Here is a 115343-nt window from a genome sequence, read left to right as displayed (position 1 = left end):
CCCGCCGCGGTCGTGTCCGATTCGGGTGTCGACACGACCGCCCCGCTTGCGGCAGATGCCGCGAGCACCGCGGATCCGGCCGGCTGGGCTCCGGCCGGATCCGCGACGGTGAGCACCGAGACGGATGCCGCGGCCGCCGCCTCCTCGCCGGTCGACCCCGGCGCGGGGGCCTCGACGGGCGAGGCTGCCGAGGTCGCCGAGTGGCGAGCTCGGCAAGAGGCCTGGCGGGTCCAGAATGACGCCTGGCGACGCAGCCGGCAGGACGCCGACCGCGCTGCTCGTGAGCAGGCCCGGCGGGAGCGCCACGCCCATGGCGCCGCGTTCGCCCTCGAGGCCGAGGAGCGCCGGCGCCTCTCCCGCGCCACGCGGCCCCGTACCAGCTTCGCGTTCGTGCTCACGGCGCTCGGTGCGGCGATCGTCGCGGGTGCCGTCGCGGTGCTCATCGCGGTGACGGATGCCGTGACCACCCCGTTCGCCGGAGCCATCGGCGTGTTCACCGCAGCCCTGGTGAGTGCGCTGGCGATGATCGTGGCCGGTGTGGCCCGCCGACGCAGCGGATTCCTGACCGCCGTGACGATCGTGCTGCTCGTGATCGGCGGATCGGTGGCTGCGGCATCCGGTCCGGACCGCCTCACCATCGGCAACGCGGTGCTGGGCACGAGCACCGGGGAGCAGCGCATCGTGCAGCCTTTCGGCAGCACGACGATCTCGGTCTCGCCGCTGTCGCACGGGGACGTGGACGCGGGCGAGGTCGACGTGACGAAGGGGTACGGCTACACCTACGTCGAGCTGCACCCCGGCACCGTCCTCGAGCTCGACGCGACCCTCGCCGACGGGTCCGTCACCTACGAGCGGCTGCCCGGCTCGGGGATCGGCGACGTCGAGTCGGGCACCATCCGGACCGGCAGCGACGGGACAGTCAGCTGGAGAATCGCGAACCCGGACGATGAGGCGAACTCCCTCACGACGCAGCATGTCACCCTCGACCAGCGATCCGGCTCGGTCCACGTCACGATCTACGAGAAATGAGCGCCGCCATGAGCACTCCCGACCTTCCGGATGCCGCCCCCGCGGCAGACGCGCCGGCTCCGATCGATGCGGTCACCAGCATCCAGCCTCCTGCGTGGGAGCCCCCGGCGCCGCACTTCGAGCTCGCGGACGCGCAGACATCGGCCGGGCCCGAGAGCGCGTCGGCTCTCGCGCTCACCGGCCCGCGCGTGCGCTGGGCGGGGATCGTCTGGGGCCTCGTGTTCGCGCTGATCGCCGCCGGCGCACTGTGGCTCCTCGTCGATCCCGCACGCCAGGCCGCGCTTTCGACCTGGCTGATCGGTCTCACCCCGGCCTCGGCGCTTGCCGTCGTCGCCCTGGTCGTCGGCGGGTTCGCGCTCATCGCCGGCCTGGTCGGCATCGCCCGACGCGCTCAACGTGGCCTCGAGCGGCGGCGCGCGGCATCCGTTCCCCCTTCCGCCTGACGCCCCCAACAGGTCAACCGCGCCTCCACAGGAGATTGGACCGATCAAACCTCCTGCGGACGCGCGGTTGACCTGTTGACGTGACGCGCAAGCCGTCCCGGCCCCTGAACCCACAGAGGCGCATCAGCCCACAGAAGCGCGTCGCGCCGTGCGCCCGAAGGCACACGGCGCGAACGCGGAGGATGCGGCGCCGGTCGGCGCCACGGGTCACTCGGCGACGAGGCTGCTGCAGCCTTCGTCGCCCGAACCGACGCAGAGCACGAGCGCCTGCGGGTCGACGAGGTCCTCCGGCACCTGGAAGCTCCACGTGAACGTGTAGGACTTCTCCGGGGTCATGGGCACCTCGACCGAGCGCTGCGAGACGGCCTCGGCCGAGAAGGACTCGTCGTCCGTCGAGCGCAGGACGGGAGCCACATCGACGTCCTTCTGGCCCTCGTCGGTCACCCACTGGGCGACGTTGACGGTCACCCACTGGTTGCCCGCGTCGGGGTCGCCGAGCGCGCCCGCGGCGCTCTCGTCGGGAACGGTGCTGCTCCACACCTCGAGCTCGTTGCCGTTGGCGCCGACGCGCTCGCCGGCGGCCGCCGGGTCGGTGACCGACGACTCGACGACCTTCGAGGCGGCCGACGAGGCGGTGGGCTCAGGATCGGCCGTGGACGCGCAGCCCGCGAGGAGCAGGCCTGCGGCGGCGGCGATGGACAGGAGTGCTGTGCTTCGTGAGCGCATGGCGAATACCTCTTCGAATCGTTTCGGGGATGTTTCTACGGTACTCCTCCGACATCGGTGCTCATCACCGGCTCATCCGCGAAGCGCGGCGACACGCGACGCAGCGGTGGTTCAGGAGGATGCCGCGGCCCGCCGCCGGCGCCACGGCACCGCGAGCAGCACGCCGGCGCCGAGCAGGACGGCGCCGCCGCCGGCGGCCGCCCAGGGTGTGGCATCCGGGATCTCGAGGTACGTCGTGATGCCGAGGATGCGCGCGAGACCCCACGGAAGGAGCCCCATCTCGTCGTTCCACAGCGACAGCGCAGCCTCCAGACCGACCGCGCCGATCGCGACAGCCGGTACCAGCAGCCCCGCGCCCACCGCCGCCAGCACGAATCCCGTGGCGCGGCGGGCGCCGACCTGAGCCGAGAGGCCCCATCCGGCAGCGACGAAGACCCAGACGAAGAGCGCGAAGGCGACGGCGATGTACGCCGTGCGCAGCACCGGCTCGGTCCAGAACGCGAACCAGTAGCCGCCGGGTCCGGTGAACGACAGGGCCAACAACGTGAGGATGCAGCGCAGCATGACGACGCCGCCGACTGCCGCGATCACCGGCCACGGCGAGCGCCGCCAGACGAAGAGCCGCAGCACGAGCGCGAACACCGCCCAGGCGCTGATGATGACGGCGAGGTGTGTCCAGGAGAGGAAGGAGGTCTGCACGGCGCGGGTGGCCACGAGCAGGGCGGCCGGCACGACGAGCAGCAGCCAGCGGTCCAGCTCCAGCATGCCGAGTGTCGACTCGCGAGCGCGCCACGGGCGCGTCGAGGCGATCCAGGTGGCGCGTGCGGCCGCAGCGCCGGGGCGGCGCACGAGCCGCGTGCGCGCGGCGAGCATGCCGATGACCACCCACGCGATCGCGAGCACCAGCAGACCTCGGGCGAGCCATGCCATCGTGAGGTCGCGCTCGGCTCGATCGATCCCGAGCTGCGCGGCGGTGAGGTTGAAAGCCGGGTAGTCGAGATCGCCCTCGTAGCGCTCGAGGTGGGCGGCGGCGAGCTTCTGGTACGCCGCGCGGTCGGCATCCCACTGCGCGTAGGCATCGGCCGACAGCGTGTCGTGCCACTGACCCTGATGCAGGATCATGGCGCGGTACGCCCCGAGCAGGCGCAGGGTGTCGAGCTCGTAGTCCAGCGTCCCGAGGAAGGCATCGCGCAGGTCGGGCGAGTGCCAGGTGGCGGCATCCGTCCCCGCGACGAGCGCCCGCATCTGCTCGACGGCGGTCACCGCCTGCTCACCGCCCGTGATCGCGGCCCGCACGCCGGCACCGTCGACATCGGAGCTGTCGCGCACGATGGCGTAGAGCACGTCGAGCACCGCCGAGTCACCGGTGAGGATGTCCCACTCGAAGATCCACATCATGGGCGGCGGTTCGAGGCCGATCGCGAAGACACGTTCGTCGGCGAACTGCTCGATGTACATGCCCTGGGCGATCGCCTCGCGCGAGTGCGTCATGGCCTCGGCGATCGCGTTCACGGTGTCGGGGTCGTCCGAGAACCACTCGCGCGCCCAGGCGGCGGTGATCGCGGCGACATCCGCGTCGGGATCCTGCGCGAGGGCGGCGGCCAGCTGCGTGTTCAGCTCGTACAGCTGCCAGAAGCCGGACTTCAGATACAGCGACATGGGCCCGGCGCGCCACGGGCCGCCGTCCTGCGTCCACACCCACACGCCCTCGATGCGGTCGTTCTCGGCGAGCAGCTGCTGCAGGGCACCCTGGTACTGCGGCCCGAGGTCGTTGGGGAACGCGCCGAAGTTCTCGAACTCGCGCCGGCTCTGGAACTCCACGATCCGTCGTTGCGCGCCCTGCTCGAGCGTGTGGTTCAGCGGCAGCCACGTGTAGAAGTCGCCGAGCGTGTACTTGGTCGAGACGATGAGCGCGGGTGAGTCGATGCCATCGAGCACGGCCTCGTACGAGGCGTCGTTCGTGTGCATGTCGCCGACGGCGCCGACGCCGACGCTCCACGTGCGGAAGATGACCTCGCGATCGGATGCCTCCGCCTGCCCGGCGAACGCCCCGAGCATCGCGCGCACGGCGTCGACGGTCGTCACCTTCAGCGCGGAGTAGTAATCCCAGCCCCCCACGTCGTAGACCGGGCCCGCCTCCCCGATGCGGAGGAGCACGCCGTCGAGGGCAGGCACCGCCTCGTACAGCTCGTCGAGGCCCGCGGTGTAGACGTCCCAGAAGTGAGGGTCCTCGGTGTCGAGCGAGCCGAATCGATCGGTGAGGTACCGCTCCAGGGGCCCGGTGAGCGCGAGCATGTCGGTGCGCAGGAACACCTTGACTCCCAGCTCGTCCGCGCGCTCCCAGAACGGGGCGAACGCGTCGCGCAGCGCCAGGGCCTTGTCGCGATGGTCGTCGCCGTCGGGGTACACCTGGCCGTCGGGCGCCTCGTCGAACGTCACATACTCGACGAACCCGGGGAACGCGACAGCGTTGAAACCGTTGGCCAGCGAGTGCCGCAGGAACCCGTCGAAGTCCTCGTACGCCGCGGCGAGCGCGGCCCGGTCGATGTACGGCGGCTCGGGCTGCACGACCGCGGCGAACGCATCCGACGCGTGCGAGTAGTTGTCGCCGCGCTCCCACTGGGCCGGGTCCGGGATCACGCCTACCGCTCCGAGGTCGGTCATCCGCAGCGGGAGGCGGGATGCCTCGTGATCGCCCAGCAGTTCGGTGAGGGCGCCGCCGGCGCGCACCTGGGCGGCGAGGTCGTACAGGGCCCTGACCGCCCCGGCCTCGGTGCTCGCGCCGATGCGCAACGCCGCGGCATCCCCCGTGAGCGTGTAGGCGTCGTCGGCGCCGGCCCCGTCGGTGAACGCCGCGACAGCGACGGATGCCGTTCCCTCGCGTGCCGGCGCGTCCTCGACGGCGTCGAGCAGTTCATCGAGCGCCGTCTGGACGCGGACCGTGTCGGGGGGATCGAGCGCACTGATCGCGGGCGGGGCGACCGCCTCCCCGACCTCGACGGCGGTCGGTGCGACGGGTATCATCTGCTCGGACGGCTCGGTGCGGATGCCGAGAGCGTCCCCGACGGCGAGCGCGACGCCCGCGCCGGTCGCGACGAGCACGAGGGCGATGACGGCAGCGAGGATGCCTCGCCATCGCGCCGTCGTCATCCTCCGATCCTAGGACCGCCGCCCCGTGCCCCCGCGCCATCGCTCCTCCGCCGGTCGGGGGCACGGAACCGGTCAGTTGCTCCTGCGCATCGCGCGGATGCCGACGGCGAGGCCGAGGAGCGCGAGCACGAGCGCCGCGACCCAGCCCCACAGCACCTCGATCGCGCCGAGGTCGCCGGCGAACAGCGCACGCTCGGCCTGCACCACCCAGTTGATCGGGTTCACGGTGGCGACCGCGCGCATCCAGGCGGGCCCGTCATCCAGCGGCAGCAGCATGCCCGACAGGATCAGCAGCGGGAAGATCAGCGTCTGCTGCACGCCCCAGAACAACCACTCGCGATCCTTCGTCTTGAGCGCCAGCGTGTACGACAGCGCGCCGAGTCCGATGCCGAACACCGCCAGCAGCGCGAGACCGATGACGAGTCCCGGCACGTTGATCGTGAACCCGAACGGCCAGGCGATGAGCACGATGATGAGAGCCTGCACCACGATCGGCGCGATCTCCTTCAGCGCACGGCCCACCAGCAGCGACGAGCGGGCAAGCGGGGCGACCAGCGTGCGCTCGTGCGAGCCGGTCATCATCTCGTACTGCAGGTTCGATCCGGTCGCGCCGGTGCCGAACAGCACGATCATGACCAGCACGCCCGGCACGAACCACTGCAGCGTCTCCCCCACCGGCTGCCCCGACGAGCCGACGAGCAGCGGCGCGAACAGCCCGAGGAACACCAGCGGCTGCACGAGGCTGAAGATCAGTGTGAACGGGTCGCGCACGACCGGCTTCAGCTCGCGCGTCAGCACATTCCACGTGTCGCGCGCCGGGTTCGCGCGCACCACGGTGTCGGGGCGGGTCTGGGTCGGGGTTTGAGTGCTCATCGGCCTGCTCCTGTCTTCTCGGTCTCAGGCTGCTCGGCAGCCTCTGCGTTTCGTCTCGTCGCCGGCGTTCCTCGCTCAACGACGGAATCTTCACCCTCCGACGCTTCTTCGACCGGCTCGCCCTCGCCGGCCTCACGCAGCGTGCGCCCCGTGAGCGCAAGGAAGACGTCGTCGAGCGTCGGCGGAACACCGGTCGCGGTGCGCACGGTCAGGCCGGCTGCGTCGAGCTCCCGCACGGCGGCGGGCAGCAGCGCGTCGCCCTCGGGGACCGTGAGGGTGACTTCGCGCTCCTCGCGGCGCACTTCGCGATCGGTCAGGCGCTGGATCACGGCGACGGCGGACGCGGCATCCTGTTCCGTCGCGAAGCCGAAGGTGAGCAGGTCGCCCGCGAGGTTCGCCTTCAGGCGCGTGGCGGTGTCGTCGGCGATCACGCGACCACGGTCCATGACCATGACGCGCTCGGCGTAGCGGTCGGCCTCTTCCAGGTAATGCGTGGTGAGGAAGACCGTGGTGCCGTACTGGGTGCGCAGGTCGATGATGTGCTGCCACAGGTTGGCGCGGCTCTGCGGGTCTAGCCCTGTCGACGGCTCGTCGAGGAAGATGAGCGGCGGCGCGTGCATGAGCCCGAGCGCGATGTCGAGCCGGCGCTTCTGCCCGCCCGACAGCTGCTGCACCGGCCGGTTCGCGAAGTTCGCGAGATCGAGCGACTGGATCAGCTCGTCGGCGCGGGCACGGGATGCCGCCTTCGACATGCCGTAGAAGGCGCCCTGGCTCAGCAGCTCATCGCGAGCCCGCTGCGAGAAGCTGCCGCTCGTGAGCTGGCCGACGTACCCGATGCGCGCGCGCACGTCGGCGGGCTGTTTCAGGATGTCGTGGCCGACGACACGCGCCGTGCCCGATGTGGGCGGGATCAGGGTGGTGAGCATGCGCAGGCTCGTCGACTTGCCGGCTCCATTGGGTCCCAGGAACGCCACGAGCTCGCCGCGCGCGACCTGGAACGTGAGGTCGGTGACGGCCTCCACGGACTTCTTCTTGACGGTGAAGCGCTTGGTCAATCCCTGCGCTTCGATGATCGGTTCGTTCGCCATGGCCACAAGCTAGGAGCCAATGCGGACACATTCCGTCCGCAACGTGAGGCAATCTTGAACCATGTCCGATACGACCTCGCGAGCGCTCTCTCTGCTCAATCTGCTGCAGACGCACCGGCATTGGCCGGGCTCGGAGCTGGCGGAGCGCCTGGGGGTGACCGAGCGCACCGTGCGGCGCGACGTCGAGCGCCTGCGCGACCTCGGCTATCGCATCGAGTCCACGCCGGGGGCGGCAGGCGGCTACCGGCTGGAGGCCGGCAGCGCCGTGCCCCCGCTGCTGCTGACCGACGAGGAGGCCGTGGCCATGGCGATCGGCCTGCGGCTGGCGGCATCCCAGCGGCTCGTCAGCGGCGCCGAGACGACCATCACCGCTCTCGCGAAGCTCGAGCAGGTGCTGCCCGCTCCGCTGCGGCGCCGGGTCAATGCGCTGGCCGAGACGGTGCAGCCCGCCGGCATCCGGTCGGGGGCCGCGGTATCCAGCGAGGTGCTGGGCGAGCTCGCGCTGGCCACGCGCGATCACGAGCGCGTGCGCTTCTCCTATACGTCGGCCTCGGGAGAGGTCACCCGCCGTCGCGTCGAGCCGCACGCGCTCGCCCCGGCCGACCGCCACTGGTACCTGCTGTGCCGAGACCTCGACCGTGACGACTGGCGCACCTTCCGGGTCGACCGCCTGACCGACGTCGAGCACACGCGCGTGCTCTTCACCCCGCATCCGCTCACGCCTGAAGAGATCGAGGAGTTCATCCTGGTCGCGCGGTCGTGGGTGCGGCAGGCCGTCGAGGCGGATGCCGTGATGGACCTGCCGTTCGACCAGATGCGCGACTACTTCGGGCAGTGGGGCCAGGGCGCCCAAGCCGAGGGGCCCGACCGCACGCGCTGGCCGGTCGGCGGCAGCGACTTCCGCGAGACGATGTACGGCTTCTCGTGGATCCCTGCCGGCGTCGAGTACACCACCGACCTCGCCTCGCCGGCGCGTGAAGAGCTGCGCGAGACGCTGGAGCGGATGCTGCGGGCGCTCGACGCGCCGCCTCCTCCACGTTGACCGGAAAGAAACCACCGACGACGTTTCGTCTCGCTTCGCTCGCTCAACGACCGGAGCGAAGACTCTGGACGACGTTTCGTCTCTCTCAGGCCGGATCGGTGGGGCGCAGTCGCAGGGTGCGCGCCGCCGGCTCCTCCGGAAGGTCGAGCACCAGCTCGCCGGCGGCCGCGTCCCACTGCACCGTCGTGGGCAGACGCGTGGGGAACACCGCGTCCACACTCAGGTCCGTTCCAGCGTGGACGGCGAGCGGCACCCGCACGCGCGTGGGGCCCGACCGGCGCCAGACGGTCAGCAGCTCCCCTTCGGCGTCGCGCAGCCCCAGCGCGACCACGGGATCATGCCAGCCGGGCAGGCCCAGCGGCCAGAACGGGGATGCCCCGCCGATCCGGTGGCGCGTGGCGCGATAGGCCGAGACCGCCTCCTGCACGAGCCGCATCTGCGCGGGCGCCAACCGGTCGATCCGGCCCGCGAGGTGGACGCGACCGAGCATCGGGTTCGCGAGCGAGAAGGCGATCCGCTCGTCCGACCAGGACGGATCGGGGTACGCCCACACCGCTCCCTGCTCGGGCGTGACGGTCGTGGGAGCAGCCGCGGCGATGGCCGCCGTCATCAGCGGGTCCTGGTTGTCACTCGTGGACTGCACGGGGTGCACGCGCAGCGTCGCACCGTCCATCCGCTGCCCGCCGCTTGCACAGCTCTCGATCACGAGACCCGGGTGGCGGTCCATCAACTCGCTCACCCACGCGAGCAGGGCCTGCTGGTGCCCGAGGGCGCCGTCGCCGGGGCTGTCGGCGTTCACGTCGGTGCCCTGGGTGACGTCCATGTTGTAGTCGAACTTCAGGTACCCGAGCCCGAGGTCCTCGATCAGCCGTTCGACGGCCTCGTCGAGGTGCGCCCGCGCGGCGGGATGCCGCAGGTCCAGCTGCAGCCGCCCGGATTCGACGACTCTGCGTCCGTCGCGCTGGAAGAACGCCTCGGCCGGCAGGATGTCGGCGACCGGGCTGCTGACCGAGACGACCTCCGGTTCGAGCCACAGCCCGGGGACCATCCCCTTCTCCCGGATGCGCTGCGTCATCGCCTCCAGACCGTCGGGGAACCGCCGGGACGACGGGCGCCACGAGCCCAGCTCGTTCCACCACGCGGCGCCCTCCGCGTACCACCCGGAGTCGATGCAGTACACCTCGGCGCCGGCCTCTGCGGCGGCGTCGATGTAGGGCGGCAGGTTCTCGTCGGTCGGATCGCCCATCAGCGCGTTCATGAAGTCGTTGACGATGACCGGCAGCCGGTCGTGATCCGGGTGCGGCCGCCGCAGTCGCCGGCGCGCCTCGGTCAGCGCCGCGAAGATCTCGTCGTCGTCTTCGCCGAGCACGAGCATCGCCGAGACGGACCGGAACCGCTGCCCGGGTGAGAGTCTGCGCATCCACGCCGCGCTCTGATCCGTGGGGCCGCCGGCCACCAGGTACAGCGCATCCGCGTGGTCGCCGATCTCCCAGCGCCACGGCCCGTTGTGCTCGACCTGCCACAGCAGGCTGCGGTGCTCGGTGCGGGAGCGGAGCATCCCCATGGGGAGGTGACCGCCGGTGGACCAGCTGCCCCGCTGCGCCACCGCGAAACTGGCACGCGAGGTGGGGATGCCCCAGGTGCGCAGTCCCGTGTCGTCGAGTCCGAGCTCGGCGGGCGTGCGCCGCTGCCACATCATCTCGCGGAACCAGGTGTTGTGCGCGAAGCCGACCTCGTGGTCATGCCACCACTGCGAGCCGGGCGCGGAGATGCCGCCGAGCGCGAGCGATGACACGGCGCGCAGATCGATCGCGTGATCCCCGGCGATGACCTCGGTCTCGGCGCGGACGACCGGCAGATCCGGCCAGGTGCACCAGCGGGCGATGATGAGGGCATCCGAGAGCGGGTCCCGCGCGCTCACCTCCAGGTGTGCCACGCCGCCGTCCACCCACGACCGATGCTCCTCCACGCGCAGGCGCAACCCGACGGCACTGCCCATGAGACGCTCGGACGATGACACGCCCGATCCCTCGCCGTTCAGGTGGATCTCGGCGATCGGCAGCGCCGCTGCCCCCACCGAGGTCATGGCGTCACCGTCGCGGGCGAGCCGGGTCACCTTCGGTGGGCCGTCCGGTCCCAGTTCCACATCCAGCTCGATGGCCCCGGGGCGCCATTGGACGCTGTGCGGTCGCATCGCCTTCCTCTCCTCGTGCGCCGAGCGGCATCGGGGGTGGAACGCACGCGCGCCCCACCCCCGACGGTCCCTCGCTCAGCTCGCGTCGTACGCGGCCTGCCAGATCTCGACGTAGCGGTCCACACCGAGCCCCTGCAGACCCTGCAGGTAGGCGTCCCAGTCCGCGTCGCTGTTCGGATCGCGCACCCCGGTGATGAACTCCGCGGTCGACGTCGCCACGTTGCTCTCGATGTTGGTGGTCAGCGTCGACAGCTCGTTCGCCTCCTCGACGGGAACCCACAGGTTCCAGTACGGGAAGATCGCATCGGACTCCTTGCCCTCGTAGAGCTCGGTCGCCTGGAACAGACGGCGCTCGAAGCCCTCCTGGGTGTAGATGTCCTCAGGCTGCACCTGGGCGTTGCGGAACTCCTCGGTGTCGAACACCTGCGCCATCGGCCCCCAGTTGCCGTTGTAGTCGGCCTCGTTCTCCTCGTCCAGCGGAAGGTCGACGAAGCTCGGCTCCAGCTCGGGGTCCAGCGCGATCTCGCCCTCCTCGGGCGCGCGCCATCCGATGCCCTCCTCGCCGTGCTGGGCCCTGACGTGGCCCTCGGGCGTGAAGATGTAGTCCATCATCTCCATGATCACCTTCTGCTCCACCTCGTCGGCGGCCTTGGTGATGACGAACGTCGCGCCCGGCACACTCGGCAGCTGGTACGTCGTGATGGGTCCTTCGGCGCCGTTGAGCGGGGGTACCGGGTTGTACTGGTTGTCGCGGCCGTCCTCCTGGCCGATGCTCACGCCGATGCCCGGGTGGATCGCCGTGAAGCCGCCCACCACGACCGCCTCGGCCGAGTTGCCGGTGGCCTGCATCGTGTCGCCGCCCTGTGAGAACGCGGCCGGATCGATGAGCCCGGCTGCCCACAGCTTGTTGAGGAACTTCAGACCCTCGCGCCACCCGTCCTGCATGGTCTGCATCTGCACCGTGTCGCCGTCCAGGCCGAGCGAGATGGGCTGGCTGTTGGCCCCGGCCCCGGTGTTGAACGAGTTCGAGATGAACGCGTTCATGATGTAGGGCACGATCGACCACTGGGCGCTGCCGGTGATCGGGATCTCGTCGGCCACGCCGTTCCCGTTCGGGTCCTGCGTCTTGAAGGCCATCATGACGTCGAAGAACTCATCCGGAGTCGTCGGCATCGCCAGGCCCAGGTTGTCGAGCCATTCGGTGTTGATCCAGAACTTGTACGGGTACGAGCAGTGGTAGCAGTCGTTCCACTGCGGGAGGCCCCAGATCTTGCCGTCCGGCGCGGTGGCCAACGTCTTGAACCCCGGCTCGGCATCCAGCGCATCGGCGATGTTGGGCGCGTACTCGTCGATGAGGTCGTTGAGCGGCAGGATCAGCCCCTGCTCGCCGTACCGCTGCAGTTCTGCCTGTGTGAACTGCGACGCCCACGGCACGAGCATGTAGGCCTCGGGGAGTTCACCGCCGGCCAGCGAGATCTGGCGGGCTTCGGTGGCCGCCGCGGAGTCATAGCCCGTCGTCTGGAAATCGATGTCGACGTCGAACTTGTCTTCCAGCAGCTTGGTGAACGAGTTGGTGTTGAGGTCCATCTGGCCGCCCTGCTCGCCGAAGATGGTGATGACCTTCTGGTCGTCGGCGGCGCTGGCGGTGCAGCCGACGAGCGCGAGACCCATCGTCGCGATGACCGCGGTGGCGGTCATCGCGCGACGACGATTCCGGATGCGGTCGGACAACCGTTGTCTGAACACGATCTTGCCTTTCTGTAGGACGGATTTCTCCGGCATTTCCGGGTGCGGCCGAGGCCACGGGGTCTGGCCGTCAGCCCTTGACGGCACCGACGAGGATTCCCTTGTTGAAGAAGCGCGCCACGAACGGGTAGACGAGCATGACGGGCACGGTCGAGATGACGATCAGCGAGTACTTGAGCAGGTCGGCGAGCTGCTGCCGTTCGAGGGCGGCGGCGGCATCCATCCCCGGCGCCGACTCGTTGAGGATGAGGACGTTCCGCAGCACGAGCTGCAGGGGGTACAGGCTCGGATCTCGCAGATAGAGCAGGGCGTCGAAGTACGAGTTCCACTGGAAGATCGCGTACATCAGCGCGATCACGGCCAGCAGAGGCTTGGAAAGAGGAAGCACCGTCGAGAAGAGGAAGCGGAGGTCGCTGGCCCCGTCCAGCTGCGCCGCCTCGTACAGCTCCTCGGGGATCGACGTGCGGAAGAACGCCACCGCGATGATGACCTGCCACACCCCGATCGCCTGGGGGAGGATGAGCGCCCACCGCGTGTCGAGCATGCCGAGGTTCTGCACCACCAGGTAGGTGGGGATGATGCCACCGGCGAACAGCATCGTGAAGATCACGAAGAGCGTGATCCCGCGTCGCCCCCAGAAGTCGCGGCGGGAGAGCGGATACGCGATGGCGACGGTGAGGGTCAGGCTGATCGCGGTGCCGGCCACCGTGTAGATGAGCGAGTTCGTGAAGCCGGTGAGGATCGAGTTGTCGCTCAGCGCCCGCTGATAGCCCTCGAGCGTGAAGTCGATCGGCCAGAAGGTCACGCGACCCGACGACACCGCGAGCGGATCGCTGAAGGAGCTGGCGACGATGTACAGCAGCGGCAGGAGCACGCACAGCAGGAACGTCGTGAGCAGGATGTAGACGCCCACCATGAACACCCGGTCGGTGGCGGACTCCTTGATCCGCTTGGGGCGCTTGGGCTCGCTCGGCATTCGGCCGCGCGTGGCGGCGGCGTCGCTGTCGCGTTCGGTCAGAGTCGAGGTCACCACAGTCCGTTTCCCGTCAGTCGCTTGACACTGGCGTTGACCACGAGGAGAAGCACGAGGTTGATGGCACCGTTGAAGAGGCCGATCGCCGCCGCCTGGCTGAAGTCGGCGCTCAGCAGGCCGACCTTGTAGGTGTAGGTGGGGATGATCTCGGATTGCGAGATGTTGAGGCTGTTCTGGAACAGGAACGCCTTCTCGAAACCGATCGCCATCACGTTCCCGACGCCCAGGACGAGGATGATCATCGCGGTCGGCATGATGCCGGGGATGTCGACATGGCGGATCTTCTGCCAGCGGCTCGCGCCGTCGACCTTCGCCGCTTCGTACAGCGTCGGGTCGATCCCGGCGAGCGCCGCGAGATAGATCACCGCCGAGTAGCCCATCGTCTGCCAGATGTCGCTGAGCACATAGATGTGCCGGAAGTAGTCGGGATCGCTCAGGAAGTCGATCGTGCCCAGTCCGAAGAAGTTCGTGATGTCCCCGGCGAGCCCGACGCGCGGCGAGAGGAACAGGATCGTCATGGACACCACGACGACCGTCGAGATGAAGTACGGCGCGTAGGTGACCATCTGCACGGTGTTCTTGAAGAACTTCAGCCGCACTTCGTTGAGCGCCAGCGCCAGGATGATCGGAACCGGGAAGCTCGCCAGCACCACGTAGGCCGACAGCAGGAAGGTGTTGCTCAGCACCGGCCAGAAGATCGGGTTCGAGAAGAAGCGCTCGAAGTGCTTGAAGCCGACCCAGTCGCTGCCCCAGACGCCGTCTACGACGTTGTAATCTTTGAACGCGATGACGGTGTTCGCCATCGGGATGTACTTGAAGATGACGAAGTATGCGAGCGGGATCAGGATCAGCAGATACAGCTGCCAGTGCCGGCGCAGGCTCCGCCTGAGCCCTCGCAGCCCTCTCCCGCTTCCCCGGTCACGCACGGTGCGGGTGACGCCGCCGACATCCAGGCCGACGCCCCCGGGCGGCGTCACCACGTTCGCTCACCCCGATCGGCGAGGGCTGCGGGCGCGTACGCAGCGCACGTGCTCGACAGCCACTCCCAGCGCATCATCCGGCCGTTCCCATCCGCAGCATTGCAGGCATTGCTTCACGATAATCGTCTGATCATTGACTGTCAATCCTCGGCTCACGCAACACATCTCGACCCGCGCGGGGCGCCCGCCACCACGACGCCACGAGGATGCATTTGCGGCCTTTAGCCGCGAAACGACAAGGGTTATGAGCCGACTCGACGCTCGTCGTCGCGTCGACGACAGGCGCATGTGGGCAGACGAGCCCTGTATGGGCGTGCGCGAATTGATTCAATCTTTAGACGCGACACGGAGCGCGTCACAGCCTCGGTTCGAGGGGTCGGCCGGGATGCCGCGGCATAGACTGTGCGCGTGGCGAACGGCGGCAACGACACCCCAGCGAGCACCGGCTCGCGCTCCGATCACGTCATCGGCATCGTCAAGCGCATGATCGCCTCCGGTGAGCTGCGGGCCGGCGACCGGCTGCCCGTCGAGAAGGAGCTCGCCGCACGCTGGGGCGTATCTCGCGGATCGCTGCGCGAGGCGGTGCGCTCGCTCGCCGCGCTGGGGGTCCTGGAGACCCGGCAGGGAGACGGCACCTACGTCACCCAGCTGGACCCCGGCTCTCTCCTGCGGCCCCTCGAGTTCTGGGCCGGCCTGCAGGAGGCCACCCAGGCGGTCGATCTCCTCGCCGTGCGCCGTGTGCTCGAGACGGAGTCCGCGGGCCTGGCTGCGGTCCGGCTCTCCGACGACGACTTCGCCGAGCTCGACCGCATCCTCTCGAACATCGAAGAGGGCTTGCGCACCGGCGAGCTCGAGCCCGAGGCGTTCATCGATGCGGATGCCGCCTTCCATCGCCGCATCGCAGCCGCCAGCGGCAACCCCGCCCTGGCGGCGCTCATCGACAGCCTGATGACCCGCACGCTTCGCGGCCGGCTGTGGCGCGCGATCACCGAGAGCGACTCCGTGGGCGAAGCGCACGCCGACCACCGGGCGATCCTCGCCGCGCTGCGCACGCGCGACGCCGAGCGCGCGCGGATACGGATGGCGGCGCACCTGCTGGGCGTCGAGCTGTTCGCCGCCGAGCATCCCGTGACGGTGGATGCCGTCACCGCGGACGACGCGACGCCCCGCGCCGACGCCGCGGACGCGGTCAGCCCGTAGCAGCCACCAGATCCTGCGCCTGGCGCTCGAGCCAGTAGTCGCCGTCCGGGAACCGGTAGCGCTGGACCGACTCCTCGTGCAGTTCGGCGCTGTAGCCGGGCGCGGACGGAAGCCGGTAATGACCGCGGGTCACCACGACCGGGTCGACGAAGTGCTCGTGCAGGTGGTCGACGTACTCCGTCACCCGGTTGTCGAGGGAACCGGAGACGGCGACGTAGTCGAAGATCGACAGGTGCTGCACCAGTTCGCACAGCCCGACCCCACCCGCGTGGGGGCACACCGGCACGCCGAACTTGTGCGCCATGAAGTAGACCGGAAGGATCTCGTTCACGCTCGCCAGGCGTGCGGAGTCGAGCTGGCAGAAGTCGATGGCTTCGGCCTGGAACATCTGCTTGAACAGCACGCGGTTCATCCCGTGCTCGCCCGTGGCCACGCCGATCGGCGCGATCGCCTTGCGGATCGCCGCGTGGCCGAGGACATCATCGGGGCTCGTGGGCTCTTCGATCCACAACGGCCGGAACTCCGCGAGGGCCGAGACCCATTCGATCGCCTGCGGGACGTCCCACACCTGGTTGGCGTCGATCATGAGCTGGGCATCCCAGCCGATGACCTCGCGGGCGATGCGCAGGCGACGGCGGTCGCCCTCGAGGTCAGCCCCCACCTTCAGCTTGAAGTGACGGTGTCCCTCATCGATCGCCGCCTGCAGCAGTGACCTGAGCCGCTCATCCGAATAGCCGAGCCACCCGGCACTGGTGGTGTAGCAGGGGTACCCGCCGCGATCGCGCAGGTCCTCCAGACGCCGGCGCCGCCCCGGAGCGGCCTCGCGCAGCATGGCGATCGCCTCGTCGCGGGTCAGCACATCCGACAGGTACCGCAGGTCGGCGGCGTCGACGAGCTCTTCCGGGCTCATGTCGGCCAGAAGCCGCCACAGCGGAACGCCGGCCCGGCGGGCGGCCATGTCCCACAGCGCGTTCATCACGGCCGCCATCGCCAGGTGCACCACCCCCTTCTCCGGCCCGAGCCATCGCAGCTGCGTGTCGGACGCGAGCTCCCGGTAGGTCGCGCCGAGGTCGTCCAGCAGCTCGTCGACGTCGCGCCCGACCAGCGGCAACGCGCGCTGCCGCGCGGCTTCCGCACAGAGATCGTTTCCCCGCCCGATCGTGAACGTGAACCCGAACCCCCGCAGCGCCGAGTCGGTCTCGAGGACGACGTATGCCGCCGAGTAGTCGCCGTCCTTGTTCATGGCGTCGGATCCGTCAGCATCCAGCGACGTCGGGAAGCGCACGTCATGGACGCGGAAGCCGGTGATGGTGGGCATCGATGATTCCTTCAGGTAGATGGCGAGCCGCGAGTTCATTAGATCTATCCCGGCTCGTCGGCGACGCAATCGCGCGTCTTCGCGGCATACTGCCACAACATACGGCAATCTGAGGTCTAAAGATCAGACGTTTACACATGCTAGTCGCGATGCTAGCGTGACGGCGAACCGAGAGGCGGCAGTTCCGATGCAGCGACAGCTCTTCGATCGAGCGTGGGGGTTCCGTGAGCGGTTCGGGGCGGGCCCCGCCGCCTTCGTTCCGGTGACACTCCCCCATGACGCCGTCGCGACGGCGCGTCGCAGCGACGACCCCTCGCTCCAGGCGACCGGGTACTTCCCCGGTGGTGCGTGGGAGTACCGGACGCGCCTGGCGGCTCCCGTCGAATGGCGGGACAGGCACGTCGTGCTGGAATTCGAGGCGGTCTATCGCTCGGCGGCGGTGTTCGTCAACGGCGAGCTCGCCGCGCGGCATCCTTCCGGCACATCCGCGATCGTCGTGGACCTCGATCCTCACCTGCGCTACGGAGCCGACAACGAGATCCTCGTACAGGCGCGCGCACACCGGGACGCCCGCTGGTACACCGGCGGCGGAATCATCCGGCCGGTGCACCTGAGCGTCGGGCCGCGCGTGCACGTGCCGCTGGACGGGATCGCCGTCACCACCCCGGAGCACGACGCCGAGGCCTCGGTCGTGCAGGTGGTGACCACCGTTCGCAACCTCGAGCGGATCCCGGCGGTGCGACGGCTCGAGACGACCGTCGTCGACCCTTCGGGGACGACAGTAGGCGTCGACCGCACCCGCGTCACAGTTCCGCCCGGGGGAACGGTCGAGGTGAGCCAGCGCATCCTCGTGATGTCTCCACGCCGATGGTCGCCCGAGGCTCCCGACCTCTACCGCGTGGATTCCACACTCGGCTCCACGGATGACGAGCGCGATCACAGTCGCGCGCAGTTCGGCATCCGCACCCTGCATCTCGACGTCGCCCGCGGTCTGCGCATCAACGGCGTCGCGGTGGATCTGCGCGGTGCCTGCGTGCACGCCGACAACGGCGTGATCGGCGCCGCGACGTTCGACCGCGCAGAGGAGCGTCGTGTCGAGCTGCTCAGGTCGGCGGGCTTCAACGCCATCCGCAGTGCGCATCAGCCGATGAGCCGCGCCATGCTCGAGGCCTGCGACCGGCTCGGGATGCTGGTCATGGACGAGCTCACGGACTTCTGGACGAGGTCCAAGTCGCCCGAGGACGGCGCCGACCGCTTCGCGGAGTCGTGGGAAGGCGACCTCGAGGCGATGATCGCCAAGGACCGCAACCACCCGAGTGTCATCATCTACTCGCTCGGCAACGAGATCCCCGAGGCGGCCACGCGCACCGGCGCCGAGCTGGCCAGGAGCATGGCGGCCGCAGCCCGGCGGCGGGACCCGTCCCGATATGTCACCGCCGCCGTCAACGGCGCGCTGTTCGTGATGGACGACGCGATCGACGTGGACCCCACCCTCCTGGGCGGCGCATCGATGGCGCCGGTCACGGAGATCAACGAGCGCACCATGAGTCTCGAGGAGCGGATGAGCGCCCTGGGCGTCACCGACGCCGTCACAGCGCTCAGCGAGGAGGCGTACGACGCGCCGGACATCGCCGGGATGAACTACCAGGACTGCCGGTACGAGCTGGACCGCACGCTCTTCCCCCACCGCGTGATCGTCGGTTCCGAGACCTTCCCGACGCAGATCGATCGCCTCTGGGCGCTGGTGCGCGCCAACCCTCACGTGATCGGCGATTTCACCTGGACCGGCTGGGACTACCTCGGGGAGCCCGGTCTGGGCCGCATGCACTACGCCGACGACGCGCCCGGCAGCGGCGCGCTGGGCGGATACCCGTTCCTGGTCGCGGGTTCCGGCGACATCGACATCACCGGCGAACGCCGTCCCGCCTCCTACTATCGCGAGATCGTCTTCGGGCTCCGCCCGGAACCCTACGTCGCGGTGCGGCGCCCCCAGACGAGGGGCCGGACGATGAGGTCGGCGCCCTGGTCGTGGACGGACTGCGTGCCGTCTTGGACGTGGACCGATGTGGGCAGCGAACCGCTGGAGGTCGAGGTGTACAGCGACGCCCCGGAGGTCGAACTCGTCCTCAACGGTCGATCGCTCGGGCGTCGGCCCGCTGGAGCGGATCACCGGTTCCGGGCCCTCTTCGAGGTGGAGTACGCGCCGGGCCGGCTGGAAGCGGTCGCGGTCCGGGACGGCGCGGAGGCCGAGCGTGTGGTGCTGCAGACAGCGGGGACCGATCGCCGGCTGCGCCTCACCGTCGAGCAGCCGGAGGTCGGCCGAGACGGCCGCGACCTGGCGTACATCGTGGTGGAGCTGGTCGACGGCACCGGGGTCAGGGCAGCCGATTCCGATGCGGAGGTCGAGCTGCAGATCGACGGGCCGGCCGTCCTCCAGGGGTTCGGGAGCGCCGTGATGGCGACCGAGGAGTCGTTCGTCGACGCCCGGCACCGACTGCACGACGGTCGTGCCCTCGCGGTGATCCGGCCCACCGCCATCGACCCCATCACGGTGAGCGCAACGGCCGCGGGGCTGGCGCCCACCTCGGTCCTTCTGGCCGCGGGCTGAGACCGCGGCATCCACTGGTCAGCGCGGGATGTGAACCGTCGCCGCGCCGCCTGACAGGTCCACGTCGGCCGAGAACCCCGCCGGCCCGGCCACCGCGACGACGTCGCCGTCGCGGGCCGCGCCGGAGCCCTCGGCGAGAGCGAGCGTGGCCGTCGCGCCGTCGGCATCCCACGTCAGCTCTTCGACGATGACGCCGCCTCGCGCTCGCACACCCCGGATGGAGCCGGCCTGCCACGACGGCGGGAGCGCGGGAAGCAGCGCCAGCCGCCCGGGCTGGGATTGCACGAGCATCTCGATCACGACGGCGGGCAGCCCGCCGCTGGCGTCCACGTTGAAGATCGCGTCGCCGTCGTGGGTCGACACGGCGTTGGAGCGCCAGAAGTCCCGAGCCAGCGACTCCACGCACTGCCGCGCGGCTTCGGCGTCGCCGAGCCGTGCCGCTGCGAGGCCCAGGCCGACCAGCCCGAATGCCATCTCCATGTGCCCATCGGGCGCGGCCCACGGCTTCTCGTCGCGCCAGGCGAGCTTCTGCCGGATGGTCTCGCGCGCGGCGGCGCGCAGTTCCGGAGTGTCGGCGGCCTCGTCGTCCTCGTACCAGAACGGGTACAGCTGCGACACGTGACGGTGTCCGATCTGCTCGTCGACGGTGGGGTCGAGCCATTCCGCGAACGTGCCGCCCTCGGCCACCCGGTAGGGCGGCAGCCGGTCGGCGAACGCCAGCCAGGCGTCACGGTCGGTGTCCTCGCCGAGGACGTCGGCGATCCGGGTCGCCAGCCGGGCGGCGTCGCGGAAGGCGGCGACGTCCATCGTCGCGTCGGCCGCGATGGGCAGGGCCCGGTTGCCCGGCGTGTTCTCCGGCGAGTACGACGGCGCCAGCCGCAGCCGGCCGTCGTCGCCCGGCACCGCGACGGCGAGCGCGAAGGCCATGACGTTCCGGGCCAGCGGCCACGCGTACTCCCGCAGCAGGTCGACGTCGCCGGTCGCGCTGAACTGATCCCACGCCAGGCGCAGCACCCATGCTCCGCCGGCCATCCAGTACAGGTGAGGGAAGGCGTCGGCGAAGTGGTTGCTGTTGCCGTGCGAGTCGAAGCGGGCGGGCAGCAGCCATCCCGGAGCGCCGAAGATGCGCTCGGCGTTGGCCGCATAGTCGTCGGTGTGCCGGAAGAGCGCCCGAAGGTACGAGGTGAACAGCTGCGGCGTGCCCGAAGCGACGAGGGATGCCACGCCCCCGTGCTGCACATTGCCGTTCTGTGTCCAGTCCCCCGACCATGCGGGGCGCCGGGTTCCCTGCCAGATCCCCACGAGCGTCGGCGGCAGCACCCCGGTCGACGAGATGATGGTGTGCCGGCCGGCCGCGAAGGCGAGCTCCACCGCGGCGAGCACGGCCCGCGGATCACCGTCCTTCGCGCGGCGCAGCACCTCGTCGTACGAGATGGCCTCGTCGATGCCGCTGCGCAGGTCGAGGGCGGAGGCGCCGAACAGGGCGGCGTGCGGTTCGGCCTCGGTGGCCCCCGCTTGCACCAGCCCGCCGAAGAGCTCGATGCGGATCGGCAGTCGCACCGGCTGCCCGTCCGGCAACCGCAGACGCACGCCGCCGTCTGTCGGCTGTGTGTCGATGCCGTCCGGCACCTCGACCGTCAGCCGGGCGCGCCGCGGAGGCCATGGGCTGGGAGGGTTCTGCTGCACGAACGGTCGCAGGCTCTCCTCGGCGACGGCGACGTCGAGCACCAGGCTCGATCCATCCAGGACGGGCGCCGCAGCTTGCAGCAAGACGCCGTAGTTGGTCGACGGGTACTCGCCGGCGGCACGCGTGTCTTCGCCGAAGGTCAGGGAGAGCACGCCGCTCGCGCCGCGGTCCGAGCGAAGCTCCACCGCCATCTCGCCGGACGCGCGATCGGGGACGAGCGCGACGCCACTGCGTCGGCCCGATGCCTCGGTCCATTCGACCGCCACCTGACCGGTGGTGAAGTCGCCGGTCCTCCGGTAGTCCACGTGATCCGATGAATCATCGGGGGCCCACGAGATCTCGGCGATCGGCACGAAGGGATCGGTCCAGATCATCGAGCCGTCGTAACCGTCTTCCCAAGCGGCGCGCCCGGTGAGCTCGGCGACCGCCTGGGAGTCGCCCGCGAGCGCCGCAGCGCGCACCTCGGCGATGAAAGGCGCAACCCGGGGCGCCGGCTTGGCGGAATTGACAGGAAGGAAGAACTCCTCGTGGCACACGTGGATCGCGTGGCGCGCCGGCGTGCCCGACAGCACGGCGCCGATCGCGCCCGTGCCGGCGATGACCCCGTGCTCCCAGTCGTGCCCGATCGATGAACTCCAGAATCCGGTCCTGATGGTCACGCGGCTCTCCTCATCGACGGTTCGCGCAGATTGCTCTCCAGCCTAGCGCGAAATCATCAGATGAATCTGGCCGCACGCACGCGCCGGCGCTCCCCCGCACTCGGGCGGAGGAGCGCCGGCGGTCACCTCAGTTCAGGACGAAGCTGTAGGTGGCTGTGTTGCCCGTGACGTCGCGGACGATCATCTCGTTGGAGCCCGAGACGGCGCCGAAGACGCCGGGTCGGATGCCGTTGACATCCGACCACTTGTTGTCGGTGAGGTCCTTCTCCTTGCCGTTGATGACCACCTTGTCGACCCCCACGGCGTCGTACAGCTTGTAGCTGACCACGTCGTAGCTCTCGCCGGTCGCGACGGTGAACTCGGCACCGTCCTTCACCGTCGCCGTGGGCGCGTCGACGTCCACGGTGAAGGCGAAGGTGCCGGTCTGCGAGATGTTCCCGGCCCGATCCTGCGCGTTGTACCGCACGGTGTAGTCACCCGAGGGCAGATTCACCGTCGACGCGTGCGTGCCCGTCTCCGCGCCGTTCATCGCGGTCTGCGTGCTGCGGACCAGCGTGCTGCCCTGGTAGACGTTCGCGACGATGCGCTCCAACCCACCGAGGTCGGACGCGTCGACGCGGAGCTCGACGGCGCCGAACGGACCCGCGGTCGTCGGCGACGCGAGCGTCGCCTGCGGACGGACCGTGTCAGCCGGCAGGTTCTGGAACAGGCGGGGCGCGAAGTCGATGAGGTTCTTCTGCCACGTGTCCCATCCGTGAGGTCCGACGGTCACCCCGTTGAACTCGTACTCGATGCCGAGCTGGTCGAGCACCGGCAGCGAGCTCATCACCGATCCGTACGTGAAGTCGGTGATGTCGCCGGTGTAGAGGCGGTACAGCTCCGTGCCGGCGTTGATCGCCGCCGCGTCGACGCCCGCCGTCCCGCCGAAGCCGGCGGCGAAGGTGCCGATCCAGGCGAACTCGCCCGGGTGCGCCTTGAGCACCGACACCGTGCGCGCGCCGCCGGCCGACAGACCGGCCAGCGCCCGCTTGGCGGGGTTGGCGCTGACGTTGTAGCTCGCCTCGGTCGCCGGGACGACGTTCTCGAGCAGCTCGCGCGGGTAGTCGCTGACGTTGCCGTTGGGCATCACCACGACCATCGGCACCAGGTCGCCGTCACGGTACAGGTTGTCGAGGATCTGACGGGCACGCCCGACCTCGACCCAGTCCGTCCAGCTCTGGCCGCCACCGTGGTTCAGCACGAACAGCGGATACGGCTCGGCCCGGTCGGCGTCGTAGCCCGGCGGCGTCCATACGTAGGCGCTGCGCTGCTGGTTCGCGACGGTGCTCTGGTACGTCAGCACGCCGAGATCGCCACCCTCGCCGGCCGGCACATCGGTGAGCAGACGCGAGCCTTCGCCCTCCACGAGGAACGTGCTCCACGCCGGCTCAGAGGTCACCTTCGTGGGGTTGGAGGTGTCCTTGACGGCCTGCCGGTCGACGATGAGGCGGTAGTGGTAGAACTTCTCCTCGAGCGGACCGACGGTGGCGCGCCAGCGGTCGCCCACCTTGTTCATCTCCACACGCAGCCAGCTGCCCCCGGGCGCCCAGTTGGCCCATACCGAGACGTACTCGGCGTCGGCGAAGTCGGTCGTGGTCTCGAAGGTGACGAACCCGTCGTCGCTGATGAAGGGCGTGGGCGTCGTGCCGGGAGCCGGCGGCTCGAACCGCTCGGTCAAGGCGGTGTGCCCCTCGCTCATGCCCGGATCGGACGCCGGGCCGCCGAACAGGCGAGGAGCGAAGTCGATCAGGTTCTCCTGCCACGCATTCCAGTTGTGTCCGGCGTCGGGGTTGACGCCGTCGAACTGGTAGTTCAGTCCGAGCGCGTCGAACTTCTGGAACGAGTCGTAGACGTCGTTGTAGGCGATGTCGGTCTTGTTGCCCACGTAGACGCGGAACAGATCGGTGCGGTTGTTCATCTTCTTGACCGGGATGCTGTCGAGATCACCGAACCGGCCGGCTCCGAACGTGCCGATCGCCCCGAATTCGCCCGGGTGCTCGCTGAAGACCTCGAACGCCTGGCCGCCGCCCATCGACAGACCCGCCAGCGCCCGCTTCTTCTTGCCCGGCGCGACGTTGTAGGTGTCCTCCACCGCGGGAACGATGTTGTCGAGCAGCTCGGCCGAGAAGTCCGAGACGTTGCCGTTGCCCATCACGACGAGCATGTCGGCGAGCCGGCCCGACAGCCACAGGTTGTCGAGGATCTGCTCAGCGCGGCCGACTTCGACCCAGTCGCGATAGCTCTGGCCGCCGCCGTGCTGCAGATACAGCACCGGGAACTTCTTGCCCTTCGGCTTGTAGGTCGGCGGCACCCACACCAGTGCTTCGCGCTCCTCGCCGGCGACGGTGCTGTCGTAGGAGAGGGTTTGGATCGTGCCCGCCTCCTCCGGTGCATCGGCCAGCAGGGCGGCCGACTCACCCGGAATGAAGAAGGCGCTCCATTCCGGCTCCGACGCGACGCTCGTGGGGTTGCTGGCGTCCTTCAGGACCTTGCTGTCGTCGCCGGTCACCTGGTAGTAGTACAGGCCCGGCTCGAACGGGCCGTACGTGGCCGTCCAGTTCGCTCCACTGCGCGACAGGCCGATCTGCGCCCAGTTGTGCGACGGGCCGAAGTTCCCCTCGACCACGACCTGCGACACCGGGCCGACGGCCTCCTCGACGGCCGCGTTGGGCACGGCGATGCGAAGGTATCCGTCGTCCTGAACGGCGATCCATGGATCGGCGGCCGCGGCTGGGGTGGCCACGGCCAATCCGGAAAGGGCGAGAAGCGCGGCTGTCAGCACCGCCACCGTCCCGCGTGCTCGTCTGAGCCGGTTGGGGACCCGGCTCTCCGATGTGAACTGCATCGATTCCTCATCTCGTGGTTTCGACCGCGCCGCCGAAGGGCGGACGAGCGCACACCGGCGGCGCGAACTGGGGAAGTGGATTCACGACGCTGAAACCCGATTTACAACGTCGTAAACCCCGTTCGCCGCCACTCTTCCAGCCCGGCCATGTGCTGGTCAAGAGGCAATTACATCGTTGTGAATGGAGTTGCGTCGACGCATCCGACCGCTACGTGTCCTAGGCGGAGCGGGCACGTCTGAGTTCGTTGAGCAGGAGCTTGTTGGGTCCACGCCATCGTCGTTGCGGGTCGAGCCAGCCGGGTGGCCGCACCTGCGGCATGCCGTCCACCATGCGGACCTCCCATCCGCTGGTCTCGATGCCGCGGTGATGGTGCCAGCACAGGAGCACGCCGTTGTCGACAGAGGTCGGGCCACCTTTGGCCCAGTCCACGACATGGTGGACTTCGCACCACGCCGCGGGGACGGTGCAGCCGGGAATGATGCACCCGCCGTCGCGCGCGCCGATCGCCTTGCGCTGCCAGCGGTTGAACACGCGGTCCTCGATCCGCAGCGACGTGATCGCACAGTTCGGAGCGAGGGTGAGGCGATGGACGGTGCCGTGACAGCCGACGTGGCGGGCCAACGCGGCCGGGACGGGCACCGGTCCCGTTGCGCTCTCGAGGAAGGCGACACCGTCCGCCGCGGCGAGATCACCATCGGTCGTCGTGACGATCAACGTGGGCGCCGCACCGCCGAGGGTCGGCGTCTCTGCCGCGCCCGCTGCCGCCGACAGGATCGAAGCGAACGCATCGTGCCGCTTCTGGTCGACGGTGCGCGGATCCGGCACACGCTCATCGGAGTGCTCTGCGTCCGCCGCGTCGACGAATCGCGGACCGCGGCCGTGCACACGAGGGTTCAGGTGCGCGTCCATGAGCCGGTCGAACTGTGCGGCGACGTCGTCGGTGACATCCCCCGAGATCCGGCGCAGACCGCGACGGGAGCGCCGGCTGACCCGGATCCCACGCATCCGCTCCGCGTACTCCTCGTCGGGCAGAGTGCCGTCGGGATCGAGGAACAGCGCCCAGGTTGTCGCCATGACCTTCAACTCATGGATGCCGCACGCCGGCGCCTCCGCCCCACCGACGGCGGCGCCGACCAGCTCGACCTCTGCGGCCTCCAGCTCATCGGCCGTGCACCGGCCGAGCAGCGGTCGCAGGGCGTCGACGATCGTGGCGAGCGCGTCGGCGCCGAACCGCCCGGAAGCCAGCGCGATCCGTGCGTGCTCGAGGGGCGCCGGCCGCGTCTGCCCGGTGAGCGTGACCCGGGTTGTGATCGCCTTCGCATCCCGGAGCCGGGACCGGGCCGTCGCCGACGCCACCAACGCGGCCCGCTCCACCAGCTCCTGCGCGGACCCGCAGCCGAACCGCCCGGTGATGCTGTCTTCGCCGGACTCGGAGTCGGCACGGAGCCCGACCTCTCCGGCGAGCGTCAGGCGCGCAGCATCCACGATCCGCCCCAACCGTTCCACGACACCCAGCGCTTCGACCAGCTCGCGGTGCGGGAGACCCCGCTGCGCCGCGCCGGCGATCGCCGGCTCGAGGGTGTCGCCGAGCAGATCGGCGATGCCCTCAAGGTCGGCGAGCGGGAAGTTCATGCTCCTATCGTGCCGAAGGGCTCCGACATTCGAGTCGCCAAGAATCCCAGGTCACACGCGGTTCTGTGGACAACATCGAGTCCACACATTCATGCCGCATCTGGGGAGGAACCGCCGCCCCCGACCCCGACACACTGCCGAGGCCGCCGCCTGCACGCCGGTCAGCCCTTGACGGCTCCCGCCATCACACCCGCCACCAGCTGCTTGCCGGCGAGGACGAGGACGAGCAGCAGCGGCACGGCGACGAGGAAGACGCCCGCCATCACGAGCCCGGTGTCGGAGGTGAAGGCGCCACGAAGCTGCGGCACGACCAGCGGCATCGTCAGCTGCGAGCGCATGACGACCGACGGCCAGAAGAAGCTGTTCCACGAGCCGATGAAGGTGAACAGGGCCAGGGTCGCGGCCGCGGGCCGAGCGGCCGGCAGCGCGATGGACCAGAACGTGCGGAACATCGAGGCGCCGTCGACGCGCGCCGCCTCGATCAGCTCGTAGGGCAGCGCCTCCTGCAGGTACTGGGTCATCCAGAAGACGCCGAAGGCGCCCACCAGCCCGGGCACGATGAGCGCGAGCAGGGAGTCGATCCACCCGAAGTCGTTCATCATCACGAACAGCGGGATGGTGCCCACCTGCGCCGGAATGATGAGGGTGGCCAGCACCGCGACGTATAGTGCCTGGCGGCCCGGGAACCGCAGCTTCGAGAAGCTGAACCCCGCCAGCGTCGAGAAGAAGACGACGGACGCGCTCACGGCTGCCGCGACCAGGAGCGAGTTGCCGAAGGCGAGCCAGATGCTGAACTGCTCGGACGAGAACACCTCGCCGAAGTTCTGCCACAGCGTGAGCGTGGGAAGCCACCGCGGCAGCGTGCCGACGGCCCGCGTGATCTCTGTCGTCGTCGAGGAGCCGTACATCGCCGCGGCGTAGAGCGGGAACACCGACAGCAGGAAGACGATCACGAGGATCGCGTACGTGATGAAGCCGGGACGACGGCCCGCCGGGTTGTGCGAGGCGATCGGCCGTCCGCGCGCCGCGCGCTTGGCGGCGTATCGTGCCGCTCCCCGGCCGGCGGTGTTCTCGATGAGTGCCGTGTTCACAGCGTGGTTCCTTCCATCGCGTCGCCGGCGACCTCGCGGGCGACGGGCGACTGCGTGTCGACGTCGGCGGCCGTCCCCGATCGGCGGCGACGGCGACCACGCGGGCGCGGGGCATCCGACGAGGAGATCCGCCGGGTGAGGGCGAAGTTGACGAGCGAGATCAGCAGGATGATGAACGCGAAGATCCAGCCCACGGCCGCCGCCTGACCGAGGCGGTCCTGCCACTGGCCGAAGCCGAGGTTGAAGAGGTAGAGCATCACGGTGGTCCACTGGTTGTCGGTACCGCCCTGACCACCACCGGTGCCGCCGCCGTCGAACAGTCGCGCCTCGTCGAAGATCTCCAGGCCTCCGATCGTCATCGTGAGGATGACGAAGATCAGCGTGGGGCGAATGTTCGGGATCGTGACCGAGAAGAACTGGCGCGCACGTCCCGCGCCGTCGACGGTGGCCGCCTCGTACAGCTCCCGCGGCACCGCCTGCATGGCAGCGAGGAGGATGAGGGCGTTGTAGCCGGTCCAGCGGAACACCACCATCGACCCGATCGCGATGTGCGAGAGGAAGCGGTCCTGGAAGAAGGGCGAACTGCTGTCGGTGAAGAGGCCGAGGGCGTGGAGGTTCGGGACGAGGATGCCGAACTGGCCGAAGACCTGGCCGAAGATCATGGAGGTCGCGACCGGCATGACGACGAACGGGATCAGCACGCTCATGCGCCAGAAGGTGCGGGCACGGAGGTTCTGGTCGAGGATCGCCGCGATGAGGAGGGCGAGCACGAGCTGCGGGATGCCGCCCAGCAGGAAGATCGAGATGGTGTTCTCCAGCGACCGCCAGAACAGCGGCTGCTGCAGCACCCACGCGAAGTTGTCGAGGCCGACGAAGTCGCCCATCCCGGCACGGCGGTGCCAGTCGTGCAGGGCGACCACGACGTTGAAGAGCAGCGGGAAGACGCCGAAGATCGCGAACAGCACGAAGAACGGCGAGATGTACAGGTACGGCGAGAGCTTGACGTCCCAGCGCGAGAGCCGCTGCCCCCAGCCGATGCGCCGGACGGTGCGTGGCGCGGCGGAAGTGAGAGCCATCGTTGGAGCCTTCCGTGATGTCGGTGCGATGTCGGGCGATCGCGGCCCGGCCGCAGCGGGCCGGGCCGCGATCGGAGTGATCAGTTCGCGGTGTCGAAGCCGAGGGCGTCGAACTCGCTCACGACCGAGTCCCACGCCTCTTCCGGGGTGGCGCTGCCGGACTCGACGAGGCGGATGCCGTCGGTGACGAGCGTCTGGATGCCCGCGAAGTTCTCACCGCGGTAGCCGCCGGCTGCCGCGTCGCCCGCCGCTGCGGCGAGGTCGCCGTAGATCTGGCCGAGGCGCTGGCCGCCGAAGAACTCGTTCTCGGTCTCGGCGATGTCGGGGCTCTCGATGGCCTCCAGCTGCGAGGGGAACTGGCCGGTGGTGTGGAACCACTGCACGGCCGCCTCGGGAGAGGTGAGGTAGTCGGCGAGCTTGACGGCCCACTCGGTGTTCTTGCCGGTGGCCGGCACCGCGAAGAACGAGCCGCCCCAGTTGCCTCCGCCGTCGGGGAAGGTGCTCGAGACGCGCCAGCCCGGCACGCCGTCGGCGTTCTCGGCGATGATGCCTGCCATCCAGGCGGGGGTCACCACGGTGGCCCACTGCTTGTTCTGGAAGCCTGCGCCCCAGTCGGCGTGGCCGATCGGGATGCCGGCGGAGATGCCGTCGGCGGCCGCGTCGGCGAACATCATGAAGAGCTCTTTGACCTCTTCGTTGTCGGCCATGTTGTACGGCTGGCCCGAGTCGGGGTCTTCGAAGGCGGCGGGCAGCAGGTTGATGGCCGCCTGGAAGGCGCTGGAGAGCGAGTCGATGTAGTAGTTGTCGGAGTTCGCCACGTACTCGCGGCCGGCGTCGAGGAACGACTGCCACGACGCGGTGTCGCCGCCGATGAACTGGCCGAAGGAGTCGGCGTCGGTCGCGACGCCGGCCGCGGCCATCATCTCCTCGTTGTAGGCGATGCCGAGCGGACCGATGTCGGTGCCGTAGCCGGTGATGACGCCGTCGACGGAGCCCTGCTTGACCTTCCAGTCGACCCAGCGGCCGGGGATCTCGGGCAGCTCCACCCAGTCCTCGGGAACGGCCATCATCTCGGTCCACCAGTCCAGCTCGATGAGGTGCACGTCCGAGAGGCCGGCGCCGTTGGAGGACAGGCCGTTGCGCAGGACCGTCTGCGCGGAGGCGCCGTCGGGGAACGAGTTCACGACGACCTCGATGCCGTACTCGTCCTCGAAGGACTTCAGAAGCTCCGGCGGGAAGTCCATCCACGCCGCGACGGTGAGCTTGTCGGGCTTGTTGCCGTCGGTGGCTTCACCGGCGGCGCCTCCTCCCCCGCCTCCGCTGCAGGAGGTGAGGACGAGAGCGGTGAGGGCGGCGGTGGCGGCCACCGCCCCGGCACGTGTGCTGATTCTCATGGGTGGGTCCTTTCGTGACGTCGTTGTACGGGGGATGAGATGAGTCAGGTGGTGTGGCGCGAGACCGACACGACGGCCCACGGCGCCAGCGTGATGTCGATCTCGAGCACGCCGTCGGCGCGCACGGTGACCGTCCGGCGGTCGAGATCGTCGGCGACCGCCGCGAGATCCGCGACCTGCTGGGGGCTGAGGTTCAACGGCTCCCCCAGCCGGTGCCACGCTTCCGCGACGTCGCCGTGCTCGCGGTCGAGGATCTCGACGGTGTAGACATCGCCGGGTGTGAGCCCGGCCACCGAGTGCGCGATGCGACGCGCCGGGCCTTCGCCGGCGAGCCGGTGCGTCTGCGCGTACCGGGTGGCGCCGCCGACCGACTGCGAGCCCATCGAGTCGGGGTAGTTGAAGAACACGGCGGCCACGGCATCCTCTGCGGTGCGGGTGACGATGCCGTGCTCGGTCTGCAGGGCGATCCGGTCGCCGAGCCGGTTCAGCATCCTCATCGCGTGGAAGGTCGGCTTGTGGATGCCGTTCTCGTTGACGAAGCCGAAGCCGCCGTGGAACGGCCCGATGCCGCCGCCGCCCTCCTCGAAGACGTCGGTGAACGTCCAGTATGAGATGGAGTCGGCCAGGGCGTGGCTCTGCAGGAACGCGCGCGTGATGTACGTCGCCGCGTACACGGTGTCGTGCATGTGGTCGCGGCTCGACGGCGACGTCGACCACTCGGTGATGTGCAGCTCGGCGTCCGGGTACGGGGATTCCGCGATCACGCGCCGCATGACCTCGAGATCCTTCTTCGTGGCATCGCGGTCGCGGCTGATGGATCGGCCGACCCCCTGCGTGTCGAACGCGTAGTCGGTCGGGTACAGGTGCGTGGACAGGAAGTCCAGCGGCAGGTCCCGCTCGGCGCAATACGCGATGAGCTCGTGGATCCACACCGGCTTCCACGGCAGCGCGTCAGGGTCCGTGGCCTCGGCGGTTGCCGCCTCGACGGACTTGTCGTGGTACTCGCCGTCGTAGCGGGAGTCGGGCACGAACACGGATGACGAGGGCCCGCCCACCTTCAGCTGCGGGTCGATCGCCTTGAGGGCCCTGGCCGTCGCCTCGTAGAGCTGGAAGTACTCGGTGCGCGTGCCGGTCCAGAAGTGCGGCACGAGGTTGGGCTCGTTCCACACCTCGAACGGCCACGTGCGCACCTCGTCGATGCCGTAGCGGTCGATCCAATGCTGGACGGTCGCCGTGACGAGGTCGACCCATGCGCCCATATCGGTGGGCGGGCTGCAGTGGGCCTTCCACCAGAACAGCGTCTCGGTCTGCGTCGCGAGCTCGCGGGGCATGAACCCCAGCTCGACGAACGGCCGCGCACCGGTGGCGAGGATCGTGTCGAACACCTTGTCGACGTAGGCGAACGTGTACACCGGCTTCTCGAGCGGCGTCGGGGGTCCGAAGCCGCCCCCGTTCGACGCGCGGTACACGAACATGTCGTCGTGGAAGAGCCCGTGGAATCGCACGTACCGGGCGCCGAGGGTCTGAACGGCCTCGCGGAAGTGGCTCTGCCAGTCCGCACGCAGCGCCTCGTTGGCGCGACCCGCACCGACGCACACGCTCCACACGTGGTGCAGCGGCTCGTCGGCGGCGGATCGGCCGTCGATGGTGAGAGCGGGCGTGGTGTCGACGGACAAAGACGACCTCCGTTGGTCTGGAGTGAGTGAGAGGAATCGATTCTTGCGAAAATGTTTCGCAACATGTATCGTTCGATCAGAGTAGGCATTCGGTGCGCCGCTGTCAAACTTTGTACAACGTTCGAAACGCGCGGGGGGCTGCAATGAGGTTCGACCTCGAAACATGTTCGAGGGGCTGGGCGCTGTGGTGACGCGCCCCGGCCGGCACCGCGCCACGCTCGCCGACGTGGCTGCAACGGTCGGGGTGTCGCGCGCGACCGTCTCCAAAGCCCTCAACGGCCGGGGCGACATCTCCGACGAGACGCGCGAACGGGTGCTCGCCGCGGTCGCCGAGCTGGGCTACCGGCCGACGACCGGCCTCACGCAGGGCGAGGGTCGCCGCGCGCTGGCCGTGGTGTTCGACATCCCCGCGTCGCCGTACATCGTCGGCGTGCTCCAGGGCGTGCTCGCGGCAGCCACCGAAGCGGGGGTCGACCTGCTCACTCGCCTGGCACCCGATCGCTCGTCGCGCACGCAGCGAGCCGTCGCGCGCGAGTGGGTGGCCGCGCAGCAGGCGGCGGGCGTCGTCGGGATCATCGGGCTGACGGTGTCGCGCCCCGGCGCGATCCTCCAGGCGGCGGGGAACGCGAACCTTCCGTTCGTGATGGTGGACCCCGTCGACGCTCAGGACGGCCACATGGTGAGCGTGGGCTCGAGCAACTGGGCGGGAGCGCGCACCGGCGCCGAGTACCTCCTCGAGCTCGGCCACCGGCGCATCGCGTGGGTCGGCGGTCCCGAGGCATCCGATGCCGCGCGCGATCGTCTGTACGGCTATCAGGCCGCGCTCGACGCGGCCGGGGTGGCGATCGATCCGGATCTCATCCGGTCGGGGCAGTTCGCCATCGAGAACGGCGCCGAGCACGCCCGCGACCTGCTGATGTCGGCCGATCCGCCGACCGCGATCATGGCCGGCGACGACGAGATCGCCGTCGGTGTGCTGGCGACGGCGCACGAGCTCGGCATCCGGGTGCCGGAGGAGCTCAGCGTCATGGGCTTCGACGACACGCCTCAGGCCGCGTGGACCACTCCGCCGCTGACGACCGTGCACCAGCACCTCGAGGGCATGGGCGCGATGGCGGTGCAGACCGCTCTCAGCATGGCCGAAGGTCACCCGCCCTCCTCCCGCCACGTCGAGCTCGCGACGTCGCTGATGGTGCGCGACAGTACCGCGCCGGCGTCTTCGGGCCGCTGAGCCGCGAGGCGGTGCCCGCGCCCGCGGCATCCTCTCGCCTCCTGCTCCGCGTCCGACGCGCACCGCGCTAGCGTCGAGCCATGACCGACGACATCGCCGCCCTGCTCGCCCGCGTCGAGGAGGAGGAGGCCGAGCTGGTACTCCCCCGCTTCGATCTCACGGATGCCTGGGCGCTCGGTTCCCGCATGCGCGACGCCGCGCTGGCCCAGGGCCTGCCCATCGTGATCGGCATCACGCTCGGCGAGGCGCGGGCGTTCCACACCGCGCTGCCCGGTTCGAGCGCCGACAACGACGGCTGGCTCGAGCGCAAGACCCGCGTCGCGCGCCGCTACGGGCGTTCGTCGTTCGGCGTCGGCCTGTCGTTCCGCGTCACCGGTAAGAGCTTCGACACCGAGGCGCGGCTCGACACCACGCAGTACGCCGCGCACGGCGGTGTCTTCCCGATCACCATCGCCGGCGTAGGAGCCGTCGGCACCGTCGGCGTCTCGGGTCTTCCGCAGGCCGACGACCACGCGTTCGTGGTGGAGCAGCTGCGCGCGTGGCGGGCGGACGCGTGAGGCGAAGCGGCTGAACGCAGCGCGATCGCGCTCCTGACACGGGTTGCTCGGAGCACGTGCCCCTCGGGCCGCTCATAGGCTGGGGGGATGGAGCTGGGGATCTACGCGGTCATCGCCGTGGCGGTCATCGTGGCGGTCGCCGCGTTCTCCAAGAAGCTCGGCGTGGCGGCGCCGATCATCCTCGTCGTGGTGGGCGTCGGACTGTCGTACCTCCCGGGCGTGCCCGATGTCGAGGTCCCGCACGAGATCATCCTCGACGGCGTCCTGCCGCCGATCCTCTACGCCGCGGCCATCAGCGTGCCGATCACGGATTTCCGCCGCAATCTCGGGTCGATCGCGAGTCTCTCTGTCGTCTTGGTGATCGTCACCGCGTTCGTCGCCGGTTTCCTGCTGTACTCGCTGCTTCCCGACCTGAATCTGGCGGCGGCCATCGCGCTCGGCGCGATCATCAGTCCGCCCGACGCTGTCGCCGCGACATCGATCGGCCGGCGGTTGGGGCTGCCCCCGCGGCTGCTCACGGTGCTGGAGGGGGAAGGGCTGCTCAACGACGCGACGGCCCTGGTGCTGCTGCGCTCCGCCGTCGCTGCCGCCGCCGTCGGCCTGAGCTCACCGTGGGCCGGGGTCGTGGACTTCGCGTACGCCGTGGTCGTCGCCGTCGCGATCGGCCTCGTCGCCGGTTTCGTCACCGTATGGGTGCGCTCCAAGCTGAGCGACCCGGTGCTCGACACGGCACTTTCGCTGGCGGTACCGTTCGTGGCTTTCATGCCGGCCGAGACGCTGCACGCATCGGGGGTGTTGGCCGTCGTCGTCGCCGGCCTGTACACGGGGCATGCCGCTCCCACCAAGTTCACCGCGCAATCGCGGATCAGCGACCGCATCAATTGGCGCACGATCCAGTTCCTGCTCGAGAACGGCGTCTTCCTTCTCATCGGCCTCGAGATCCGTACCCTCATCGACCACGTGGACCCGACTGTGCTCAGCGCGGGCGAGGCGGTTGCGATCGGACTACTGGCGACGCTCACCCTGATCGTCATCCGGTTCCTCTGGATCGGCCCGCTCGTCTACTCACTGGGCAAGCGGGAGGAGCGCACCGAGAAGCGCACGTACCGAGCCCTCCTGGCGCTGTACTACTACCGCAACAATCCGGTCGCGACCACGCGAGAGGCCCGCACGCGCGACCGGCTGGAGCGTGACTACGAGCGCCGGCGCGCCGACCTCGAGCAGCAGCGGCAGGAGCACATCGACTGGCGAGGCGGCATCGTGCTCGGCTGGTCCGGCATGCGCGGAGTGGTGACTCTGGCCGCCGCCCAGTCGCTGCCCGAGAACACCCCGTACCGCCCGCAGCTGATCCTCATCGCCTTCACGGTGGCCGTCGTGAGCATCGTGGTGCAGGGCGGCACACTCCCCTGGCTCATCCGCGCGCTGAAGGTGCAGGGAATCGACGCGCACGCTGACAGCAAGGAACTCGCGAGCCTGCTCGAAGACATCAGCAGCGCGGGGCTGAAGACGCTCGACGAGATCGAGACGGATGCCGCGGCCACCGCACCGATCGACCCCGACGTCATCGAGCGAGTGCGTCAGACGTCGTTCCTCAGCACCGAGGCGGCCTGGGAACGGGCCCGGACCGCGCGCCGGCCGGGCGAGATGCCGCACCAGCGGTACCGCGAGCTGCGGCTGGCGGTCGTCGACTCCGAGCGGGAGCGGCTGCTGGAACTGCGCGCGCAGGGCGTCTACTCGTCCCGCGTGCTGGCCGAGGCGCAAGCCATGCTCGACCTCGAAGAGACCCGGCTGTCGCGGCGCAACGGCGAGCATTGATCACGCCGGCGTGCCACCGGGGTCGCTCGAGAGCACGTCATCGGCCGACTCATGGCGAAACGCTCGTTCACTCTTGACCGAACGAGAGCGCCACCCGCTACGGTGGACTCGTTCCCGCAGGGCGGGACATCGCGGCGATCCGGGCGGTCCCGGGCACCGGCTCATATCCGGTTGCGTTGCGGGTTCGACTCCCGCCGTCGCGTCCACTTCGGCAGACACCTTCACCCGCGCTCTCATCGCCTCCGTGCCGCGCCAACGGTTCAGGCCCGGCAGCAGCGGTTCGCGCCCCGCGCCGGCCGTGGCTCGCTTCAGCGGTTCGCGCGGCGAGATGAAAGGCGGGCATCCCCGCGGGTCGCGGCATCCGTCCTCTTCCGACGATCTCGGACCGCGCCCACGACCGACGCGGCCGCATAGAGGAACAGTCCCCCGGCGACGACCGCGAGCACGATGGGGCGGCTCGAGCCGGTGAGCACGTTGTTCACCCAGCCGAGCAGCGGCAGGCTGTACCAGAGCACGCCGCGGATCTGCACGGGCTTCACCGGTTCGGGGTCCGGTGCGTCGTTGTTGTCGCCCTGGGTGACGAAAGTGAGCTCCCCGTCGGCGTAGGTCTTGGAGATCACCCGGTGGCTCACGACGGCAGCCTCGCCCGAGCTGATCTGGTAGGTGATGACATCCCCGACTCGGATGTCGTCGACCGGCATCGGGCGGATGACGACGAGCGTTCCCGGCGGCAGCCCCGGCTCCATCGACTGCGTGAGCACCGTCATCGCGCTGCCGCCGACCGCGAACGGCAGACCCACCACCGCGACAGCCACGCCGAGAAGCAGCACGAGAATCGACGCGCTCATTGAGACGGCGAGGTAGTGCAGAAGGCTCTGACCCTCGTCACGACGACGGCTCGCGGCGCGACGACGACTCTCGACGCGACGGAGTCTGCGCGTCGGCGCCGACCCGGTCAGGGTGGGAAGGGAGGCGGTCTGCGGCGAGACAACGGTGGTCGTCATGGGAATCGAACTCGCAAGGGTCGTGGCGGTCATGAGCAGCTGTAGCGGGGGAAGAGCTGCAGGATGTCGAGCGGGTCGATCGACCGAGAGACGGTGACCGGCGCACTGGCCGGCGCGGTCGTGCCCGAGACGACGGTCTCTTTCGCCTCGACGGCGAGCGAGTAGGTCCCCGAGCGGCTGATGTCGCCCCCGGTGAGCACGACGGAGACCGTCGCGGCGGCGCTGGTCACCGTCGCCACGGTTGCTCCCGACGCGACGTTGAAGACGCGGTACGAGAGCGCGGCGGTGTCGGCGCGGTTCGCGGGAGCGTTCCAGGTCAGGCGCACATCCCGCGTGAAGTCGACCGGCGCGCATGCGGGCGCGCCGGCGCTCGCCAGCCGGTAGGCCGACTGGGTGAACGACGCCGCGGCGGCCGACGTCGTCCAGTTCGTGCCGACGGAGCCCGAGACGCTGAACGTCGTCGTCGCGCTCTGCCCCTGCAGCGCGGCGTTCGTGCCGCCCTGCACCTGCGTCGAGAGGCATACCGTCACCGAGGCTCCGGCGGCGAGCGCCCGTGCCGCGGTCGGCAGCGTGGGCGCCGTGTCGGCCATGGTCGTCACGATCGCGTCGGACGGCGCAGTCGTTCCGCAGGTGCCGGTCCACAGCCGAAGGGTGGTTTGCTGCCCCAGGGCGGCACTGCCGGTCAGCTGCGAGCGAAGCGTGTAGCTCAACGGCGCGCCGCCGTTGTTCGCGATGGTGAGCTGCCCCGCGGCCACCGGCGAGGTGGTGCCGGCGTAGCGATACGTCGTCGTGAGCGCGCCTGTCTGAGTGACAGTCGTGCCGATGGTCGCGGACGAGACGGAAGCCGACACCGATGCGCTCGCGATCCAGGCAGCAGTCGCTCCGCCCGCGCTCCCGAGCACCGCAAGGGTGACGAGCGCAGCGATGGGGGCGAGCAGACGGCGTTTCATCGGCGCACCTGCGTGGCGGAGAGGGTGATCGTGAGGACGGATGCCGCTCCGCCGGCCGCTGCGGCCGGTGCATCCTGCGGCAGCCCGGCGCCGACGCAGAGGATCTGGGAGGCGCCGGGGGCGAGAGTGACCTGGAGGTCGGATGCGGCGCCGCCCACGCGCGTGCTCACCGTGGCAGGCACGCGACCGGCGGTGCAGTCCGCGGCGGAGACGGCCTTGCCGATGGTGACGGCAACGGCCGCGGTGAACGCGGTGGCGCCGGTGGAGCTCGTCACCGGATCGACCGTGAGCGCGAGCGGCGTGGTGCCGGTGTTGCGCACCGTGGTCGGAGCGAAGGCGGCACGGCCCGGGTAGAGGTTCGCGGCCGACAGCTGAAGGGAGGTCGCGGTCAGGCTCGCCGATCCGGCCCGCAGCGTGACAGCGGATGCCGCCGGCGCCGCGGCGGTCCAGATCGCGAACGTGCCGCCACCGGCGAGGACACCGAGCATGATCGCACCCACGGCGCCCAGCGCACCGAGCAGCAGGCGGCGAGGGGCGGCGGCACGGCGAGCGTCGCGTCGTGCGGCGAGGCGGCGGGTGCGGCGGCTCATTGCGGGATCCCTCGGTCGGTTACTGGGCGGTCGGACGACGGCCCGCCTCCGCGGAGGCGGGCCGGTCGATCACTTGACGTTCTGCGTGAGGCTGACGGTGAGCGCGTCGAGCGTGACGGCCCCGTTCATCGCGCTGTTGTTGCCGCCGACGACGTCGCCGTACGGGAAGGTGATGGTCACGGTGACCGTGACGTCCTGGCTCACGACGCCCGTGCCCGGGGTGACGGTGAACGTCGGCCCGGTCCCGCTGATCCCGGTGCCCGAGGCGCTGAGAACGGCCGAGTCGGTCAGGTAGCTGGCAAGGGCCGCGTCGGCCGGCTTGGCCGGGTCGGCAGGAGCGATCGACGAGTCGGTGAGCGCCAGCGTCGCGCTGAGGCTGTCGCCCTCGGCGCCGACCTTCATCTTCTTGGTGTAGGTCAGGACGTCGCCCGGGGCGACCGCGTAGTCGGTGATGGTGATGGGCGCGCCGTTGGCGGTCCATGTGCCTGCCGCCTGCGACGGCTCCACGACCAGGTTTCCCGACACGATCGAAGCGCCCTGAGCGCTCGCCGACGAGTTCCACGTGGCGAAGGTGCCTGCACCACCCAGGAGGAGGACGACGCCGGCGGTGGTGGCGATGGAGGCCTTGACGATCTTCTTCATGAGAGTGTCCTTCCGGGGTGTGCCCCGCTTGTTCGAGAGTGGAAGGTGCTGGCCGGCGTTCGGTTTTCCTACCGCTCCTTGAGCACGTCCCCAGTCTTGAAGCCGTACCGCAACGTTCCGAGGACTCGACGCGAGCATCACCGCAAGATCGCAACAAGGATCGCGAGGACCGCTCTCAGACGAACCGCAAGATCAGCGCAAGACGCGTGCGTGCGGCGCGCACTACGCTGTGTGGGAACGATTGCAGCCGGGTTTCGGAGGAGAGTATGTCAACTGCCGTGCGGACCGGATCACACGTGTTACCGCCGGCCGTCGGCGACTTTCTCCGCAACGAAGGCGGTCACGTCATCGACTTCACGCGCCTGACGGGGGGAGAGATCAGCAGCACGTACCGTCTCAGGACCACGAAGGGATTCAGCGCCGTCCTCAAGACCTCGAATGCCGCACCCGCGGACATGTACCTGCGTGAGGCGGCCGGCCTCGCCGCTCTGCGAGGCGTCGGCGCGCTCCGCGCGCCGGATGTCTACCTCGTGGGTCACGACCACCTGTTGCTCGAAGACCTCGGCGTCTCGGAGAAGACCGAGGAGAACTGGGAGGCGTACGGCCGGGCGCTGGCAGCTCAGCACCAGACCGTCGGCCCATGGTTCGGCTGGGCCGAAGACAACTACCTCGGCACGCTGCCGCAGCTCAACACCCCGACCGCGGACGGGCACGAGTTCTTCGCCCGCCTGCGCATCCTCCGTTATCTCGACACCCCGCGCTGCGCGGAGGCGTTCGACGGCGACGACCGCCGCGCCATCGAGGGCCTGGCCGAGCGTCTCCCCCAGCTCGTGCGCGCGCATGATCCGGTTCTCCTTCACGGCGACCTGTGGCGCGAAAACATGATCGCGCAGCAGCGTCCCGCCGCCATCGACCCGGCCGTCCACTACGGGTGGGCGACCGCAGAACTCGCGATGGTGCAGCAGTGCGGCGGCGTGCCCGACGTCTTCTTCGCGGCCTATCGGGAAGCGGCGGGAATGAAGGACGACCGCGAGTGGGCGCAGGAGCTGGATGTTCTCAGCATCCGCGAGCACCTCAGTGCCGTCGCGCACCAGGGCGACCGTGATGCCGCCGACCGGGCGCGACAGATCTCGCGCCGCTTTGGTTGAGTGCCGTTCGATACCCTCGCCGACAGCGGATGCCGCCGCCGTGGCGACCGCCCGGACTTCACGGCCGACGACCGTCGGAGCCTGTTCGTAGGATCGCAAGGTGACCACGACGACGTCCCCGATCTCCACTCGGATCGGTCAGGTGTTCATCCCCGTCCGGGATGTCCCGGTCGCGGCCGACTGGTATGCGGCGCTGCTCGGCATCCAGCCGGGCGACATCACCCACCACGGCACGATCTGCGATCTGCCCGCCGAGGGGGACGTCCGCCTCGCGCTGGATGGCAACCGCCCGGACTTCACGGCCGACGGACCACCGCGGTTCTTCTGGTGGGCCGACGACCTCGACGAAGTCCGCCGTCACCTCGAGTCGATCGGTGCAGCCGCCATCACCGAGATCACCGACATCGGCTCCGTGGCCTTCCTCCAGTTCGAGGACCCCGACGGCAACCCGCTGATGGTGTGCTCGAGCGCGCGTCACTGACTATCCGGCTGGCGGAAGAGGATGCCGCCGTCGTCGCCCCAGCGACCGCGGCACCACCGTGGGCCTCCTCCCCCGTGACGTCAAGGCCCACCCGCTCGCCGTCCGCTATGACGCGGGAACGAGCACCCGGTCGATCGTGTGGATCACGCCGTTGCTGGCCGGGATGTTGATCGCCCAGACCACCAGCCGCGGGTCGCGGAGGGCCGGCGTCTCATCGCGCAGGGTGACCCCGCGCGGCTGAACGGTGCCCCCGTTGGCCATCGTGAGAGAGCCTGCGGTGATGACCTTCACCGGGTTGAGTTTCGCGCCGGCGACCACGTGGTACAGCAGGATGTTCGAGATCTGCGCCGACGTGAACGTCGAGGTGACGGCCGCGAGCGCGTCGGCCTCGCTGGCCGGCGCGGTACCGGTGAGGTCGGTCACGAGCCGCAGGAACGCGCGGTCGTTCGGGGCGAACACGGTGTACGTCTTGCCGGCGTCCGCGAGCGCACCGTTCAGCCCGGTCGCCAGCACCGCCTGGACGAGGATGTCGTAATCCCAGGGGTTGCTGTCCGGGATTCCCCCTCCGGACGCCGCGACCGCGACGTCCACGATGGTGCCCGCGGGCGCGTTGCCGCCGTGCGCGTGCGCGGGCGCGGCCGTGAACACGAGTGCCAGTGCGGCGACCGCCGCGACGGCCAGGCGTGTCTTCTTCATGGTTCCGATCTCCTTCGATGCGATGCCGACACGGTCCGGCTGGAGGGTGTCGTGAGGGTATTCGCCCAAAACCACCGCCGCGGATGCACCCGCGCGCCACATCGGCCCGCACCGGGGCGCTCGCGGCACGCCGAACGGCCCACAGCCTGGCGACTCGCCCCGACACTGGTCAGCTGAAGTTGAGCTGCCCACGCACGATCGAGTCGCCGGAGTGTGCGGGATTGCCGTCCATCGGCTCCTGTGAGACGTCGACGAGCACGTAGTCGCGCAGGTCGACGTCTGCCGGCACGACGAACGTCCCCTTCTTGCCGTCGAGCTCCCCGAGACTCACCAGGTCCGAGGCATCCGCGGTGATCAGCCAGACCTCGCGGAAGCCGTCGCCCACCTCCGAGTCGTCGAGGGTGACCGTCAGCGTGCGTTCTCCGTCCGCCAGTTCTGTCACCTGCGCGGTCCCGCCGGCATCAGGGTGCGCGGGAAAGGCGTCCAGGATGGCGCTCGCGATCTCGACGGCCTGCGGTGGACGCACGATGTTCCACACACCGACCACCGCGAGGACGACCGCGACGCTCGCGGCCAGGGCCAGCAGCATCCGTCCGCCTCGTCGCATGCGTCGCCGCTTCGGCTGATGCCCGACGTTCACGCGCCCGCTCGTCGCGGTCGGAGAGACGTTCTCCGCATCGGAGGCGTCGACCTCCTGCGGCTGCCCCTCTGCGGACGGATGCAGTCCGGCCTCCGCCGCCGGCTGCGAGCGGACGTCCTCGACAATGCGATCCCACACCCGCTCGGGAGGCGTCTCAAGCTCGCCGAGCGTCACGGTGGAGCGGCCGACGGCGACGGTGTGCTCGAGCTCGGCGAGCTCGATCGTGCAGGCATCGCAGGTCGCGAGGTGCTCCTGCTCGGCATCCGTCAGTTCTTCTCCGATGGCGATCAGAGCGAGGCGCTCGGGGTCAAGATGCGGCATGAGACACCTCCAATCGGTCGCGCAGGCGAGTGAGACTTCGGCGGATGTGGCTCTTCACGGTACCCAGCGGCATGCCCAGGCGCGTGGCGATCTGCTGGTGGGTGAGGTCGTCGTAGAACGCGAGCCGTACGACGCGCTGCGCATCGGGCTCGAGGCGGTCGATCTCGTCGGCGAGCAGCAGGCGGTCGCCGAGGTCGAGCTCCGATGACGACGGCTCTTCGGTGACGGCGAAGCGCTGCAGCTTCTCCTGCAGCTCGCGCACGCGCCGGCGCGCGTCGAGGCTGTCGGCGATGCGGCGGCGGGTGATCGTGACGAGCCACGTCGAGAGCCGGCCCTTGGCCGGGTCGTACGACGCGCGCGAGGTCCACGCCGCGACGAACGTCTTCTGCGTCACGTCCTCCGCGTCCCCTCTGTCCCCCAACACCCGCAGCGCGAGGGTGAACACGATCGGCGACCACCGCCGGTAGATCTGCTCGAGGGCGCGCTCGTCACCGGCGGCGAACCTGCCGCACAGCTCGCGCTCTTCCTCGTCGTCCACGCGGGTTCCGCTCTGCTCGTCCGACGCCATCGCCGGCTCACCCGATCGGGGTCGCGATGGCGACCAGGTTATCCGCGTACCGGCCCGTGCGGGAGTCGAACTGTCCACCGCATGTGATCAGCACGAGATTCCTGGTGCCGGAGCGGGCGAACAGCTCCTCGACCGGCAGGTCCGCCTTCGGGTAGTACGTGACGCTCTGCACCGCGTATGAGTGCACGTCGCCCGCGGCATCCGTCACATCGACCGTCTCCCCTGCGGTCAGGTCGCGCAGCCGGCTCAGGGGACCGATCGGGTACTGCGGCGCGTCCACGTGAGCCGAGATCACGACATTGCCGTCGGATGCCACGGGGTCGGCACCGAAGCGGTACCACCCGCCGATCGCGGGGTCAGCCGGCAGCTCCATAAAGCCACCGGCTTCCACTCCGACCGGCACCACCGGCATGTCGACGTCGATGGAGACGGCGACCACCCGGACCGGCGGCACGGGTTGCCGCGCGGAGGGAGGGGTGGCCGCCGCGATCGGCACCTCGACGGCGGGCGTCGGGTGCGCCGTGGCCGTCTGCGAAGGTGCCGGCGCCGACGGGGCGGCCCCTGGGGACGGGTCGCATGCCGTCAGCGCGAGGGCGATCGCAAGAGATGCTCCGGCTCCTGCGATCGCCCTGCCCATGTCGCGGTACCTCAGCGCTGTGCCCGGCTTCGGACGGCGACGAGAGCGGATGCCGCGACCGCCGCCGCAACAGCGACTCCGCCGATCGTCCACATCCACTGCTGCGCCGCGTCGCGCTGGGCGAGCTGGCCCCCGGTACCGGAGTTCACGCCGCCGGGCGCCGAGTGCAGCCCGCCGATCGTCTGCACCGCGAGCGCGAGGTTGTCGTCTTCCAGGCTTCCCCAGGCGTACGCGATAGTGAGCACGCCCTCCTGCACGTCCACAGACGCCGGGCCGAGCACGGGATCGGTCGTCCCGGTGGCGGCGACGGATGCCTCGACCGTGCCGGCCGGCAGGTTCAGCGTCGCCTCCTGGGGGTTGGCGAGATTCTGGATCACCGCCGTTCCGCCTGCGAGCACATCGACCGCCGGCGCCGCCGCGTCATGCCGGACGGTCAGGCGCCCCTGTCCCGCCGCTGTGGGCGAGGTGACGTTGACGTACGGGGTGACGGTCGGCGAGCCGGAGGCGTTCAGGTGTGCGACCGCCGTGTAGTTCTTGCCTGCCTCGAGCGTGAGGCTCACCGGCCCGAGCACCGGTGAGCTGTCGTCGGCCGCGTCGGTCGCGGTGAGCGCTACCTCGTACGAGCCTGCCGGCAGATCCAGCGGCCCCGCCAGATCTCCCGGCTGGAAGTCGTCGAGCGTCAGCGCCCCGTTGACGTAGACGTCGACCGGCGTGTCGGGTATTCCGTGCAGCACCGAGAGCACGGCGTTGCCGCTGGTGGCCGCGGTTGCGGGGACGCCCACACTGAGGGCGGCGACGATGCCGGCGGCGATGCCCGCGAAGAGCTTCTTTCGCACAGTGTTTCTCCTTCTTCGAGCGGCCTCTCGCCGCCGTGTGAAGAGTTGTTCCGGAGGAGACTGCGTCTTGGATGCAGAGGTGAGGAGATTCTTGAGGCGCCGCGGTCGAGATGGCTGGAGCGTCGACCGGGGCCGGCGGAGCGCGGCGACAGTCGCCTCCGCACCCACGTGCGCACTCTCCGGCTCGCGCGCAGAATGGCGGCATGACAGCAGAGCAGGTCATCGTCCGCATGTGGCGAGGCACGGTGCGCAGTGAGGATGCCGACGAGTACATCGCGTACATCGAGCGCACCGGTATGAGGGAGTATCGCGAGACGCCCGGCAACCTCGACGCGTGGATGCTGACACGCGATCTCGGCGACGGGACGACCGAGATCATCACGGTGTCGCGCTGGCAGAGCCTCGATGCGATCAGAGGTTTCGCCGGCGCGGACATCGAGACCGCCGTGTACTACCCCGAGGACGACCGTTTCCTCGTCGAGCGTGACGAGACGGTCCGCCATTGGACGCAGGTGTCGTAAGTCCCGTCGATCCGCTCGACAGCGGATGGGCCAGGATGGGAGGCGTGCGCACACCTCTCAGCCGCCGACTCCTCGCGTCGAGCGCAATCGCGGCCGCACTCTGGGTTCTGTTCGCCGTTGTCCGCTGGGTCCTCTCGCAGGTTCAGGGGCCGGCTGCTCAACTCGCCGCTCTGGTGCCGGCCGTGGTGCCGTCGGGACTGATGTGGGCCGAGATCGGTGTCTGGGTGATCCTCGTTCTGGTCATCGGCGGGTTCGCCGTCGCGCTCGCGCACGTCGCGTTCACCGCGGCCGCGTCGCGGGCCGGTTCCCTCCTGGTTTCGGCCTGGTTCGCGACCATCGCTGCCGGAGCGCTCGTCGGGCTCGCCCTTGACCTCGCCGCCGTATGGGAATCCCTCGCCGACTTCGGACCGCGCGGGCTGCTGGTCGGCGAGTTCGGTGCTGCGGCAGCATCCGGGGCGCTGTGGGGGCTGGTGGTCGGGTGGATACCGAGCCTTGTCGCTCGCGCACCGGCCTCCGTGGCGGCCGGTGCAGATCAGCCGCCGTCGCCGGTGCTGCGACCGGCGTGGCCCGTGCCCGCCACAGCGGTGGCCGTGATCGCGGTGGTCATCACCGGCGTGCTCGCCGACAACGCACGCACTGCCGCCATCGAGGCTGAGGTCGCCGCGCGACAGGAGGCCGAAGCAGCTGCGACCTTCGGCGCTGTTCCCGATCCCGACGCCACAGGTGTGCCGGTGCCCGACAAGGCGAACGTCCCGTCCACCGATCTGACTCCGGAATGGTGCACGCCCGAAAAGGCGATGCTGCTGAAGGGCGAACCCGATGCCGCGACGGGACACCGCGGCCTGCCGATCCGGCTCATGAACTTCTCCGACGAGCCGTGCGTGATCGAGGGCTACCCCGATGTGGCGTTCGAAGACCAGAATCAGCACCTGCTCGCGGTGACGATCGAGCACGGCGGATCCTTCATGGCGCAGGACCCGGGACCGCAGTACATTGAGGTGCCTGCGGGCGGCTACGCGGTATCTGTCCTCGGGTGGGACGCCGCGTCGCCGCACGGAGCACTCGTCACGAAAGCCGTCTACGCGGCTCCGACCGCCGGAATGACGCGGGGCTCATGGCCGATCGAACTCGACGTCGTCGAAGGCTCGACCGTCGCCGTCACAGCCTGGGCGATCGACACCCACCCCGTACCCGCTGAGTGACATGGCCCCTGGCGGTGCCCGCGACGTTCTGCGAGCATCACGACAGGAGCGGTGACCACGCAACGAGGAGGCGCGCGATGCCCAGGGAGATCATCACCACGCCGGATGCTCCGAGCTCCGCGCTGTACAGTCAGGCGGTGCGCGCGGGGACGCATGTGTACGTCTCGGGCACGGTGGGCATGGACATGGCGACGGGAGCGCTTGCGGGCGACACCATCCAGGAGCAGACCCGCCAAGCATTCGTGAACTGCGAGGCCATCCTGAAGGCGGCCGGGGCCGGGCTCGAGGACGTCGTCGAGATCGGCGTCCTCCTCACCCGCCCGGAGGACTTCGCCGGCCTCAACGAGGAGTACGCGCGCTGGTTCCCGTCAGCCTCACCCGCACGATACGTCGCGAAGCTCGGCGTCGAACTTCCCGGCATCCTCGTGTCCATTCGTATGACCGCCGTCACCGCGTAGTTCGCGACTCCGGGGCCGTGATCGCGGCCCCGCAACCAGAGGCGGCCGATTCGATCGAACGGTTACCGGGCTGGCCACGTTGACGGAATCCGGCCGTCTGGTGCCAGCTCAACGAGGCCTTGAACCGGGCTGATGGTTCTCCAGCCAGCCTCGTCTCCGACCAAGAACAGCGCTGATGCGCCGTGCCGAACGGCGGCCCCGAGCGGATCCTCGTCGCCGAGGTAGGGGTCCGCGCTCGAGCCGCACGCCGACGGCGGCGAAAGAACCTCGACGTGATCGGGCCCATCGCCCTTGCGCCATTCGGTGACAGCGACGGACCAGACGTTCGCGCGTGCGCCATTGAAGTCCGTCGTCGAGACCTTCTCGACGACGCGGCCGATGACGACAGCCTCCGCGCTCTCGGCTGCATCGTTCGGGGTCTCGTACCCCGCCCAGCCCGGACACCCCTGTGCGTAGACGCAGCCGGCCAGAGCCGGCACCATACACAGCAGCGCAACAGTGGCGGCCAGCACTCGCGTCGGTCTCATGCGCCAATGGTGGCGCACAGCCGGCTCGGAGGTGAAGCGAGCACGAGGATGAGGACGATCAAGGCGCATGTCGGCTCGCCGTGAGTGTTACCTTCGCCTCCATGCGCGCTGAAGACGATCAGACACGGGCTTCCCGCGCACGGTCTCAACGACCTGACCTCGAGCTCTTCCTGTGGGTGTTGCTGCCTGTGATCCTCGTCGTCGTCCATATCGGGCAGATCTTCGAGCAGTTCAGCACCGTCGGCTGCGAGGGAATCTGCGACCTGGACTTCAGCCTGGGCGCCCGTGCCGCTTACCCCTGGGAAGTCGCCGCTTCTGTCGGCATTGCGCTCCTATTGGCTGTGGTTCTGCGTCTGACCGGCAAGGTCACCTACGTAGCTCCGCTCGCCGGAGTCGTTCTCGTCTTGTCATCCGCGATCATCACCAGTCTTCTGTTCCACGCAGGGTTGGCCCCGATGTACGAGCGCAACGCACGGATCGCGCAGGGATATGCTCCCCCGGCGCCCGCACCGCCCATCCCGGATCCGACCGGCAGCTGGGGGACGGGTGCAGAGGGGGCGCCCTATCTGGTGTTCTCCTCGGATGGGACGTTCGCCGGAAACGACGGCTGCAATGACGTGAACGGCCAGTGGACGCAGAATCCTGACGGGAGGGTCATGTTCAGCACGCTCACGGCCACCGCGAACGTCTGCGACGGCGTCGACACCTGGCTGAGCGAGGGACGCTCGGCGACGGTTGCGGACGACTTCCTCTATATCAACGGCAGCGCCGGCTCACCCATCGGCGGCCTGCCGCCCGCTCCGTGAACACGGACGCTCGCTCACGTCGAAGCCGATTACGAACGTTGGTTTGTATCGGGTAGCGGCCCCTCTGGACAACGACGGGGACACCGCCGAGATCTACCCGGATAGGCTCGCCGAATGACCTTCGAAGCCGACGGCGCGGGCACCGGTACAAACGGCATCCACCGCACGGTCCTCCCCTCCGGGCTAATCGGCAATGCGGCACGATCGCTTGTCCTCGCAGCTGGGACCGGCGCCCTGTGAGCGTGCACCTCGTCGGCGGCGGTGCGACCACGGCAGCCGATGCCCCGCTTCACGCACCGTTCGTGGCAGAAGCGAAGTCGCGCGCAAATCTCGCGGGCCGCGCGCGGCCGCGCATCGCCGTGATCTCACTGCATCCTGAGGCCGAGGAGAAGGCGACGGCGCTGGGCGAGCTTCTCAGCGAGGCCGCAACCGACGCCGGCATCGACGTTCATTTGACCGCGGGGCGCGCGGGCGAGCCGATCAGATTCGACGCGATCGCCGAGGTCGACGGCATCGCGGTGGGCGGCGGCGTCGTCGAGGACGTTCGCGCCGGCCTCGAGCCGTTGTTCGGCGAGCTGCGCAGGCTGGTAGCCGACGGGGTGCCCTACCTCGGCGTCTCCGCCGGAGCGATGATCGCGGCGGAGGGCTCCCTCGGAGGCGGCTCGCGCATCGGCGGCGTGGTCGTCTCGCCGGAGGACCCAGACGAACCGGGTGATGAGCTGCAGATCCAGGCCGGCATCGGGCTCGTCGACGTGACCATCGAGGTGCACGTGGCCCAGCGCGGCATGCTGTCGCGGCTCGTGGCGGCCATCGAGGCCGGGCTGATCACGGGCGGGCTCGGCATCGACGAGCGCACCGTTCTGATCGTGGGTGATGGTGAGCTTCGGGTCGAGGGCGAAGGCAGTGTCTGGCGGGCGCTGCCGACGGATGGCGGCGTGCTGGTCTCCACGATAGGCAGGTGAGAAGCCGCGACTCCCCCGGTTCTGTTCCCCTCCTCACTCCGCCGAGCACATCTAGCGCGCTGCGGACGCGGCATCATACGATCCGGTCAGATCGATCCCGTCGGAGGAGGCCGTCAGTGACGCAACACACACTCGAGCTGCCCGAAGTCGACCTGGTCTACGACATCCACGGACCGGTGCCAACCGCGGACGGTCGTCGACCCCTGATGATGATCGGCCAGCCGATGGACGCGAGTGGGTTCCAGGCACAGGTGCGGCTCTTCGGGGATCGCACGGTCGTGACCTACGACCCGCGGGGCCTGGGCAGAAGCACGCGCAAGGACGGCCGGGTCACGAACGACCCGGAGACGCAGGCGGAAGACGTCCACGCGATCATCGAAGAAATCGGCGTCGGCCCGGTGGACATGTTCGCCAGCAGCGGCGGGGCGGTGACTGCGCTTGCGTTGGTCACGGCGCACCCGGATGACGTGTCCATCCTGGTCGCGCATGAGCCACCGATCGACGCCGTGCTGCCCGACGCGGAGGCGGTTCACCGTGCGCGTGAGGCGTACACCCAGGTGTATCAGGACAAGGGCTGGGGCGCCGGGATGGCCGCCTTCATCGCGATGACCTCGTGGGAGGGTGAGATCACCGAGGACTACCTGGCGCAGCCGGTGCCGGACCCGGCGGCATTCGGGATGCCGACAGAGGACGACGGCAACCGGGATGACCCGCTGTTGTCGGACCGATCGTGGGCGGTGCCCCTCTACCAGCCGGATCTCGAGGCGTTGAAGGCTTCCCCGACCCGCATTGTGATCGCGGTCGGAGAGGAGTCGATGAACGTCTACACCGGCCGGACCGCGATCGCGCTGGCGGAACGACTGGGCCAGCAGGTGACGGTCTTCCCCAGCCACCACGGCGGCTTCATGGGCGGCGAGTTCGGATACGCCGGCCAACCAGAAGCCTTCGCCGCCAAACTCCGCGAGGTGCTCGACCAGGCCTAGTACCGCTCTGGCCGGGGCTTCGGTCTGTTCTCCGGCGGCGACGCGCCGCCGGCGTTCGGGAACGCGCTGTCGGAACGCTTCGCTGGGTCAGTGACGCTGATCGTCAGGTTCTGTGAGATCGATGTACGCGTCGCGCTGGGGATGTGCGTGGGCGTTGTCCGCCGGCGGCACATCGTGAGGAAGTGCCAGTGCGCTTGAATCCGCCTCGCCATACGGGACGATCTGCACGGTGACGGAGTCCCAGCGGTACAAGGTCGTTCCCGGTGGCGGGCTTTGCGAGGTGATGTAGTACAGCCCGGGCCACGCGAGTCCAGCGATCGGTGGTCCGTCTGTATCCGGGTTCGCGAGCGTCACACCTGCGTCATTGGCCACATCCCGACCGACATGAAAGGGAAGCCCGACGACGTCGGGTACGGTCACTCGATCAGCGAAGCGCTCCGCCACGGACCCGACGTTACGCGCGAGCCGGTCTCTTCGGAACGCCTCTGCCGGTCAAACGCGATCGGTGAAGGCCACGGGTTTACCGGCGGCGCGGGCATATGCGATCTCTCTCGCCGTGGACTCCCCGACATACCCGCCGGGATTGACCACGAGAACCCGATCAGCCAAGTCGATCTTCCGCAAATGCAGCGCGCCCAGAAGGGTCTTCTGCTCCTCTGAGAAAGCCCCATCTGCTTCGCTCGGAGCGAGCACAATAACCCCCGCGAAGGTCAGATCGCGGTTCGCCGCGCGCATCTCGTCGGCGAACCGAGCAGAGCCGCAGATACAAACGATTTCGGGTCGCTCGAGCACGGCTCAGTCTTTCACTGAGCGGAAGGTCGAAGGGAAGACCACTTCCGGTACCAGCGGTTGGCCCACTCGATCGCGCCGGGGTGTGGCTCACACGCACGAGGGTCGGCGTCGCCTCGACTCGATCGGCGCCAGGGGGTACGCCGTAACCGACCGCAGGCCTCCCCGCTCCTAGTCGTCGAAGATTCCGACGGACTCCGACAGACGGAGAACTTCGTCCTCGCTGAGCTCGAGGTTCGCCGCCTGAGCCGAGTCGGTGATCGATGCCGCGCGCCGCGCTCCCGGGATCGGGATGACGTGCGGGTCCAGGGCGAGTTCCCACGCCAGGACGGCCTGCTGCGGACTGACGCCGTGCGCCTCGCCGACCTCGCGGAACGCTGAGTAGCGGTCGCCGACGCGGGTCGCGCCGCCGCCGGTACCGCCGAGCGGACTCCACGGCAGGAACGCGATCCCGTGCGTCGCGCAGAAGCGCAGCTCATCGATGCTGCCCGGGTGCTTGGGCGAGAACTCGTTCTGCACGCTCGCGAGGTTGCCCTCACCGAGCACGTCGATGGCGATCTGGATCTCCTCCACGCTGGCATTCGAGATGCCGACGGCGCGAACGAGCCCCTCCTCGCGCAGCGCGCCGAGGCCCTTCATGATGTCGGCGTACACCCGCGTGCGGTCCGGACGGTGGTACTGGTAGAGATCTATCTGGTCGACCCCAAGGATCGCGAGCGACTTCTCAGCGGCCGCGCGCAGGTATTCCGGCGAGCCGTTGCGGCCCTTGCTGCCGTCTTGCTCGAGCACGATGCCGCCCTTGGTCGCGACGAAGATGCTCGACGCGTCGCCGTCCCAGGTGCGCAGAGCTTCGGCGACGATCCGCTCGTTGTGCCCCATCTCCTCACCGTCCGGCGCGTAGATGTCGGCGGTGTCGATCAGGGTGACGCCCGCGTCGAGCGCGGCGTGCACGGTGGCGACGGCATCCTCGAACGACGGGTACTTCTTGTCGTTGTTCATGGACATGGGCATGGCCCCGAGGCCGATCGCCGAAACCTGTCGTCCCGCCAGCGTGCGCTGCTTCATGGCATCTCCTTCTCGCATGGGATCCAGCCTGCCATCTGCTCGCCCGGCGCCGGGACCCGTTGACGCCTCCGCCGTGCGCTGGGATCCTTGCGGCATCACTAAGGCGCTCTGGGGACGAGGTGGTCAACGTGGCGATATCGAGTCGTGCCGTCGCAGCGAAGTCGGCGGTGGATATCGTGACCACCTTTCTCGCCCGCATCCAGGCTCTCGCCGGCGACCCGGACGCACTGGATTTCACCTTCGGCAACCCCCACGAGATGGCGCTGCCCGGGCTCTCTGCCGCGCTGCGCGAGCAGGTCGAACCGCGGACGGTCGAGTGGTTCGCCTACAAGACGAGCGAGCCCGAGGCGCGCGAGGCGGTCGCCTCGGGCCTTCGCGCCCAGCTCGACCTGCCGTTCGAACCGGACGACATCGCAATGACGCAGGGAGCGTTCGGCGCGTTGTCGCTCGCCTTCGCAATGCTGGCGGATGCCGGCGACGAGGTGGTCATCCCGGTGCCCGGTTGGTTCTGCTACGAGCCGATGCTGCACGCAGCGAACCTCGTACCTGTGCGCGCCGAACTCGATCAGACGACGTTCGACCTCGACGTCGACGCCATCGCCCGGGCGATCACGCCGCGGACGCGCATCGTCGTGGTCAACTCCCCCGCCAATCCCACCGGTCGCGTGTACCCGAAACAGGCATGGGATGACCTGGCGGCCGTGCTGGACGACGCCGTCGTCCGGCACGGGCACCGCATCTGGATCGTCTCGGACGAGCCCTACCGGCGCATCCGCTTCGACGGCATCGAGTTCACCAGCCCCGCCGCCTCGTATCCGTGGACCGTCATCGACTACAGCTACGCCAAGGTCCTGCTCGCGCCCGGTCAGCGCGTCGGCTATCTGGCACTCTCTCCGCTCCTGCCGCCCCGTGAGCGCGCCGAGCTGCGCGAGGCGCTCATGCCGATCGGCCTCGCCATCGGCTGGGGCTTTCCCGACGCGATATCGCAGTACGCCGTTCCTGCGCTGGAGCATCTGTCGATCGACTTGCACGAGCTCACGCGGAAGCGCGACAGGATGTACGACGCGTTGACGGATGCCGGAATCGACGTCACCCGCCCCGAAGGCACCTTCTATCTCTGGGGTCGGGCCCCAGGCGGCGACGGCCAGGCATTCTGCGACGCGCTGGCGGAGCGCGGCGTCTTCTTCATGCCCGGCACGCTCTTCGATCAGCCCCATCACTTCCGCGTCTCGCTGACCGCGACCATGCCGACGATCGACCGCGCGCTCCCCACGATCCTCGAGGTCGCCGCCGCCCTCGCTCACCCCGGTCGTTGAGCGAGCGAAGCCCCGGTCGTTGAGCGAGCGAAGCGAGACGAACCGCCGCGCCCCCCGCTCGTTGAGCGAGCGAAGCGAGACGAAACGCCACATGCCTCACCGCATCAGCGCTCCCCCTCGATCAACGCCTCGAGCCCGTCGAGCACGCGCGCGAGGCCGAACTCCCACGAACGCTCGTCGCTCCACGCGGAGCCCTGCGCCTCCCCCGCCGCGGCGCCGACGCGCACGGCGCGCGGATACACCGATGGGTCGAAGGCCCGCTCGAGGATCGGCTGATTCGCCGCCCACCACTCCGCATCGCTCATCGCCGTGTCTGTCGTCGCGCGGCGCGCGTCGTGCGCGGCGCGGCAATGCGCGTGGACGAAGCCCAGCACGAAGGTCAGTGCGGCGTCGGTGTCGACATCCGCCAATCCCGTGCCGTCGAACGCGGCCAGCTCGTGCTCGTACTTCGCCATCAAGCCGGGGCCGAGAGGCGGGCGACTGAGGGCGGCGACCTCGGTCATCCAGGGATGGCGGGTCAGCAGCATCCGGTTCGCCTCTGCGATCGTCGTGACGCGCTCGCGCCACGCCTGCGCACCCGACTCGGGACGGTCCATGCGGGCGTAGAGCGCGTCGACCATGAGGTCGAGCAACTCGGGCTTGCCGGGCACGTACGTGTAGACCGACATCGGTGAGATGCCGACCTTCTCGGCGACCGCGCGCATCGTGAGCGCGGCGAGACCCTCGGCGTCGGCGAGCGCGAGTGCGGCATCGACGATCTGCTGCACGGTCACCGACCGCGCGGGGCCCTTGCGCCGCTGTCCGACGGGCGTGCCCCACAGCAGGGCGAGCGTCGTGCTGGGTTCACCCGATCCTGTCCGGTCCGCAGTCATGGAATCCATTGTTGCACCATTTCCCCGTACGCTGTACATTGTACGACGTACGGTGTTAATTGCACCGAGCACCACCACGCGACCGATGCACAGGAGGACCGCATGCACATCACCGATTCCGCGATCTCGCTCAACGTCACCGACGTCGAGGCCTCGGCCGCGTGGGTACAGAAGCACCTGGGGTTCCGCGTCGCCATGGAGGCCGACGGGTTCTCATCACTGTCGCACCCGGAGGCGGGGTTCAACCTCATCTACTTGCGGACGGGGCTCTCGACGTTCAAGCCCGAGTCGATGGCCGGTCACGCCGGTGGTCTGCTCGTGGTGTTCACCGTCGACGACATCGATGCCGACTACGCGCGTCTGCGCGACGCCGGGGTCGAGATCGTCACGCCGATCGAGACCGAGCCGTGGGGCGAGCGCTACTTTCAGATGGCTGACCCCAACGGCGTGATCTATCAGCTCGTACAGTGGGTGACTCCCGCCGACGAGCAGCCCTGATCCCGTGGGGCGGCGGGCCGAAGCCCGTCGCCCCACGCTCGTTGAGCACGCGACGCGAGACGAACGCCCCCGGTCGTTTAGCGCTCCCCGTCCCGGTCGGCGAGCGAGCGAAGCGAGACGAAACGCCCGCCCGGCGTTCCCGAGCGCCTGATCAGAGGACTGCAACGTTCGCTATGGTGCTGAGGTGCTTCCCTCGGACACCGCGAGACTCCACTTCCGCCGGATGCTGCCGACCGACATCGACGACATGACTGTGCTCTTGGGCGATCCCGAAGTGATGCGGTTCTACCCCGCACCGAAAACGCGCGAGCAAGCCGCTGCCTGGATCGCGTGGAACCAGCGCAACTACGCAGAGCACGGTTACGGGCTCTGGATCATCGAGACGCACGAGGGCAACTTCGTCGGAGACTGCGGGCTGACGTGGCAGGAAGTCAACGGCGTCAAGAAGCTCGAGGTGGGGTACCACGTCGCCCCGCGGTGGCAGGGCCAGGGCGTGGCATCCGAAGCTGCGGCCGCGTGCCGCGATTTCGCGCGCGACCAGGTCGGGGCACGGGAGCTGATTGCGATCATCCATCCAGACAACCGCGCCTCCGAGCGAGTCGCGGAGAAGATCGGGATGCAGCGGATCGAGGACGATCAGCCGGCGAGCGGTTCGCGCCGGATCGTCCTGAGCATGCAGCTCTAGCAAGGCGTTCTGCGGCAGCCGCGCCCCTCACTGCGAGGAGCGCGCCGCGAGCTTCGATCACCCACCGATCCGGACTTCGTCACTCCTCCTCGGCCGGCAGGCTGTGCCAGATGTCGAATGCGACCGCGGCGGCATCGTCCGTGTCACCCGCGGCGAGCAGCCCGATGAGTTGATCGTGCCCGTCGACGGATGCCTGTCCGTCACCGCGAAAGCGTGACCGTTCGGCGCGCCGCACCACGGGCGCGAATTGGTCGAGCACGGCCTGGACAGCGTGATTGCCCAGCGCCGTGACCGGGATGCGATGCAGTTCCTCATCTGCGTCCATGGCTGCCTCGATGTCGCCGGCGCTCAGCGCCCGCGCGAAACGGTCGTTCGCTGCCCGCATGCGCACGATGTCGTCATCGGTCAGCTTGCCGGCGACCCCGCGAACGGCCAGCTGATGCATCGCCGCAATCACATCGCGCGCATCGCGCACCGCTTGCGCGTCGATCTCGCTCACCGTGGTCGACCGGCCGGGCACGGCCACAACGAGCCCGCTCGCTCCCAGCCGCAGGAGCGCTTCTCTGATCGGGGTCCTGCTGACCCCCAGCCACGCGGCCAGTTCGGCGTCTTTGAGCTGCTCGCCCGGCAGGAATGTCCCATCGACGATGGCGTCGCGCAGCCGCCGGTACACATCGTCGCGGAGCAGCGAGCGGTCGACGGCTGAAGCGTTCTGAGGAACCGGCATGCAATATATTGCACACCTTCCCCCACCTCTTGCAAGTCGACGGTGAGGAGTGCATCATGCAATATATTGCACATCGCGTGCGTTAGACAGAACACCAACGTCAGCCGGGCTTTGCCCGCAACAGAGAGGAACACCCATGTCCACCACCACAGACCAGCCCATCAAGAACGTCGTTCTCGTCCACGGCGCCTTCGCCGACGGATCGGGGTGGCGCCGCGTGTACGACCTGCTCACGGCACGAGGCTTCCATGTCTCGATCGTGCAGAACCCGCTCACGTCGCTCGCCGACGACGTCGCCGCGACCACGCGAATGCTCGACCGGCAGGACGGTCCGACGATCCTCGTGGGCCACTCGTGGGGCGGCACCGTCATCACGGAGGCCGGAACGCACCCGAACGTTGCCGGCCTCGTGTACGTCTCGGCCCTCGCTCCGGACGCCGGCGAGACCACCGCCCAGCAGTACGAGGGCTTCCCTGCCACGCCCGACTTCGTCATCGACGTGGGCGCCGACGGCTTCGGATTCCTGAACTCCGAGAAGTTCCAGGCGGGCTTCGCGGCCGACCTCGACGATGCCGACGCGGCGTTCCTGCGCGACACGCAGGTGCCGATCAACATGTCAGTCTTCGAGTCTCCGGTCTCGGTCGCCGCGTGGCGCGACAAGCCCACGTGGGCCGTCATCGCTGCAGACGACAAGTCGTTCGACCAGGCGATGCTGCAGCACATGGCTGCGCGCATGGGCGCCGAGGTCACCAACGTGCCCGGCAGCCACGCGCTCTTCATCACCCAGGCGGCCACCGTCGCCGACGTGATCGCGACGGCCGCCGAGAACATCGGCGACGTGCGCTGACGATGAATCAAGCCGGGGTCGGTTCTCGCTCATCCGCGAGGCCGACCCCGGCCCCGTCACACTGTGAGCTCGGACCTCAGTGGTTGTCGCCGGAGACGTCGATGAGCACCTTGCCGACGGCGCCCTGTTCGGCGGCGTCGTGGGCCGCGGCCGTCTGCTCCAGCGGGAACCACGTGAGCGGCAGGCCGGCCGGCTCGCCGACCGGCAGCGCGCCATCGCGCAGTGCGGCGGTGATGTCTTCGGCGGCAGCCGAAAGCGCGGCATCCCCCACGGTGTACAGCAGTACCCCCTGGATCCTCACGTTCTTCGCGAACGTCGACCAGACCGGGATGGCGGCATCCCCACCACCGTCGGTGGCGTAGTACGCGATAGAGCCGTGATTGGCGATCACCTGGACGTCGAGGGCCGCGTTGCGAGCGATCGCCACCTCGACGATGTGGTCGACGCCGTTGGGGGCGAGCGCGGTGATCTGGTCGGCGGTATCCGTGTCGCGGTAGTTCACGGCGTGGTGGGCACCCGCTGCCTTGGCGAGAGTGGCCTTCTCGCCGCTCGAGATCGTGGCGATCACGGTCGCGCCGGCCCAGACCGCGAGCTGGATCGCGGCGTGGCCGACGGCACCCGCTCCCCCGGCTACCAGCACAACGCGGCCGTCGAGCGAACCCGGCGAAAGCCGCGCAGGACCGAACTCATGCACCGTGAGCGCCCGGTGCGCCGTCATCGCCGGCACGCCGAGGCTCGCGGCGACGTCGAAGCCGACTCCCTCGGGCAGCTTCACCGCTCGCTCGGCGGGGACGACCGTGTACTCCTGCGCCGTGCCCGTGGGGCGCTCGTGCTGGGCGAGGTACAGCCACACCCGGTCGCCGACAGCGAGGTTCGTGACGCCGTCACCGATGGCGTCGACGACACCGGCGCCGTCCTGGTTGGGCACGATCTCGTCGAACACCGGACGCGAGCCGCCTCCCGCGCGGGCCTTCCAGTCCGTGGGGTTCACGCCTGAGACGGTGACCTTCACGCGGACCTCGCCGGGGCCTGGAGTGGCGGGCTCACGCTCCACGAGCGAGAGGACGGACGAGCTGCCGGTACGGGAGTAGACGATCGATCGCATGTGAGGGGGAACGCGGGAGAAGGGCGGGGCATTTCCGGGGACCCCGAGGGCCCGGGTGAGTGGGGGATGGTCGGGACGTTTCGGCTCGCTCCGCTCGCTCAACGACCGGAGGCAGGAGTTGGGGATGGTTGCGAGCGTTCGGCTCGCTTCGCTCGCTCAACGACCGATGGGCGAATCATTCCCAGGTCATCGCTTCTTTGTCTGAATGTCGGAGGTACCTGGGATCCTTGAGATGTGAACATCCTCACCGACATGCGCGAGCGGCTCGACCGCGTCGCGACATGTGAGGAGCTGGATGTCGACGCCTCAGAACTGCCCGTGACCGCCGTGCGGCTGAGTGATTCGTCGCTGATGGAGCTGCTGGCCGATATCGCCGCGATCGCGAACGACGCGGAGCGGTTCCAGGCCGTGCTCGCCGGAGTCGCGGCTCAGCGTTCAGCCCGGGATCGCGGGCACTCCGGTCTCGCCGCCGTTCAAGGGCATGCCACCCCTGCGTCGCTGATCCAGGCGATCACCGGCGGCACCAAGGCGGAGGCGAACCGCCACGTGCGGATGGGTACTGCCCTGTTGCAAGAGCTGGATGAGGCGACGGATGCCGTGGCCGCCGGTGGGGCGTCAACGCCCGGGTCCGATGGGGCGTCCGGTGGCGAGGGCGCCGAGCCGGGCGGGGTGCATCCGGTGCCGCTCGCGGAAATGCCATGGCACGCACCCCTTCGGTCGGCGCTGCTGGACGGGCGGATCACGTCCGCGCAGCACGACGCGATCCGGCGCGGCCTCGGCGAGCCGCGTGTCGAGGAGGCGGCCGATCCCGCCGGAGCCGCCGTGCGGGAGGCGTGGTCGCTCGCGGCGGAAGGGCTCATCACCGAAGCATCGTCGATGCCGGCAGAAGAGCTCGCCAAACGAGCACGCACGGTGCGTGACCTGCTGGACCCTGTCGGCGCCGAGGAAAGGTACGCACACCGATTCGAGGCCCGTTCGTACCGCATGTGGGTCGACGGTGAGGGCCAGCACCGTGCGAGTATCGCGTTCGACGACGAGATGGGCCTGTGGGTTCAGTCCATGCTCGATGCCGCACTGCGGCCGCGGCGAGGCGGACCACGGTTCGTCACCGAAGACGAGCGCCAGCAAGCCGATGAGCTCGTCGCCGACCCGCGGACCAACGAGCAGCTCGCGTACGACCTGTTCGTCGACGTGATGCGTGCCGGCGCGCTGGCAGACGCGTCAGCGGTGTTCGGTGCGCGCCAACCGGGTGTGCGCATGGTCGTCGTCAAAGACGCGGCCGGGCGCCGCGACGCATTCGGACACCTCGTGGCAACCGGTCACGCCGAAGACGGCGGCGCCTCTTTCCCAGGCTCGGTCATCGACCGCAACATCTGCGCGAACGGCTCGATCGACGTCGTCGTTGACGCGCAGGGCAATCCGCTCGACCTCGGGCGCGAGGCCCGGCTCTATTCAGGCCGGCAACGACTGACGCTCGCGGTCCGCGATGGCGGATGCCGCTGGCCAGGGTGCGGCCGACCGCCCGCGTACTGCGAAGCCCACCACTGCGACCACTTCGTCGAGCATGAGGGCCGCACCGACATCGACCGCGGTGTGCTGCTGTGCCGGTTCCACCACATGCTGCTCCACAACCGCGGCTGGCGGATCACCCGCGACGGACGAGGGCCGTTCGTCCTCCATCCGCCGCCCGGCGAGGGCGCGCCGATCATCCTCGAGTCCAAAGCCGCCTGGAAGTGGGCCTGGGATCCCCCACCGCCGCCCGAACGAGCCGGCTGGCGCGCCGCCTGACGGGGTGACGTGGCCGCACGGACGCGCCGCCTGATCGGCGAAGACTCGCGCGGGAGATCACCCCGCATTTCGAGCCCCGCTCGTCACGCCCCTCGGCATCAGCGGCCGCCCGCACCGGCCATTCCGTTCCCAGTCGTTCCGGACGTGGTCGGCGCGGTCCGCGTGTCAACGCGCACCGTGAGCTCGCTCGCATACCCGCCCGAGACGCTGCCTCTGAAGGTGCCCAGCTGCAGCTCCCCTCCGTCGTCGCCGAAGACGTTGTCATTCGCGAGCGAACCCACGTCGGCGAGGTTGTGCAACGACCCCTCGTAGCCGGCGACGGCGTAGACCTCTTCACTGATGTCGCGATCGAACGCCAGCTGCGACGTCGCGATCGCGTTCGACGAATCGGTGACCGACTCGAGGTCGGGATACACCTCGAAGTGGATGTGCGGCCACCTTCCCGAGTAGCAGCCGGGATAAATCGACGTGAAGGTCACCTTTCCCGAGGCATCCGTCACCTGTACACCCCGCAGGAAGGTCTCATTCTCGACGCCCTCGGAGTACATCGAGTACCGACCCTGCGCGTCGCAGTGCCACGCGTACACCGCGACGCCCGCGAACGGCACGTCGCCGTGCGCCATATCGAGCACCGTGAAGGTGAACGTCAGCGGCACACCCTCTGCAACCCCACCACCGTCGATGCTGGAACGGATGTCGCTCCGGACGACTCCCGACTGCGCGAGCACATCGGGCCCGTTGGAACCGTCACCGGGGTACGGGCCGGCCGTCTCGCCGGGGATCTCGTCGCCGGACGATCCACTCGACGAACCCGAGGACGACGGAGTCGGACTGCCGGTCGAGGCGGTCGACGCGGACGCGCACGCCGCGAGCAGAAGGGCACCTGCCCCGATGCCGACCAGGCCGAGCACCCGCCGGCGCGACACGAGCGTCCGCAGGTCGAAGGCCGCACCCTGATCGACGACCTCCTCATCGGGCCGATCGAGTAGACGCCCCTCGTACGCGGGCCCCTGCGGCGTCTTGTCTGGTTCGGGGATGCGGCTCACGGGTCACTCCTCACAGATGGGATACGTGCTCCCAGCGTGGAATGCCGACGAAGGCGCGGGCTTTGGTGCGACTATGCGGTTGCTATGGCGCGCTCGGCGTTCGCCGCAACCGCAGCAACAGCTCCGCCGCGACGTATCGCGCCCTGCCCAAGGTCGAACGCGGGTCGTATCCGAGATCGCGAGTGAGCGCCTCGTGGCGAGCCTGCACGGTGGAATGATGCATACCGAGAGCAGCCGATGCTGCGCGCAGACTCTCATGCCTCACCACCGCATCGAGCACCTCCCGCGAGCGCTCGTCAAGCGACTCGAGCACGCGAACGTCGTCAGGCGGAGCGGCCGGATCGAAGCCCCGCACCACCAGCAGTAGAGCTCCGAGGTCGCCGGCATCCACGATGGGATGCGCTGGACCGGTGAGCCGCAAGGCCGTGGTCGCGGCATCCCACGACTCGGGCAGGCGGTCGGCGCGCACCCAGAGACCGACGCCTGCGCGCGTCGGGAGCGGCCGGCCACCCTCGTCGACGAGCGCCCGGACCATGCTCGCACCGGCAGCCATGGGTACGGAACCCGGCTCGGTCGCCTCCAGCGGGATCGCGATCGCTCGTACCCGTGCCGCGGGGTCGATGCGCAGACGCGCCAGCGCGCCCACACGCTCGGGGATCGGGCTGCCGCTGTCGACGGCGACCTCGATCGCAGCCTCGGGCTGGTGACGGGCGACGGTCAGCGTTACCGCGAGCGCGAGACGCTCGACCACCATCTCGTCGTTGACCAAGTGGTCGGTGCCGCGCTCGAGCCACACCTCACCGCCGACGATCTCGCGGCGCGGCGATCGAACGGGCGCCTCGCCTTCCACGCGCCGGCCGCCTGGCTCGCGTCGGTGGATTCGCTCGCGCAGCCGCACGCCGGCGGTCACCCCCGACAGCGTCGCCGCGGCGCGCAGCAGTGCCTCGATGCCCGCACCGGCTCCGACGAGCGCGTCGAAGTACGTGATCACCTTGAGCGTCTCGCTCGCCTCGGGATCGAGCGCCGTGAGCCGCCCGACGAGCTCCTGCATCAGCCTCCACCGCCTCGGAGCGTTCTACGGCGAAGCCCCGCGCTCACCCTAACTGTGCGGGCGAGCGCGGGGCTACAGAAGGGCTCGGCTACGCGCCGAGGATCCGGGCGACCCACGCGTCACGGGCAGCGGTCATCGCCTGCGCGAGAGCGGTGTGCGGGGCCATGATGTCGAACCCGTGGAATCCGCCGGGCCACACGTGCAGTTCGGCCTGCACACCCGCGTGCCAAAGCGCGGTGGCGTAGGCGACGTCCTCGTCGCGGAACACCTCCGCGGAACCGCAGTCGATGAACGCCGGTGGCAGGCCCGACAGGTCAGCAGCGCGGGCGGGGGCAGCGTAGATCGAGACGTCGTCGGTGCCGCGGCGCTCACCGAGCAGCGCACTCCAACCCGTGAGGTTGCTCGTGCGATCCCACACGCCGATCCCATCGATCTGCGCGGTCGACACGGTCGCGTCGCGGTCGTCGAGCATCGGGTAGATGAGCACCTGGCCGGCGAGCGCGGGCCCCTGTCGATCGCGCGCGAGAAGTGCGGTGCCGGCGGCGAGGCCCCCACCGGCGCTGGCACCCGCGATGATGAGGCGCTTCGGGTCGATGCCGAGCTCGTCGGCGTGGTCGGCGGTCCACACGAGACCCGCGTAACAGTCCTCGACCGGGTACGGATCGGGAAACTCGGGCGCGAGCCGGTACTCGACGGTCACCGCGACAGCATCATGCTGCACGATCCACGGCAGGATCTGACCGAGCCCGACGAAGCGGTCGCCGATGATCATGCCGCCGCCGTGCGTGTGATAGATCCCCGGACCGACACCGGCGCGACCGACGCGGCGCAGCACCGTCACCTCGATCTCACCGCCATCGTGACCCGCAATCGTGTGATCGGTGCGCTCGACGCCGGCCTCGGCGAGTACCTCGTCGACGCTGACCGCGATCGGAAGTCCCTGCCGCATCGCCGGGATCATCTCTGGCGTGATCGACGGCGGCATCTGATCGGCCAGTACGGCGAGCACCGCCTCGAGCTCTGGATCGAACGGCGGTCGTGCGACGGTTGTGCTCATGGAAACTCCTTCGTTCTCCAGTCGTTGCGAGTGGTGTCTCGAGCCTCCGCCGAAGTCACTCGCCGCACGACCGCCGAACGCGGCTGCTTCCACGCCCCTGACCCGCCACATGGCTGCTCCACGAAGACACGGGACTCCAGAGCAGAACGTGCGGCAAACCGCGGATCGCCGTTCGCACGGACGCGGTCGGCGACCACCCGGCGGGTCACGCCGCCGACTCGGCCTCAGCCTCAGCCAGCGGCGCCGGCTCGAGCGGCGTTGAGGCTGTCGCAATGCGCTCGCGGATCATTTCGACGGTGACCTCGGCGTCGCGCATGAGCTGAACGATCGCCGCGTGGTTCTCCCAGTGCTTCTGCCACAACTCGGCGCCGACGACCTCGGCGAAGTCGAGGCGTGTCGGAGTCCTCCACTGCTCGTACGCCGCCAGACGCGTGGCGCGCTCCTCGATGTCGACGACACCTCGCGTCTTCGGCGACCTCGGCGCGGCACCGAACATCCACTCGCGCCACGGTTTGTTGCCCTTGCTCTGGTTGCACTTGCCGCAGGCGGGCACGAGGTTGCTGATCTCGGAGATATAGCCGGTCGGCTGCTTTCCGATGACGAGCGGACGCAGGTGATCCCACTCCGACGCGTCGTCGCCGCAGTAAGCGCACACCACCTCATCGGACATCCCGAGGATGCCGAGCGCCTCATCGATGTCGGCCTCGCTCGGCGCGATCACCGGGATGATGCCGTTGACGAACGAGTTGGTGATGCTCGACGTGCGGCCCGTGATCCGGACGGCCTTGGGCATGGCGAAGCGAGGCGACGTCTGAGGCACGACATGAGCGTAACCATGAGACCCTCCGGACCGAGTCAGCGCCGCCCGTCAAGGGGGTCGGCGCCGAGGTCACGAGCGATGATCATCGGACCATGACAGCATCCGATCAGAGCCCTCCCCCAGACGGCGAGGACGAGCAGGACGTGGTCGAGCACGTCGTCGAAGACGTCAGAGACGACATCCGTCACGGGCACGTCGCAGACGACGTGAGCCATGTGCTCGACGAGCGACTGCACGACGCCGGCGTGGAGCTGCGCCCGGAACGGGTGGACGACCTCGCCGAAGACATCGAATCCGACGTCTCGACATAGCCTTACTCGGCGGCCACGCGCGCCGATCGCTCCAGAGGCGAAGAAGACGCGGTCACGCGAAACGGCGAACTCCGACGATGTTCACCGGGTCTTCGTCGAACCGTCACCCAGGCTGCTTCCGCGGGCGGCCGCACCCTCCGTGCCCTCCTGCCCGCCTGCCCGCTTGCGCCCCCACTGCGAGGCGAAGTACAGGATCACGCCGACCGCGAGCAGCGCCGCGGCGAAGAGCCAGACGAGCGGGCGCTGCTGCGTGAGCAGGAGGATGCACGAGCCGATGCCGAGCACCGGGACGAACGTCCACACGCGGAAGTGATCGTGCTGCACCTTGTCGCGGCGCAGCACGAGGACCGACACGTTCGCACTGAGGAAGACGATCAGAAGCAGGAGCACCACGGTCTCGGCGAGGGTCGCGAGGTCTCCGACCAGCGTGAGGAGCATCGCGACGAGCGTGGTGGCGAGGATCGCCACCCACGGCGTCTTGCGGCCGGGGAGCACACGAGACAGCACGCGGGGCAGCAGGCCCTGCTCCGACATCCCGTAGGTGAGGCGGCTGGTCATGATCATCGTCAGCAGCGCGCCGTTCGCCACGGCGATGAGTGCGATGAGGCTGAACAGCCACGACGGGATGGCCACGCCGCTGGCTTCGACGACCGCCAGAAGAGGCCCGCTCGACTCGGCGAGCTCGCTGGCAGGCAGCGCGATGGCGCTCGCGAGCCCGACGAGGATGTAGACGAGCCCGGCCGTGATGAGCGCGGCGAACAGCGCGATCGGGTAGGTCTTGCTCGGCTTCTTGACCTCCTCGATCATGTTGGCCGAGGTCTCGAACCCGACGAACGAGTAGTAGGCGATGATGGCGCCGCCCAGCACTGCCGTGGCAAGACCCGCGCCCTCGGGCAGCTGAGTGACTCTCGAGACGTCTCCCCCGCCGCGCGACATCATGATGGCGACCACCACGACGACGATCACGAGGCCGCTCACCTCGATCACCGTCATCACGAAGTTCGCCGCCATGGACTCACGGATGCCGCGCACGTTGAGCAGTGCGACCACTGCCAGGAACGCGATGGCGACCGGGATCGTCGGCAGGTCGATGAACGTACGGAAGTACTCCCCCGCGAACGCGAGCGACAACCCCGCAGCGCTCGTCACACCCGCCGCGAGCATCGAGAAGCCGATGAGGAACGAGACGAGGCGGTTGCGGAACGCCCGCTCGGCGAACACCGCGGCACCGCCGGCCCGCGGGTACTTCGTCACGAGCTCGGCGTAGGAGCCGGCCGTCAGCATCGCCAGCACGAGCGCCAGCAGGAGCGGTGCCCACAGCATCCCGCCGACTTCCTTGCCGAGTACACCCATCAGGGCGTAGATGCCCGCCCCCAGCACATCGCCGAGGATGAAGGCGAACAGCAGCGGCCCGGTGATCGCGCGCCGCAGTCGGGTGTCAGATGTCCCGTCGGCGTTCGGCGGTGCGTCGGTCGGCAACATGGGCACTCCCTGGCTCAGCGCGCGACCCCGGTGGCCGGCGCATCGCGTTCCACCCTGGCGTGCGCGGCGGATTTCACCGCGACGGTTGACGGATGCCGCGCAGTAGCGCTACGCGCGGTGCTTCGCATGTGCAGACCCCGTGAGAAAGGCATTGTCAGCGGCATTTACAACGGTGTAGATTTCTCGCGTACTACACCGGTGTACTACGCGCATCGCGGGCAGCTCACTGGCGAACAGTGCCAACGCAACAGGTGCGCAGGTGCGTCTGCGCCGAACAATGAAAGGCCCTTCAATGAAGAATGTCCCCCGAACTCGCTGGCCACATGGCGCCCGCGTCCAAGCGGTGGCCGCCGGTCTGGCCCTCGTGGCGTCGACGGTGATCGTCTCCGCCGCCCCCGCCGCTGCAGCTGCGGACCCCTGGGAATCGCAGAGCGGGATCTACCACTACTTCACGGTGCCCAAGGCCGACGTGCCGTCGAACGCTTGCGGAAACTCCACGGGCGCCGGCGCCGAGCTGGAAGGCAACATCGGCCCCTCGGGCACCTGGGCGGCCGTCGGCCTCGACGCGAGCGGTGCCAACTGCCGCGCGAACGTCGGCCCGCTGGAGCCGGGCCTGTACTACTACCAGTACGTGGCGACGATGCCCGACCGCTCCAAGGTCGTGTTCCGCAACCCCGACAGCCCCATCGACGTCACCTCGCACCCGAACTGGAACACGCTCTTCGTCCCAGGTCCCGAGGTCGCATGGATGGATGACGTCGCCACGGGTGGGGGCGCCGTCTCGGAGCTCGCCTACACCTCGCCTGTCGATGACAGCCAGCACTCGGCGACGGTGTGGACGCCGCCGGACTACACGACGAAGCCCTCGAAGGCCTACCCCGTGCTGTACCTGCTCGCCGACGAGGGCCAGTCGTCTCGCGAGTGGCTCGAACTCGGCCGCGCCCAGCAGATCCTCGACAACCTCGCGGTGAACGGCGACCTCGCCTCGATGGTCGTCGTGATGGCCGACGCCGGCGACGCGGACTTCCGCGCCGAGGTGATGGACGGCCTCGTCCCGGCGGTGCACTCCGCCTACAACGTCTCGGGCAAGGTGAAGCAGACGGGCATCGCCGGCATCGGCCGGGGAGCCGCGCAGGCTCTCGAGCTGGCGGCCAGCGAGCCCGGTGTGTTCGGGTCGGTCGGCTCGTTCTCGGGATACCTGTCCGACGACACCCACATCACGCCCGCCCAGGCGCGCAAGCTCAACGCCAAGACCGATCTGCTGCGCTTCTACGTCGGCAACACCCTCGACGCGAACTACAACGCGACCTACGAAGCGATCCAGACGCTCGAGCAGGCGGGCGTCCGCCTCGAGTCCGACGGCGTGCACCCCGAGACCGGCGGTGTGTGGGACACCTGGCGAGAGAACCTGCGTGACTTCGCGGCCCGGGCCTTCCAGCCGCACGTGAGGGACCACGGCCAGAGCGCCGGCCACCGCCTGCAGACCGGGCCGTACACCGCGCCGGCAGCCGGCAGCATCACGACGCCGCACATCGACGCCGACGGCATGGTCACGTTCGAGACCGGCACCCAGTGGGCCGACGCCAAGGACGTGGTGCTGTGGGGTGACTGGGCGCCGAACGGCCAGTGGTTCCGCATCCCGCTGACGAAGGTCGGCGACCGCTGGCGCACGACGATCGGCCCGATCGACGGCTACTACTACTGGCGCTACGAGGTCAACGGCGTCGCCTTCCACGACCCGGCCGACACCAAGAACGTCGAGAACGTGGAAAGCCAGCTGTTCGTGCCGGGCGGCGAGCGCACGCCGCTCTTGGCCGACCTCCCCGCAGATCAGACCGGCACGGTGACGACGCTCACCTACGCCGGGTCGGCGGGCTCGTCGAAGCTGAAGGTGTGGACGCCCGTGGACTACGACCCGAACCGCGCCGAGGCGTACCCCGTGCTGTACCTGTACCACGGGTTCGGGCAGAACTACGCCAGCTGGACCGAAGTCGGCCGGGCCGCTCAGATCCTCGACAACCTGTACGCGCGAGGTGAGATCAAGCCCATGGTCGTCGTGATGCCCGGCTACGCGGGAGCCCCGGGTGACATCTGGGGCGACCTGTCGGGCAACGTCATGCCGCTGGTGAGCGCGCAGTACAACGTCTCGGACGACCCGTCGCAGCGGGCGATGGCCGGCCTGTCGTGGGGCGGCCGCCTCACGCACGGCACGATGATCAGTCACCCCGGCAACTTCGCGTACTACGGCATCTTCTCGCCGCCGTTCGCGAGCGGGTCGGTCAACCCGTCGACTCCGGCCGGCCAGACCACCATCGCGACGACCAAGTCGGTGACGCTCTTCGCGGGCGACGTCGACACGGGCGCCGTGTCGGCGATCAACGGCATGGAGACGAACCTCGGGTCCAACGGCATCCCGGTCGTGAAGACCGTCATTCCGGGCCCGCACGGCTTCGACGTCTGGTGGCAGGGGCTGTCCGACTTGCTGCCGCGGATCTTCTAGCCGTCCCGGCGGCGGCGACGTGCGGCATCCCGTGCGTCGCCGCCGGCGAGGGATCCTCGAGTGGGGGCCGAGCGTGTCGGCCCCCACTCGCTGTTCGTGAGCTCGACTGCGCCGCGGCCCGACTCGAGCGGTGTTGTACGCTGACCACTGACCCGAGGGAGGCGGCACGGCCGTGGCACGCAAGGCGAGCGGATCCGCGACCATCCGCGATGTGGCACACCTCGCCGGCGTGTCGATCAAGACCGTCTCGAACGTCCTCAACGGCTACCCCTACATCCGTCCCGAGACGCGCGAGCGAGTGGACGAGGCGATCCGCAGGCTTGACTACCACGTCAACGTCTCGGCTCGTAATCTCAGCCGCGGCCGCACGGGTCTCATCGCTCTGGTTCTTCCCGCCGTGCGAGGCGTGTACTTCGCAGAGCTGGCCGACGCGGTGATGCGCGAGGCGGCGAAGGTCGGCCTCACCGTGTTCATCCAGCAGACCAACGACGAGCGCGATCGGGAACTCAGGGTGCTGGACGGCAGCTACCGCTCCATGGTCGACGGCGTCATCTATTCACCCCTGGCACTGAGCCAGCACGATGTCGCATCGTTCGATGTGGACTTCCCCCTGGTGCTGCTCGGTGAGCGCATCTTCGACGCCGGCGTCGACCACGTCACGATGCAGAACGTGGAGGCCGCTCGGGCGGCGACGGAGCACGTGATCAGCCGCGGAGCCCGGCGCGTCGTGCCGCTCGGGGCGAAGGACGACCCCTCCACGAGCAGCGGCACGCTCCGCATGCAGGGGTTCTCGCAGGCGCTGCACGCGCACGGCCTCGAGGTCGATTCGCGCGCCGTCATCGGGGTGCCCGACTACTTCCACGCCACCGGCGCCGCGGCCATGGCGGAGATCCTCGACCGCGGGGTGATGCCGGATGCCGTCGTCGCCTTCGCCGACACGCTCGCTCTCGGAGCGCTGTCGACGCTGGCCGACCGCGGCCTGCGTGTGCCGGAGGACGTGCGGCTCGTCGGCTTCGACAACATCGAGGAGACCAACTACTCCCGTCCTCCGCTGACGACGATCGACCCGGGCCGCGACGTGATCGCGGCCAAGGCCGTCGCGCTGCTGGAGGAGCGGATCCGACTCCGGCTCGACGGGGTCCCGAAAGACGATCAGCCGCCGCCGCGCAGGGTCGTCGTCGACTTCGAGCTCATCGAGCGTCAGTCGACGCAAGGCTGACCCGCGCTGTCCTCGACCCGCGTCACCACCACCAGGATCGGCCGTGGAGCATGTCGCCGAAATCCTCCGGGGTGCCGCGTCCGGCATGCCGGGCGCCGAGGTAGCTGTCGACCACCGCGCGGCCGAGGTCGTCGAGCTCCGGCGCGACCACCTGCCCACCGGCCCGGCGCGCGAGCGCGTCGATGAAGCGGGCGAGGCCAGGATCCTCCCCGAGCCGGAAGAAGGTCGTCTGCGCGCCGAGCCGCTGCACGGTGTCGAGTTCCCGCACCGTCGCGGCCACCGTCCGCGGGTCGGGCGGATACGCGAAGTACACGTGCCCGTCGGGACGGAGGTGGGCCGTCGGCTCGCCGTCGGTCACGATGAGCAGCACCGGCTGCGCCGTGGGATTGCGGCGGAAGTGACGCTGAGCGAGCATCAGCGCGTGCTGCAGGTTGGTGCCCTTGTCCCACACCGAGTCCTTCGCGGTCAGCTGCTCGATGTCCATCACCTCGGCGTGACGGGCGAACGCGATCAGCTGCAGGTTGTCGCCGCGGAAGCGGGTCGAGATCAGGTGGTGCAGGGCCAGAGCGGTGCGCTTCATCGGAACCCACCGGCCGTCCAGCGCCATCGAGAACGACGTGTCGACCAGCAGCGCGACGGCCGCCTGCGTGCGCTGCTCCGTCTCGACCACCTCGACGTCGCGCGTGTCCAGCCGCAGGCCGGCTGACGGGTCGCCGCCGTCGAGCACGGTTCGCAGCACCGCGTTCGACACCGTGCGCGGGATGTCCCACGGCTCGGTGTCGCCGAACGCCCACTCCCGCGTCGACCCGGTGCGGTCGCCCGCGGCGCCGACGTTGCGCGTTTCGCGGCGACCCATGCGGCCCGACTGCCGCGTCGCGATGTCGCGCAGGAGTGCGCGCCCGAGCTGTCGCATCGCTTTCGGCGTCAGCCGGAGCTGCCCGTCCGACGCGCGCTGCAGCATCCCGGTGTCCCTGAGCTGCTTCTCGAGCTCGCGGAGCGTGCGGGCGCTGACCGCGGCATCCTCGCCGATGAGCCGTTCGAGCGCGTCGAGGTCGATGTCGTCCATGCGCGCGCCCGGGTAGGCCTGGCTCAGCTGGTCGGTGAGCGAGTCGAGGTCGGAGAGGTCCTGCATGAGGCCGGTCGCCTCGCCGAGCCCCGTCGGCTCATCGCCGGAGAAGGATGCCGAACCCGACCAGTCTTCGCCGGGTCGGAGCGAGCGCAGATTGTCGTCGAGGCGCGAGAGCGACTGCATGAGTTCGGGCGAGCCGAACGCCTGTTCGGCGAGGCTCAGAAGCTCATCGCGCTGTTCGGGCGTCATCGAGTTCAGCATGCGCTGCGCGGCCGCCGAACGCTCGGCCATGGCATCCACGAGCTCGTCGAGATTCTGCGGGTTCTCGGGGAACTGATCCCCGTGCTTGCGCATGAACTCGTCGAAGTCCTCCTGCGTGTCTTCGCCCAGCCGGCGCTTCTCGAGCAGGTCGTTGAGGTCGTCGAGCATCTCGCGGATCGCCTGGCGGTCGGCATCCGTCGCGTTCTCGAGCGCGTTCTTCATGCCGGCGAAGCGCTGGTCCAGCAGCTCCCGGCCGAGCAGTTCGCGGATGCGGTCGTAGTCGGCGCGCGCGCTCGGACTCTGCCAGTCGTAGTCGGCGAGGTCGTTGACGGCCGCCGCGGTGCTGGAGGGCAGGTTCTCCAGCCGCATCTCGGCGAACGCGCGCACGTCGTCGTCGAGGTCGACGTCGCGGACGAGCTGTTTGCGCTCCTCGAGCACGGCGTGTTCGAGGAGCCGCCTGACCTCCTCGAGGGTGCCGTCGAGCCGGTGGCGCCGCGTGATCTCGGCCCGGCGCTCGCGCACGCGGCGGGCGAGGTCGTCGAGGCCCTGGCGATCGCGATCGCCGCGGCGGAGGTACTCGCGCATCGCGCGCTCGGCCGACGTGCCCTCCATGACGTCGCGCCCGATGGCCTCGAGCGCGGACTGCACCTCGACCGGCGGCGCGAGCGGGTCGCCACCCTGGTACCGGCCATAGCGCGCCGTGTGCGCCGGGGTGCGGTGGAATGAGCGGGGCATTACGGATGCCTCGAATCGGCGCTGCTCGTCGGCCCGGGGCGTTTCGTCTCGCTTCGCTCGCTCAACGACCGGGAGGCGGGACGTTTCGTCCCGCTGCGCTCGCTCAACGACCGGGAGGTCGGCCACCGGTCGTTGAGCGAAGGGCGCTCCAGCGCCCGAAGACGAAACGCTCCGGGGCGACGGTACGCACCGCGCGAGGGACGTTTCGTCTCGCTTCGCTCGCTCAACGACCGGGACCTCGGCCACCGGTCGTTGAGCGAAGGGCGCTCCAGCGCCCGAAGACGAAACGCTCCGGGGCGACGGTACGCACCGCGCGAGGGACGTTTCGACTCGCTTCGCTCGCTCAACGACCGGGGGCCGGGGCGACGGTACGCACCGCGCGTGGGACGTTTCGTCTCGCTGCGCTCGCTCAACGACCGGGGGGCGGGGCGTTTCGACTCGGTCCGCTCGCTCAACGAGCGGGGGGTGACGCTAGCCATAGACGGTCTCACCTCCGGCGCTGTCTTTGCCGATCTTGCGCTCGAGATACAGCGACTCCAGCAGCAGCTCGAGCGCGCCGGCACGCTCGCCCGGCGTGCGGGCTTCGAGCCGGTCGGCCACCTGGTCGTAGAGGTCGGACTCGCCGAGCACCGGCAGCGCGGCGAGCACGTCGGCGGCCGTCACCTGCTCACCGGTCATGACCGTCGCACCGTCGTGCAGCGCGTCGGCGAGCGCACGCGCGTCGATGCCCCGAAGGTGAGCGCGCGCGGTCTCGGCGACGGCCGTGCGCAGCAGGTGCTCCAGCACGGCGCGCTCACGACCCTCCTCCCCCGTCTCGAACTCGATCTTGCCGCCGAGCACGTCGACGGCGGTCTCGAGGTCCACGGGGCGGGCGACCGCCACCTCCTCGTGCTGGCGCGTCGCGCGATGCAGAGCGGCCGCGGCGATCGTCTCGGCGCCGGCGATCGCGAACCTGGCGGAGACGCCGGCGCGCTGGTCCACGGCATCCGATTCGCGAAGGTTGCGCGTGAACCGTGCCAGGATCTCGAGCAGATGCTCCGGCACCTCGGCGACGAGGTCGGCCTCCTGACGGATGACGGCGATCTCTTCGTCGATCGTCTGCGGGTAGTGGGTGCGGATCTCGGCGCCGAAGCGGTCCTGCAGCGGCGTGATGATGCGGCCGCGGTTCGTGTAGTCCTCGGGGTTCGCGGTCGCGACGACGAGCACGTCGAGGTCGAGGCGCAGCACGTATCCGCGGATCTGGATGTCGCGCTCCTCCATGACGTTCAGCAGCGACACCTGGATGCGCTCGGCGAGATCGGGCAGCTCGTTGATCGCCACGATGCCGCCGTTGCTGCGCGGCACGAGCCCGTAGTGGATCGTCTCGGGATCGCCGAGCGAGCGGCCCTCGGCCACCTTGATCGGGTCCACGTCGCCGATGAGGTCGGCCACCGACGTGTCGGGGGTGGCGAGCTTCTCGGCGTACCGCTCGGTGCGATGCCGCCACACGACGGGCAGATCGTCGCCCAGCTCACCGGCGCGGCGGACGGATGCCGGGGCGATGGGATGGAACGGATGCTCCCCGAGCTCGGATCCCTCGATGACGGGCGACCATTCGTCGAGCAGCCCCACGAGGCTGCGCAGCAGCCGCGTCTTGCCCTGACCTCGCTCTCCCAGCAGCACGATGTCGTGTCCGGCGAGGAGGGCCCGCTCGAGCTGCGGGATCACCGTGGTGTCGAAGCCGTGGATGCCGGGCCACGGGTCGGTGCCCTCGGCGAGTGCCGCCAGGAGGTTCTCGCGCAGCTCGACGCGTACCGGCCGGTAGGTGTGACCCGATGCGCGCAGCTGGCCGGCCGTCGTGATCCCGGAAGGCGATGGTGTCATGCCCGGAGGCTACGCCGCCCGCGACGGTGTGGGGGCCGGATCGAGGAAATTCTCGGAAGGGGCCGTCGAGGCGAAAGGGAGGGGTCACGCCTGGGCGGCGGCCCGCAGTTCACGCGGCGAGCGGCCCGGCGGCTGGGTCGGCGTCTCACCCGGAGACGGCAGCGGAGGAGTCGCGAGCTGAACCGGCACCCCTGGCTCCAGCTCGACGACCTCCCCGAAGTGCCGGATGCAGAGGGGGTGCCCGCCGCTGAGCGTGTACGTGGTCGCCTCGGCCGCGGCATCCACGCGAAGCACCTCGCCCGCGATGCGCACCCCGAAGCCGAACCGGGTGATCGGCTCGGCCACGCGCGGGCAGAAGGCGAGCCCGTCGTCGCCGTCCGTCATGCCGCCGAGGCCCCAGACGACGGCCGTCCACACGCCCGCGAGCGCGGCGACGTGCAGGCCGTCGTCCACGTCGTCTTTGAGGTCGTCGAGATCGATCGTGGCCGCCTCCGTGAGGTACTCGACCGCGAGACCCAGGTGGCCGACGCGTGCGGCGACCACGGCCTGCGTGGACGCCGACAGCGACGAGTCGCGCACCGTCAGCTCCTCGTAGTAGGCGAAGGCACGCGCGGTCGCTTCGGCCGAGAAGCACTCGGGGAACAGCTGCAGCGCGAGCACCAGATCCGCCTGCTTCAGCACCTGCTTGCGATACAGGTCGAAGTACGGGAAGTGGCTGTGCAGCGGGTACTGCTCTGACGAGGTCGCGGCGAAGTCCCAGCGCTCCAGCTCGGTGAATCCGGCCGACTGCTGGTGCACGCCGCGCACGGCGTCGAACGGCACGGCGACCGCGTCGGCCACGAGCTCCCACGAGCCGATCTCCTCGTCGCTGACGCCGAGGCGCCGAGCCGCTGACGGATGCCGCCGCGCGGCGTGAGCCGCGCCACGCAGGTTCCGCTGCGCCGAGAGGTTGGTGAAGATGTTGTCGTCGACCAGCGCCGAGTATTCGTCGGGGCCGGTGATCCCGTCGATGTGGAACACCCCGTCGGCGTCGAAGCGGCCCAGCGCCACCCACAGTCGCGCCGTCTCGACGAGGATCTCGAGGCCCACGTCGCGCTCGAAGTCCCGGTCGCCGGTCACGCGGACGTGGCGGAGCACCGCTCCGGCGATGTCGGCGTTGATGTGGAAGGCCACAGTTCCGGCAGGCCAGTACCCGGAGCACTCGCGGCCGCTGATCGTGCGCCAGGGGAACGCGGCGCCGGCCAGGTGCAGCTGCTCGGCGCGTTCCCGCGCCTTGTCGATGGTCGCACGGCGCCACCGCAGCGCGCCGGCCGCGGCATCCGGAAGCGTGTACGTGAGCACGGGCAGCACGAATGTCTCGGCATCCCAGAAGGTGTGACCCTCGTACCCGGGACCGGTGAGCCCCTTGCCGGGGATCGAGCGCACCTCCGCGCGGGCGGCGGACTGCAGCACCTGGAACAGCGAGAACCGCACCGCCTGCTGCAGCCGCGCCGAGCCCTCGACGGTGACGTCGGAGGCCTCCCAGAACGCGTCGAGGAACTCGCGCTGCTCCCGCGCGAGGCCGTCCCATTCCCGCGCGACGGCCGTCGACACGGCGGCCTCGACCCGGTCGCGCAGCGCATGATCGGTCAGCGCATGCGACCACTCGTGCCCCACGAACTTCTGAAGACGGATGCCTTCGCCCGCGGCAAGACGCACCGTGACGGTCGTGCGCGCGACGTCGTCGGTCGCGGTCGTCTCGACGTTCGCCGCACCGCTGACGATGTGGTCCATGGCTACGGCGACGCCGATCCGGCTTCGCCGGGTGCGGTGCAGCAGAGTGGCCCTCGTGCCCGCGACGGAACGGTCGACCGCGTCGAACGGGCGCTCGAGCGCCGCCATGACCCGTTCATCCGGGTGCACCTCCGGCAGCGGCTCGTTGGCCACGATCTCGGACAGGACCGTGATGTCGATCGGTCCGCTGAGCGCCGTCACGCGGTAGTCCACGGCCGCCACGGCGCGGTGGGTGAGCGACACCAGTCGCGTCGACTCGATCCGCACCGACGCGCCGGCCGCAGAGGTCCAGTACACCTCGCGGTGCAGCGTGCCGGCTCGGAAGTCGAGCTCTTGCGCATGGTGTTCGAGCCGCCCCTCCCTGATGTCGAACGGCTCGTCGCCGACGAGCAGGCGGATGACCTTGCCGTCGGGGGCGATCACCGTGCTCTCACCGTGCTCGGGGTAGCCGTAGCCGTCTTCGGCGTAGGGCATGGGGTGCTGCTCGTACAGGCCGTTCAGGTAGGCGCCCGGCACCTCGCACGGATCGCCCTCATCGAGCGAGCCGCGCCACCCGATGTGGCCGTTGGAGAGCGAGAACACGGACTCGCGCCGGGCTTGGCGGGCGTCGTCCCATCCCCGCCACCCGATGCTCCAGGGGGCGATCTCGAAGCGGGAGCTCTGCGAAGGCATACCGGCAGTCTGCCGACAGGACGCACCCCGGGAGGAGGAGGTTGATATTCGGACCGGGTGTCGGTATCGCGGAGGCCAGCGAGCGGGGAGCCAGCACGGGGAGCGCCTCGCCGGCGTTGCGCCGGCAGCGAATCGCGCAGGCCCCACGACTTCTCCGGAGCGAGGATGATCGTATGCCCATCACCGGTGTCGGAGTCACCGCGGTCGCCGTCGCAGCGGCGCGCGCCCTCGAATCCACGCGCAGCGACGCGCTCATCCACGACCCGTGGGCCGCGCTGCTGGTTCGCGCGGCGGACGTGTCGACGCCCTTCCCCGAGCGCTGGCCCGACCGACTCGACGAGGTGTCGCCCGTTGACCACTCGATGCTCCTCGGCGCGATGTACATCGGCATGCGCACGCGCTTCATCGACGACGAGCTGCGCGCCGCCGGCCTTCCCCAGGTCGCCGTGCTCGGCAGCGGGCTGGATACGCGGTCATGGCGTCTGGACTGGTCAGCGGGCACGCGCGTCTTCGAGCTGGACACTCCCGAGGTCGTGGCGTTCGTCGAGGCCGCCATGACCGTCGCCGGCGTCGCTGTGCGGTGTCGTCGCACCGCCGTCCCGGCAGACGTGACCAAGCCCTGGGCGCTGACCCTCGTGCGCGCCGGGTTCGATCCGGGAACCCCTGCGCATTGGGTGCTCGAGGGCCTGCTTCCCTACCTCACCGCGCACGATCAGCGTCAGGTGCTCGACGACGTCCTCGCGCTGTCTGCCCCGGGCTCTCGCGCGGTCATCGAGCGCGCTCCCGCTCTCACCGACACCCCCGAGACGCGTGAACGACTGGTGGCCTTCTCATCGGCCACCGGCATTCCCCTCGAGGACCTCCTCGCGCGCACCGATCCGCCCGACCCGGCCACCGTCCTCTTCGACGCCGGGTGGGACGTCGAGGAGGTCTCCGTGCCGGACCTGGAGCTGCGGTACGCCCGCCGGCTCGTCGTCGACCGGGGCGACGCCGCTGCGTCGGGTGACGGCTCCTCGCGCGGAGGATTCGTCATCGCCCGCCGTCCGGAATGAGCGCTCAGGCCAAGTCGAGCGGGTTGTCGACGGGTCTGGCCGGCGGCGGCGTGAGGATGAGCCTCGTGCGCTCCTGCATGTAGCCGATCGCCTCGTCGTTGTCCGGTCCCTTCAGTCCGCTGTGCGTCGTCTGCGTGATGAGCTCGGTGCTCGCGTTCAGCAGGAACGTCGCATCGATCTCATTGCCGTCCATCCCGATCCCGCGCAGCGTCACGCTGTCACTCATGTGGGCCGAACCGAGTGCGCGCGCGTACTCCATCAGCCAATCGGCGGCGTCGTCATCGAGGAGGAGCGCCTTGTCTGCGTACGTCACGTGCTTCATGCGCCCCACAGTGCGGGCACCCCGGCAGGATCACACACACCGTTGACACGGCGTGCGATGCATGCATCCGGCCCGGACGGGACGGATGCCGCTCACCGCGTTCGATCGGCGGCGGCATCCTCACCCGCGAGGCCGGATGAGCAGTCCCTCGCGACCGGGTAGCGCGGGCATGCGGCGCAGGTCGACGCGAAGGTCCTGCGCGGGAACGTCCCACGTGGCCCTCGCGAGTGCGCGCGTCAGGACCCGCAGGAGGTCCACGGTCGCCGGCTCGCCCGGACAGCGGTGGCCGTCCGGCATCGATCCGGCACCCTGGACGATCACGTGGTGATGCTCGGGGACGGCGAAGCGGGATGGGTCGAACCGGTCGGGGTCGGGCCACACGCGCGGGTCGCGCTGGGTCGCGAAGAAGTCCACGAGCACCCAGTCGCCCGGCGCGAACGTCACCCCGCGCCACGTCTGGGCGCCGACGGCGCGGCCGCCGATCGCGGGGAAGAACGGGGCGGTCCGCCGCACCTCCTCCGTGAACGCGAACAGCTGATGGTCGTCGGTGACGACCCGTTCACGCCAGACGGGATGCCGGTGCAGCGCCAGACCGGCGAACCCGACGAACCAGGCGACCGCGACGGTCGGGCGCAGCAGGTTGAGCAGCTCGATGGCAGCCGTGCCCTCGTCGAGCGGTCCGCCCGCCTCCCGATGCTGCAGGAGCCGGCCGAGCGGGGTATCCACATCGCCCGACCCCGATGCCCGGTGTTCGCGCACCACGGCGCGAGCCCACCGTTCGGTCTGGAGTCGACGGCGCCTGCCGTACCAGTTGCGGGGACCGAAGGCGCCCGCCCCGTCGAGCATCGCGTGGAACTCGTCGGTGCGGGCGCGCTGCTCGAGCGCCGATGACTCCACGCCCAGCCACCGCAGTGCCGCGTCGGTGAGCACACGCTCCGCCGCGCGGATCAGCGACACAGGCTCCGACGCCGCGACCCACCGGCTCCAGTGCTCCTCCCATGCCTCGGCGGTGCGGTGAGCGAGGGCGGCGCGGTGCTCGTCGGTCATGAGGTCCAGGAAGATGCGCTTGCGTCCACGGTGCGCCGGCCCCTCCAGCGTCTGAACGCTCCCCTCGTCCTGCAGCGAGTGGAAGGCCGAACGCGGCATCCCCCCGACCCGCCGGAAGCGACCCTCGCCGTAGAAGAACTCGGCCGCATCGGTCCCCCGCAGCATGGTGGCCGTGCGTCCCAGCAATCGGGTGCGGAACGCATCCGTCCCGTGCTCTTCAAACCGGCGTCGGCCGAACGCATACCCCTCCGTGAGGAAACGCAGCGACTGATCGCCGGGGATGTGGATGAGCTGCACCTCGTTCCCGGTGCCCGAGGTCGTCTCGGGAGTCGTCGCTTCGGACATCGGCTCTCCTCTCCGCGAACCGACGCTACGCACGTCCGCGCGCGGTGCGCAGGGGCTTGCACGCCGTCATGGGCGCGGGTATGTCTGTCGGATGTCGGTGCCCGGTGGTTTGCTGGCCGACATGGACATCGCGACCTCGGCGGACGGCACCGCCATCGCCTACCACGTCACCGGAGACGGGCCCACCGTCGTGCTCGTCAACGGCGCGCTGTCGACCGCCGCCGACGCCGCCGGGCTCGCCGACGCGCTCGTGGACGCGGGATTCCGCGCGGTCACGTGGGATCGCCGTGCCCGGGGCGCCAGCGGCGACGCCCGTGGGTCCACTCCGCAGCGCGAGGTGGAGGATCTGGCAGCGGTGATCGGTGCGGTCGGCGGCGACGCCGCGGTGCTCGGCCACTCATCGGGCGCGGTGCTGGCGCTCGTGGCCGCCTCGCGCGGCGTGCCGATCCGCGGGCTGTTCCTCTCCGAGCCACCGGTGCGCTTCGGCGTCGACGAGCCGGCCGACGACCTCTCCGAACGGCTGCAGGCATTGGTCGACGACGGCCGGCCCGACGAGGCCGTCGTCACGTTCCAGCTCGAGAGCGTCGGGCTGCCCCGCGAGATGGTGGACGCCATCCGGGCCAGCGACCAGTTCGCGCGGATCGTCCCGCTGGCACAGTCGACCGTCTACGACACGAACCTCGTGCGCGAGGTCTCCACGCCGACACCCGACGTTCTCGATGTGCGGGTGCCCGTCACGGTGCTGCGCGGACAGCAGACGTTCCCCGTGCTCGTCACTGCCGCCGATCGCCTCGCCGAGCGGATCGGCGGCGCGGAGCTCGTGATCGTCCCCGAGTCCGTCATGCATCGTCCCGATCCCGCGGCGACGGCGCGGGTCGTGCGCGAGCGCCTCGCGTAAGCCTTACCCGTTGAGCCGATCGAGCAGGTCGACGGCTGCCCGCGCAAACTCGCCGATCCAGCGATCGTGGATGCGCTTGATCGGCAACGGCGCCAGCGACAGGTGACGCTCCCGGCCGATCTTGCGGCCCGTGACCAGCTCCGCCCGCTCCAGCACGCGGAGGTGCTGGAGCACCGTGGTGCGGTCCACCTCGGGGAACCGGGCGCATAGCGCTCCCGTGGTCAGCGGCTCCGCCTTGAGTGCGTCGAGCATGCGCCGTCGCAGGGGTGCGGCAAGTGCCTTGAACACGAGGTCGTCGTCGCCTCCCTTGCTCTCGGCATCCGTCATGTTATAAAACTACAACATGTCTGATGAACTCACCGAACTCTCCTTCACCGTGTCGGGTCGCGTCGGCCGCCCGCCCGCCGACGTGTATGAGGCCGTCGCCGACCCCGAGCAGCTGTCGCGGTACTTCACGACCGGTGGCGCGCGGGGCCGGCTCGAGGCGGGCGCCGACGTCACGTGGGACTTCGCGGACTTCCCCGGACGGTTCCCCGTCACCGTCGTCGAGGCCGACCCGCCGCGTCGCCTCGTGATCCGCGGGGAGGCACGGGAGGGCATCGACGCCGAAACCACGACCACGTTCGAATTCGAGCCGGTCGACGACGGCGCCCGCACGCTGGTCACGATCACGGAGTCGGCGTGGCGGGCGACAGCCGGGGGTGCCAAGAGCGCGTTCGGCAACTGCGAAGGCTGGACCGGGATGCTCGCCGCACTCAAGGCGTGGGTCGAGCACGGCATCAACCTTCGAGAGGGCTTCTACGCCTGACCCGGCACATTCCGGACACCTCCTCGGCGGAACACGTCAGCTGCGCGGCGGGTTGGCGGGAAGCCACTCGTCGAGGGTGGTGGCGAAGACCTCGACACCGTCGACGGGCATGAGGGTGCGCTCCTGCATCCGCGCTCCGAAGTACGGCGCGTCGGGGTCGGTGACGACGGTGCGGGCATCACCACGGAACGCCAGCCCGCGCCGCACGAGCTCGTCCAGTCCCATGACCTCCGGCCCCGCGATCTCGATGTCGGCGTTCAGCGGGGAGCCGGCGGCCGTGCGGGCGACGGCGGTGGCGACGTCTTCCGCGGCGATGGGCTGCATGAGCGCCGGGGGCAGCCGCACCTCGTCGTCGCCCGAGGTCGCGGCGATCCCGCCGATGAACTCGAAGAACTGGGTGGCGTGCACGATCGAGTAGGGGATGCCCGATTCGCGGATGAGCTTCTCCTGCGCCGCCTTGGCGTGGAAGTAGGCGATCTCCTGCGGGCGGTCGGTGCCCACGACGGTCAGCGCGACGTGGTGCCCCACGCCCGCCTCGCGCTCGGCGGCGATGAGGTTGCCGGTCGACGTCGTGAAGAACTCCATGACGGCGGCCGGCTCGAACGAGGGCGAGTTCGACACGTCCACGACGACATCCGCACCCCGCAGCGCCTCGGCGAGCCCCTCGCCCGTCACCGCGTTCACACCCGAGTTGGGCGACGCGGCGATCGCCTCGTGACCGTGGTCGGTGAGCTTCGCGACGACCTTCGAGCCGATGAGTCCGGTGCCGCCGATCACGACGATTCTTGCCATGATGTGCCTTTCGTGTCTGGAGCGCCGAGCGCGCTCACCAACTACGACCGGCGAGGCCGTCGATGTGTGACACGGGGCGGCGGACCGCTCAGGCGATGCGCGTTCCGGACGGCAGCCGCCCGGCCGGCGTCCGCGTCCTCGACCATGACCACCACAGCAGGCCCACCGCGAGAAGCGCCTGCAGCGCCATTCCGATGAACCAGCTCGGGGTGGATTGCGCGCTGACCTCCTCGGGCGTGCGCTGGTCGCCGTTCTGCGGCCGGGGCGCGCAGTCGTCCCATCGCTGATCGAGGTCGGGCGGCTGCTGCGCCGAGCGCACTCCGGTCTTGATCTGCCCGAAGAGGTCACGCGGATAGCCGTTCTCGTCGAACTGCGCGGGGGTCGCGTCGGCCAGGATCACGAACGGATTCGCGGCGAGCAGCCACCACACGTAGTCGAACCGTGGCACGTCGTAGGTCGACGTCCGCCACGGCCCGCACGAGAGCTCCGCATCCTCATCGCACGGGTACGCCTCGCTCGACTCCTCACCGGGGAAGCACGGCACGGTGTCACCGCTGTAGGCGTCGTACTCGAAGCTGCGACTGCTGCTGGTCACCTCGGAGCGCAGCGTGAGACCCACGAGCGCGAACGCGATGAGCGTGCCGATCACCAGCGCGGCGACGACGAGATAGGTCGTGGCGACCGAGAACAGCGGACGCGGGAGGATGCCGCTCAGCGCGACGCCGATCGCCGCGATGACGCCCACCTCGAACACCAGCACGAGCAGCGAGACCGTGATCGTCGCCGGGTCGCCGCCGCCGGCGACGGTCGCGAGCACCAGGAACGGGATGGAGACCGCGACGAACGCGAGACCGGTGATCCAGGCGGCCAGCACCTTGCCGAGGAGGATCTCGGCGGTGGTCGCCAGCGTCACCTGGACCGGTGCCAGGGTCGCAGCATCCCGATCGCCGTTGACGGCGTTGCCGCTGAGCGTCGGTGAGACGAGCACGACGAGCAGCAGTGTGATGTAGACGATCGTCGAGTAGGTCGCGCTCCCCGGCTGGGGAACCGACCCCCAGGCGAGGAACGACAACGCCGTGACGATCACGAGCAGCAGCGCGAAGACGCCGAGCAGCACGTACCAGGCGACGCTGCGGGTGCGCTGCGTGAGTTCGAGTCCGACGATGGTGCCCAGTCGCTGGCCGTTCACGGTGCCGTCCCTTCCGGCGCCTGCGGCGGCCGACCCTGACCGAGCTGGAGGAACGTGCCCTCGAGGGTGCCCTGGGCTGCGGCGAACTCGACGACGTCGAGGTGCGAGGCCACGAGGTCGCGCAGCGCGCGGGCGGCGGCATCCTCCGACTCGAACGACACCAGCACGTCTCTGCGGTCGACCGCCACCGTCTCGGGCGGCACGCGCAGAGCCGTCGCCACCCGCCCGGCGGCCTCCTGCCCCTCGATCCCCGCCAGCCGCACCCGCCACGGTCGTGCCCGTCGGGAAGCCGCCTCGACCCGCGCGGGGTCGACGGTCGCCCCGGCCAGGAGGAACACGGCGTCGTCGACGACCTCCTCCAGCTCCGAGAGGATGTGGCTCGAGACGAGCACCGTGCGCCCCTCGGCCGCGAACCGGCGCAGCAGCTGCCGCAGGTCGATGCGGGCCTGCGGGTCCAGCCCCGAGGCCGGTTCGTCCAGCAGCAGCACCCGCGGGTCGTGGACCAGCGCGCGAGCCAGCCCCAGACGCTGCTTCTGCCCGCGCGAGAGCACACGGGCAGGCGCATCGGCGAGATCGCGGAGGCCGACATCGGCGAGGAGGACATCGGCGCGAGCGGATGCCTGAGGCTTCGGCATCCCGTACAGCCGAGCCGTCGTGACGAGCGTCTCTCGCGAGGTGAGCGCGTTCCAGGCGCCGAGAGCGTCGGGCATCCAGCCCAGCAGTGCCCGCGCCGCCTGCGGCTGCGCCACCGGGTCCACCCCGTCGATGCGGATCGCGCCGGCGTCGGGCGCCAGCAGCGACGCGAGCATCAGTAGGAGGGTCGTCTTGCCGGAGCCGTTGGGACCGACGAGACCCGTGACCCGTCCGGCGCGCGCGTGCAGCGTCACGTTGCGCACGGCGTGCACATCGCCGAACGAGCGCCGCAGCCCGTCACGACGATGCCGGGCTCCACGACGGCCGCGGGCGGTCCGGCCGGGGCGGGATGCTCGGAGGTCACGCGCCCACCCTAGTGAGCCTCGTCGACCTTCACCGGCTTCACCGCCGGAGCGTCACGGACGGAAGAACGCCACTCCGAGGTCCGGGTGGTCCACGAAGACGCCGTCCACGTCGGCGTCGCGGATGACGCCCCACTCTGCTTCCCAGTCGCCGAATGCGGCAGGCCCGCCCCGGCCGCGGAACTGGCCGATGAGGAAGCGGTTCTCCGGCCGGCACGTCCAGGTGAACACGCGCAGTCCGCGCTCGTGGGCGTCGGCGACCACGCGCGACCGGCCGCTGGGGCGCCCGAGCCGGTCGGGTGCGAGGATCATCCGCTTGTCGATGCTGATGCCGTCGACGCGGCCGGCCAGCCCGTCCAATCCGGCGGGCGTGGCCGTCTGGGCGTAGGTGAGCGCCTGCTCGCCCTGCGCGGTGAACAGATCGAACGGCCGACCCGACGCCTCGAGCAGGTACACGTAGGCCGCGCGGATGCCGCGCTCCTGGAGCGCGAAGATCACCGTCGACTCGAACGATTCGATCGTCAGCGGCAGCTCACCGGCCGCCCACCCCGCCGCCCGCAGCTCGGCAGCGACGAGGGCCGCGACATCCCAGCCGAGCGAGGCGAAATAGGTCGCGTGCTTGATCTCGAGCACGACGCCGATCTCCCGGCCATGCTCGAGCGATGCGGCGCGGACCTGCCCGAGAAGCTCCGCGAGCCGCATCACCGGCTGTTCGTCGTCGAAGGTCGCGCTCGACGGCCGCAGCTTCGGGATGCGTTCCCGGCAGCGGAGGGTCGCGAGCTCCTCCCACGTGAAGTCCTCGGTGAACCATCCGCTCAGCTCGACCCCGTCCACCGTCTTCGTCGTGCGGCGGTCGGCGAACTCCGGGCGGTCGGCGACATCCGTCGTGCCCGAGATCTCGTTCTCGTGGCGCACCACGAGCACTCCGTCGGCCGAGACGACGACATCGGGCTCGACCGCGTCGACGCCCATCTCGAACGCGAGCGCGTACGACGAACGCGAGTGCTCGGGCCGGTAGCCGGGCGCGCCCCGGTGGCCGATGACGAGCGGGGACGGGCGCGGCACCGTCCCAGCGTAATCACGGCATCCGTTCATAGTCGTCTCACAGCCGGCGCCCGTGCCCGGCGGGTGACCGGTCGGATAGTGTGGATCAACAGCACCGTGCTGGGATTTCCTTGACATTGGAGTGTGAGAGCAGTGGCCCTCAACAACCCCGCGTTCAACAACCCGGCCTTCCAGGATCCGAAGGCCGTTCAGACCTATCCCGGGGGCGCGCAGGCGGCGAACCTGGGTGGACAGACTCAGTTTGCGACGGCGCAGCGAGCCGGAACGGATGCCGCAGCCCAGGCGCAGCTCGAGGGCATGTACGCCGCCCCGTCGGCCGGCGCCGTCGAGACCGGTCGCATGACCGTCGAAGACACCGTGTGGAAGACGCTGGGACTCTTCGCCGTGCTCATCGCCTTCGCCGCCGTCGGCTGGGTGTGGACGCTCGGCGGCACCTCCGCGACGCAGGCGAGCCAGGTGGGCGTCCTTCCGTGGGTGATCGGCGCGCTCGGTGGCTTCGTGCTGTCGATGGTCGTCATCTTCAGCTCGCGCAAGAAGGTCCGTCCCGCGCTGATCTTCGCCTACGCCGCATTCGAGGGGCTCTTCGTCGGCGGCATCTCGGCGTTCTTCGAGGTCATCTGGGAGGGCATCGTCCTGCAGGCGACCCTGGCGACGCTTTCGGTGGTCGGCGTGACCCTCGCCCTGTTCGCCAGCGGCAAGATCCGCGCGTCCAAGCGGGCCACGAAGATCTTCCTCGTCGCCATGCTCGGCTACCTGCTGTTCTCGCTTGTGAACATCGGGCTCATGCTGTTCAACGCCCCGATCGCCGGCGGCGCCTTCGGCCTGCTGAGCCAGGAAGGCCCGCTGGGCATTCCGTGGGGCGTCATCATCGGCGTCTTCGTCGTCATCATGGCGGCATACTCGCTGGTGCTCGACTTCGACAACATCCAGCAGGGCGTCCGCAACGGCGCCCCGCGCCAGTACGGCTGGCTCGGCGGTTTCGGCATCATGGTGACCGTGGTGTGGCTGTACGTCGAGATCCTCCGCATCATCGCGATCGCACGCGGCAGCAACTGACGCGTCTGCGCACTGAACGGCCGCCCGGAAACCCGGGCGGCCGTTGTCGTCTCGGCCCCTTCCCCGTATCGCTCGTAGTGCTGGCGGCTTAGGCTGAAGCCGATCCGAGGAGTGGCATGCCATGCATCGACGGCTCGGCGTCTTCGGCGTCGTCGCACTGCTCTGCCTCACCGCGTGCGCAGGAGGTCCCATGACCGAGTCCGATCAGCCCTCGTCGACCCGGACGCCGTTCACCACCACGACCCGGGGGCCGATCGCACCGACCGGAGAGCCGGCGACCGTGTCGCCCGCCCGATGGGACGCCATCGTCGCCGATCTCGCCGAGCGCGGCGTGACCGGTACCCCGGAGCTCGTCTCGGCGCACGCCGTCACATGGAAGAGCGGCGCCCTGGGGTGCCCGTCCCCTGGCGTGTCGTACACGCAGGCGCTCATCGACGGCCTCCGCGTGCTCGTGTCTGCCGACGGCACCACTTACGACTACCGGTTCGGCACCTCGGACACTCCGCTGCTCTGCGCCCGCTGACAGCCAGCGGGCGCAGAGCAGCAGCGTTGTCTTACTTGGCCTTCACCAGGATGGCCTCGTCCTTGCCCGCCGCGTTGTCCAGCACGACGACCATGACGCCGAGCGGGTGCTGCGCGGTGAAGGCCGGCGCGTTCACGTCGACCGGCACCGCGAGGCTGCCGCCCACCGGCACCGACACGAACTGACCGTTCGTCAGCGCAGGGGCCCACGGGTCATAGGTGGCGACGCCGTCCACCGCATCCTCGCCGTCGTTGACCGACGAGAAGCTCTGCACCGAATAGTCGAACGGCCCGGCGGTCAGGCCGAGGTCGCTCGCCACCACCGGCAGCAGGATCGTGCTGCTGTCGGTCGGCGCGGACGCGTTGAAGCCGGTGGCGAACGTCTCGCCGCTGGCCACATCGAACGCGAACACCTGCGAGATGCCGTTGGCGTCGCCCGCGGTCACGAGTCCGCCGTCGGCCGAGAACACCACCCAGTCCGGTGCGCCGTCGCGATCGACGTCGATGACGACGTCGAACTCGTTGGCCGCGGCGTTCGACCACCGGTTGTGCGTGTTGACCGCGAACACCAGCAGCTGGTCGCCGCCGATGTCGAAGGACTGCACGCCCGCGGCCCGCAGGTCGTACCCCGTGTCGGTGAACGCCTTGGGCGCGTCCTTGCCATCCTCGAGACCCCACGTGTAGAAGTCGGCGTCGGCCGCGAAGGCCGCCGCCTTGTTCTTGAGGTCGACCGAGACCTGGCCGTCGACGGGCTCACCCTTCTTGGTCACCTTCAGGTGTCCCGACGTCGACACATCGGTCGTCGCGCGGGGCACGAGCAGGTACGGGACCCGCAGCGTGTCACCGGCCGAGGTGAACACCACGTCGCCCGAGAACTCGGAGAACGCGAACCCGCCCGCTCCCGAGCTGCCCACGGCGCCGGCCGGGGCGTCGAGGGTGACGGTCACCTTGGCTGACCGCCCGGCGGGCACCGTCACCGAAGTGGGCGTGACGCTGACCGTGGCCGCCTCGGACTGCCCGGAGGCCTCCGTGCCGACCGTGTAGATCACCGCCTGGCTGCCGTAGTTCGTGAGCTGAACGGTCTTCTTGCCCTGGAAGGCGCGTGCGCTCTCCTGGAAGCCGAAGCTCAGCGCCGCCTCGCGCAGCCGGCCGTTGTCGGTCTTGAAGGCGTCGCCGGTGGCCGTGACCTGCTGGGCCACGACCTGAGCCGGGTCGACCAGCCCCACGCCGCCGCGCACCAGGTTCTGGCCCGCGACCTTCTCGGGGTCCGCCGTCGACGTGATCACCGAAGCGACCTCGGCGGCCGTCCACGCGGGATGCGCCTGCACCGCGAGCGCCGCGACACCCGCCACGTGGGGCGAGGCCATCGAGGTTCCCGAGATGGTCGCCGGGCCGTTGCCCGTGCCGACCCCGGTGGAGACGATCGAGACGCCGGGCGCGGCGACATCCACGCCGAGCGCGCTGTCGCCGCTGCGCGGACCGCTCGAGCTGAACGACGCGTAGCCGCGGTAGCCCGGGTTCGCGAGGTCTGCCGGGGCGACCGTCGCCGATTCGCCGTCGACCAGCGCGTCGCCGTCCGAGGCGCGAACGCCGAGGAACGGGATGGTGACCGTGTACTCCTCGCCGGTGTCGGGGTTGGACGTGATCTGTCCCTCGAACGGCGGGTAGTCGTCCGTGGTGTTGATCATCACGGCTGCTGCGGCACCCGCCTGTTGCGCGAAGATCGCCTTCGCGACACGGGCGCACACCCCGCGCGTCGAGACGGCGAGCTGGTTGCCGCCGACCGTGACACCGGCATGCTGGTAGGCCGCGACCGAGCAGCCGAGGGATTCGTCCTCGTCCGAGGTGGCAGGGTCATCGGTGAGCCGCACGACCGTCATGGCGGGAAGCCCGGTCAGGACGGCGTCGTTGGCGTTGATGGCAGGAACCGTCACCCCGCCGACGGTGATCTCGGCACCGGGGAACGACTCGGTGCTGTCCACCGCTGCGACCGAGATCACACCGTCGCCGTTGCCGGCGAGGTAGGGGCTGGGACCCTCGTTGCCCGCCGACTTCACCACCACGACACCGGCGCCGATCGCGTTCGAGACGGCGACCTCGTCGGGGTCGTCGGCGCGGCCGAACGGCGAGCCGAGCGACATGTTGATGACGTCCATGTCGTGCTCCACCGCCCAGTCGATCGCCGGCACCACGACGTCTGTCGAGCCGCCGCAGCCGAACACGCGCAGGGCGTAGACGTCGGCCTGGGGCGCGACACCGGGGCCGATCGTCCATTCGGCCGAGGCGGTCGACGCGTCGTAGGGGCCGGTGTAGGTCTGGCCGTCGGCCGTGACGCCGCTGCCGGCAGCCGTGCCGGCGACGTGGCTGCCGTGTCCGTTGCAGTCGAGCGGGTTGGGGTCGGGCTTGGGCACCGGCTGGTAGTCGGGCGACGCCGGGTCGGCGTTGTATGTGTCGCCGACGAAGTCATAGCCGCCCTTGACACGGGGCGCGTCGGGACCGAACTGGGCCGGATCGGCGGGCTGCGTCTCAGCCGCGTTGGCCGCCGCGTATGCCTCGGGCGTTCCCGCGCCGCCGAAGTTGGCGTGGGTGTAGTCGATGCCGGTGTCGATGACGGCGACCTTGATGTTCTCGCCGGTGTAGCCGGTGTCCTGCCACACCTGGGGAACACCGAGGAACGGCACCGAGACGGCGTTGTCGAGCGTGTAGGTCTTGACCGCGTGCACCGCGACGACGTTGGGCAGCGCTGCCACAGCGTCGACCTGCTCGGCGGGGATCGAGGCCTGGATGCCGTTGTAGGCCGACTGCATCGTCGCCTCGACCCGGCCGTCCTTGCTCTTGATGGACCCCACGACCGGATCCTGCGCGGACTTCAGCGAGTTCTTGATCGCCTTCCGCTCGGCGGCGCTCAACTCGCTGCCCTTCTTGGCCTCGGCCACGGCGACGGGGTCGCCGGCCATCTCGACGATGACGGTGACCCGTCCGTCGGCGCCGACACTCTGGGGACGGACGGTGGTGCCGACCGCGCCCTTCGTGTCTGATTTCTCGAACCGTGACGACGGGTCGTCGTCAGGCGCGGCCGCCATGGCGGCGGTGGGTGTCGCGATCGCGAGCGCAAGTGCGCCGACAACCGCCAGGGAACGTCGGAACAAGGGGACCCTGCTTTCTCCGTGCACGGACTGCGCGGTACGGGCGGCACGCTATGTCCGATTTTCGGATCCGTCAACAGGAAACTCTCAGGGTGAGCACACCGCTCAGTGCCGGGGGGCCCCGAGCCCGCGTTCTGCTCTCAGCGGAACGACGTCGATCGTCGGGGCGCCGCGTTCTATCGTGAGCGCATGGCCGAGATCATCCCGCTGCCGGCGAAGACGCCGCGTCCTCCTCGAGAGCCGGAGCCGCTCTGGCGTGACGCCCTGGGTGAGCGCCTGAGGCGGCTGCGCCATGAGCGCGGCGAGCGCCTGGCCGACACCGCCGATCGTGCCGGCGTGTCGCCGCAGTACCTCTCGGAGATCGAGCGCGGCCTCAAGGAGCCGTCGAGCGAGATGATCGCGGCGGTCGCCGGGGCTCTCGAGGTGACGCTGGTGGAGCTCACCGCCGCCGTCGTCGACGACCTGCGCTCGCATGCGGCAGAGCGCGCCGTCGTGGGATGCCGCGCGACCTACGCGCTGGCCGCCTGACACGCGACGCAACCCCTGGCCGCGGCATCCTCTCGTCGCTAGCGTGGAGCGGGTGACGCCTGCGAAGTCGGAAGCCGAGATCCTCGAGATCGACGGGCACGAGGTGCGCGTCTCGAGCCCCACCAAGGTGGTGTTCCCGGAGCCGGGGCTCACGAAACTCGACATCGTGCGGTACTACCTGGCCGTCGCAGACGGCGCGCTGCGCGGTGCGGGCGGCCGGCCGATGGTGCTCAAGCGCTTCCCGAAGGGCATCGATCAGGAGCCCTTCTTCCAGAAGCGGGTGCCGGAGAACCACCCGGACTTCATCGACACTGCGACGCTGCAGTACGCGCGTGGCACGTCGGCCGAAGAGGCGGTGATCCGGGATGCCGCGGGGCTCGCCTGGGTCGTCAACCTCGGGTGCCTCGACCTGAACCCGCACCCGGTGCGCGCGGAGGACCTCGATCACCCCGACGAGCTGCGCATCGACCTCGACCCCATGCCGGGCGTGGACTGGTCGCAGATCGTGGATGTCGCGTTCGTCGCGCGGGAGGTGCTCGACGACGTCGGCCTCGTCGGCTGGCCCAAGACGAGTGGCTCACGAGGCATGCACATCCTGGTGCGAGTCGCGCCGCAGTGGGACTACAAGCAGGTGCGGCTGGCGGCGGAGACGCTGGCGCGCGAGGTCGAGAACCGCGCGCCCGGGCTCGCCACGGCTCGCTGGTGGAAGGAGGAGCGCGGCGAGAGCGTCTTCGTCGACTTCAACCAGAACGCCAAGGACCGCACCGTGGCGTCGGCGTACTCCATCCGGCCGCTGCCCGATGCCCGGGTGTCGACGCCGCTGGACTGGGATGAGGTGCGCTCGCGCCGTCCCGAGGAGTTCACGGTGCTCACGGTGCCGCAGCGGTTCGCCGACCTCGGCGACCCGCACGCCGGCATCGACGACGCCGTCGGCACCCTTGACGGCCTGCTGCGGCTCGCCGAAGAGCTCGGCCCCGCTGAGAAGCCGCCGCGCGGGGGCGACGGCTCGGGCAGGCGGCAGTCCACCATGCCGCTCATCGAGGTGGCCCGCACGAAGGCGAAGTCCGAGGCGATCGCGGCGCTGGACGAATGGACCAAGCGGCACCCCGACGCCGCGAAGCAGCTGCATCCTGCCGACGTGCTCATCGACGGCATGCGCGGGTCGAGCTCGCTGTGGTACCGCGTGCGCGTCAACCTGCAGCACGTGCCGGAGGCCGAGCGCCCTCCGCAGGAGGAGCTGATCGCCGACTACGACCCGTGGGAGGGCAAGGTCTGGCCCGGCGGCGCCAGTCGTTGAGCGGAGTGCCCTCCCGCGAGAGGGGACCGGAGGCCCCGGTCGTTGAGCGGAGCGCGCTCTCACGAGAGGCCGCGTTTCGTCTCGCTTCGCTCGCTCAACGACCGGAGGCCCCGGTAGCGCCGAAGCGGTCCGGCACGAGGGCGCGTTTCGTCTTGCTTCGCTCGCTCAACGACCGGAGGCCCTGGTCGTTGAGCGGAGCGCGCTCTGGCGCGCGCAGACGAAACGCGATCTGGTACGAGGCCGCGTTTCGACTCGCTTCGCTCGCTCAACGAACGGAGGCGGTGGTCGTTGAGCGGAGCGCGCTCTCGCGAGAGGCCGCGTTTCGTCTCGCTTCGCTCGCTCAACGGCCGGAGGGCCCCGGTAGGCCGAAGCGGTCTGGCACGACGGCGCGTTTCGTCTCGCTTCGCTCGCTCAACGACCGGAGGCCCTGGTCGTTGAGCGGAGCGCGCTCTGGCGCGCGCAGACGAAACGGGGTCTGACACGGGGGGGCGTTTCGTCTCGCTTCGCTCGCTCAACGACCGGAGGCCCCGGTAGCGCCGAAGCGGTCCGGCACGGGGCGCGTTTCGTCTCGCTTCGCTCGCTCAACGACCGGGGGCGCTCGCTCAACGACCGGGGCGGTCCAGCACGTGGTCGGCGAGACCGTAGGCGACGGCGTCGGCGGCGGTGAAGACGCGGTCGCGGTCCGTGTCGGCGCGCAGCTTCGCAGCATCCTGTCCCGTGTGCCGCGCGAGGATCTCCTCGACTTCACCGCGCACGCGCACAAGCTCGTCGGCCTGCAGGATGAGGTCCGGAATGGCGCCCCTCCCCTGCCCCGCGGGCTGGTGCAGCACGACGCGCGCGTGCGGAAGCACCGACCGCTTGCCGGCGGCCCCGGCGGCCAGCATGACGGCGCCGACGCCGATGGCCTGCCCGACCACGGTGGTCGCGACATCCGGCCGCACGTGCTGCATCGTGTCGTACACCGCGAGCATGGCGGAGGGATCACCGCCCTCGCAGTTGATGTAGAGCTGGATGTCGCGCTCCGGGCTGTCGGCATCCAGGTGCAGCAGCTGCGCGATGAGCGCATTGGCGACTCCCGCATCGATGCCGGTGCCGAGGTAGACGACGCGCTCGGCGAGCAGGTGCGAGTAGACGTCCATGATGCGGTCGCCCCGCGGATGCTGCGCGATCACGTTGGGGATCGTGTACGAGCTCATGCCGCCACCTCCGCCGCTCCGACGCCGAGCCCAGCCGGCCGTCGACGTCGCGGGACCACCTGCGCGAAGTCGTCGACGATGCCGTCGATGAACCCGTAGTCCCGGGCCTGGGCGGCGGTGTACCAGCGGTCGTGCAACGAGTCCTCGAAGATGCGCTCGACGCTCTGCCCGGTGTCGTCCGCGATGAGCCCGAGCACGGTGTCGCGCATGTGCCGCAGATCGTCGGCCTGCACCTCGACCTCGACCGCCGACCCGCCGATGCCCGCCGACCCCTGGTGCATGAGGATGCGTGCGTGGGGCAGCGCTCGCCGCTTGCCCTTCGTACCCGCCGACAGCAGGAACTGCCCGGCGCTGCACGCGAGCCCGAGGGCGAGCGTCGCGACATCGTTGGGGATGAGGTTCATGACGTCGCGGATCGCGAGCATCGACGGCACCGAGCCGCCGGGCGAGTGGATCCACAGCGCGATGTCGGATGCCTCGTCCTCCGCGGCGAGCGCCAGCAGCTGCGTCGCGAGCAGCGTGCCGTTGTCGTCGTCGAGCGGCCCGTCCAGCACGAGCACACGCTGGTGGAACAGCTCGCGCCGTGCCTCCGCTCCGAACAGGGGGATCTTGCCTTCTTCTGCCATGCCCCCAGCCTGCGCGCCGGTGGCGGCCGCGGCATCCGTTTCCGCTCCCGGCGGCTCTGCCCACAGCGGACGACGCCGACGCCGGCACCCGTGGCGCGGTTGCGCCATGTCGCACTCTGGGCAGCCTCGCGCGGGGTCGGACCGGGCGCCGACGCATCAGACTCGGACCCATGCGTCCCCCACATCGCGCTCCAGTCCTCGCCGCTCTCGCCATCGCCACGTCCACGGCGTTCGTCGCCGGCCTCATCGCCCCCTCCGCCTCCGGCGCCGAGCCGCCCGCGTCGGCGGTGCCCGCGGGAACCGGCGGTCAGACCCGCGCGCTCACGCTGCTGACGGGCGATCGCGTCGAGGTCACGCAGGCCGGCGATGGCCGGTACGCGGCCACGGTGACGCCCGGACCCGGCCGCGAGCGCGTCACCTTCCAGACGCTCGAGGTGGACGGCGTGCTCAAGGTGCTGCCGAGCGACGCGATCCCGTTCCTCACGTCGGGAGTCGTCGACGAGCGTCTCTTCGAAGTGAGCACGCTCCTCGACGAGGGCTACGGCGAGCTGGACGCCCTGCCGCTCATCGTCTCGTGGTCGGAGGGGACCCGCGTGGCCGGGATGCAGATCGCCGGAGCGGAGCAGACCCGCGCGCTGCCGAGCATCGACGGGGCGGCGCTGGCCGCCGACGCCGAGGAGCTGGGCGCGGTCTGGGATGCCCTCACGCCGGGTGGTGCCGTCGCCGAGGCTCCGGGGGCCTCGGACGAGCTGCGCATGGCCGGCGGCATCCAGCGGGTATGGCTCGACGGCCGCGCTGCCGCGTCGCTGGATCAGAGCGTGCCGCAGATCGGCGCACCCGAGGCGTGGGATGCCGGCTACCGCGGCGCCGGCGTGACGGTCGCCGTGCTCGACACCGGCGTGGATGCCGAGCACCCCGACCTCGTCGGGCAGGTCGACGAGGCGGTCGACTTCACCGGCAGCGAGACGGGGACCGCCGACCGGGTGGGCCACGGCACCCACGTCGCCGCGACGATCGCCGGAACGGGCGCCGGCGCTGGCGGCACGCGCCCCGGTGTCGCCCCGGAGGCCGACCTCATCGTCGGGAAGGTGCTCGACGACACCGGTTCCGGATACGACTCGTGGATCATCGCCGGCATGGAATGGGCGGCCGAACGCGCCGCCGTGGTGAACATGAGCCTCGGCGGTGGCCCCACGGACGGCACCGACCCGCTGAGTCTCGCGCTGGACGCGCTCTCGGAGCAGACGGGCGCGCTGTTCGTCGTCGCGGCCGGGAACGACGGCACCGACGGCGCGGTGTCCACCCCCAGCACCGCCGACGCCGCACTCTCCGTCGCGGCGGTCGACCGCGATGGGGCGCTGGCGGAGTTCTCGAACCGCGGTCCCCGGACGGGAGACGGCGCCCTGAAGCCGGAGATCAGCGCGCCCGGCGTCGGCATCGTCGCCGCGCGCGCCGCCGGCACCGCGATGGGGTCGCCCGTGGACGCCCTGTACACCGCCGCGTCCGGCACCTCGATGGCCACGCCGCACGTCGCAGGAGCCGCCGCGCTGCTCGCCCAGCAGAATCCCGACTGGAGCGGCCGGCGACTGAAGGACGCCCTCATCAGCACCGCCGAACCGAATCCCGAGCTCGGAGTGTATGCACAGGGCGGTGGCCGTGTCGACGTGGCCCGTGCCGTGAACCAGACGGTGACCGCGTCCGGTATCGCCGACTTCGCCACCGTGGTCGACGGCGACGACGCGATCCGGGAGCGCACCGTGACGTTGTACAACGACGGCACGGACGCCGTGACCCTCGACCTGAAGATCGAGGCGAAGAACCTGGACGACGAGGCGGGCGACGCCGCAGCGTTCTCGGCACCCGACGAGGTGACGGTCCCGGCGCACGGCTCGGCGGATGTCATCGTGACCCTCGACCCGGCCGTGCTCGAGCGCGGCCGATGGAGCGGCGCACTCATCGCCACGAGCACCGATGGCACCCTGGTACACACGGCGATCGGCACGGTCAAGCGCGGTCCTCGGCACACGATGACCATCCGGGCGGTCGGGTTCGACGGCGGCGCGCCGTTCGTCCCGTCGCTCTCCGTCATCGGCGACCGTCCCGGCACGGAGTACCTCGGCTACCTCGAGAACGCCGAGGCGGGCACGCTCGAGGTCGAGGAGGGCACCTACGTCGTGCAGGGGATCATCGAGGACTTCGGCAACGCACAGTCGGAGCGAGTGGGCACGATCATCCTCCCCGACGTACGGGTGGACTCCGACGTCGAGGTGGTCCTCGACGCGCGCCGTACGGTGCCGATCACGATCACGACGCCCGAGGCATCCGAGCAGCAGTCGGTGATCAGTTGGTACACGCACCGGACGTTCCCCAACGGTCGCGACATCCAGCACGGCGTGATGTCGTTCTCGCGCACGATGCCCTGGGTCACTCCCACCGACCCGGTGAGGGAGGGCGAGTTCGAGTTCACCTCGCGCTGGCAGCTGGTCCGGCCCTCCGCCGTGGTGGATGTCGCGGGCAGTCGCCTGCGGCCGCAGGTCGCACTGCTGGGCAACTCGGCCGTGCTGGATCGACCTCTTCGGGCGGAACTGGTCGCCGCGAGAGCCGACCTCACGGGTGTCACGGGCAAGGTCGTCGTGGTCGACGCGCCGGACCAGGGCCTGGAAGAGGAGCAGGTGCAGGCGGCGGCCGATGCGGGAGCGGCGGCGGTCATCCTGGTGCGGCCCACGACGAACAGCATCTACACGGTCTTCGAACCGGGCCAGCCGACCACTCCCATCCCGGCGATCGTGATCACGGCTGAGGACGGCGCGGCGCTGATCCGTGAGGCGCAGCGTCCCGGCCGGCAGCAGGTCGTGGTCGAGGCGAGCCGCAAGAGCCCCTACCTGTACGACGTGATCCAGGTGTCTCCCGGCCAGATCCCTGACGTCGTCGAGCACGCGGTGACCGAGAAGAACAGCCACCGCGTGACCACGACCTATGTCGAGAGCGGCGGTCTGCCCTACGCCCGTGAGCAGCGCTTCGGGTGGCGTCCGTGGATGACGTACGCGTGGAACGATGCGCAGCGCACGGTGGTCACGGGCGAAGAGCGGGTGGAGTGGGTCTCGGCCGGCGACTCGCTGTGGCAGCATCGCGTGCTGCACACCTGGGAGAACTGGATGGGCCGGGTGACGGGCGGCTTGGCCGGCCCGGTGCGCAGCTACGACCCGGGACGGTCGACCGAGCGCTGGTTCGACCCGGTGGTGCGAGCAGGATCGGTCGCCTCGGCGCCCTCCACCCGGACCGGCGACCGGCTGAACCTGCGCGTCGCCGAGCTCGTCGACGCCGCCGGTCACGCCGCGGCGGGTGAGGTGAACTCCAGTGCGCGGCTGTACCGCGACGGGGAGCTCATCGCCACCCTCGCCGACGCGAGGCGCTCGGTCGACGTCCCGGGAGGGCGCGCCGAATACCGCCTGGAGCTGGACGTCTCGCGCGACGACCCGGAGTGGCAGCGCGGCATCCGCTCCTCGACCGCCTGGACCTTCCCGTCCCAGCGGCCGGCGGGTGAGGAGGCCGACGAGCTGCCACTGCTTCAGGTGGCCTACGACGTCCCGACCGATGACGAGGGCTACGCGACGCGACGCGCGCACCGGGTCGGCCTGCACGTCACCGATCAGCACGGCAACGTGCGCGCGGGCGCGACGCTGGCCGCCGAGGTCTCGTTCGACGACGGCGTGACGTGGCAGCCTCTGCCGGTCAAGAAGGACAAGAAGGACAAGAAGGGCTTCTCGGCGGAGATGCCCGCCGGCACCGCACCTGTCACGCTGCGGGCGACGGCCACGGACGGCTCGGCGTCGGTGACGCAGGAGGTGGTGCGCGCCTACGCGCGCCGGTGATCGCTCAGAGCCACCCGCGCCGCGCCGCCTGATAGGCGAGCGCGGTGCGGGTGTCGACGCCGGCGACAGCCATCAGCCGGTCCAGGCGCCGCTGCACGGTGCGACGGCTGACACCCAGCTGGCTCGCGATCGACTTGTCGGGGATGCCCGCCACGACGAGCGAGAGCAGGAGACGCTCGGCATCGCCGATGCCCTCGGCGCCCGCGACGTCGCCGCCCAGCGCCCCCGAGACGGCAAGGGGGCTGGCGCGCAGCCAATGCCCCTCGAAGAGGTCGAGCAGAGCGTCGAGCAGCTGACCACGGCCGATGACCGCCGCGCTCGGCTCGCCCAGGTGCCGTTCCCGGTCGTGGGTGAGCGGGCAGATCGCAGTGCTGCGGTCCACGATCGCCAGCCGGATGGGCAGCGCAGGTGCCACACGCGCCTCCTCACCCCACGAGATCCCCTCGCGCACGCTGTCGAGTTCGCCCGGGCCCTCCAGCAGCGCTCGCTCGTAGATGGCCCGGTAGCGCACACCCCGGGCCAGGGCATCCTGCTCCTCGGTGTTGTCCGATCCCTGCATCGCCAGCGGGTTGGCTCGGCAGAACCACAGGATCTCTTCGCGTGCGCCCTGCTGCAGGTCGCGCAGCCGCTCGCGCAGGGCAGCCAACCCGACGACCACCTCCACGGCATGGTCGGCGTCGCGGCGGCGGGCGACGGCCCGGAACTCCTCGCTCAGAGCCGCCACGAGCTGACGGTCGCCCTCGAGCGACTCCTGCCGTCGCAGCAGCGCGGTGCCCAGGGCGACATCGGGAGGCTGCGGACGAAACACCGGCTCACTCCCCTGCCGGACGACGAGCCCTTTCGCCTCCAGCCGCAGCATGACGTCGTCGGCAAGCTCCGGGGACAGTCCGGCGACGTCTGCGAGCTGGTCCACGCGCGCCGCCGTCAGACCGACGAGCAGCCGGTACGCCTTCTCCTCGACCGGTTCCAGCAGCGATTCGGGCATCGGCACCTCCAGGTCTTCTCGCGGCTCGGGCGGTCAGGACGTCGCGACCTCGGTTCGCCGCGCGCGGCGCGACGGCGCCTCGACGGCAGCACCCAGCGCGTCGATCAGCGCCGGGCGCACGGCGTCCGGGCTGAAAGCGGCAGCGGCGCGCCGGGCCCGCGACGACAGTTCAGCACGCCGGGCGTCGTCCTGCAGCAGGCCGATCACCGCGTCGGCCAGCCCCGCGACGTCGCCCGGCGGCACCAGAATGCCGGCGTCGCCGACGGCTTCGCGCGGACCGTAGCGGGCGTCGAACGACACCACGGGCAGTCCACGGGCGAGCGCCTCCGCGATCGACAGTCCCTGCCCCTCGAACGCGGTCGAGGTGAGGAAGAGCGCGGCGCGGTCCAAGATCGCGTCGCGCTCACCGGTCGGGCCGTGAAGGGTGACGGATGCCGCGACCCCGAGCTCCTCGACCAGCCCCTGCAGTTCACCGCGCAGCGGTCCGTCGCCGTACACGTCGAGCCGGGCGTCCGGCACCGCCTCGATCACACGCGCCCAGGCGCGCAGTGCGAGGTCGACCCGCTTCTGCGGTGCGAGACGACCGAGCATCACCACACGGCGAGGATCCCGGGATGCCGCTTCCGGCGGCTCCGCTCCGAGCTCGATGGTGTTGGGCACCACGTGGAAGGTTCCGGGATCGCCGAAGCGGGCAGCCACCTCATCCCGCTGTGCGGCGGTCGGCCACAGCACCGCGTCGTACCGGTCGATCGTCGCCAGCCAGCGTCGCCACATGCCGGCGACCGCGGCATCCGGGTTGTCGTACGGTTCGGGCAGATGCGAGTTGTGCACGGTGTGCACGAGGCGCACGCGCGGATCTTCCCAGTCCACGAGGGCCTCGCCGATCTGGCGCGATTCGATGATCACGACCAGTATCCGGTCGGGGTCGCCGGCTGCCGCCCTGCGCTCATCCGCGAGGTGGGTGAGCCAGGCGGTGTACAGGCCGCGGAACCCACGCAGCGCACGGTCTCCGCCGGGCGCGTGCACGATGACCGGCGCGTCGGAGAGGTGCCATTCCGGATCGTCGCGGAACACCGGAAGCGACAGGACCCGCCGGCCGGGGGCATCCGTCACGATCCTCTGTTCGCCCGCCGCCGCCGAAGCCTCGGTGTCGCCCGCCGGCTCGCCGGCCGCGAAGAGCCACGATGGATCGGCGACGATGTCGTCGAACAGGTTGCGTGCCTGTTCGACGCGCTCGAGCAGCCCCGCGTCCACGAATGCGCGGCGCTGCGCCTCGTGCACGTCGACCGCCGCCCCGTCGACGCTCAGCTGCAGCGGGTCGGGTGCGCCGGCCGATGCCAGCAGGCGCAGTCGCGTGGGCACGGCCACGGCGAAGCCGCCGTCCAGTCCCAGCGCGACCCGGCTGCCCAGCAGCAGGTAATCGGCGTCGGGCAGGAGATGCCCCGGACCGACGTCCGAGGCACCTCCGTTCACTCCCACTCGATGGTCCCCGGGGGCTTGGACGTGACGTCGAGCACGACCCTGTTCACTTCGCGCACCTCGTTGGTGATGCGGTTCGAGATGCGGGAGAGCACGTCGTAGGGCAGGCGCGTCCAGTCCGCGGTCATGGCGTCTTCGGACGACACCGGGCGCAGCACGATCGGGTGACCGTAGGTGCGGCCGTCGCCCTGCACGCCCACCGACCTGACGTCGGCCAGCAGCACGACCGGGCACTGCCAGATCTCGCCGTCGAGCCCCGCCTTGGTCAGCTCCTCCCGCGCGATCGCGTCGGCGTCGCGCAGAATCTCGAGGCGGTCAGCGGTGACCTCACCCACGATCCGGATGCCGAGGCCGGGGCCCGGAAACGGCTGGCGCGAGACGATCGCCTCCGGAAGGCCCAGCTCCCGTCCGATGGCGCGCACCTCGTCCTTGAACAGGGTGCGCAGCGGCTCGACCAGCTCGAACTGCAGGTCTTCGGGCAGTCCCCCGACGTTGTGGTGCGACTTGATGTTCGCGGTGCCCGTGCCGCCGCCGGATTCGACCACGTCGGGGTAGAGCGTGCCCTGCACGAGGAACCGGATGGGCTCGCCCTCGGCCGCCGCCTCGGCGACGAGGTCGGCCTGCACCTTCTCGAACGCGCGGATGAACTCGCGCCCGATGATCTTGCGCTTCTGCTCGGGGTCGCTCACGCCGGCGAGCGCGTTCAGGAACTGCTCACGGGCATCGACGGTCACCAGGCGCACGCCGGTGGACGCGACGTAGTCCTGCTCGACCTGCTCGCGCTCCCCCTTGCGCAGGAGTCCGTGGTCGACGAACACCGCGACGAGCTGATCGCCGACGGCCTCGTGCACGAGAGCGGTCGACACCGCGGAGTCGACACCGCCGGACAGCGCCGACAGGACGCGACCCGACCCCACCTGCGCGCGGATCTTCTCGACCTGCTCGGCGATCACGTTGCCGCTGTTCCAGTCGGCAGGAAGGCCCGCGGCCCTGTGCAGGAAGTTCTCGATGACCTTCTGCCCGTAGTCGGTGTGCTTGACCTCGGGATGCCACTGCACGCCGTACAGGCGACGCTCGTCGCTCGCGAACGCGGCGACGGGCGTCGCGGCCGTAGAGGCGAGCACGTCGAATCCCTCGGGCGCGCGGGAGACCTGGTCGCCGTGGCTCATCCAGACGTTCTGCGCGGCCGGCTGCTCCGCCAGCAGCACGCCGCCGTCGTTGGCCACCACGGCATCCGTCGCCCCGTATTCACGAAGACCCGTGTTCGCGACCTCGCCGCCGAGCGCCTGCGCCATCACCTGGAATCCGTAGCAGATGCCGAGCGTCGGCACGCCGAGGTCGAAGACGCCGGTGTCCAGTGCGGGCGCGCCCTCTTCGTAGACCGATGACGGACCGCCCGAGAGGATGATGCCGACCGGGTTGCGGGCGGCGATGTCGGCCGCGCTGGCGGTGTGCGGGACGATCTCGCTGTAGACCCCGGCCTCACGCACCCGGCGCGCGATGAGCTGCGCATACTGCGCGCCGAAGTCGACGACGAGGACCGGGCGCTGCACGGTGTCGGGGGTCTCGGGGTGTGCTGTCAACGCTTGTTCTCCGTCGGGATCGCCTGAGTGAGAGAGGAGTGCTCGGCGCGCGAATGCAGCTCCTCTGCTTCGCGCTTCGAGAGGTAGGACTTCACGTCGCGCGCCACGCGGGCCTCCATGAAGAACGACAGGAGCGGGACGATGCCGCCCGCGGCCAGCATCGCCAGACGCCCGAGGTTCCAGCGCATGAGGCTCCACACGCGGAAGCACGAGATCAGGTACACGACGTAGAACCAGCCGTGGGCGACGAGGATGCCGAGCGACAGGTTGAATCCGTCGCCGGTGGACTCCAGCCCCGAGGCCGTCTCGACGACCGGCGCGAACCAGAGGAACCCGCCGGAGCCGCCGAGGAAGAGCTCGTAGCCGAGCACGTACTTGACGATCATCTCGGCCACCAGCAGCAGCAGCATCGTGCCCGTGATGATCGAGCAGACCTGGTAGAACTTCAGGGCTCCGCGGATCGCCGGAAAGGAAGCGAGCTTCGGGGCGCGGGGCATGCGTCCAGTCTACCCGCGCGGCTCCGGGCCGCCGTCGGCCGCGTCAGCGTCCACGGAGGCGGCATCGTCGTCTTCGAAGTCCTCGAGCTCCTTCTCCCAGGCATCCTTGGCCAGTCGGTACCAGAGGTAGAAGGCGAACCCGGCGAAGACGGCCCATTCGACGGCGTAGAAGATGTTGAGCCAGTTGACGCCGGATCCCTCGACGGGCGCGGGAGAGGAGATGTCGGCGAGGGGCGGCGGCGCCTTCTCGGAGGCGAGATACGGCCGGTAGACGTCGATGCCTTGCACGTCGTGCCACTGGCCGAGGAGCGCCGCCGGCGACATGCGCGTCAGGGTCTGCGGATCCGCGCCGCGCGGCGGGGGCACCGGTCCTTCGTCGGAGATCAGGCGACCGGTGACCGTGACGGGTTCGTCGACGTCGGGCCGGGCGGCATCCCGCTCGAGTGCGTCGACCGCCTGCTGCGCCTCTTCGAGGGTGGCGGCCCAGCCGATCGCGACCGCGAGGGAGGTCGGGTCGCTCATCCCCGCCAGCCGCAGCTGGCCGGTGACCCAGTAGCCCTCGACGCCGTCGTTGAACCGCGACTGGACGATGAGGAAGTCGCCCGGCACCCAGGTGCCGCTCGCCTCGACGCGCTGCCCGACGAGCGGCTCCGGCAGGTACTCACCCGGCCCGACCACGTCCGCGAGCGGCTGCACTTCCTCGGTGGCGCCCGGGGGGACCGGGTTGGTCTGGACCGCGCGGCCCAGCTGCCACTGACCGAGCCAGGCGAACACGCCGGCGACGACGAGGCACAGCAGGAGCATCCCGATCCAGCGGGGCCGCAGCATCACCTCGCGCAGGGTCGGCGGGAAGGCCTCCGGTGCGAGGTCCGCCGCACCGTCCGGGGCGGGGTCGGTCATGGCATCCGTCATCCCGCGGCGTACGGGGCGACGACGACCTCGACGCGCTGGAACTCCTTGAGGTCGGAGTAGCCGGTCGTGGCCATCGACTTGCGCAGCGCGCCGATGAGGTTCGCGGTGCCGTCCGCGACCGGAGCCGGTCCGTAGAGGACCTCCTCCAGCGACGCCACCTGGTCGACCTTCACGCGGCGACCCCGCGGCAGCTTGGCGTGGTGCGCCTCGGGACCCCAGTGGAAGCCCCGGCCCGGGGCATCCGTCGCCCGCGCGAGCGCGACACCGAGCATGACGGCATCCGCCCCCATCGCGATCGCCTTGACGATGTCGCCCGACGTGCCCACCCCGCCGTCGGCGATGACGTGCACGTAGCGTCCGCCGGACTCGTCGAGGTAGTCGCGCCGCGCGCCGGCGACGTCGGCGACGGCCGTTGCCATCGGGGCATGCAGGCCGAGAGTCGCGCGAGTGGTGGACGCCGCTCCCCCGCCGAAGCCCACCAGCACGCCGGCGGCGCCGGTGCGCATGAGGTGGAGGGCGGCGGTGTAGGTCGAAGCGCCGCCGACGATGACGGGCACGTCGAGGTCGTAGATGAACTTCTTGAGGTTGAGCGGCTGGTCGACGCTCGAGACGTGCTCGGCCGACACGGTGGTGCCGCGGATGACGAACAGATCGACGCCCGCCGCGACCACCGTCTCGTACAGCTCCTGGGTGCGCTGGGGCGTGAGCGCGCCGGCGACCGTGACACCGGCCGCACGGATCTCGGCGAGACGGTCGCGCACGAGCTCCGGCTTGATGGGCTCGGCGTAGACCTCCTGCATCCGTCGGGTCGCGGCGGCCTTCTCGAGACCGGCGATCTCGGCGAGGATCGGCTCGGGGTCCTCGTACCGGGTCCACAGGCCCTCGAGGTCGAGCACGCCCAGGCCGCCGAGCTGGCCGAGCATGATCGCGGTGCGTGGGCTCACGACGGAGTCCATCGGGGCGCCCAGCACCGGGATGTCGAAGCTGAACGCGTCGATCGTCCACGTGGTCGAGACGTCCTCGGGGTTGCGGGTGCGCCGTGAGGGCACGACCGCGATGTCGTCGAACGTATAGGCACGGCGCGCGCGCTTGGCCCGGCCGAGTTCGATGTCCATGCTCACGGAACCCAGCCTACCCGGCGGGGTTCCGCGGCCCCGGTGTTCCGTCTCCCCGCCCGCCCGAGCATGCCCCTCCGCGCGGGTGGGGCGAGGTCGGCGGGATGCCGGGATGCCGGGATGCCGGGATGCCGGGATGCCGGGGGCATGCTCCTGCGCTCAGCGCGCGCGGGCGACGCGGGCCTCGTCCCAAACCGGCTCACCGGACTCGAAGACGCGGCCGTCCGACCCGAACACCAGGAACCGGTCGAACGACTTGGCCAGCCAGCGGTCGTGGGTCACGGCCAGCACCGTGCCCTCGAACCGCTCGAGCGCATCCTGCAGTGCCTCTGCGGAGACGAGGTCGAGGTTGTCGGTGGGCTCGTCCAGCAGCAGGAGCGTCGCCCCCGACAGCTCCAGCAGCAGGATCTGGAACCGGGCCTGCTGACCGCCGGAAAGGCTGTCGAAGGTCTGCTCGGCCTGGGCGACGAGCCCGTAGCGGTCCAGGGCGCTGCTGGCGGCATCCCGCGGCAGCCCGGTGCGGGCGTCCTCGCCGCGATGGAGGATGTCCAGCAGCGTCCTCCCGTCGAACTCGGGGTGCCGATGCGTCTGTGCGAACCACCCCGGAACGACACGAGCCCCGAGGATCGCCCGCCCGGTGTGCGGCACGGGATCAAGCGCAGCGCCCGTCGTGGTGACGTGCCCGAGCCGCGCGTCGGGGTCGGTGCCGCCGCGCGAGAGCAGCCGCAGGAAGTGGGACTTGCCCGAACCGTTGGACCCCAGCACCGCCACACGGTCGCCGAACCAGACCTCCAGGTCGAAGGGCTTCATGAGTCCGGTGAGCTCCAGCTGCTCCGCCACGACCGCGCGCCGGCCGGTGCGTGCACCGCGCAGCCGCACGTCGAGGTCCTGCTCACGCGGCCGCTCCTGCGGTGGGCCGGCCTCCTCGAACTTGCGCAGCCGCGTCTGGGCCGCCCGGTACCGCGAGGTGAACGTGTCGTTCGCGGTGGCCTTGACCTTGAGAGTCGCCACGAGCTCCTTGAGCTTGGCGTGCTGCTCGTCCCAGCGGCGGCGCAGTTCGTCCAGCCGCGCCATCCGATCCTCGCGGGCACGGTGATAGGTGCCGAACCCACCGCCGTGCACCCACGCGGTGCTGCCCGCACCGCCGGCCTCGAGGGTCACGATGCGATCGGCGGCCCGTGCCAGCAGTTCCCGATCATGCGAGACCAGCAGCACCGTCTTCGGCGTCTCGCGCAGCCGCTCCTCGAGCCACCGCTTGCCAGGCACGTCGAGGTAGTTGTCGGGCTCGTCGAGGAGCAGCACCTGGTCTGGTCCCCGCAGCAGGGCCTCGAGCGCGAGCCGCTTCTGCTCGCCGCCCGATAGCGTCGTGAGCTCTCGGAAGCGCGCACGGGAGAACGGGATGCCGAGGGCCGCGGTCGTGCAGGTGTCCCACACGGTCTCGTACTCGTAGCCGCCCGCCTCGGCGTAGTCGGCGAGCGCGCCCGCGTACCGCATCTGGGTGTCGAGGTCGTCGTGGTCGATGATCGCCGCTTCGCTGTCTTCCAGTTCGCGGGCCGCACGCCGGACCCGGTCGGGCGCGACCGAGATCAGCAGGTCGTGGACGGTCTGCCCCGACTGACCGTGTCCGACGAACTGGTCCATGACGCCGAGCCCGCCGTCGATGGAGACGACTCCGGCCAGCGGCGGGACCTCGCCGCGGATGATCCGCAGGAGCGTCGTCTTCCCCGCGCCGTTCTGCCCTATGAGCGCCGTCGTGGACCCTTCGCCCACACGAAAGGAGACCTCGTCCAGCAGCGGCCGGCCGTCCGGCAGCGCATACGAGACGGCGGCGATGTCGATGTACCCCACGACTTTCCCTGTCTGCTCCGCGCGGCGGGCGCCGATGGGGAGCCGACCAGCCTATCGGGTCGCGCGCTCGGAGCGGGTGCGTTTCGTCTCGTCGCTGCGCTCCTCGCGGGGCGACCGGGAACGGCCCCTCCGGTCGTTGAGCGAGCGGAGCGGGACGAGACGACGACCACGTACCCGGCTCAGGCGGCGGCGTAACGGCCGGACTTGATCGCGCGCTCACGCGCCTTCGCCGCCTCGGCCTCGCGGTTCTTCGGCGGCGTGGTCGCGACGAGGTCGTCCAGCAGATGCTGCGTGATGTGGGCGATCTCGTGGACGGCCCGGTCGAACGCCTCCTGGTTCGCCTTCGAGGGCTTCGTGGTGCCCGCGATCTTGCGCACGTACTGGAGCGCGGCGGCGTGCACCTCTTCGGAGGACGCAGCGGGCTCGAAGTTGTGGAGCGTGTGGATGTTCCGGCACATGCCCCCGACCCTACGCCGCACCCCCGAAGAGGGCCAGGGCGCGGCATCCGTCCCGGCCGCGTGCGCCGAGTGCACGGTCTGCCGCCGAGCGCACGGTCTGGCCGCGTCGGCAGGTCGTGCATTCGGCGCCAAGCCGTGCAGTCGGCGGATGCCGCCGCACTGCTCGCGCCGGGCCGCCGGCGTGCCGGCTACCAGCGGTCGGCGCCGCGCGGGAGGACGTCGAGGACGTGGGGCAGCTCGCTGGGGAAGCACGAGCGGAACAGCTCGGTGATCTGCGGGTCGGATCCGTAGTCGTCGACGATCCGCAGCCCGATCATCGTGCTGATGAGCATGCCCTCGGCGAGGAAAGCCCGGGCGTCGTCGGCGTCGAGCCCCATCTCTTCGCGGAAGAACCGCCACACCGCGGCGAAGCCGCGGCGAGCAGCCGCTCCGATCACGGGGTTGCTTCCCAGCAGGTAGGCATGCGCGAGCGTCTGGTGCAGGCCGCGCACCTCGATGAGATCGACGTACGCCTGGCCGATGCGCTTGGCCGCAGCCTTCTCCGGGGTGATCCCCTCCTCGAGAGCGGCATCGGCGTCGCCCGTCACGAGCGCCGCGCGGAACGCCGCGAGCAGCTGCGCGAGAGCGTCTTCGATCGTGGCCAGGAACAGGTTCTCTTTGGACCCGAACAGCCGCACGACGTACGGCTGACTCACGCCGGCCGCCCTGGCCACCTCGTCGGTCGTCGCTCCCTCGTAGCCGCGCGCCCCGAAGACGGCGAGCGCGGCGACCAGGATCTGGCGTCGACGCTCGTCCGACGAGAGTCGCCTTCCTGCGTCGGGCCCTTCGTCCACGGCGACGGTGCTGCGCCCGTCAGGTTGCGGTGAGGTCATGGTCGAAGGTTATCAGCGAATGACTTGACTTTGTAATCAATCGATTACTACATTGCTCAACAGGTAATCATCCAATTACAACCGGAGCTTCGAATGACCGACTCACCCCTCGCCGCGAGCCCTCGACGGGCGCGGCCGTTCGCGCTCGTGCTGGCCGCGGCATCCCTCCCGATGTTCATGGCCACGCTCGACAACCTCGTGATGACCAACGCCCTCCCCGTGCTGCACCGCGACATGGGCGCGAGCGTCGAAGAGCTGCAGTGGTTCGTCAACGCGTACACACTGGCCTTCGCCGGAGCGATCCTCGTCGCCTCGGCACTGGGCGACCGCTTCGGCCGGCGCACCGTCTTCGCCATCGGCATCGCGCTGTTCGGCGCCGGCTCGGTCTTCGCCGCGCTGAGCACCGACCCCGGCCAGCTCATCGCGGCACGGGCGGTGCAAGGTCTCGGCGCGGCGGGAGTGATGCCGCTGTCGCTGGCACTCCTGTCCGGCGCGGTCGCGCCGGCACGACGCCCCCTCGCCATCGGCATCTGGGGCGGGGTATCGGGGCTCGGTGTCGCCGTCGGCCCGCTCGTCGGCGGAGCCATCATGGAGGGCTGGAACTGGCAGGCGATCTTCTGGCTCAATGTGCCGGTCGCCCTGATCGCCATCCCGCTCGCGCTGGTCGTCCTGGCCAACGACTTCGGCGCCCGCGCGCGCATCGACGTGCCGGGTGCGGTGCTGGCGGCAGCCGGGGTCCTCGCACTGGTGCACGCCATCGTCCGAGGCAACGACGACGGGTGGGACTCGGTCGGCGTCATCGCCGAGATCGCGCTCGGCGCGGCGCTGGTGGCCGGCTTCCTGGTGTGGCAGGCCCGCGCGAAGGCACCGCTCATGCCGTTGCGGCTGTTCCGCGACCGATCGTTCTCGATCACCAACATCGTCGGCTTCGCGTTCAGCTTCGGCACCTTCGGAGCGGTGTTCCTGCTGATCCAGTACCTGCAGGTCGTCGGCGGCTCGTCGCCGCTCGAGGCCGCCGTGCAGACCACACCCTGGACCCTCGCACCGATGTTCATCGCCCCGGTCGCCGGCATCCTGGCCCCGCGCGTCGGCACGCGCGTGCTGCTCGTGCTCGGTCTGGCGCTGCAGGGCGTCGCGCTCACCTGGATCGCCGCGGTCATGTCCACCGACCTCGACTATCCGGTGCTCATCGCGCCGTTCGTCATGGCCGGCGTCGGCATGGCGCTGGTCTTCGCACCCTCGGCCACGGCGCTCCTGGCGACGCTGGGACTCGTGGACCACGCCAAAGCCTCGGGCGTGAACTCGACGGTGCGTGAGCTGGGCGTGGCGCTCGGCACCGCCGTCATGACGGCGATCTTCGTCGGCGCCGGCGGCGAGCTCATGCCCGACCTCTACGTCGACGCCGCCCGCCCTGCCGTGTTCACCGGCGCGGCGGTGCTGTTCGCCGCCACGGTCGTGGCGCTGTGGCTGCCGTCCGGAAAGTCGGCGACGGATGCCGCGAACCCCGGCACCGCCGAGAGCACCGAGCTCGACGCGACTGCGCCGGAGTCCTCACGCGAGCGGGAAGTGCTCACCACCGGCTGACCCCGCGTCGGTGTGCGCCGGGCGGGGCAGGTGGCGGCATCCACCCCCGCCCGGCATCGAAGTCCGAACGCGTCAGACCCCTTTGCCTCGCAGCACCCGGGTGAACAGGCCGTCGAACAGGAACAGCAGGAAGGCGGCCGAGCCGATCAACGGCGACAGCACGAGGACGAGGGCGCCGATGATCACGGCGCTCAGCGAGCCGCGCGAGTACGCACGGGCCTCGTCGTCGGAGAGGTCGGGCATCATCTCCTCACGGCGCCGCATCGCCCACTGCCACTGCACCCAGCTGATGGCGATGGCGAGGAAGAACGTGACCGGCATCGCCATGCGGCCCGCGAACCACTCCTGGTACTCCGTCATCAGACCGGTCGCGAACGGGACCAGCACGATGAACAGCAGCCGTGCGTTGTTCAGCCACAGCAGTGTCCCGTCCGCCCGCTCGATGTGCTCGAACTGCTGCACATGCACCATCCAGAGCAGGCACAGCAGCACGAAGCTCAGCGCGAAGTTGAAGAACAGCTCGCCCATCTGGCCCAGCGCCGCCCACATCTGGGCGTCGGAGTCGATCTTGCCCAGCGAATGCGTGGTGAGATCGAGCACCAGCAGCGTCGCCGCGATGGCGAAGACGCCGTCGGTGAACGCCTCGAGACGGACCGTGCGCTGCGTCGCCGCGGGATGCCGCGTTCGCCTGATCATGGCGACAGGCTAGCGCCCGGGCAGCTCGCCGCGGATCGGACGCCCGGTCAGCGCTTGTAGTTCGGCGCCTCGACGACGATCTGCACGTCGTGAGGGTGCGACTCCTTGAGTCCCGCGGGGGTGATCCGCACGAACTTGCCCTTGGCCTTGAGCTCTTCGATGGTGCGCGCGCCGACGTAGAACATCGACTGACGAAGTCCGCCGACCAGCTGATACGCGACCGCCGACACCGGGCCGCGGTACGCGACCTGGCCCTCGATGCCCTCCGGGATCAGCTTGTCGTCGCTCGGGACGTCGGCCTGGAAGTACCGGTCCTTCGAGTACGAGGTCTTCTTGCCGCGCGTCTGCAGGGCGCCCAGCGACCCCATGCCGCGGTACATCTTGAACTGCTTGCCGCCCTGGAAGACGATCTCGCCCGGCGACTCGTCGGTGCCGGCCAGCAGCGAACCGAGCATCACGGTGTCGGCCCCGGCCACCAGCGCCTTGGCGATGTCGCCGGAGTACTGCAGGCCGCCGTCGGCGATGATCGGGATGCCGGCCTCGCGTGCCGCGAGGGACGCCTCGTAGATCGCGGTGACCTGGGGCACGCCCACGCCCGCGACGATGCGCGTGGTGCAGATCGATCCCGGACCGACGCCCACCTTGACGGCGTCCACGCCCGCATCGATCAGCGCCTGCGCGCCCTCGCGGGTGGCGACATTGCCGCCGATGACGTCGATGCCGGCGAACGACTCGTCGCTCTTGAGGCGGCGGACCATGTCGATGACGCCGGCCGACTGCCCGTTGGCCGTGTCGACGACGATGACGTCGACACCGGCGTCGCGCAGCGCCTCGGCCCGCTGCCAGGCGTCGCCGAAGAACCCGATGGCGGCGCCCACGCGCAGGCGGCCCTGCTCGTCCTTGGTGGCCAGCGGATACTTCTCGCTCTTGTCGAAGTCCTTGATGGTGATGAGACCCGCGAGCTTGCCCTCGTCATCCAGCAGCGGCAGCTTCTCGACGCGGTGCTGCGCGAACAGCGAGATGACCTCACCGGCGCTGATGCCGACCTTGCCGGTGACGAGGCCCTCGCTCGTCATGACATCGCGGACCTTGGTGGTCTGCCGCTCGAAGCCCGACACGAAGCGCATGTCGCGGTTGGTCACGATCCCGACGAGGTGGTTCTCGTCGTCGACGACGGGAAGACCCGAGATGCGGTACTGCGCGCACAGCGCGTCGACCTCGTCGATGGTGGCATCCGGGGTGGTCGTGATCGGGTCCGTGATCATGCCGGACTCGCTGCGCTTGACGCGGTCCACCATCGAGGCCTGATCCTCGATCGAGAGGTTGCGGTGGATGATCCCGAGACCGCCCTCACGCGCGATCGCGATGGCGAGGCGGGCCTCGGTGACGGTGTCCATGGCCGCCGACAGCAGCGGCGTGGCGACCGTGATCCGGCGCGTCACGCGAGAGGAGGTGTCGGCTTCGCTGGGGATGACATCGGTGTGCCCGGGCAGCAGCAGGATGTCGTCGTAGGTCAGGCCGACGAAGCCGAAGGGGTCGTTGTGCTCCATGGGGTCTCCTGCGCACCGTGCCATGGCTGCACTGGGCGCGTTCTCTCGGGGTGGACGACGGCGGCCGGTGCGCTCGTGACGCTCCGTACTCGATTCTAAGCGCCGGTGGAATCCGTTTGTTCCCGCGAGAACGGCACGCGCGCGTGCGCGCGACCCTCCGGCGCGCACGCAACGGCGCGTCCGCCGAGGCGATCTCGATCGCATCACGTATCCACAGCGTGTCTTAGGTGAAACAACCGCGACACATTACGCTCATAGCGTCGTTCATCACGGCCGATGCGACCCGAGCTTCGGTGTCCGCGTGGTGCCGAACTGGAGGTTCTGTGGGTCCTACGACTGTGACCGCAAAACGCGTCGACCGAGCGCGCATCCTGGCGGTGCTCTTCGGTCTGATGCTCGTCGCGATCGGAATGTTCGCGACGGCCGCGCCCGCGCTGGCGGCGGAAGGCGATCCCTACCGCATCAGCGGCAACGTGCAGCTCGACGGCGAGCCGCTCGAAGGCGTGGAACTGACCATCGACGGCCCCGGCGGCAAGCAGGAGGTCGAGACCGACGAGAACGGCCAATGGCACGTCAACGTCCCGGAGCGCGGCGAGACCTACGTCGTGACCCTGAACGAAGAAACGCTGCCCGAGGGCATCGCGGTCGTCGACCCCGAGGACGACACCCCCAACGTCAAGGAAGTCGAGATGGGCCAGGGCGGCCGTGTCTCGGTGAACTTCTTCATCGGCGAGGGCGAGCGCAACGTCACGAGCTTCTTCGACCAGTTCGTGCAGCGCATCGTGCAGGGCATCAGCTTCGGCCTCATGCTCGCACTGGCGGCGATCGGCCTGACCCTCGTGTACGGCACGACCGGCATCTCGAACTTCGCGCACGGCGAGATGGTGACCTTCGGCGCCATCGCGGCCTACCTCCTGGTGGTGCCGGCCACGCTGGCGCTGCCGTGGTGGCTCGCCTACCCGATCGCGGTGATCCTGAGCGCGGGGCTCGGGCTCGTGCTCGACATGATCCTGTGGAGACCGCTGCGAAGGCGACGCGTGGGCGTCGTGCAGCTCATGATCGTGAGCATCGGTCTGTCCCTCGCGCTGCGCTACACCTTCCAGCTGGTGATCGGCGGCGGCACCTTGCAGCTGCCCGGCTCGGCGGAGACCAAGATCCCGCTCTTCGGGGCCGTGCAGCTCAGCGTGATCGACCTCGTCTCGCTGGTGATCTCGATCGTCGTCATCGTGGCCTTCGCCCTGTGGCTGACCCGCTCCCGGATCGGCAAGGCGACGCGGGCCATCTCGGACAACCCGTCTCTGGCGGCGGCATCCGGCATCGACGTGGACGCCGTGGTGCGCATCGTCTGGATCGTCGCGGGCGGCCTCGCCGGCCTCGCCGGCATCCTCTACGCGTACTACCGCCCGGGCATCAAGTGGGACATGGGCGCACAGATCCTGCTGCTGATGTTCGCCGCCGTCGTGCTGGGCGGTCTCGGAACCGCATACGGCGCCCTGGTCGGCGCACTCATCGTCGGAATCCTGGTGGAGGTGTCGAGCCTGTGGATCCCGGCCGACCTCAAGTACGCCAGCGCATTGTTCATCCTCATCGTGATCCTGCTGTTCCGACCACAGGGCATCTTGGGTCGACGCGAGCGGATCGGTTAGGGGCACACTCATGGACTGGCTGCAGATTCTCTCCAACACCGCCTCGTCGATCATCAGCCCGGCGACGATCGGGTACGCGCTGGCCGCGCTCGGCCTCGCGGTGCACTTCGGCTACGCGGGTCTGATCAACATGGGCATCGCCGGCTTCATGGCCATCGGAGCCTACGGCTACGCGATCTCGATCCTCACGTTCGGGTTCGAATGGTGGGCGGGCGCCCTCGTCGGCCTCGCCGCGGCGGCACTGTTCGCCCTCATCCTCGGCATCCCGACCCTGCGTCTGCGCGGCGACTACCTCGCCATCGTGACGATCGCCGCCGCCGAGGTGGTGCGCCTGCTGTTCCTCACGACCGCCTTCGACGCCGTCACGGGCTCCGCCGACGGCCTGAGCGGGTATCACAACAGCTTCCGGGCATCCAACCCGATCCCGCCCGGCGAATACGGCTTCGGCCCGTGGGTCTACAACGCCAACGGCTGGTGGGTGCGGATCATGGGCCTGGTGACGCTCGGGATCGCCGCCCTGGTGGTGTGGATGCTGACCCGCAGCCCGTGGGGACGCACCATCAAGGGCATCCGCGAGGACGAAGACGCCGTGCGGTCGCTCGGCAAGAACGTCTTCTCGTACAAGATGCAGGCGCTCGTGCTGGGCGGTGTGCTCGCCGCGGCGGGCGGCATCGTCTACGCCCTTCCCTCGGCCGTGAGCCCCGGCGTGTACGTCACCTCGCTCACCTTCTTCGTCTGGACGGCACTGCTCCTCGGCGGCGCGGCCACGGTGTTCGGCCCTCTCCTGGGGTCGCTCATCTTCTGGGTGCTGCAGACGTTCCTCTCGAACGTGCTGCCCGCGATGGCCGCGGCAGGCTGGCTTCCCGGCCTCACCCAGATCCAGGCCGGCACGCTGCGCTTCATCCTCGTGGGCGTCGCGCTCATGCTGCTCGTGATCTTCATGCCCCAGGGTCTTCTGGGCAACAAGAAGGAGCTGACCTTTGTCAAGTAACGGCATCACGCCCGACGCGGCCCCGGCAACCGGCGCCGCGCCCGTGGCCCGCCCCAAGACGACGGGCCTTCACGTCGGCGAGGCGGCACCCGGCGTCGCCAAGGTCGACCCGATCATCATCGCCGACGGCGTGCGTCGCTCGTTCGGCGGTGTGAACGCCGTGGACGTCGACCACCTCGAGGTGCCTCGCGGCGCGATCACCGCCCTCATCGGGCCGAACGGCGCAGGCAAGACCACCCTGTTCAACCTGCTCACCGGATTCGACAAGCCCGACCACGGCACCTGGACCTTCGACGGCACGTCGCTGTCGGGCGTGCCCGCGTACAAGGTCGCGCGCATGGGGCTGGTCCGCACCTTCCAGCTCACCAAGGCGCTGGGGCTGCTCACCGTCATGGAGAACATGAAGCTGGGCGCCAAGAATCAGCGCGGCGAGCACTTCTGGGCCAGTCTCATCCCGGCCCTGTGGAAGTCGCAGGATGCCGAGCTCGAAGAGCGCGCGATGCAGCTGCTGACCAAGTTCAAGCTCGACACCAAGGCTGACGACTTCGCGGCCAGCCTGTCGGGCGGTCAGCGCAAGCTCCTCGAGATGGCACGGTCTCTCATGACGGAGCCGACCCTCGTGATGCTCGACGAGCCGATGGCCGGCGTCAACCCGGCGCTCACGCAATCGCTGCTGGACCACATCCTCGATCTCAAGGACCTCGGCATGACCGTGCTGTTCGTGGAGCACGACATGCACATGGTGCGCCACATCGCGGACTGGGTGGTCGTGATGGCCGAGGGGCGGATCGTCGCTGAGGGCGCCCCCGACGCCGTCATGAAGGACCCGGCGGTCATCGACGCGTACCTCGGGGCCCACCAGGAGCTCGACCTCGGCGTGGTGACCGGGCGCATCGACGTCATCCAGGCGGATCCCACGACGGATGCCGCGGCCTCGGCCGCTGCCGTCGCCGAGACGCTGGTCGACGAAGGCATCGCGGAGGAGACCCGCGACGAGGCCGAGACCGCACGAGAAGAGGAGGAGGGCCGATGAGCACCCCTACCGCGACGAGCACCCCCGTCGTCGTCATCGATGACGTCCACGCCGGATACCTGCCCGGCGTGAACATCCTCAACGGCTGCAGCCTCGTCGCCCACCAGGGCGAGCTGATCGGCATCATCGGCCCGAACGGTGCCGGCAAGTCCACGCTGCTCAAGGCGATCTTCGGGCAGGTCAACATCCGCAGCGGCAAGATCTCGCTCGAGGGCGAGGACATCACCGGTCTGCGCGCCAACAAGCTGGTCGCCCGCGGCGTGGGCTTCATCCCGCAGACGAACAACGTGTTCCCGAGCCTCACCATCGAGGAGAACCTCCAGATGGGGCTCTACCAGCGGCCGGGCATCTACAAGGAGCGCCTGGAGTTCGTGACCGGCATCTTCTCTGAGATCGGAAAGCGCCTCAAGCAGCGTGCCGGCTCACTGTCCGGCGGAGAGCGCCAGATGGTGGCGATGAGCCGTGCGCTCATGATGGACCCGAAGGTGCTGCTCCTGGACGAGCCGTCGGCGGGCCTGTCCCCCGTCCGACAGGACGAGGCGTTCATCCGCGTCTCCGAGATCAACCGCGCCGGCGTGACCTGCATCATGGTGGAGCAGAACGCCCGCCGCTGCCTGCAGATCTGCGACCGCGGCTATGTCCTCGACCAGGGCCGCGACGCCTACACCGGATCGGGCCGGGAGCTCCTGAACGACCCGAAGGTCACCGAGCTGTACCTGGGGACGCTGGGCAAGTAGCCCCTCCCGCCCAGCAACGACAAGGGGACGGATGCCGCGGCATCCGTCCCCTTGTCGTTGCGTCTCGCGGCCGAGCCGCCCGGGAACGCAGAACGGCCCCGGATCCGCGGACCCGGGGCCGTTCTCGTCAGGAACGATCAGCCTTCGTAAGCTTCGTAGGTGTTGTCGTCCTTGAACTGGTAGATGCCGATCGACGCCTCGGTCGGGTCGCCGACCTCGTCGAACGTGATCGGACCCGAGATGCCGTCGTAGTCGGCGGTGCCGCCACCGACGATGATGGCCGCGCAGTCGGCGTACGACTCGCACTTCTCGCCGTCGCCCGAGCCGCCCGAAACCTCGATCAGCTTCTCGGAGATCGCCGCGGGGTCGGTCGAGCCGGCAGCCAGCGCCGCGAGGGCGAGGAGGATCGTGGCGTCGTAGGACTCCGCAGCGTAGGTGAACTCCGTCAGCGGCTCGTTGCCCTCATCGGTGTTGAAGGTCTGCAGCGCGTCGGTGAAGTCCGTGATCGTGTCGAGCGAGAGGCCGGGGAACGTGCCCTTCGCGCCGGTGAGCGAGCCCGCAGGGAACTCGTCGCCGAAGTTCGCCAGGTTGCCGTCGACGAAGTACAGCTTGTCGGCCGGGAACTGCCCGAACAGGCTCGGAAGGATGGTCTTGACCTCCTCGAACGTGATCAGGGCGATCGCGTCGGGGTCGGCCGCGAGGACCTCGGAGATCTGCGCGTCGAAGCTCGTGTCACCCGTGTTGTAGGTGGGAGCCGCGACGACCTCGCCGCCGGCTTCCTCGAACGCCTCGGTGACGTACTTCGCAAGGCCGGTGCCGTAGGAGTCGTTCAGCACGATCATGCCGAGCGTCTGGTTGCCGTCCTCGGCGATCAGGTTTCCGAGCACCTCGCCCTGCAGGACGTCCGACGGTGCGGTACGGAAGTACAGCCCGTTGTCGTCGTACGTCGTGAACGCGTCCGAGGTGTTGGCCGGCGAGAACTGGATGACGCCCGCACCGGTGACCTGGTCGATGAACTGCAGCGAGACACCCGACGACGCGGCGCCGATGATGGCCGAAACGTCCTCGCCCAGCAGGCGCGGGATCTCGGTCTCGTACGCCTTGTTGTCGGTGTCGCCCGAGTCGCCGTACACGACGTCGATGTCGAGTCCGGTGTCCGCCGTCGCGTCGTTGATCTGCGACACGGCGTACGCGACGCCGGCCTCCTCGGGCGGGCCGAGGAACGCGAGGTTGCCGGTCTGCGGGAGGGCCGTGCCGATCTTGAGGCTCAGCTCATCGACGGGCCCCGCGCTTTCAGTGGGTTCGTCGCTGCCACCGGTGCCGCCACCGGAACAGCCGGCGAGGACGAGGGCGCTGGCGCCGACGAGCGCGATGCCGCCGAGGAAGGCGGACGTGCGCGAGCGGGTGAAGACGCTCATGTTGCTCCTTGCTGTGTGATTACCGCGGGACCGGCTCGGGCGCCGACCCAGTGCACTAAACCTAATGGCCGCGGGGCTTCGCCAATGTTGCCTTTCGTTAACGATCTGTAACAGCTTGAAATGGGTGATGAAACCGCAAATCGGCGTCCTCCGGACGACGCCGTCTGTGGATAACTCGGCGGATCCGACAAATCGACCCCATACCCTCACCGGGTATAGTGTGGGGGCGGTACCCCTCCGGGGTATGGACGTGAGAGAGGAGCCGGGATGGCCGAGGTCCAGTACAAGGTGACAGGGATGAGCTGCGGGCACTGCGAGGCTTCGGTGCGCGGCGAGGTCTCGAAACTCGCCGGCGTCGAAGACGTCCAGGTGAGCGCGGCGGCGGGCACGCTGAAGATCGTCTCGACAAGCGCGCTCTCGGACGACGCCGTGATCGCCGCCGTCGACGAGGCGGGCTACTCCGCGGTACGCGCCTGATGGACGCGGCCTCCGCCCCCACTTCGCGGATCGAGCTCGAGATCGGCGGG

General features: G+C 69.8%; 100 protein-coding genes and 1 tRNA gene (1 of these 101 running past the window's edge). 39 read left to right on the top strand and 62 right to left on the bottom strand.

The genetic code is table 11. The annotated features are described in order from the left end of the window. Positions 1-1029 carry the 3' portion of a PspC domain-containing protein gene (locus C9992_RS16415; protein WP_106816711.1) on the top strand. Its footprint begins 594 nt before the window's first position, so 1029 of the gene's 1623 nt are visible here — the last part of the coding sequence; the start codon falls outside the window, past its left edge; the stop codon is at positions 1027-1029. A gap of 8 nt (positions 1030-1037) precedes the next feature. Further along, positions 1038-1472 (top strand): hypothetical protein, encoded by a 435-nt coding sequence (locus C9992_RS18455; RefSeq protein WP_235008297.1) that lies wholly within the window; start codon positions 1038-1040, stop codon positions 1470-1472. 207 nt (positions 1473-1679) lie between these two features. Here C9992_RS18455 and C9992_RS16405 read toward each other — a convergent pair whose 3' ends face one another. From C9992_RS16405 to C9992_RS16390, 4 genes are all read right to left on the bottom strand, one after another. Continuing rightward, a complete protein-coding gene (locus tag C9992_RS16405; RefSeq protein ID WP_106816710.1) occupies positions 1680-2198 on the bottom strand; it encodes a hypothetical protein in 519 nt (172 codons plus the stop codon). Between the two features lie 111 nt (positions 2199-2309). Beyond that, a complete protein-coding gene (locus tag C9992_RS16400; RefSeq protein WP_106816709.1) occupies positions 2310-5348 on the bottom strand; it encodes a hypothetical protein in 3039 nt (1012 codons plus the stop codon). A 72-nt stretch (positions 5349-5420) separates the two neighbouring features. Beyond that, complete coding sequence (locus tag C9992_RS16395; RefSeq protein ID WP_106816708.1) at positions 5421-6221, bottom strand: ABC transporter permease; 801 nt, start codon at positions 6219-6221, stop codon at positions 5421-5423. Next, positions 6218-7309 carry an ATP-binding cassette domain-containing protein gene (locus C9992_RS16390; protein WP_200826368.1) on the bottom strand — a complete coding sequence of 364 codons (1092 nt, stop codon included), beginning with the start codon at positions 7307-7309 and terminating at the stop codon, positions 6218-6220. Before C9992_RS16390 ends, C9992_RS16395 begins: the two co-directional genes overlap by 4 nt. 61 nt (positions 7310-7370) lie before the next feature. Here C9992_RS16390 and C9992_RS16385 point away from each other — a divergent pair, with 61 nt between their 5' ends. After that, entirely contained in the window at positions 7371-8351 is a 981-nt protein-coding gene (locus C9992_RS16385) for a helix-turn-helix transcriptional regulator (protein WP_106816707.1), read from the top strand. Positions 8352-8436: 85 nt separating this feature from the next. On the opposite strand, the gene C9992_RS16380 is transcribed toward C9992_RS16385, so the two are convergent. The 4 genes from C9992_RS16380 to C9992_RS16365 form a co-directional block, all read right to left on the bottom strand. Then, positions 8437-10545, bottom strand: a complete 2109-nt coding sequence (locus C9992_RS16380; RefSeq protein ID WP_106816706.1) for a glycoside hydrolase family 36 protein — start codon at positions 10543-10545, stop codon at positions 8437-8439. 75 nt (positions 10546-10620) lie between these two features. Next, positions 10621-12243 carry a type 2 periplasmic-binding domain-containing protein gene (locus C9992_RS16375; protein WP_160150914.1) on the bottom strand — a complete coding sequence of 541 codons (1623 nt, stop codon included), beginning with the start codon at positions 12241-12243 and terminating at the stop codon, positions 10621-10623. Positions 12244-12361: 118 nt separating this feature from the next. Then, positions 12362-13321, bottom strand: coding sequence for a carbohydrate ABC transporter permease (locus C9992_RS16370; RefSeq protein ID WP_235008296.1), 960 nt, complete (start codon positions 13319-13321; stop codon positions 12362-12364). Continuing rightward, on the bottom strand, positions 13318-14304 hold the full coding sequence (locus C9992_RS16365) for an ABC transporter permease (protein WP_235008295.1): 987 nt from the start codon (positions 14302-14304) through the stop codon (positions 13318-13320). The genes C9992_RS16370 and C9992_RS16365 overlap by 4 nt, the downstream gene beginning before the upstream one ends. 408 nt (positions 14305-14712) lie before the next feature. On the opposite strand from C9992_RS16365, the gene C9992_RS16360 reads away from it, so the two are divergent. Beyond that, positions 14713-15504: a FadR/GntR family transcriptional regulator gene (locus C9992_RS16360; protein ID WP_235008294.1), complete on the top strand. Its 792-nt coding sequence runs from the start codon at positions 14713-14715 to the stop codon at positions 15502-15504. On the opposite strand, the gene C9992_RS16355 is transcribed toward C9992_RS16360, so the two are convergent. Further along, on the bottom strand, positions 15494-16822 hold the full coding sequence (locus C9992_RS16355) for an enolase C-terminal domain-like protein (RefSeq protein ID WP_106816757.1): 1329 nt from the start codon (positions 16820-16822) through the stop codon (positions 15494-15496). The two genes, C9992_RS16360 and C9992_RS16355, sit on opposite strands and share 11 nt — an antisense overlap. Before the next feature lie 187 nt (positions 16823-17009). Here C9992_RS16355 and C9992_RS16350 point away from each other — a divergent pair, with 187 nt between their 5' ends. Further along, complete coding sequence (locus C9992_RS16350; RefSeq protein WP_106816704.1) at positions 17010-19430, top strand: glycoside hydrolase family 2 TIM barrel-domain containing protein; 2421 nt, start codon at positions 17010-17012, stop codon at positions 19428-19430. 18 nt (positions 19431-19448) lie between these two features. On the opposite strand, the gene C9992_RS16345 is transcribed toward C9992_RS16350, so the two are convergent. The 7 genes from C9992_RS16345 to C9992_RS16315 all read right to left on the bottom strand — a co-directional run bounded on the left by C9992_RS16345 (position 19449) and on the right by C9992_RS16315 (position 31530). Continuing rightward, positions 19449-21776 (bottom strand): glycosyl hydrolase family 95 catalytic domain-containing protein, encoded by a 2328-nt coding sequence (locus tag C9992_RS16345; protein ID WP_106816703.1) that lies wholly within the window; start codon positions 21774-21776, stop codon positions 19449-19451. 127 nt (positions 21777-21903) lie between these two features. After that, complete coding sequence (locus C9992_RS16340) at positions 21904-24660, bottom strand: alpha/beta hydrolase-fold protein (protein ID WP_106816702.1); 2757 nt, start codon at positions 24658-24660, stop codon at positions 21904-21906. Positions 24661-24877: 217 nt separating this feature from the next. Further along, complete coding sequence (locus C9992_RS16335; protein ID WP_106816701.1) at positions 24878-26293, bottom strand: HNH endonuclease signature motif containing protein; 1416 nt, start codon at positions 26291-26293, stop codon at positions 24878-24880. 161 nt (positions 26294-26454) lie between these two features. Continuing rightward, the gene (locus tag C9992_RS16330; RefSeq protein ID WP_106816700.1) at positions 26455-27384 is read right to left on the bottom strand and encodes a carbohydrate ABC transporter permease; all 930 of its coding nucleotides are present in this window, start codon (positions 27382-27384) and stop codon (positions 26455-26457) included. Beyond that, positions 27381-28460 (bottom strand): carbohydrate ABC transporter permease, encoded by a 1080-nt coding sequence (locus C9992_RS16325; protein ID WP_106816699.1) that lies wholly within the window; start codon positions 28458-28460, stop codon positions 27381-27383. Before C9992_RS16325 ends, C9992_RS16330 begins: the two co-directional genes overlap by 4 nt. 80 nt (positions 28461-28540) lie before the next feature. Next, positions 28541-29854 (bottom strand): ABC transporter substrate-binding protein, encoded by a 1314-nt coding sequence (locus C9992_RS16320; RefSeq protein ID WP_106816698.1) that lies wholly within the window; start codon positions 29852-29854, stop codon positions 28541-28543. Positions 29855-29898: 44 nt separating this feature from the next. Beyond that, complete coding sequence (locus C9992_RS16315; RefSeq protein ID WP_200826367.1) at positions 29899-31530, bottom strand: GH39 family glycosyl hydrolase; 1632 nt, start codon at positions 31528-31530, stop codon at positions 29899-29901. Positions 31531-31756: 226 nt separating this feature from the next. Between C9992_RS16315 and C9992_RS16310 the strand changes: the two genes are divergently transcribed. The 4 genes from C9992_RS16310 to C9992_RS18130 all read left to right on the top strand — a co-directional run bounded on the left by C9992_RS16310 (position 31757) and on the right by C9992_RS18130 (position 35339). Then, entirely contained in the window at positions 31757-32761 is a 1005-nt protein-coding gene (locus C9992_RS16310) for a LacI family DNA-binding transcriptional regulator (protein WP_235008293.1), read from the top strand. An 80-nt stretch (positions 32762-32841) separates the two neighbouring features. Beyond that, positions 32842-33318 (top strand): heme-degrading domain-containing protein, encoded by a 477-nt coding sequence (locus C9992_RS16305; protein WP_106816696.1) that lies wholly within the window; start codon positions 32842-32844, stop codon positions 33316-33318. 87 nt (positions 33319-33405) lie between these two features. Further along, positions 33406-35133 carry a cation:proton antiporter gene (locus tag C9992_RS16300; RefSeq protein ID WP_106816695.1) on the top strand — a complete coding sequence of 576 codons (1728 nt, stop codon included), beginning with the start codon at positions 33406-33408 and terminating at the stop codon, positions 35131-35133. Positions 35134-35263: 130 nt separating this feature from the next. Continuing rightward, positions 35264-35339, top strand: a tRNA-Met gene (locus tag C9992_RS18130). Positions 35340-35441: 102 nt separating this feature from the next. Here C9992_RS18130 and C9992_RS16295 read toward each other — a convergent pair. The 4 genes from C9992_RS16295 to C9992_RS16280 form a co-directional block, all read right to left on the bottom strand. Next, complete coding sequence (locus C9992_RS16295) at positions 35442-36137, bottom strand: signal peptidase I (RefSeq protein WP_160150913.1); 696 nt, start codon at positions 36135-36137, stop codon at positions 35442-35444. A 29-nt stretch (positions 36138-36166) separates the two neighbouring features. Continuing rightward, the gene (locus C9992_RS18125) at positions 36167-37087 is read right to left on the bottom strand and encodes a hypothetical protein (RefSeq protein ID WP_160150912.1); all 921 of its coding nucleotides are present in this window, start codon (positions 37085-37087) and stop codon (positions 36167-36169) included. Further along, a complete protein-coding gene (locus C9992_RS16285; protein WP_106816692.1) occupies positions 37084-37677 on the bottom strand; it encodes a hypothetical protein in 594 nt (197 codons plus the stop codon). Before C9992_RS16285 ends, C9992_RS18125 begins: the two co-directional genes overlap by 4 nt. A 69-nt stretch (positions 37678-37746) precedes the next feature. Continuing rightward, entirely contained in the window at positions 37747-38319 is a 573-nt protein-coding gene (locus C9992_RS16280; protein ID WP_160150911.1) for an alternate-type signal peptide domain-containing protein, read from the bottom strand. 296 nt (positions 38320-38615) lie between these two features. Between C9992_RS16280 and C9992_RS16275 the strand changes: the two genes are divergently transcribed. Next, positions 38616-39467 carry a fructosamine kinase family protein gene (locus tag C9992_RS16275; protein ID WP_160150910.1) on the top strand — a complete coding sequence of 284 codons (852 nt, stop codon included), beginning with the start codon at positions 38616-38618 and terminating at the stop codon, positions 39465-39467. A gap of 100 nt (positions 39468-39567) precedes the next feature. Further along, positions 39568-39948 carry a VOC family protein gene (locus tag C9992_RS16270; protein WP_106816689.1) on the top strand — a complete coding sequence of 127 codons (381 nt, stop codon included), beginning with the start codon at positions 39568-39570 and terminating at the stop codon, positions 39946-39948. A gap of 105 nt (positions 39949-40053) precedes the next feature. Here the strand turns inward: C9992_RS16270 and C9992_RS16265 are convergent, their stop codons facing one another. From C9992_RS16265 to C9992_RS16245, 5 genes are all read right to left on the bottom strand, one after another. Next, the gene (locus C9992_RS16265) at positions 40054-40644 is read right to left on the bottom strand and encodes a fasciclin domain-containing protein (protein ID WP_106816755.1); all 591 of its coding nucleotides are present in this window, start codon (positions 40642-40644) and stop codon (positions 40054-40056) included. Between the two features lie 169 nt (positions 40645-40813). Further along, positions 40814-41605, bottom strand: coding sequence for an anti-sigma factor (locus C9992_RS16260; protein WP_106816688.1), 792 nt, complete (start codon positions 41603-41605; stop codon positions 40814-40816). Further along, entirely contained in the window at positions 41592-42173 is a 582-nt protein-coding gene (locus tag C9992_RS16255) for an RNA polymerase sigma factor (RefSeq protein ID WP_106816687.1), read from the bottom strand. The genes C9992_RS16260 and C9992_RS16255 overlap by 14 nt, the downstream gene beginning before the upstream one ends. A 7-nt stretch (positions 42174-42180) precedes the next feature. Next, complete coding sequence (locus tag C9992_RS16250; RefSeq protein WP_106816686.1) at positions 42181-42810, bottom strand: class F sortase; 630 nt, start codon at positions 42808-42810, stop codon at positions 42181-42183. Between the two features lie 11 nt (positions 42811-42821). Continuing rightward, complete coding sequence (locus tag C9992_RS16245) at positions 42822-43646, bottom strand: DUF4397 domain-containing protein (RefSeq protein WP_106816685.1); 825 nt, start codon at positions 43644-43646, stop codon at positions 42822-42824. A 203-nt stretch (positions 43647-43849) separates the two neighbouring features. On the opposite strand from C9992_RS16245, the gene C9992_RS16240 reads away from it, so the two are divergent. From C9992_RS16240 to C9992_RS16230, 3 genes are all read left to right on the top strand, one after another. Beyond that, positions 43850-44167: a hypothetical protein gene (locus tag C9992_RS16240; protein ID WP_235008292.1), complete on the top strand. Its 318-nt coding sequence runs from the start codon at positions 43850-43852 to the stop codon at positions 44165-44167. Between the two features lie 44 nt (positions 44168-44211). Next, complete coding sequence (locus tag C9992_RS16235; RefSeq protein ID WP_106816753.1) at positions 44212-45369, top strand: DUF4232 domain-containing protein; 1158 nt, start codon at positions 44212-44214, stop codon at positions 45367-45369. Positions 45370-45446: 77 nt separating this feature from the next. Then, complete coding sequence (locus C9992_RS16230) at positions 45447-45827, top strand: RidA family protein (protein ID WP_106816684.1); 381 nt, start codon at positions 45447-45449, stop codon at positions 45825-45827. Between the two features lie 62 nt (positions 45828-45889). On the opposite strand, the gene C9992_RS16225 is transcribed toward C9992_RS16230, so the two are convergent. Then, positions 45890-46354: a hypothetical protein gene (locus C9992_RS16225; protein ID WP_146145346.1), complete on the bottom strand. Its 465-nt coding sequence runs from the start codon at positions 46352-46354 to the stop codon at positions 45890-45892. 101 nt (positions 46355-46455) lie between these two features. On the opposite strand from C9992_RS16225, the gene C9992_RS16220 reads away from it, so the two are divergent. The 3 genes from C9992_RS16220 (at position 46456) to C9992_RS16210 (ending at position 49105) form a co-directional block, all read left to right on the top strand. Continuing rightward, a complete protein-coding gene (locus tag C9992_RS16220; RefSeq protein WP_106816682.1) occupies positions 46456-47160 on the top strand; it encodes an META domain-containing protein in 705 nt (234 codons plus the stop codon). Between the two features lie 236 nt (positions 47161-47396). Further along, a complete protein-coding gene (locus C9992_RS16215) occupies positions 47397-48122 on the top strand; it encodes a Type 1 glutamine amidotransferase-like domain-containing protein (RefSeq protein WP_106816681.1) in 726 nt (241 codons plus the stop codon). A 116-nt stretch (positions 48123-48238) separates the two neighbouring features. Next, complete coding sequence (locus tag C9992_RS16210; protein ID WP_106816680.1) at positions 48239-49105, top strand: alpha/beta fold hydrolase; 867 nt, start codon at positions 48239-48241, stop codon at positions 49103-49105. An 87-nt stretch (positions 49106-49192) separates the two neighbouring features. On the opposite strand, the gene C9992_RS16205 is transcribed toward C9992_RS16210, so the two are convergent. The 3 genes from C9992_RS16205 to C9992_RS16195 all read right to left on the bottom strand — a co-directional run bounded on the left by C9992_RS16205 (position 49193) and on the right by C9992_RS16195 (position 50959). Then, on the bottom strand, positions 49193-49549 hold the full coding sequence (locus tag C9992_RS16205; RefSeq protein ID WP_146145345.1) for a PASTA domain-containing protein: 357 nt from the start codon (positions 49547-49549) through the stop codon (positions 49193-49195). Positions 49550-49597: 48 nt separating this feature from the next. Next, a complete protein-coding gene (locus C9992_RS16200; RefSeq protein ID WP_407662258.1) occupies positions 49598-49840 on the bottom strand; it encodes a hypothetical protein in 243 nt (80 codons plus the stop codon). Between the two features lie 225 nt (positions 49841-50065). After that, positions 50066-50959 carry an aldo/keto reductase gene (locus C9992_RS16195; protein ID WP_106816677.1) on the bottom strand — a complete coding sequence of 298 codons (894 nt, stop codon included), beginning with the start codon at positions 50957-50959 and terminating at the stop codon, positions 50066-50068. Between the two features lie 176 nt (positions 50960-51135). On the opposite strand from C9992_RS16195, the gene C9992_RS16190 reads away from it, so the two are divergent. Beyond that, positions 51136-52275 carry an aminotransferase class I/II-fold pyridoxal phosphate-dependent enzyme gene (locus C9992_RS16190; RefSeq protein WP_235008291.1) on the top strand — a complete coding sequence of 380 codons (1140 nt, stop codon included), beginning with the start codon at positions 51136-51138 and terminating at the stop codon, positions 52273-52275. A gap of 104 nt (positions 52276-52379) precedes the next feature. On the opposite strand, the gene C9992_RS16185 is transcribed toward C9992_RS16190, so the two are convergent. Then, entirely contained in the window at positions 52380-53147 is a 768-nt protein-coding gene (locus C9992_RS16185; protein ID WP_106816676.1) for a TetR/AcrR family transcriptional regulator C-terminal domain-containing protein, read from the bottom strand. Positions 53148-53249: 102 nt separating this feature from the next. Here C9992_RS16185 and C9992_RS16180 point away from each other — a divergent pair, with 102 nt between their 5' ends. Together C9992_RS16180 and C9992_RS16175 are read left to right on the top strand one after the other, a co-directional pair. Then, positions 53250-53645 (top strand): VOC family protein, encoded by a 396-nt coding sequence (locus C9992_RS16180; RefSeq protein ID WP_106816675.1) that lies wholly within the window; start codon positions 53250-53252, stop codon positions 53643-53645. 184 nt (positions 53646-53829) lie between these two features. Beyond that, positions 53830-54330, top strand: coding sequence for a GNAT family N-acetyltransferase (locus C9992_RS16175; RefSeq protein ID WP_106816674.1), 501 nt, complete (start codon positions 53830-53832; stop codon positions 54328-54330). A gap of 79 nt (positions 54331-54409) precedes the next feature. On the opposite strand, the gene C9992_RS16170 is transcribed toward C9992_RS16175, so the two are convergent. Continuing rightward, the gene (locus C9992_RS16170) at positions 54410-55057 is read right to left on the bottom strand and encodes a GntR family transcriptional regulator (protein ID WP_106816673.1); all 648 of its coding nucleotides are present in this window, start codon (positions 55055-55057) and stop codon (positions 54410-54412) included. 136 nt (positions 55058-55193) lie between these two features. Here C9992_RS16170 and C9992_RS16165 point away from each other — a divergent pair, with 136 nt between their 5' ends. After that, on the top strand, positions 55194-55904 hold the full coding sequence (locus C9992_RS16165; protein WP_106816672.1) for an alpha/beta fold hydrolase: 711 nt from the start codon (positions 55194-55196) through the stop codon (positions 55902-55904). A gap of 76 nt (positions 55905-55980) precedes the next feature. On the opposite strand, the gene C9992_RS16160 is transcribed toward C9992_RS16165, so the two are convergent. Next, the gene (locus C9992_RS16160; protein WP_106816671.1) at positions 55981-57009 is read right to left on the bottom strand and encodes an NADPH:quinone reductase; all 1029 of its coding nucleotides are present in this window, start codon (positions 57007-57009) and stop codon (positions 55981-55983) included. 234 nt (positions 57010-57243) lie between these two features. On the opposite strand from C9992_RS16160, the gene C9992_RS16155 reads away from it, so the two are divergent. Continuing rightward, positions 57244-58797 (top strand): HNH endonuclease signature motif containing protein, encoded by a 1554-nt coding sequence (locus C9992_RS16155; protein ID WP_235008289.1) that lies wholly within the window; start codon positions 57244-57246, stop codon positions 58795-58797. A 98-nt stretch (positions 58798-58895) separates the two neighbouring features. Here the strand turns inward: C9992_RS16155 and C9992_RS16150 are convergent, their stop codons facing one another. The 4 genes from C9992_RS16150 to C9992_RS16135 form a co-directional block, all read right to left on the bottom strand. Next, positions 58896-59843: an intradiol ring-cleavage dioxygenase gene (locus tag C9992_RS16150; RefSeq protein ID WP_106816670.1), complete on the bottom strand. Its 948-nt coding sequence runs from the start codon at positions 59841-59843 to the stop codon at positions 58896-58898. Between the two features lie 82 nt (positions 59844-59925). After that, positions 59926-60894 carry a hypothetical protein gene (locus C9992_RS16145; RefSeq protein WP_106816669.1) on the bottom strand — a complete coding sequence of 323 codons (969 nt, stop codon included), beginning with the start codon at positions 60892-60894 and terminating at the stop codon, positions 59926-59928. 88 nt (positions 60895-60982) lie between these two features. Next, complete coding sequence (locus tag C9992_RS16140) at positions 60983-61951, bottom strand: alpha/beta hydrolase (protein WP_106816668.1); 969 nt, start codon at positions 61949-61951, stop codon at positions 60983-60985. A 205-nt stretch (positions 61952-62156) separates the two neighbouring features. Then, a complete protein-coding gene (locus C9992_RS16135) occupies positions 62157-62771 on the bottom strand; it encodes an HNH endonuclease (protein WP_200826366.1) in 615 nt (204 codons plus the stop codon). Between the two features lie 92 nt (positions 62772-62863). On the opposite strand from C9992_RS16135, the gene C9992_RS16130 reads away from it, so the two are divergent. Next, entirely contained in the window at positions 62864-63082 is a 219-nt protein-coding gene (locus tag C9992_RS16130; protein ID WP_106816667.1) for a hypothetical protein, read from the top strand. Positions 63083-63163: 81 nt separating this feature from the next. On the opposite strand, the gene C9992_RS16125 is transcribed toward C9992_RS16130, so the two are convergent. Next, a complete protein-coding gene (locus tag C9992_RS16125) occupies positions 63164-64564 on the bottom strand; it encodes an APC family permease (protein WP_106816666.1) in 1401 nt (466 codons plus the stop codon). A gap of 292 nt (positions 64565-64856) precedes the next feature. On the opposite strand from C9992_RS16125, the gene C9992_RS16120 reads away from it, so the two are divergent. Together C9992_RS16120 and C9992_RS16115 are read left to right on the top strand one after the other, a co-directional pair. Next, positions 64857-67064 carry an alpha/beta hydrolase-fold protein gene (locus tag C9992_RS16120; protein WP_160150909.1) on the top strand — a complete coding sequence of 736 codons (2208 nt, stop codon included), beginning with the start codon at positions 64857-64859 and terminating at the stop codon, positions 67062-67064. A 172-nt stretch (positions 67065-67236) separates the two neighbouring features. Beyond that, a complete protein-coding gene (locus tag C9992_RS16115; RefSeq protein ID WP_106816664.1) occupies positions 67237-68283 on the top strand; it encodes a LacI family DNA-binding transcriptional regulator in 1047 nt (348 codons plus the stop codon). A gap of 22 nt (positions 68284-68305) precedes the next feature. Here C9992_RS16115 and C9992_RS16110 read toward each other — a convergent pair whose 3' ends face one another. From C9992_RS16110 to C9992_RS16100, 3 genes are all read right to left on the bottom strand, one after another. Beyond that, positions 68306-70348, bottom strand: coding sequence for a vWA domain-containing protein (locus tag C9992_RS16110; protein ID WP_106816663.1), 2043 nt, complete (start codon positions 70346-70348; stop codon positions 68306-68308). A 471-nt stretch (positions 70349-70819) separates the two neighbouring features. After that, a complete protein-coding gene (locus tag C9992_RS16105; RefSeq protein WP_106816662.1) occupies positions 70820-72211 on the bottom strand; it encodes an AAA family ATPase in 1392 nt (463 codons plus the stop codon). Positions 72212-72295: 84 nt separating this feature from the next. Next, complete coding sequence (locus C9992_RS16100; RefSeq protein WP_106816661.1) at positions 72296-74656, bottom strand: glycoside hydrolase family 65 protein; 2361 nt, start codon at positions 74654-74656, stop codon at positions 72296-72298. A gap of 173 nt (positions 74657-74829) precedes the next feature. Here C9992_RS16100 and C9992_RS16095 point away from each other — a divergent pair, with 173 nt between their 5' ends. Next, positions 74830-75708: an SAM-dependent methyltransferase gene (locus C9992_RS16095; RefSeq protein WP_106816660.1), complete on the top strand. Its 879-nt coding sequence runs from the start codon at positions 74830-74832 to the stop codon at positions 75706-75708. 4 nt (positions 75709-75712) lie between these two features. Here the strand turns inward: C9992_RS16095 and C9992_RS16090 are convergent, their stop codons facing one another. Beyond that, on the bottom strand, positions 75713-76030 hold the full coding sequence (locus tag C9992_RS16090) for a hypothetical protein (protein WP_146145344.1): 318 nt from the start codon (positions 76028-76030) through the stop codon (positions 75713-75715). A gap of 120 nt (positions 76031-76150) precedes the next feature. Further along, a complete protein-coding gene (locus tag C9992_RS16085) occupies positions 76151-77422 on the bottom strand; it encodes a cytochrome P450 (protein WP_106816658.1) in 1272 nt (423 codons plus the stop codon). A 121-nt stretch (positions 77423-77543) separates the two neighbouring features. Between C9992_RS16085 and C9992_RS16080 the strand changes: the two genes are divergently transcribed. Next, a complete protein-coding gene (locus C9992_RS16080; protein WP_106816657.1) occupies positions 77544-78320 on the top strand; it encodes an alpha/beta fold hydrolase in 777 nt (258 codons plus the stop codon). Between the two features lie 3 nt (positions 78321-78323). Here the strand turns inward: C9992_RS16080 and C9992_RS16075 are convergent, their stop codons facing one another. Continuing rightward, positions 78324-78647 (bottom strand): ArsR/SmtB family transcription factor, encoded by a 324-nt coding sequence (locus tag C9992_RS16075; RefSeq protein ID WP_106816656.1) that lies wholly within the window; start codon positions 78645-78647, stop codon positions 78324-78326. A 16-nt stretch (positions 78648-78663) separates the two neighbouring features. Here C9992_RS16075 and C9992_RS16070 point away from each other — a divergent pair, with 16 nt between their 5' ends. Further along, on the top strand, positions 78664-79128 hold the full coding sequence (locus C9992_RS16070; protein WP_106816655.1) for an SRPBCC domain-containing protein: 465 nt from the start codon (positions 78664-78666) through the stop codon (positions 79126-79128). Positions 79129-79164: 36 nt separating this feature from the next. Here the strand turns inward: C9992_RS16070 and C9992_RS16065 are convergent, their stop codons facing one another. The 4 genes from C9992_RS16065 to C9992_RS16050 form a co-directional block, all read right to left on the bottom strand. Further along, positions 79165-79920 (bottom strand): SDR family oxidoreductase, encoded by a 756-nt coding sequence (locus C9992_RS16065; RefSeq protein WP_106816654.1) that lies wholly within the window; start codon positions 79918-79920, stop codon positions 79165-79167. Between the two features lie 88 nt (positions 79921-80008). Beyond that, positions 80009-81109, bottom strand: a complete 1101-nt coding sequence (locus C9992_RS16060) for an ABC transporter permease (RefSeq protein ID WP_106816653.1) — start codon at positions 81107-81109, stop codon at positions 80009-80011. Further along, positions 81106-82005: an ABC transporter ATP-binding protein gene (locus C9992_RS16055; protein ID WP_235008288.1), complete on the bottom strand. Its 900-nt coding sequence runs from the start codon at positions 82003-82005 to the stop codon at positions 81106-81108. The genes C9992_RS16060 and C9992_RS16055 overlap by 4 nt, the downstream gene beginning before the upstream one ends. Before the next feature lie 153 nt (positions 82006-82158). Beyond that, positions 82159-83169, bottom strand: a complete 1011-nt coding sequence (locus tag C9992_RS16050) for a glycerophosphodiester phosphodiesterase family protein (RefSeq protein WP_106816651.1) — start codon at positions 83167-83169, stop codon at positions 82159-82161. A 132-nt stretch (positions 83170-83301) separates the two neighbouring features. Here C9992_RS16050 and C9992_RS16045 point away from each other — a divergent pair, with 132 nt between their 5' ends. Together C9992_RS16045 and C9992_RS16040 are read left to right on the top strand one after the other, a co-directional pair. After that, on the top strand, positions 83302-84225 hold the full coding sequence (locus C9992_RS16045) for a Bax inhibitor-1/YccA family protein (RefSeq protein WP_106816650.1): 924 nt from the start codon (positions 83302-83304) through the stop codon (positions 84223-84225). A 190-nt stretch (positions 84226-84415) separates the two neighbouring features. Next, entirely contained in the window at positions 84416-84748 is a 333-nt protein-coding gene (locus tag C9992_RS16040; RefSeq protein WP_235008287.1) for a hypothetical protein, read from the top strand. Between the two features lie 31 nt (positions 84749-84779). Here the strand turns inward: C9992_RS16040 and C9992_RS16035 are convergent, their stop codons facing one another. Then, positions 84780-87896: a S8 family peptidase gene (locus tag C9992_RS16035; protein ID WP_235008286.1), complete on the bottom strand. Its 3117-nt coding sequence runs from the start codon at positions 87894-87896 to the stop codon at positions 84780-84782. Between the two features lie 186 nt (positions 87897-88082). On the opposite strand from C9992_RS16035, the gene C9992_RS16030 reads away from it, so the two are divergent. Both C9992_RS16030 and ligD read left to right on the top strand, forming a co-directional pair. Further along, positions 88083-88421, top strand: coding sequence for a helix-turn-helix domain-containing protein (locus tag C9992_RS16030; RefSeq protein ID WP_106816748.1), 339 nt, complete (start codon positions 88083-88085; stop codon positions 88419-88421). A gap of 52 nt (positions 88422-88473) precedes the next feature. Continuing rightward, positions 88474-89718: a non-homologous end-joining DNA ligase gene (ligD, locus tag C9992_RS16025; protein WP_106816648.1), complete on the top strand. Its 1245-nt coding sequence runs from the start codon at positions 88474-88476 to the stop codon at positions 89716-89718. Between the two features lie 602 nt (positions 89719-90320). Here the strand turns inward: ligD and C9992_RS16020 are convergent. Together C9992_RS16020 and C9992_RS16015 are read right to left on the bottom strand one after the other, a co-directional pair. Further along, on the bottom strand, positions 90321-90914 hold the full coding sequence (locus C9992_RS16020) for a ClpP family protease (protein WP_106816647.1): 594 nt from the start codon (positions 90912-90914) through the stop codon (positions 90321-90323). Next, entirely contained in the window at positions 90911-91540 is a 630-nt protein-coding gene (locus C9992_RS16015; RefSeq protein WP_106816646.1) for a ClpP family protease, read from the bottom strand. Before C9992_RS16015 ends, C9992_RS16020 begins: the two co-directional genes overlap by 4 nt. A gap of 170 nt (positions 91541-91710) precedes the next feature. Here C9992_RS16015 and C9992_RS16010 point away from each other — a divergent pair, with 170 nt between their 5' ends. Further along, entirely contained in the window at positions 91711-95412 is a 3702-nt protein-coding gene (locus C9992_RS16010; RefSeq protein WP_106816645.1) for a S8 family peptidase, read from the top strand. Between the two features lie 4 nt (positions 95413-95416). On the opposite strand, the gene C9992_RS16005 is transcribed toward C9992_RS16010, so the two are convergent. The 9 genes from C9992_RS16005 to C9992_RS15965 all read right to left on the bottom strand — a co-directional run bounded on the left by C9992_RS16005 (position 95417) and on the right by C9992_RS15965 (position 105161). After that, complete coding sequence (locus C9992_RS16005; RefSeq protein ID WP_106816747.1) at positions 95417-96397, bottom strand: helix-turn-helix domain-containing protein; 981 nt, start codon at positions 96395-96397, stop codon at positions 95417-95419. A 33-nt stretch (positions 96398-96430) separates the two neighbouring features. After that, a complete protein-coding gene (locus C9992_RS16000) occupies positions 96431-97870 on the bottom strand; it encodes a glycosyltransferase (RefSeq protein WP_106816644.1) in 1440 nt (479 codons plus the stop codon). Further along, positions 97867-99459, bottom strand: a complete 1593-nt coding sequence (gene guaA / locus C9992_RS15995) for a glutamine-hydrolyzing GMP synthase (protein WP_106816643.1) — start codon at positions 99457-99459, stop codon at positions 97867-97869. Before guaA ends, C9992_RS16000 begins: the two co-directional genes overlap by 4 nt. Beyond that, positions 99456-99956: a DUF3817 domain-containing protein gene (locus C9992_RS15990; RefSeq protein WP_106816642.1), complete on the bottom strand. Its 501-nt coding sequence runs from the start codon at positions 99954-99956 to the stop codon at positions 99456-99458. Before C9992_RS15990 ends, guaA begins: the two co-directional genes overlap by 4 nt. A 9-nt stretch (positions 99957-99965) precedes the next feature. Beyond that, positions 99966-100784 carry an SURF1 family protein gene (locus tag C9992_RS15985; RefSeq protein ID WP_106816746.1) on the bottom strand — a complete coding sequence of 273 codons (819 nt, stop codon included), beginning with the start codon at positions 100782-100784 and terminating at the stop codon, positions 99966-99968. An 80-nt stretch (positions 100785-100864) separates the two neighbouring features. After that, positions 100865-101983: a GuaB3 family IMP dehydrogenase-related protein gene (locus C9992_RS15980; RefSeq protein WP_106816641.1), complete on the bottom strand. Its 1119-nt coding sequence runs from the start codon at positions 101981-101983 to the stop codon at positions 100865-100867. Between the two features lie 159 nt (positions 101984-102142). After that, positions 102143-103831 carry an ABC-F family ATP-binding cassette domain-containing protein gene (locus tag C9992_RS15975; protein ID WP_106816640.1) on the bottom strand — a complete coding sequence of 563 codons (1689 nt, stop codon included), beginning with the start codon at positions 103829-103831 and terminating at the stop codon, positions 102143-102145. 179 nt (positions 103832-104010) lie between these two features. After that, entirely contained in the window at positions 104011-104289 is a 279-nt protein-coding gene (locus tag C9992_RS15970) for a DUF2277 domain-containing protein (RefSeq protein ID WP_106816639.1), read from the bottom strand. Positions 104290-104477: 188 nt separating this feature from the next. Next, entirely contained in the window at positions 104478-105161 is a 684-nt protein-coding gene (locus C9992_RS15965; RefSeq protein ID WP_106816638.1) for a TetR/AcrR family transcriptional regulator, read from the bottom strand. A 93-nt stretch (positions 105162-105254) separates the two neighbouring features. On the opposite strand from C9992_RS15965, the gene C9992_RS15960 reads away from it, so the two are divergent. After that, a complete protein-coding gene (locus C9992_RS15960; RefSeq protein ID WP_106816637.1) occupies positions 105255-106745 on the top strand; it encodes an MFS transporter in 1491 nt (496 codons plus the stop codon). 72 nt (positions 106746-106817) lie between these two features. Here the strand turns inward: C9992_RS15960 and C9992_RS15955 are convergent, their stop codons facing one another. Next, positions 106818-107441, bottom strand: a complete 624-nt coding sequence (locus C9992_RS15955) for a TMEM175 family protein (protein WP_106816636.1) — start codon at positions 107439-107441, stop codon at positions 106818-106820. A gap of 47 nt (positions 107442-107488) precedes the next feature. Next, complete coding sequence (gene guaB / locus C9992_RS15950; RefSeq protein WP_106816635.1) at positions 107489-108991, bottom strand: IMP dehydrogenase; 1503 nt, start codon at positions 108989-108991, stop codon at positions 107489-107491. A gap of 392 nt (positions 108992-109383) precedes the next feature. Between guaB and C9992_RS15945 the strand changes: the two genes are divergently transcribed. The 4 genes from C9992_RS15945 to C9992_RS15930 are packed head-to-tail and all read left to right on the top strand — an operon-like array spanning position 109384 to position 113398. Continuing rightward, the gene (locus C9992_RS15945; RefSeq protein WP_106816745.1) at positions 109384-110637 is read left to right on the top strand and encodes a branched-chain amino acid ABC transporter permease; all 1254 of its coding nucleotides are present in this window, start codon (positions 109384-109386) and stop codon (positions 110635-110637) included. 10 nt (positions 110638-110647) lie between these two features. Next, positions 110648-111628: a branched-chain amino acid ABC transporter permease gene (locus C9992_RS15940; protein WP_106816634.1), complete on the top strand. Its 981-nt coding sequence runs from the start codon at positions 110648-110650 to the stop codon at positions 111626-111628. Positions 111629-111671: 43 nt separating this feature from the next. Continuing rightward, positions 111672-112661: an ABC transporter ATP-binding protein gene (locus C9992_RS15935; RefSeq protein ID WP_106816633.1), complete on the top strand. Its 990-nt coding sequence runs from the start codon at positions 111672-111674 to the stop codon at positions 112659-112661. Then, positions 112658-113398 carry an ABC transporter ATP-binding protein gene (locus tag C9992_RS15930; protein ID WP_106816632.1) on the top strand — a complete coding sequence of 247 codons (741 nt, stop codon included), beginning with the start codon at positions 112658-112660 and terminating at the stop codon, positions 113396-113398. Before C9992_RS15935 ends, C9992_RS15930 begins: the two co-directional genes overlap by 4 nt. A gap of 137 nt (positions 113399-113535) precedes the next feature. On the opposite strand, the gene C9992_RS15925 is transcribed toward C9992_RS15930, so the two are convergent. Continuing rightward, the gene (locus C9992_RS15925; RefSeq protein WP_106816631.1) at positions 113536-114816 is read right to left on the bottom strand and encodes an ABC transporter substrate-binding protein; all 1281 of its coding nucleotides are present in this window, start codon (positions 114814-114816) and stop codon (positions 113536-113538) included. 267 nt (positions 114817-115083) lie between these two features. Here C9992_RS15925 and C9992_RS15920 point away from each other — a divergent pair, with 267 nt between their 5' ends. Further along, positions 115084-115293, top strand: a complete 210-nt coding sequence (locus C9992_RS15920; RefSeq protein WP_106816630.1) for a heavy-metal-associated domain-containing protein — start codon at positions 115084-115086, stop codon at positions 115291-115293. Positions 115294-115343 lie beyond the last annotated feature (50 nt).

Source organism: Microbacterium timonense (genome assembly GCF_900292075.1).
Classification (GTDB): Bacteria; Actinomycetota; Actinomycetes; order Actinomycetales; family Microbacteriaceae; genus Microbacterium; species Microbacterium timonense.
This window is presented reverse-complemented; position numbering and strand designations above follow the sequence as displayed.

Excerpts from the sequence above, each read along its gene's own strand:
- C9992_RS16260 (WP_106816688.1), bottom strand. The coding sequence starts at position 41,605 with ATGCCGCATCTTGACCCCGAGCGCCTCGCTCTGATCGCCATCGGAGAA.
- C9992_RS16090 (WP_146145344.1), bottom strand. The coding sequence starts at position 76,030 with ATGAAGCACGTGACGTACGCAGACAAGGCGCTCCTCCTCGATGACGAC.
- C9992_RS16265 (WP_106816755.1), bottom strand. The coding sequence starts at position 40,644 with ATGAAGAAGACACGCCTGGCCGTCGCGGCGGTCGCCGCACTGGCACTC.
- C9992_RS16185 (WP_106816676.1), bottom strand. The coding sequence starts at position 53,147 with ATGACTGCGGACCGGACAGGATCGGGTGAACCCAGCACGACGCTCGCC.
- C9992_RS16160 (WP_106816671.1), bottom strand. The coding sequence starts at position 57,009 with ATGCGATCGATCGTCTACTCCCGTACCGGCAGCTCGTCCGTCCTCTCG.
- C9992_RS15940 (WP_106816634.1), top strand. The coding sequence starts at position 110,648 with ATGGACTGGCTGCAGATTCTCTCCAACACCGCCTCGTCGATCATCAGC.
- C9992_RS16145 (WP_106816669.1), bottom strand. The coding sequence starts at position 60,894 with ATGCAGGAGCTCGTCGGGCGGCTCACGGCGCTCGATCCCGAGGCGAGC.
- C9992_RS18455 (WP_235008297.1), top strand. The coding sequence starts at position 1,038 with ATGAGCACTCCCGACCTTCCGGATGCCGCCCCCGCGGCAGACGCGCCG.
- C9992_RS16255 (WP_106816687.1), bottom strand. The coding sequence starts at position 42,173 with ATGGCGTCGGACGAGCAGAGCGGAACCCGCGTGGACGACGAGGAAGAG.
- guaB (WP_106816635.1), bottom strand. The coding sequence starts at position 108,991 with ATGGAGCACAACGACCCCTTCGGCTTCGTCGGCCTGACCTACGACGAC.
- C9992_RS16405 (WP_106816710.1), bottom strand. The coding sequence starts at position 2,198 with ATGCGCTCACGAAGCACAGCACTCCTGTCCATCGCCGCCGCCGCAGGC.
- C9992_RS16020 (WP_106816647.1), bottom strand. The coding sequence starts at position 90,914 with ATGAGCTCGTACACGATCCCCAACGTGATCGCGCAGCATCCGCGGGGC.
- C9992_RS16325 (WP_106816699.1), bottom strand. The coding sequence starts at position 28,460 with ATGGCTCTCACTTCCGCCGCGCCACGCACCGTCCGGCGCATCGGCTGG.
- C9992_RS16300 (WP_106816695.1), top strand. The coding sequence starts at position 33,406 with ATGGAGCTGGGGATCTACGCGGTCATCGCCGTGGCGGTCATCGTGGCG.
- C9992_RS16335 (WP_106816701.1), bottom strand. The coding sequence starts at position 26,293 with ATGAACTTCCCGCTCGCCGACCTTGAGGGCATCGCCGATCTGCTCGGC.
- C9992_RS16355 (WP_106816757.1), bottom strand. The coding sequence starts at position 16,822 with ATGCCCACCATCACCGGCTTCCGCGTCCATGACGTGCGCTTCCCGACG.
- C9992_RS18125 (WP_160150912.1), bottom strand. The coding sequence starts at position 37,087 with ATGAAACGCCGTCTGCTCGCCCCCATCGCTGCGCTCGTCACCCTTGCG.
- C9992_RS16110 (WP_106816663.1), bottom strand. The coding sequence starts at position 70,348 with ATGCCCCGCTCATTCCACCGCACCCCGGCGCACACGGCGCGCTATGGC.
- C9992_RS16295 (WP_160150913.1), bottom strand. The coding sequence starts at position 36,137 with ATGACGACCACCGTTGTCTCGCCGCAGACCGCCTCCCTTCCCACCCTG.
- C9992_RS16200 (WP_407662258.1), bottom strand. The coding sequence starts at position 49,840 with ATGCGCGCGGCGAACCGCGATCTGACCTTCGCGGGGGTTATTGTGCTC.
- C9992_RS16400 (WP_106816709.1), bottom strand. The coding sequence starts at position 5,348 with ATGACGACGGCGCGATGGCGAGGCATCCTCGCTGCCGTCATCGCCCTC.
- C9992_RS16005 (WP_106816747.1), bottom strand. The coding sequence starts at position 96,397 with ATGCCCGAATCGCTGCTGGAACCGGTCGAGGAGAAGGCGTACCGGCTG.
- C9992_RS15980 (WP_106816641.1), bottom strand. The coding sequence starts at position 101,983 with ATGGACATCGAACTCGGCCGGGCCAAGCGCGCGCGCCGTGCCTATACG.
- C9992_RS15990 (WP_106816642.1), bottom strand. The coding sequence starts at position 99,956 with ATGCCCCGCGCCCCGAAGCTCGCTTCCTTTCCGGCGATCCGCGGAGCC.
- C9992_RS15955 (WP_106816636.1), bottom strand. The coding sequence starts at position 107,441 with ATGATCAGGCGAACGCGGCATCCCGCGGCGACGCAGCGCACGGTCCGT.
- C9992_RS16395 (WP_106816708.1), bottom strand. The coding sequence starts at position 6,221 with ATGAGCACTCAAACCCCGACCCAGACCCGCCCCGACACCGTGGTGCGC.
- C9992_RS15930 (WP_106816632.1), top strand. The coding sequence starts at position 112,658 with ATGAGCACCCCTACCGCGACGAGCACCCCCGTCGTCGTCATCGATGAC.
- C9992_RS15985 (WP_106816746.1), bottom strand. The coding sequence starts at position 100,784 with ATGCTGCGGCCCCGCTGGATCGGGATGCTCCTGCTGTGCCTCGTCGTC.
- C9992_RS16390 (WP_200826368.1), bottom strand. The coding sequence starts at position 7,309 with ATGGCGAACGAACCGATCATCGAAGCGCAGGGATTGACCAAGCGCTTC.
- C9992_RS16015 (WP_106816646.1), bottom strand. The coding sequence starts at position 91,540 with ATGGCAGAAGAAGGCAAGATCCCCCTGTTCGGAGCGGAGGCACGGCGC.
- C9992_RS16285 (WP_106816692.1), bottom strand. The coding sequence starts at position 37,677 with ATGAGCCGCCGCACCCGCCGCCTCGCCGCACGACGCGACGCTCGCCGT.
- C9992_RS16280 (WP_160150911.1), bottom strand. The coding sequence starts at position 38,319 with ATGAAGAAGATCGTCAAGGCCTCCATCGCCACCACCGCCGGCGTCGTC.
- C9992_RS16350 (WP_106816704.1), top strand. The coding sequence starts at position 17,010 with ATGCAGCGACAGCTCTTCGATCGAGCGTGGGGGTTCCGTGAGCGGTTC.
- C9992_RS16105 (WP_106816662.1), bottom strand. The coding sequence starts at position 72,211 with ATGACACCATCGCCTTCCGGGATCACGACGGCCGGCCAGCTGCGCGCA.
- C9992_RS16095 (WP_106816660.1), top strand. The coding sequence starts at position 74,830 with ATGCCCATCACCGGTGTCGGAGTCACCGCGGTCGCCGTCGCAGCGGCG.
- C9992_RS16010 (WP_106816645.1), top strand. The coding sequence starts at position 91,711 with ATGCGTCCCCCACATCGCGCTCCAGTCCTCGCCGCTCTCGCCATCGCC.
- C9992_RS16040 (WP_235008287.1), top strand. The coding sequence starts at position 84,416 with ATGACCGAGTCCGATCAGCCCTCGTCGACCCGGACGCCGTTCACCACC.
- C9992_RS16250 (WP_106816686.1), bottom strand. The coding sequence starts at position 42,810 with ATGGGCAGGGCGATCGCAGGAGCCGGAGCATCTCTTGCGATCGCCCTC.
- C9992_RS15925 (WP_106816631.1), bottom strand. The coding sequence starts at position 114,816 with ATGAGCGTCTTCACCCGCTCGCGCACGTCCGCCTTCCTCGGCGGCATC.
- C9992_RS15970 (WP_106816639.1), bottom strand. The coding sequence starts at position 104,289 with ATGTGCCGGAACATCCACACGCTCCACAACTTCGAGCCCGCTGCGTCC.
- C9992_RS16225 (WP_146145346.1), bottom strand. The coding sequence starts at position 46,354 with ATGAGACCGACGCGAGTGCTGGCCGCCACTGTTGCGCTGCTGTGTATG.
- C9992_RS16375 (WP_160150914.1), bottom strand. The coding sequence starts at position 12,243 with ATGACCGCCACCGCGGTCATCGCGACGATGGGTCTCGCGCTCGTCGGC.
- C9992_RS15920 (WP_106816630.1), top strand. The coding sequence starts at position 115,084 with ATGGCCGAGGTCCAGTACAAGGTGACAGGGATGAGCTGCGGGCACTGC.
- C9992_RS16165 (WP_106816672.1), top strand. The coding sequence starts at position 55,194 with ATGTCCACCACCACAGACCAGCCCATCAAGAACGTCGTTCTCGTCCAC.
- C9992_RS16120 (WP_160150909.1), top strand. The coding sequence starts at position 64,857 with ATGAAGAATGTCCCCCGAACTCGCTGGCCACATGGCGCCCGCGTCCAA.
- C9992_RS16080 (WP_106816657.1), top strand. The coding sequence starts at position 77,544 with ATGGACATCGCGACCTCGGCGGACGGCACCGCCATCGCCTACCACGTC.
- C9992_RS16170 (WP_106816673.1), bottom strand. The coding sequence starts at position 55,057 with ATGCCGGTTCCTCAGAACGCTTCAGCCGTCGACCGCTCGCTGCTCCGC.
- C9992_RS16085 (WP_106816658.1), bottom strand. The coding sequence starts at position 77,422 with ATGTCCGAAGCGACGACTCCCGAGACGACCTCGGGCACCGGGAACGAG.
- C9992_RS16240 (WP_235008292.1), top strand. The coding sequence starts at position 43,850 with ATGACAGCAGAGCAGGTCATCGTCCGCATGTGGCGAGGCACGGTGCGC.
- C9992_RS16230 (WP_106816684.1), top strand. The coding sequence starts at position 45,447 with ATGCCCAGGGAGATCATCACCACGCCGGATGCTCCGAGCTCCGCGCTG.
- C9992_RS16130 (WP_106816667.1), top strand. The coding sequence starts at position 62,864 with ATGACAGCATCCGATCAGAGCCCTCCCCCAGACGGCGAGGACGAGCAG.
- C9992_RS16075 (WP_106816656.1), bottom strand. The coding sequence starts at position 78,647 with ATGACGGATGCCGAGAGCAAGGGAGGCGACGACGACCTCGTGTTCAAG.
- C9992_RS16125 (WP_106816666.1), bottom strand. The coding sequence starts at position 64,564 with ATGTTGCCGACCGACGCACCGCCGAACGCCGACGGGACATCTGACACC.
- C9992_RS16220 (WP_106816682.1), top strand. The coding sequence starts at position 46,456 with ATGCGCGCTGAAGACGATCAGACACGGGCTTCCCGCGCACGGTCTCAA.
- C9992_RS16305 (WP_106816696.1), top strand. The coding sequence starts at position 32,842 with ATGACCGACGACATCGCCGCCCTGCTCGCCCGCGTCGAGGAGGAGGAG.
- C9992_RS15945 (WP_106816745.1), top strand. The coding sequence starts at position 109,384 with ATGCTCGTCGCGATCGGAATGTTCGCGACGGCCGCGCCCGCGCTGGCG.
- C9992_RS16030 (WP_106816748.1), top strand. The coding sequence starts at position 88,083 with ATGGCCGAGATCATCCCGCTGCCGGCGAAGACGCCGCGTCCTCCTCGA.
- C9992_RS16180 (WP_106816675.1), top strand. The coding sequence starts at position 53,250 with ATGCACATCACCGATTCCGCGATCTCGCTCAACGTCACCGACGTCGAG.
- C9992_RS16140 (WP_106816668.1), bottom strand. The coding sequence starts at position 61,951 with ATGAGCACAACCGTCGCACGACCGCCGTTCGATCCAGAGCTCGAGGCG.
- C9992_RS16070 (WP_106816655.1), top strand. The coding sequence starts at position 78,664 with ATGTCTGATGAACTCACCGAACTCTCCTTCACCGTGTCGGGTCGCGTC.
- C9992_RS16100 (WP_106816661.1), bottom strand. The coding sequence starts at position 74,656 with ATGCCTTCGCAGAGCTCCCGCTTCGAGATCGCCCCCTGGAGCATCGGG.
- C9992_RS16340 (WP_106816702.1), bottom strand. The coding sequence starts at position 24,660 with ATGCAGTTCACATCGGAGAGCCGGGTCCCCAACCGGCTCAGACGAGCA.
- C9992_RS16380 (WP_106816706.1), bottom strand. The coding sequence starts at position 10,545 with ATGCGACCGCACAGCGTCCAATGGCGCCCCGGGGCCATCGAGCTGGAT.
- C9992_RS15965 (WP_106816638.1), bottom strand. The coding sequence starts at position 105,161 with ATGACCTCACCGCAACCTGACGGGCGCAGCACCGTCGCCGTGGACGAA.
- C9992_RS15960 (WP_106816637.1), top strand. The coding sequence starts at position 105,255 with ATGACCGACTCACCCCTCGCCGCGAGCCCTCGACGGGCGCGGCCGTTC.
- C9992_RS16195 (WP_106816677.1), bottom strand. The coding sequence starts at position 50,959 with ATGAAGCAGCGCACGCTGGCGGGACGACAGGTTTCGGCGATCGGCCTC.
- C9992_RS16385 (WP_106816707.1), top strand. The coding sequence starts at position 7,371 with ATGTCCGATACGACCTCGCGAGCGCTCTCTCTGCTCAATCTGCTGCAG.
- C9992_RS16065 (WP_106816654.1), bottom strand. The coding sequence starts at position 79,920 with ATGGCAAGAATCGTCGTGATCGGCGGCACCGGACTCATCGGCTCGAAG.
- C9992_RS16320 (WP_106816698.1), bottom strand. The coding sequence starts at position 29,854 with ATGAGAATCAGCACACGTGCCGGGGCGGTGGCCGCCACCGCCGCCCTC.